Source organism: Shewanella sp. NIFS-20-20 (genome assembly GCF_019209865.1).
In the GTDB taxonomy this organism is placed as follows: domain Bacteria; phylum Pseudomonadota; class Gammaproteobacteria; order Enterobacterales; family Shewanellaceae; genus Shewanella.
The window spans coordinates 1-115,343 of sequence record NZ_JAHUTT010000004.1 but is presented as its reverse complement, the minus strand read 5'-3'; the positions used below and the strand labels follow the sequence as shown (position 1 = coordinate 115,343).

The following is a 115,343-nucleotide window of genomic DNA, read 5'->3' as shown; positions in this document are numbered from 1 at the left end:
GCGGACTTTGGCTAGCGCACCCTCGAGCGTCACTGAGCGCGGGCTGGCATTGATATACCCGCACATAATCTATGCTCAGCACTTGCGGAAACACGGCACTGTCGACTCCGGTGTCATTAACCGTTCCCGCCCAGCCTCCGCCGACCGCTAAATTGAGCAATAAATGGAATGGGTGATTAAAGGGGGCATGATTGCCGTGTTCTTGCCATTGCCCCGCCTCATCGACCGCTTGGCTATACCAAGTCGCAGAGGTTTGGGTAGCGTAATGAATATTATCGACATACCAGCGGATCTCTGTGGCCTCCCACTCGATGGCGTACACATGAAAATCCGCTGCGGGTGATTGCTCATTGGCGAGGCGATAGCCAGTGCCAGCGTAAACATTTTCCGGAAATTCGCGCCCATAATGGAGGGTGCCATGAACCCGAGTTTCAAGCTCACCAGCAGGGGCGCTGGGGCGGTCACTGTTGGCGCCAAGGTTAACTGCCTCCATAATGTCAATTTCGCCCGACGCCGGCCAACTGCCGTAGCGATTGTTGGTTGGTAGCATCCAAATCGCCGGCCAAGTCCCCTGACCTTGCGGCAATTTAGCGCGGATCTCAAACCGGCCATAGGTCCACTGCGCTAAATGTTTGGTGCGTAACCGCGCCGAGGTGTAAGGCTTTAGCACCGAGGTGTCATTGATGTCATAGCCCGGTTGATCATCTTGCTGAGCAGGGCCACGAAAATCTTCTTTGCGGGCGACAATATGCAATACGCCATTGTCGATATAAGCATTCTCGCTGCGCGGGGTATAGCACTGCTGCTCATTATTACCGCCACCCCAACAATTCACTTCAAATTGCCATTTATTGCCATCAAGCACATCAAACTCATCGTGCCAAACTTGTTGCCAACCGGCCGGCGCGGATAGCGATTCCCCTTGATTATCCGCTTGGCAAATCATCGGTAAAACACTGGCACCAGTGACCAGACAGCTGGCCAACAAAACAGTCGATTTAATCACAACGAACATCCCCTTTGGGTTGTTGTGGCTGCCAGCGAATATTGGCTAATTCAATAATCCAGTCGCCACTTGAGCCGAGTTGAAGAGGAATAAATACCTGCGACAATTGCTCACTACTTAGGCCAAAACAGCCTAAATCTACCGTGAGCGTTTGCCATTGCCCGAGCGCCAGAGTGTCCAGCGACACAGACGTCGTTTTAAGGCAATCATCACCGCAGCCTATGCCTAAGATTAACGGTGCCGTCGGCGCGCGAGGCAGACGAACATCCATCATGATCTGCGCCGAGGCGTGCTGGTAATCCCGCAAATCCAGCGGAAAATCCGCTTGGAATCGCACCAAAGCCTGTGGCTGTTTAAAATGAATACGCCGGGCATCTTGTTGAATCGATTTATCAATGTCGCGAATACTGACACTGGCTAAATCAAGCTGAGCCGTCCGTAGTTGCTGCATGTCTAGCTTGTCACCCAGCCATAATTGCCACGGCGCCTTAACGACACCATCGAGGATCGCCAAGCGCCCCTGCTCCTGCTGTTGCTGCAACGTTTCTTCGCTCAGCACTGGCAACTCGGTGGCGTCAGCAAAGGTTAAGCCATAGCCGAGCTCAAATAAGGGCTTGTCGGTGCTTGAAGGCGTTGGCGATGCCGGCCAACTAAAGCTTAAGCGGCCGCCAATCTCATGGCGTTTTTTGGCATCACTAGCGGTAAATAGTACGTCGGCAACCCCCGCCCCTTCGCTGCCCGGCAACCACGCTACGACAAACGCATCGGAGGCATTAATTTCAGGATTTACCCACAAAGGCCTGCCGGTGATAAATACCGATACCACCGCAATCCCTTGTTCCTGCAAGGACTTCAACAAGGCTAAGTCGCGTTTATTCCCCCGCTGATATTCAAGGTTGGCTAAGTCGCCATTGCCCTCGGCATAAGGGTTTTCACCAAAGACCACGATGGCCACATCGGGTTTGCGCCCCTGCCATTGACCTAAAGCAGACAAGATCACTTCGCCTCCGGCTTGTGTCACTTGCTCGGCAATTCCCGCATAGATGGAGGTCGCGCCTGGAAAATCAGCATTGAGGGTATCAGTCCCCTGCCAAGTAACACTCCAGCCGCCGGCTTGCTTGCCAATATTATCCGCACCATCACCGGCAACCAACACCCGCGAGCGCGGTGATAGCGGCAAGACATTGCGATTATTTTTCAAGAGTACCAGCGACTCTCGCACCGCTTGCCGGGCAATGGCTCGATGGTCTTGATGGCCAATTAATGACTGTTGCCCAGCCAGCGGTCGCTTGGCAGGCGACGGCTTATCAAATAATCCGGCCCGAATTTTTACCCGTAACATCCGACGCACGGCATCATCTAGGCGCGCCTTACCAATCCGTCCATCACGGGCTTGGGCGACGGTGTTATGGTAAAGCGCCTTCCAGGCGTCAGTCGGCACCATAAAGACATCTAAGCCGGCATTAATGGCATCAGGGCATGAATCTATGGTGCAGTTGGGCAGTTGTCCATGACCGTTCCAATCCCCCACTAAGACACCATCAAAGCCCATTCGGTGCTTGAGTACTTCTGTCATTAGGTAATGATTGCCATGATTTTTTTCCCCCCACCAACTGGAAAACGACATCATGATGGTTTGCACGCCCGCGCCAATGGCAGCGACATAGCCTTGGCCATGAAGCGCAATTAAATCAGGCTCTGACAAGCGAGTGTCGCCTTGATCATCGCCAAGCCAGGTGCCACCATCGCCAATAAAATGCTTGGCGGTCGCCACGGTATGGGCGGCGGATAACCAATCCTGATTGAGCGAACCTTGCATCCCCTCAACAAAAGCCGCTGAAAACGCACTCACTAGCTGCGGATCTTGCCCATAAGCTTCATAGGTGCGGCCCCAACGTGGATCGCTCGCGCGGGCGACTGTCGGCGCAAACACCCAATCAATGCCGGTGGCGGCCACCTCTTTGGCGGTCGCCGCGGCAATCGAGGCGATTAACTCTTTGTTCGCGGTGGCGCCAAGGCCAATGTTGTGGGGAAATAGAGTCGCACCTAACACATTATTATGACCATGGACGGCATCCGTCCCCCACAGCGGCGGGATTGCAATGCCATCGGCTGAGCTATCCATCGCGGCTTGATACAAGGATTCGGCTAAATTGACCCAATCTTGCACCTTGGCTTCTTTGTTATTATCAGGGTACGCGCCGCCGCCATTTAGGTAGGAGCCAAAGCCATATTGGCGCATATCTTCAATGCTAAAATCACGGATCTCAGGCTGAATGATTTGCGCCACTTTCTGTTCAATGCTCATCTGCGCCAATAACGTCTCAATGCGCTGCTCTGTGGCTTGGTCAAAGGCAAAGGGCGATATACCCTTGGGCCAGCGTGTCAAACTTCTTGACATATCACTGTCCTCATTGGTGAGCAAAGTGCCGGTTTGAGTCGTGTTAAGCTCAGCTTGACTGACGGCCGCTACACTCTGGCTGCCATTCAAGCTCAAGACCAACACTAAGCTGGTTGTCATCAACACCTTGTCGCATTTCATGACAGGGCACCGCTTTTAGGTCGAAATTGGCTGCCTTTAAATCCAAAAAAGACAATGTAGACATAGCAGCATAAAGGTAAGATAAAGCCGGCTTGCAAGCCCAAGTAATCCGCCAAAACCCCTTGCAGCAATGGCACGATGGCACCACCAACAATGGCCAAACATAACACCCCGGAGCCATGGCTGGTGCTGGCCCCCAAATCACGGATCCCAAGGCTGAAAATGGTAGGAAACATAATCGAGTTACATAATCCAACCGCCACCAAGGCCCACACGGCCACATAACCGTCGGTAGTCATGGCGATGGCCACCAGCACCGCAGCCGCAATGCCATGGCAACCCAATACGTTACTGGCGGGGATGTATTTCATCACCCAAGCGCCGATAAATCGCCCCACCATGGCGCCGCCAAAATACCAAGCGATATAACTCGAGGCCTGCGCTTGATTTAAGTTGGCAATATGGGGTTCCATCATAAAGCTAATTAAAAAACTACCTATGCCCACTTCAGCGCCCACGTAGGCAAAAATACCGACAGCCCCTAATTTAAGTTGTGGGTAATGCCATGCTTTTTCGACTGGTTTTTTGCCTGGCACCACATCCACAATGGCGGGAAGGTGTAATTTATAAAACAAGAGCGCCAACGCCGCTAAGAGCAGCATCAAGCCCAAATATGGCAATTGCACTTCAGTGCCACTGACGGCTTGCGCCGCGTGATTATCGATGGCTTCAGAAAAAATTAGCCAACCACCTATCAGCGGGGCAACGGTGGTGCCAAGTGAGTTAAAGGCTTGGGTCAAGGTTAATCTCGCCGAGGAGGTGGCCGCCGGCCCCAAGATACTCACATAAGGATTGGCGGCGACCTGTAGCACGGTGATCCCGGAAGCTAAAATAAAAAAAGCGAGTAAAAACAGCCAATATGACTCGATACTCGCTGATGGGTAGAACAGTCCGCACCCCAGGGACGCTACCAATAAACCGATAACAATGCCTTTTTGGTAGCCCAGTCGCGCCACCAATGCCCCGGCGGGTAATGACACCACAAAGTAGGCACTAAAGAAGCAAAATTGCACCAACATCGCTTTGGTATAACTCAGCTCAAACATATCTTTCAGGTAGGGGATCAAGATGTCATTCATGGCGGTAATGAAGCCCCACATGAAAAACAATGAGCTTAACGCCACCAGTACAAAACTCATTGGCCGCTGCTGAGCATGACCACCGGTCTGACTTGAGTCGAGATCAGGTATTGCCGCCATGAAAATTTCTCCGCCTGTCTGTGAACAAATATTGACCTTTGCTATCCAAAACACTAAATTGGTGTAAGCGCTTTCATTTTTAACATTCATTTAACCGTTGTCAACCCGTATCACTGAGTTAACTGAGTGATGCTGACAACCTAAGCATGATGTCCGACATAATCAACGATTTGATAGAGATAAGTATTAGTGAACAATATCAATAAAATAGACATCCCGAGCACCTCAAGAATTCGTCATCGAGATTTTATTTTTGGAGTAGCCACTGCAGCGTTCCAAATCGAAGGCGATGTTAACAACCGCTTGCCCTGCATCTGGGACACTTTTTGCCGTATTCCGGGCAAGATCAGCGATCACTCCAATGGCCACATCGCCTGCAATCATATTGAATACTGGCAACAAGATATCGAACTCATTAGTTCGCTTGGGGTTAACGCCTATCGTTTCTCGATCTCATGGGGACGGGTAATGACAGCGTCAGGTCAGATAAACCCGCAGGGATTAGCATTTTATCGACAGCTCATTGACGCACTTAATCGCAAAGGAATTAAAGCCTTTGTTACCCTTTATCACTGGGATTTGCCGCAATATCTAGAGGATAAAGGCGGCTGGCTCAACCGTGAAACCGCGTATCATTTCCGCGATTATGCCGATGCCATTAGTCGTGAGCTCGGCGACAGCGTGTATGCTTACACCACGTTAAACGAGCCCTTTTGCAGTGCCCATTTAGGCTACGAAACCGGCGTTCATGCGCCGGGAAAAATCGGCCAAGCCCACGGCCGCCAAGCGGCTCATCATTTATTACTGGCCCATGGGTTGGCTATGCCGGTACTGCGTAAAAATGCCCCCAACAGTCAACACGGCATCGTCGTGAATATTGCCCCGTGCGATCCCCTTACCCAATTCACTGACGATATACGGGCCGCCAAATTGGCAGATGATTATCTCAACCACTGGTATATCTCACCGCTATTAAAAGGCACCTATCCAGACTCTTTTTCACAACTGCCCTCCAATGCTCGCCCCCATATTGAAGACGGCGACATGGCCATTATTCAGGCCCCGCTTGATTACTTTGGCATTAATTACTACACCCGCAATGTGGTCTGTAGTAATGGTCGCCGCGGCTTTGAAGGCTTTGAGATCGTGCCCCCCAAAAAAGTGGCGATGTCATTGACGGCCATGGGCTGGGAAGTCACGCCGATTTCACTCACTAAGATGCTGCTGACATTGGCCATGGAATACGACTTGCCACCGATATATATCACCGAAAATGGCGCCGCTTATGATGACCAAATCATTGATGATGAAATCAACGATATGCAACGGGTCGAATACTATAAACAGCATTTAAGCGCGCTGGATCGCGCCATCAACGCTGGGGTCAATGTTCAAGGCTATTTTGCTTGGAGCTTGATGGACAATTTCGAATGGGCCGAAGGCTATCAAAAACGCTTCGGTCTTTGTTATGTCGATTACACCACCTTAGTTCGTACACCTAAGCGCAGTGCATTGACAATAAAACACTTCCTAGAACAAAAAACGGACGCAATCCGATAATACAGGGGAATGACATGGTTTCGACAAAAGAAAAAATAGCGTATGGGCTGGGAGATACCGCCAGCAATATTATCTTCCAAACAGTGATGCTGTTTTTAACCTATTTTTATACCAATATTTTTGGTATTTCTCCGGCGTATGTCGGCACCATGTTTCTTGCGGTCAGGCTGATTGATGCGATAACCGATCCGTTAATGGGCTGGCTGTCTGATCAAACTCGCACCCGCTTTGGTCGATTCCGCCCGTATTTACTCTGGTTTGCGCTCCCATTTGGCATCATTAGCGTGCTCACCTTTACCACCCCAGATTTATCTGAATCAGGAAAACTGATTTACGCTTTTGTTACCTACACGCTGCTAATGATGGTGTATACCGCCATTAATATTCCTTATTGTGCCTTAGGCGGGGTGTTAACTACCGATCCCGATGAACGGGTTTCGGTACAATCTTATCGCTTTGTGTTCGCCATGTTAGGCGGCTTGTTAGTCAGTAGTCTCACCTTGCCCTTGGTCGACTATTTCGGCCAAGGTGATAAGGCGCAGGGCTATCAATACACCATCTTAGCCATGAGCATATTAGGGGTTTGCTTCTTTTTGATATGTTTTATGGGCACCCGTGAACGTGACACCCCAAATACCCGCGAAAAACTCAACTTTAGCGCCGATCTCAAGGCACTGTTAAAAAATGATCAGTGGCGAATTTTATGTGTAGCCGCCACCTTTTTGCTCACTGGCTTGGTCTTGCGCACTACGATTGCCATCTACTATGTGCAATATTACCTAGGGGTTGAGGATATGATCACATATTTCATTACCTTAGGCATGATTGGCAATATCTTAGGCTGCGCCACCGCCCAGCCATTGGCCAAGCATGTTTGCAAAGTCAAAGCCTACATTACCTTACAATGGATCAGCGCGACCTTGTGCGTCTTGTCGTATTTTATTGCTCCCGACAATCTCACCTTGGCCTTTGGCGCCTACTTTGTGTGGAATTACTTCACCAATATGGGCTCGCCGCTATTGTGGGCGAAAATGGCAGACACCATAGATTACGGACACTGGAAAACTGGGGTTCGTATCACTGGCATGCTGTACTCGTCCATCATCTTTTTTATCAAGTTGGGGCTGGCACTCGGCGGCGCTTTCGCCGGTTGGCTGTTGGCGGCCTATGGCTATCAAGCGGACAGCGTACCGACCGAACAAACATTGCAAGGGATACTCTTGTCATTCACCCTCTACCCCGCCATTGCCGCTATTGTGGTTGCCTTTGTCATGAGGAAATATACACTAAACCGCAAAAAAGTCGGCGAAGTCAGCTTGGCATTAAAAAACCTGACACCGAATCATTAAAGGATCTAAGGTAATGGCGACGATTTATGATGTTTCGCTACTGGCCGGAGTGTCATTAGCGACTGTCTCTAGGGTTGTAAATAACAATGCTAAAGTCAGTGAAAACACTCGCAAAAAAGTGCATCAAGCGATGCAACAGTTGGGCTATCGGCCAAATAATATTGCACAATCGTTGGCCTCGAATCGCTCCAATAGCATCGGTGTATTAATGTCGCAGCTCGATGGGCCATTTTATGGCCCCATGATGCGACAAATTGAAACCGTGCTACGCAGCGCGAACAAACACGCCATTTTTGCCGCCGGTCATAGTGATGCCAGCCTCGAACAAGATGCTATCGACTTTCTACTGAACCGAGGCTGTGACGCACTGATCATCGATGCTGATGCCCTCGATGATGAGACCTTAGTCGCGTTAAGCCAACAGAAAACCCCCTTGGTAGTGATTAACCGTTTAGTGCCGGCACTCAAAGCGCAATGTGTCCATCTCGACAATGTCCAAGGTGGCTACTTGGCGACCCGTCATGTATTAGAGCACGGCCATCGCCAATTAGCCTTTATCACGGGGCCGCGAGAAAAGCTCGATGCGCGCGATCGACTCATGGGCTATAAAATTGCGCTGGCCGAATTTGATGTACATTTTAATGAAGAGCTATGCCAAGAAAGTGATTATCACGAAGAGGGTGGCTATCTCGCCATGCTAGAGCTGCTAAAGGCTGACAAATCTTTTACCTGCGTGGTTTGTGCCAACGATCAAATGGCTTCGGGTGCGATTGCGGCCTGTTTAGAGCAAGGCTTGCAGGTGCCTGCGGATATCTCGTTTATTGGTTTTGATAACATCCCCTTCCCTCGCTATATTTCTCCCAAATTAACCACCATCAGCAACCCCATTGAAGCCATGGGGCTGGCAGCAGCAACGTGGATCCTCAAGCAAACCTATGCGGATGTTCCCCCTTGCGCCCCGCCGATGTTCAAGCCGGAGTTAATCGAGAGAGAGTCAATAAAATCATTGCCGAGCCGTTAACTCCCAACTGAGCTACCAACGGTAGCTAAGCTCTAACTCCCACTCACTCATCTGTACTTTGATGAGTTGATTCAAACTGGCTACCGCCGGATTCAATCCCGATAATGAATGGCGCAGCGCATACATCAAGGCCACACTCCACTCATGGTGACGGTTAATTAATTAAATCTAATGTGTCGGTTTATTTCCCAATTAACAACAAAAAATCGTGCGTATTTTACGCACTTTTTTTTATTTTTTGCTGTTGGCTGCACCACACAGTGCCATTTTTTTCATCGGCGATGCTATAGCCCTAGCAAACGATATAGCCGCTCTTCGCCACCGAATCGCGGTCTTCATCACAAGCGATGCCGCGCGCCTAACATCCTATGGCCGTTAGCCAAAAAAAAGCTCAGATCATAGACCTGAGCGAATCACGACAACGTCAGCCTGAATCAGGCTTAGAACCTAAAGCGAGCTCCAAGCAAATAACGAGACCCATATTGACGAGCAAATAGAAATTGCTCTTCAAAGCGGCCATAACCTTGCTCGGTTTCATTGTTGAGGTTAATGCCTTCAAGGAATACCGTGAGGTTGTCATTAACATCATAGTTAATGCTGGCATCAAGTTGACCAAAATCCTTAAAGAATTGTGGCGGCGCATCGGCTGAACCTTGAGATTGCCCGACCCCAATCAGATAATCATCACGCCAGGCATAGGTGGCCTTAACTGACAGCCCGTCTTTTTCATAAAAGAGTTGGAAGTTAGCAGAATCCCCTAACCCTTCTAAAGGTTGCTGCTGCAACAGACTGTAGGAGTCAAATTTGACGTCACCATTTACTAAGGTGCCGTTCAGCCCGACTCCAAAGCCTGATTCACCAAACAAATGCTGAATGGCCAACTCAATCCCTTCGACCGATTTTTTATCGCTATTCACCGGAGAGGTGACATCCCAAACAATCAAGGGATCGGTCGCTAATGGCGCAATTTGACCTTCGGCATTACCATAACCATTGGCAATCATTTGATCATAAATGGCATTCTCTGACACTGGCGTGCCAGCGGCTTCTAACTGAGTTATCGCCTCTAAGTATCGCGGGCTGTTATATACATCGGTTAAGCCATCAATGGTCACTTGGCTTATCTGTCTTGACACAAAGTTATCAACGTCTTTGTGGAACAGGCCTATCGAAGCATAACTGCCTTCAGCGTAATAATACTCAAACGAGAGATCTAAGTTGACCGACTCCAGTGGTAATAATCCAGGATTACCTAACGAGCCGGTGCGAGCCCCAATTTTAGGGCTGCCACTTAAACTACGGCCGGCGACCAAATCCCCCAGTAATGGGCGGGCTAAGGTTTTACTGGCCGAGAAGCGCACAATCACGTCTTCTAACACTTCGGCATTAATATCAAACATCGGCAACCAGACATCGTACTCACCGGTTTGCGTTAAGAAGTTTTCATTGCCGCCAGCAGCGTACTGAGTCACCCACTCAGTGGCACTGACCCAAACCACTTGCTGCTCAACCCTTTGCTTTACGGTACTGGTGACATCGGTGCTTTCATAACGCAAGCCAAGATTCACATTGACTGGGATATCCCCAAGATCAAATCCCCATTGCGAGGTAATAAAGAACGCATAAGTTTGTTCTTCGACAAAGTTGGAACTATCAACGCCATCAAAGTAGGGATCCACTGAGTAGTAGTTATCCCCAGCGACATTTTCAGTGAGATAGGCCAATTGACGCGAAACAGCCTCATCAAAGTCATAACTGTAAAAATAGGCCGGTAATAATGCCCCATCGACCACGGCATCGAGCAGACCCGCGGTACTTTCACGGGTAAACATGGCATCGGGGAATATTTCCGGATAGGCAGGATTAAATCCAGGCCCACCACGCAAGCCACTCCACGCGGTAGTGCCCGTCATGGTTTGCTTAGTATAAGAACCGCCAAATTCAATGGTATACAGGCTTGGCAGTGAGCTAAAATCCGGCACCCATTGCGCATCGATGCGACCTTGTTGAATTTTAGACTCGCCGGGAGAATGAATAAACTGGCTAAAGTTAGAATCAATTTCCCCAGGGCTCAGCTCGGTGGTGCCGTTATTCCAATTAATCGTGGCATTGGGCACATTACCATTGCGGTAATCATAGATTTTAGAACGCAATTGATCCGAACCTAAGATCACCTGACCGGCACTCTTCAGCCCTTTATCTGCGCCATTATCGATAGCATTAGATGAGTCATGATAATCAAACACAAAGGCCCAATCGTCATTGGCTTGCCATTCCACATTTAAGCCAATAGATTCGGCTTTCACTTCGGTGGTACTACGATTGGCCGTAAACGAACCATCGCCGCCACGAATATCGGTATACAGCGCTGAACCATTGTCATCAAACTCATAACCAATTAATGGTGAGCCATCGGTTGAGGAGTTCCAAATCCCCCAACCAAAACCATCAACACCGGTAATGGCGCGAGTGTAGACATAATCGGCAGTAAAAATCAGATCATCAATCGGCTCATACTGCAAAGTGACCATGGCATTAGTCCGCTCACGCTGGACATCGTTGACACTGTAGTTCATGTCGCGCGGGACAAAAAATGGGGCGGAAGTATTAGGATTGCCATCGGCATCTTGGCCAGTAAAGCGATGAATTAAATTACCTTCGGCATCCCTGGGGCGAGCATCAATGCCCTTACCCGCGGCTAAACTAGGCAATTTGCTGTTATCCGTTTGTGCAATCCAGCCCTGAACATTGGCCGCCTCTTGGCGAAAGTCGCGCTCTTGATGCGAGGCCGTGACCATAAATCCAAATCTGTCATCTAAGAAGGTATTACTGTATAAGCCAGAGACTTCAGGGGTGATATCGTCACCTTTAACATTCGACTCGTCATACATGCCTTTAGCAGAAATATTTACCGTTTGTCCCGGTGCATCAAGCGGCTGACGCGTCTCAATATTAATGGTTGCCCCTAAACCACCGGTGGGCATATCGGCGCGCCCAGTCTTAATGACCTCCAAGGTTTGCACTGCTTCTGAGGACAAATTTTCAAGGTTATACGAGCGGGTATAACCTGTGCCCGGCATTTGCCGACCATTAAGCATGATCAAATTATATTGCGGGCCAAAGCCACGTACTGTGATTTCACTGCCTTCACCGTTAGAGCGACTGACGGTGACCCCGGTGATCCGCTGCAATGATTCCGCTAAGTTAGTGTCAGGGAACTTCCCCATTTCCTCGGCGGAAATGGCGTCTACGACCCCTGCTGAGCCGCGTTTTAGATCCATCGAACGCGATAAACTGCCCTTAATACCTCGAACCTCAATTACTTCAATATTATTGTCTTGATTTTGTTCAACGCCTTCCTCGGCCCCGGCCAGAGGAAAACAACCAAGACCTAAGACCAGCGCCACAGAGGCTGTCAAAGGGTTGATTCTAAATTGCTGTTTTTGCATAGCTGCCTCGAATTATTTTGTATGTTAAGTGTGAGCTTAAGGCTTGGGTAGCCATTAAGGCGTACCCACTATTGCGTTATCAACTCGAAAGAGCGCGCCATCACCAGTGCCCCATGCGGGGAAAATCATAATCACATCAATGGCGCTGGTATCTAAGCCGGCATCAGCCAAGGTTTGCAGTGGGAAGGTGTAGGTCTGCCACTGCCCAGTGGTCGGTGCGACCCCTTCGTTACTAGCGGTAAGCGGAAGCTCAACGGCCGTGGCCGCATCACCCGATTCAATCTTAAACAGCCAAGTAGAGCTACTATCGATAGGTGCATTAACCACTTTCAACTCAAACCGCACGACCCCTGTGGCCACGTCACTGGCGGCATCATGGTAAACACCATCATCGGCAAAAAAGCCCAGTACGGTTGGTTGCCCACCCACGCTGTATTCAGCCACTGCGCCATACTCAGCATCATCAGTGACGGCCATCGGCGTGGTGCCACCGCAACAATCCCAAAGTGACCATTGTGGGGCGACTGTGTCGGCAAATACTGTCAGCACGTTCGCAGGCTCATTCGGGCTTGTCGCCCCAGGTTTGTGGATTTTGACGTTATCTACGCGATAAACCGCACCTTCACCTTGACCCCAGGCGGGGAACATCATCAATACATCAATTGCGGATACATCCAATCCAGCATCGGCCAATGTTTGCATAGGGAAAGTAAAGGTTTGCCATTGAATGCTAGGTACTTGCCCTTCCGTCGAGTTCGCCAAATTAACTTCAACTGCAGTGGCGCCGTTATCTGACTCGACTTTAAATAACCAGGGAGTAGCGGGATCTGAAGGACCATTAACAATCTTCAGGTCAAACTGGACAACCCCGCCGTCTAACAAGGCGCTGGCATCAAATGGCATGTTGCTGCCGCCAAACTCACTGCGATTGATATAGCCCATCACAGTGGGAGACGCGCCAATACTAAATTGTGAAACCACACCATGGTCGGCATCATCAGAGACAGTTTCTGGCGTTGAGCCGCCACAGCAATCCCACATGGGCCAATTAGGGTTAACATCATCTTCAAACACCACTAATTGCGGCAGTGCGCCATCAGGCTGAGCAATCGTGACCTCATCGACAAGGTATTCTGCGCCGCTGCCAAGTCCCCAGCTTGGAAATATCATCACAACGTCAATAGCAGACAAATCTAAGCCCGCATCCGCCAAGGTTTGCAATGAAAAGGTATAGGTTTGCCATTGGCCCACTGCTGGTGCCACCCCTTCAGCACTGGTGGTGATTGGCACTTCAACCGCGGTTGTGCCTTCATTGCTTTCCAGCTTGACCAGCCATAGGGCGTCTGAATTACTCGGCGCCGTGACTAATTTCATTGCGAAACTCAATGTGCCATTAGCAATCAAGGGGGAAGCGTCAAACGGTGACGGTGTACCGTTAGGATCTGTGATAAAACTTTGACGAGTAATAAAGCCATTAACCGTAGGTGAATCACCGACGACAAAACGATAGACCGAGCCTTTGTCGGCATCATCTACCAGCGTTGGCGTCGAACCACCACAGCAATCCCAAGCAGGCCAGTTCGGGTTAGGCGTGCCATCAAAAATGGTTAGATTACGCGCGACACCATCAGACGGTGGAATGGGCGCAGGCGCCTTGCCTTCGACCAGCGCATCATCGAGTTGATCGTAGCCTGGGCGCACAGTCTCACAGCCTTTGCCTGTGTCCGGGTTAGCTTCACATTCAAACACCCTGACATAATCAATCTGATACGGGTTGCTTTCATTGAATGCGCTCGCATCTATGCCAGTTTCATTGACCGATTCAGGCCAATTGCCACCCACAGCGAAATTGAGAATGATATGAAAGTCTTGATCAAAGGGCTCATCCCCCCACACCACATTTTTTTGCCCGGTAGATTGGTCGAAAAACTCAGTGAACCAGCCTTTATGAGCTAAGCCAACGCCTTCGCCTTTGGCGTTAAAACGGACTTCGGAGCGACGTTGAGTCGCATACAAGTAATCATCGACATACCAACGAATTTCACCTTGCTGCCATTCGATAGCATAGGTGTGAAAATCATCGGCAGGGTTGACACCATCGGGCAACAAATAGGCTTTACCCGATTGTTCATTGGCGGGGGATTCACGGCCATAATGGAGGGTGCCATACACATAAGATTCAGGGTTGCCGTCGGCATTTGCTGCCTTTAAATTAACGGATTCAATGATGTCAATTTCACCCGACTTTGGCCAAATGCCGTAGACATTATCGGTAGGCAATAACCAAAAGGCTGGCCAACTGCCTTGACCACTCGGTAATTTAGCGCGCATTTCAAAACGGCCATAAGTAAAATCCGCTTTGTCTTTGGTGGTAAGCCGCGCCGAGGTATAAGGTTTTTCTGCTCCCGAGGCGGCAGGTAGCGCCACAATATTAAGCATGCCGTCGGCTAAAAATGAGTTCTCAGGGGCATCGGTATAACATTGCTTTTCTTGATTGCCCCCCCCAGCACAATTGACTTCGTGGTTCCATTTATTCGCATCAATACTGGTGTCATCAAACTCATCATTCCAAACCATCACCCACCCAGGACTGGGCGCCGCCTCAGGTGATGGGGTGATCGTTGTTGACGTATTACTATTACCACCGCAGCCGCTAATGGCCAGCGTCACCAGTCCAGCAGATAACCATTTGAGCCTACTCGCACTTTTATTCATTGTTAGAGCCTCAACTTTCTCAAAATATTTCGCATTGATAGGCGAATCCCATCAGTTTGAAAGCGCTTACATTTTTCGTTGATTAAAAAGCGCCATAAAAAATGTAAGCGCTTACCTAAGGATTAACCTAATGGACGCTTGCGTAAAAATCAACCACAAATAACACATTAATTTAACATTTAGGCAATAAATGCTAGTAATTCAACTATTAATGATTTTTTGGGAAGGGCAATGACGCCAATGGCCAGCTAACAATGGAATGGGGGGGATGATGGGCAAGCCAGCACGGCGACTAAAGTGACAGCTGTCATTACAAGAAATCAGCAATAAAAAAGGGTAAGCCAGCGCTTACCCTTTTAAAAGTTATCATTTATTATTAGTGGCTTAGGTAGATTTTTCTGGGCTAAATCTATCCATAATAATCGCACAAGCCGCATCGCCGGTAATGTTGAGCGAGGTTCTGATCATGTCGAACACGCGGTCAAGGGCAAACAACAATGGCAAGCCATCGATCGGAATACCTGCCGCCAGCAACACCGCGACAACTAAGAATGAAGGGCCTGGCACGCCGGCTTGGCCAATGGCACCCAAGGTCGAGGTCAGAATAATGGCGATATAGGCGGTCATCGTCAGGTCGATGTTATACATCTGGGCGAAGAACATGGCCACCAGGCCGTAGTAAATCGCGTTACCACTCATGTTGATGGTCGCGCCCAAGGGCAGTACAAATGAAGTGGTTGCCTTAGACACCCCGAGATCTTGCTCACAGGTTTCCATGTTGACAGGTAAAGTCGCCATCGATGAGGCCGTCGATAATGCCATCACCTGCGGTTTCTTCATGGCCGAGATAAATTGCCGTGCCGACACCTTAGAGAATAATTTGACCATTAACGGGAAGAAGATAAAGCCGTAAATCAAAATGGCTGCCACAAAGACCGCGAAGAGTTTAAATACCACTTCCAGCGCTTGAAATCCAAAGGTCCCCACAGAGTCAGCCATCAGACCAAACACGCCGATAGGGGCAATAATCATCACGCAGTTGATCATCCACACAAAGGCATCAACTGTAGTATTTAGGCCACTAATAATCGGTTTAGCGCCATCGCCTTTGACCTTAGTCAACGCAATACCAAAGAAGATACTAAATACGAGGATTTGCAGAATATTACCGCCATTGAGCGATTCAAACACATTGGTTGGGATCATGCCAATCAAGGTATCAATCGCGCCAGGCACCTGGCCCTGCTCGGCAGTGACCGTCATCAGATCTTGGCCATGTCCGGCAAAGTCGACACCAGCACCCGGCTGAAATACCACTCCCATGACTAACGCCAACGCGACCGCAATACCCGAGGTCACTAAGAAAAAGCCAAAGGTACCCAGGCCGATTTTTCCAGCAGATGGGCTATTGCCCAAACTGGCGGCGCCGGCAACAATTGACACCAACACTAAAGGGATCACTAACATTTTTACCAAGCTGATAAAAATGGTGCCTAATGGTGCGAATATCGCGGCGCCATCGCCCATGCCCCAGCCGACCAATGCGCCAATGATCATGGCGATCACGACTTGCACACCAATATTGCTTAAATACGATTGTTTCAACATGCTTACTCCCTCGATCATCTTCATTTTGATGATCTTTATTATCATGCTCAAACAATACCATAGCCCTGCGATGGATTAATGTGAATCACCACGTCAAACCGACAAATAATATTTAAATCATAAAATTAATGCTAATTAACTTAATTATTCTCAAACAAATGCGCAGAATAATGGCCAATCAAAAATTATTCGTGGTGATTGGTGGCAAAATTTAGCCAAAAAACAAAGTTGCTGACAAAATAACCCTATTCCCCCCAAGAAACAAACCAACGCGCCACCATAGTGTTTGCTTGATAACAATAACAAGCAATTGATATACCTAAACTTTAAAACATTTAATTTACAAACGTTCCCGCAGTGATATTAGCCACTAAACTTATAGGCTACTAATGATTACTGACGTTACCCATGTGAGGCTCATTTGCCATGTCAGAACAACAAGAAACCAATGAAACTCACGCTCAATCGGCTACCATCAAATCATCGAAGCGCCTCACTTGGCTGTTACTCATTACGGTCGTTGTGATCTGGATATATACCTTATGGGCCGACCGCGTCACTCCAATGACCACCCATGCCAGAGTCAATGCACAACTGATCCAATTGACCCCACAAGTCTCCGCAGATATTTCACAAATCCTGGTGGCTAACAATGCCAATGTGACCCAAGGTCAACCACTAATTACTTTGGATAACAGCCAAGCTCAGTTAAATGTCATCGCCGCCCGCTTGAATCTGCAACAAACCAGTCAGGCCCTCGGTGCTGATTCGGCAGGGATTGCCGAAGCACAAGCTAACTTGGTGACCGCGAAAATTAAACAAGAAAATAGTTCCAAGCACGCCGAGCGTATGAGTGCGCTGGGCAAAAATGGCGTCGTCAGTACCCAAGCCATGGAAGACAGTCAAGATCAGTTAAAAGCCGCTCAGGCGCAACTCGCACAAGCACAAGCTGCACTGATACGAGCCAAGACGGCCATGGGCCCCGAAGGTAAAAACAACCCACAGTTGCAAGCTGCCCTCAATCAGTTAAATCAGGCATTACTCAATGAGTCCTATACCAAAATCTATGCACCGGATGATGGTGTCATTACCAACTTAACCCTAGCCGCCGGCAACTATGCCATTGCCGGTCATCCTTTGGTCACCTTTATTAATAATCAGCATACTTGGGTGACGGCCATGCTGCGAGAAAACTCTCTGATTTATCTCAAACCCGGCACACCAGTGAAAATTGTCTTTGACGCTTATCCCGGCCAAACCTTTCACGGCTCGGTGGCATCCATTGGTTGGGGCAGTAGTGGCAATGGCAATTTACAAACAGATCAAGCGACCGGTTTATTCATTTCTCCCACAGGGCAACAACATCCGCAACGGTTTCCAGTTAACATCAATCTCGATAATGATGCCCAACAACTGGTACAGCGCTATGGTGGGCGAGCCATGGTCAGTTTTTATCCGGACCAATCCAGCCTAGGTGAGGGGTTACTGTCAATATGGACTTGGGTATGGAGTTATTTGACCTATGTTTCGTAGCCCGGCCAATGCCCTTTTAAGACTCAGCGTACTGCCAATCAGCTTTCTGTTTTGGCAGCAGACGTTTGGTTCTGATTTGCCCGCCTTTGGCCCAATGTTGTTAGCTTTACTGTTTTGCTTATGTCAACGCAGCCCTGCACCGATGATGATCATCAAAATTGGCATCGTGTTATTTATTAGCGCTTGGATCCAAGCTTATATCAGCCAGTCATTAATCAATAATCCGATGGTCTACTACGGCTTACTGTTTGTGATTTTATATTGGTGTATGCATCGCGCTCGCGAAAACCCCAGTGATATTCTATCGACCTTAATGCTTATCACTTTAGTGCTCGTCAGTTATTTTAATCGGCAATTGGGGATCGATGTTAGCCAATTGCCAGGACAACTGTTTAAAGAATTAATGTTGGCCGGATTGCTGACCTATGTTGGCTTTATTCTATTTCCTGGTGGATATATGGTCGCGGTGGCAGCATCTCAACCTCACCAACAAGTCCATAGTGAGATTTGGCACTTACTCCTGAAAGCCTTGGCGATTTTTACCTGTCTCTGGGGGTTTATTAGTTTAGATTTGTCACAATCAGCCATTATGTCAATCACCCTGGCTAACGTCATCAAAGATCCCAACCCCATTGGCGGCAAAGACTATGGGCGACGGCGTCTACTGACTACCGCGGTGGGCTTTATGTTTGCTATGCCCCCCTTAGTGCTAGCCGCGATTGAAGTCAATTTGGTGATTCAATATGGCATCAGTGTGGTGTCCGCCATGGCGATGGGGATTTACGCGTTCTCACGTCAAGCCAGCAATAACAGTTTGCAATTATTATACAGTGGCTTTGTGATCTTGTTATTTAAAGGCATTAGTGAAAGCGGAGGCGATGCTTTATATAATGATTTTATTCGCCTAGTCGCTATTTTAACTGCCGTCATCATTGGCTTATTGGTACTCATCTTGGTCCAACCCAACCCCGTCAAAGCCAACGAACACCTCAAATGAAAGCCCAAGCCTAGTTGCGGTGACGAACTGAGCCGCTAACTACTTTTTCACTGAATCACTCAGTAGGCCAGCCAATTCATTTAAAAAGCGGCTGGTATCTTCTGAAAGTTTATTAATTTCAGTGGTCGACTCAGATGACCTTGATGCTAATTGGCGCACCTCATCTGCGACCACAGCAAAACCGCGGCCATGTTCACCGGCTCTTGCAGCCTCAATTGCAGCATTCAATGCCAATAAATTCGTTTGCGATGACATGCCATCAATCACTTTGGCGATATTGGCGATCTCTTGGCTGGATTTCGCGACATTCTCCATAATGACATTCATATCATTACGTTGATTGACCTCGCGGGTCACGTCACGCACAAAAGCGGTATACATAATTTTGCCGTCAAAGCTTATCTTAGATAACGACAATAACCCCCAAGCTTGGGTGCCATCCTTACGGAAAATGGGCACTTCACGGGTCGTACCGACGATCTTATCTTCACCGGTACGACGGTTACGGTTAACCAAATCATCATGGGATGCTTGGATCTCCATCGGGACGAGCATCTTGACATTTTTACCGATCACATCCTTACAGGAGTACCCCCACAATGCACTTGCGGCAGCATTAAAGAAGGTGACAATATTTTTATCATCAATGGTCACGACCGCATCTAACGCTTGAGATAAGGTTTGGTTGACGGTTTCTTGGGCCACGCGTTGCTTGGTAATGTCGCGCACAAACGCGGTATAGCCGATATCATTATCAATGGAGACTTTTGACAGCGATAAATTGACGTAAACCTCAGAGCCATCTTTGCGGAACATCTTAATTTCTCGGCTCTTGCCGACAATCTTGTCTTCACCGGTACGGCGATTACGATTGACTAAATCATCGTGTTTAGCTTGGATATCAATCGGCACTAACATCTTAACATTCTGGCCGATGACTTCCTTGTGATGATAGCCCCACAAGGCTTCTGCCGCAGGGTTAAAGAAGGTAACCCGGTTTTGACTGTCGATGGTGACCACCGCATCAATCGCTTGTTGCAAAATCTGCTTGGTTTCATCCCGCGCGCGCCGCTCTTTACTGATATCCCGTACAAAGGCGGTATAGCCGATGACCGCGCCACTTTGCACTCGCGACAACGACAGACTCACCCACGCTCGGCTGCCATCCTTTTTAACCAATTCGACTTCGCGAAACTTGCCGACAATTTTATCTTTTTTAGTACGGCGATTTTCATTCACAAAATCATCATGTTGATTTCGAAATTGTTCAGGCACTAATTTTTTGACATTGTGACCAATCACTTCATCGGCACGGTAACCCCACAGCGCTTCCGCGGCAGGATTCATATAAGTCACGGCATTGTTATCATCAATACTGACCACCGCATCACAGGCTTGATCGAGTAATTGTTTCGTGCTGTCAGTTACCGCCGCCGACACCGGTGCTTGCACCTCTGGCGTATGTTTGACGGTTTGTACTGTGAGGGCAGGACTGGAAAATAAATTTTTGAAAAAACTCATAAGAGATCCATCTCATTCGATAACATAACAATTATTGTAGAAGAGACTCTAAAATACTGCCCAATTTTCAATGCCGAAAATACAAAAAGAGCCATTTATGGCTCCTTTGGGGTTTAACATTTGTCAGGCTTGCGCCGCATGAAGTACCAACTCACTAATGCGACCAATGCCACCGCCACGATAATCAAGGTAGCCAGCGCATTAATCTTTGGTGACACCCCCATCCGCACCGATGAAAACACCACCATCGGCAAGGTGGTGGCGCCAGGGCCTGAGGTAAAACTGGCAATCACTAAATCATCGAGAGACAAGCTAAAGGCCAATAACCACCCTGCCATTAAGGATGGCGCAATCATGGGCACAGTGATCAACATAAAGGTTTTCATCGGGCTCGCACCTAAATCCATGGCCGCCTCTTCAATCGAGCGGTCAAGTTCCCGTAAACGCGATGACACGATGACAGCAACGTAGGCGGCACTAAACGTCGAATGAGCAATCCAAATGGTTAAACGTCCACGTTCAGCCGGCCAGCCAAGAAAGTCGGCCATATGCACAAACAAGAGTAATAAGGATAAGCCGGTAATGACTTCTGGCATGACTAATGGGGCCGTCACCATCGTCGACATACTGGTGCGTAAGCGCGAGGCACGAAAGCGGGTGATCACCATCGCCGCTAAGGTGCCTAATATCACAGCCATGGTCGCAGAGTTAAAGGCAATCACTAGACTAGTCCAGACCGCATCTAAGATCTGCTCATCGCGCATCAACTCGCCATACCATTTAGTCGAAAACCCGCCCCAAATCGTCACCAATTTTGAGGCATTGAAGGAGTACCCCACCAAGATCACTAATGGCGCATATAAAAATGCCAGTCCGGCAATCAAGCCAACCTTTGATAAACTCAGGGATTTCATCGCGCGGCCTCCATGCTCTTGGCTTGATAATGATTAAAGCAGGCAATGGGAAGGGCCAATAATAACAACATCACCACAGCTAATGCCGACGCCACTGGCCAATCACGATTATTAAAGAACTCTTGCCATAACACGCGACCAATCATCAAAGAGTCTGGCCCACCTAGCAATTCAGGAATAACAAATTCACCAATCGCCGGAATAAATACCAGCATACAGCCAGCCATTACGCCGCTGAATGACAAGGGTAAAGTCACATGCCAAAAACTGGTGAACTTGTGGGCGCCGAGATCGGCCGCGGCTTCCAATAAACTCTGATCTTGGCGCGAAAGATTGGCATACAAAGGTAAGATCATAAACGGCAAATACGCGTAAATCATGCCGATATAGACCGCTACATCGGTATTTAATATCGCCAATGGCTGCTCAATGGCGCCCACTGACAGCAGGGCTTGATTGATTAAGCCATTGTGACTTAGTAATCCCATCCAGGCATAAATACGAATTAAAAACGATGTCCAGCTTGGTAACATCACCAACAACAATAACAAGGCTTGACGTTGCGGTGATACCTTGGCAATGGCGTAAGCCATTGGGTAACCCAAGATTAAGCAGCCTAACGTGGCAATACCCGCCATTTTGATCGAGCCAAGATAGGCCTCTAGGTACAAGGGATCATCGAGTAACAACAAGTAGTTACCCAGATTTAACACAGCCTGCAGCATCTCATCGGCGAAATTGAACATCGGCTCATAAGGTGGAATGGCCATGGCCGCCGATGAAAAGCTGAGCTTGATCACTATGGCAAAAGGCAAGGCAAAAAACAGCACGAGCCACACATAAGGTATGCCGATTGAAAACACTTGCCCTACGCGCGCTGAACGCCCCCGCGCCATCATGAATTCAGCACCACGGCACTGGTATCGTCCCAGCTAATAAACACCTTATCATCCCAGGTCGGATGATCGGCGCCGCGCTCACGATTTAACATCGAGCATTGCACTAACTGACGATTACTGAGACGAATATAATACACAGAGGTGCCACCTAAATAGGCTATATCATGCACCGTACCTTCGGCCCAGTTATATTCCTGTTGCGGTTGTATTTTACTGACTAAGGTCTTTTCCGGGCGCACCGCTAACCACACTTGGCGATCATCGAGCTTGGTTGTAATACCATGGCCAAGATAAAAGGGCTGTGGCAAACTCGCTGAGGCGATGATCACATGATCCGCCATGTCCTCTACAATCTCGCCTTCAAATAAGTTCACCGAGCCAATAAACTCTGCGACCATGCGACTATTAGGGCTTTCATAAATGTCTTGCGGGGTGCCGGTCTGAATGACCCAGCCGTCACTCATAATCGACATTCTGCCAGCCATGGTCATGGCTTCTTCTTGATCATGAGTGACCATCACACAAGTAACGCCGACGCGTTCAAGAATTTCCACTACTTCTAGCTGCATCTCAGTGCGCAGCTTTTTGTCGAGCGCCCCCATGGGCTCATCGAGCAATAATAATTTAGGGCGTTTGGCTAATGAACGTGCCAATGCCACCCGCTGGCGCTGGCCACCGGACAACAGATGGGGCTTACGTTTCGCAAATTGCTCCATGCGCACCAATTTAAGCATTTCTTGTACGCGGGCGGCGATTTGCACTTTTGGCAATTTATCTTGCTTCAAACCAAAGGCAATATTCTGCTCAACCGTCATATGCGGAAATAACGCATAGGATTGAAACATCATATTGATGGGGCGCTCATAAGGCGGTAAATCGGTAATATCTTGGCCGTCGAGATAAATGCGTCCCGAGGTCGGTTTTTCAAACCCAGCCAACATACGCAGCAAGGTAGTTTTGCCTGAACCTGATCCACCAAGCAATGCAAATATTTCACCGCGCTCGATAGATAAGGACACTTCGTCAACGGCGCGGACACCGTCAAACACTTTACTCACGTTATCAATTTTCAATAGCACATCAGTGGCACTCTTGGCTGCAAGCGAAGGTGCCACTACCGACTTATTTTGAGTCATAGCAAATCCAGAAAAAAAGGCCAGCGGTAAGCTGGCCGAAAGACATTAGACGATGTTTAAGGCAGGATTAGTGTCCCGATTTCACTCGAGTCCATACCCGAGTCATATCGCGCTGGGCTTTAAGAGAGCGGGTTTCATTCATAAACAGTTTCGACATCACCTCGCCTGGGGGATAAATGGCAGGGTTATTCTTGATGTCATCATCCATTAACGCTTGTGCCGGCACATTGGCATTGGCATAGGCCACGTAATTAGAAATCTTGGCGATAACCTCAGGGCGCATGAGGTAATCCAACAGCTGATGAGCGTTATCACTGTTTCTGGCATCGGCAGGGATCGCCAGCATATCAAACCACAAGTTGGCCCCTTCTTTAGGGATCACATACTCGATATTGTTGCCGGTGTCGGCTTCATCGGCCCGCGCAGCGGCTTGGAAAATATCGCCGGAGAAACCAAAGGCCATACAAATGTCGCCATTGGCCAAATCCGTCACAAATTTGGAAGAATGAAAATACCGCACGTATGGACGCACACTCGTCAGCAATTCGCCCGCTTTTTTATAATCGGCCTTGGAGGTCGAGTTCGGATCTAAGCCTAAATACAGTAAGGCATGTGGGATCATTTCATCGGGAGAGTCCAAAAATGAAATGCCACATTGCGCTAATTTTTCCGCATTGGCCGGGTCGAAAATCATCGAGAATGAATCCACTTTGACGTCTTCCCCCAAGATTGCGCGCACTTTATCTTGGTTAAAGCCAAGACCGGTTGTGCCCCAAAGGTAAGGTACCCCGTAGCGATTGTCAGGATCGGCACTTTGCAGCTGTTGCATCAACACCGGATTGAGCTTGGCGTAGTTAGTCAGTTTTGACTTGTCCAATGGCATAAACGCGCCCGCTTGTGCTTGCTTGGCCAAAAAATGATTGGTGGGGGCCACCAAATCATAACCGCTTCGGCCCGACAATAACTTAGCTTCTAGCACTTCATTGCTATCGAACACGTCATATATGACCCGAATGCCGGTTTCTTTTTCAAAATCCTGCAATACTCCAGGGGCAATATAATCTGACCAGTTATAGACGCGGACCACTTCTTCTGCGTTGACCACGGCGCTGCTCAAGACTGACGCCATCAAAACACAAGAACTCACAGCTAACTTTAGTAGCTTCATGCTTTACTCCTCACAAAACCACCCGGACGAGGTGTTGGCACCACTTGGTCCAATAACACCCAAGTAACCACTGAGATTGATTGTGGTTTCTTATCACACAAGCACCCGGAAAACGGCAACAACAGGCTAACCAATGGTTAGATTAACCCGACAAATTTTTGGTCGCGTAATGTATCACGATTGCCGTAAAAGTCAGCGAGAATCCATCAGATTTTTGACTCAAACAACTAAATGGCCGTTTATTTGACCGATAAATTTACAATTTATCGAGACCGTGAAAACTTGATCGGGCTCGCGGTTTGGCTCGCACCATTAACGTAGGTTAGAAATCATCGAATCTACTTGCGTTTAACTAACGGATACGGCACAAATAAACCTTGGTTAACTATTGGATTAACGTGGAGAGCGCTCAATGGATATTGCCCTTAAACTGGCTTTTGTAATCGTCGTGTTTTATCTGATTTACCGTTTTATCTTCGGCGCGAAACGCGGGCTGACACTCTTTGAAATGCATTTTAAAGAAGGCCGGCTCAACAGTCACAAAGGCAAAATCCAAGATAAATTTGAGCGCGACGTGAGAGCCATTGCTAAAGCCGAAAAACTCACTTGCACGATTCGGGCCGAGCGCGCCGGCCACGTGCGGTTGCATATCTCAGCCAATGTCAGTGACAACACCAGCCAGCAGATCCGCAATCTATTTCCGTTCGAATACTATGAGCGCAAATCAGATGATGGCGGTCGCCGCGCTTAAGGGCTTTACTCGCGGGTTAGCCTTGTTTTTGGATGACTAAGGTCACTGTTGCCACAGTGACTCCAAACTTGATGATATCGCTTTTATTGATCAAGGTGGTGTCATCAATTAAGTACATCCAATCATCAAAATGTACCTGATATTCTTGCCCATCCACAGGGAGCAGCATATCGTAACGCCAGCGCAATGCACTGCCGACAGCCTGACCGCTGGCCACCCCAATAATGTCATCCGCGCGCCCTTGATAGGCGCCATTACCCAGCTCAGTTAAAGTCCAGATACGCTTTTGAGTTTCGCCATCATCATAGACAAAGTCTTCATCTAAGATGCCAACGCCATCTTGCCAGGTCCCGGTCATGGTCACGACAAAGCGCCGTGTCACTAAGCCTTGGTAGTCCTGCACCATGCCATAGGCTTTGAGCTCCCCCTCAAAAAAGCGTGATAACACTAACTCAGGCCCCGAATCTTGATACTCTTCGATATCGACGCTACCACACGCCATGAGCCCAAACAGTAAGGCAATAAATACTAACAATCGCATGATGTCTCTCCGATAAGTTCCAGCCGACGCTGGGGGTGGCTCGTATGTTGGGATAACCAAATGGCCAAAAAGCAATGACCAAATTGAGCGGCCAAGCGTGAACCTATGGCCTGATCATTAAAGTAGAATTGGCTGCTACCATCGGCGTACCACATCAAGGCTAAGCGATCACCCTCGCTAACATCGGGCCACAGTCCTTGTAATTGCTGAACCCACGCCTGTCGATAATCATTGAATACCCCCAGATGTTGCCACTGTTCATCGGTGGCACTCACCAAATCAGCTGCGCTAATGTCGCGCTGGTATTCAATCTCGAGTTTCAGCGGCGGTGTAAACGCCTGATATTCACCGCTAGGATTGGTGAGGGTGGCGCGATAAATATCAAACCACATCACGCTCATTTGGGTGCGGCCAACCACTTGCCATGATTTATCGTCCGCGGGTTCTTGAGCCTGGGCACTCGCCCTTGGGCCGAGCGCCATTAGCACGCTTGCCAGCGCCGCCAATAACCATAACCGCGCCATTAGTGAGTCTCCGCTGGCATCATGGCCTGAGTTTCTATGATGGTTTTAGCGTAAATAAACACCCCGGCCCATAAGGGCATTAAATACATCACCAATTCTGGGCCGCTAAGACTTGAGCTCACCGCCCCAAGCTGAACGCCCGCCCAATAACTGGCACTGCCACCGAGGGCACCAATCACTAGCACCCACCAGGCATTAAGGCCTAGTACAGGTCGCAAACTGTACTGGCAACTTAAGCCAAAATGGCACCACAGCAGCGCCAACCATACAGGTAAACCGGCAAATTCAAATAAGCCAAAGTAACTTGCCATCGCATCCATTAGCACCCCGGGCATGGCAATGGCGGCCATAACAATCCCATCGGCAACTCGCCTCTGGCTGAGCCTAAATTGGATTAGCAGTAAGATAACGCCGATAACTAGGCCCGATTGGCCTAATAACACCAATGACCACCACGCTACTTGAAACCGGACCAAATCCACCAACATCATGCTGCGCGTTGGTGAAGGGGCGAGACGCTGCCGATGCTCCATGGTGCTAACCTTGCTGCGCTGTGGCAACGGGCGCGAGTCGATAACCAGGTTTCACCGCCACTAAATGCACAGCACTGGTGGTACGCTCAATAAAGCCACCTTCACAATAGCTCAGATAAAATTTCCACATCCGGATAAAATCATCACCGTAACCCAGTGATTGCAGATGTTCGCGGGCATGATCAAATTTCTCATGCCAATGGGCTAACGTACGGCCATAATCTCGACCGATATCATCCAGCCCCAAAATCACCATATCGCTTTGCTTGGAAATCAACTGTGCCATCAGGCTGACACTGGGCAAACAGCCACCGGGAAAAATGTATTTCTGAATAAAATCGACGCCTTTACGATATTGATCATATCGTTGATCACTGATGGTGATCGCTTGGATCAACAAACGCCCTTGATCATTAAGCAATTGATTGAGTTTGTTAAAGAAGCCGGGTAAATATTCATGCCCGACCGCTTCGATCATCTCGATAGACACTAAGCGATCATATTGGCCACTGAGGTGACGATAATCTTCAGTCAACAAGGTCACCTGATCCTCTAAGCCCAGTTGCTGCACCCGCTGACGAGCATAGGCATATTGCTCATCCGAAATCGTGGTAGTGGTGACCTTGACCCCATAATGCTGCGCCGCGTAAATCGCCAACGCCCCCCAGCCAGTGCCAATTTCCAACAAGGTCATTCCCGGACGTAAATCGAGACGTTCACAAATCATGGCCAGCTTGTGTTGTTGCGCTTGCTCTAAATCACTGTGTTCATCGGGGTAAATCGCACTGGAGTATAGCATCTCACTATCGAGAAACTGCTGATACATCTCATTGCCTAAATCGTAGTGGGCGACGATGTTGCGCTTTGAGCCGGTCACCGAGTTGCGATTGACTAAGTGTCCCAGCCGAGTAAAGGGTTTTACCGCCCAAGACCAGGTGCGCTCCACTTGCTCTAAGATAGGTAAATTCCGCGCAAAAAGTTGGATGACTCGCGTCAGATCCGAGCTTTGCCAATCACCGGCAATATAAGCCTCACCTGCGCCAATCGACCCGCCCAAAAGCACTTGCCGATAGAAGGCGGGATTAATCACATGAATGTCTGCATGCAAATTGGATGTGCGATCGCCATATTGTTCGGTGCCATCGTGATCCGTCACGCTTAAGTAACCATTCGATAAACGTTGAAGCGCACTCTTTATCACACGCTTAGCCAAGCTATCTGACAGCGTTTGCGATGCGACACTGCTTACTGCGTTGTCCATGGTTATTTCTCCATTTTGGTTGGGTGCGCAATAAAGGGCACGCGTTTGAGCCATAATTTCAATGCCTGCCAATAAATGCCGGCCATAATGGTGATTGTCATCACTGGAAAGCGCCATAACCATTGGCGCAGATGGGTTGAGGTAAATGGGCGCCGCTCGAGGGCTAAACTCGCCATAAACACCTTGCTATCACGGCGGTTTTCTATGGTCAGCTGTAGTTGTTGCGCTGGTGGGGTGACCCGCCAGTGATAATTCATATTGAGATCCATAAACGGCGAGACATGAAAGACTTTTGCAAGCACCGGATGAGTCTTTACATCCACCAAATAGCAATGGCGCTGGTTCCACGGGGTATTACTGACTTCGGCAAGTAAATAACACAGTTGTTGCCCTTGGTAGCAGTAAAAGAAATTCACCGGGCTAAAGTAGCAACCAAAATGACGCACTTGCCCAGCAAAGCACACCTTATCGATGGCATCCAAGCCACCAAGACTCTCGACCTTGGCCAGCACCCGCCGCTTCAACGCCTGCGGACATTGGTTAGTCACCTGCTCGTCATTGACATAATCACTGGCCTTAAAACGTAAGGGGGCCCAACGCTGGCTCGAAAATAACCTGCTGGTGTTTTCCAGCAGCGCCAACTCATCGAGATCTAACCACAATAACCCCAAATCGTAAGCAAATTGATGCACCACCGGGGTAAATCGATGATGAAATACTTGGCCGTGATAAATGCCACTGTGTATCGCCGTCATTAGAGCGTCACTCCAAACTGACGGCACACATCCAAGGCGCTATTGACGCCATCTTCATGAAAGCCATTGAGCCAATAGGCGCCGGCAAAATAGGTATGACGTTGGCCACAGATCTCAGCTTTTCGCCCTGCTGCCGCCAAACTGCGCTCGTCAAACACTGGGTGGGAATAATTAAAGCGCCGCAGGATTTTGCTGGGATTGATAGCCGAGGTTTGATTTAAGCTGACACAAAACACTGGCGCATCATCGGCTAATCCTTGCAGAATTTTCATATTGTAAGTGACTGCCGACGGGCGGGAATTATCCCCATCGAGACGATAGTTCCAACTGGCCCACGCCCCTCGGCGCGCCGGTAATAAACTCGTGTCGGTGTGCAATACCACCTCATTGTTGCGGTAGTGCATTTGCCCAAGAATGTCTTTCTCGCTGTCACTAGCATCTTGCAGCATGGCTAAGGCTTGATCGCTATGACAGGCTAAAATCACGTCATCGAAATGGCAGATGTCATTGGCGCCAGTCACTAACTCCACCCCGTTTGGGTGGCGAGTGATTGCCGTCACTGGGGTATTAAGGCGTATCTTGCCACTCAATGGGGCAATCAGCCCTGGGATATAGCTACGCGATCCCCCCTCAAGCACATACCATTGTGGCCGATGCGTGAGATCGAGTAAGCCGTGATGTTGGAAAAATCGCACAAAAAAGCGCAACGAGAAAGCGCGCATATCCTCTAAACTGGTGGACCAAATGGCGGCGCCCATCGGTAAGATGTAATGTTGGCAGAAAAAATCACTAAAACCTTCTAAGACCAAAAAATCACCTAGCTTGCTCGAGGGGAAATGATCTTGTTGATAATACTGCTTACATAAACGATTAAAGCGCACGATTTCACTCAAGAAATGCCAATACTGAGGTTTCAGTAGATTTGATTTTTGCGCAAACATAGTCATCAGGGTATGACCATTAAACTCCAGCCCCGTCGCTAAGTTTTGTACCGAAAAACTCATCTCGGTCGGCTTAGGTTTGACCTCAATTCTGGCCAGCAGTTTTTCAAAGTTAGGGTAAGTGCGATCGTTAAATACAATAAACCCCGTGTCGATGGCATACGCCTTACCGCCAAGTTCGACATCGATAGTCGCGGTATGGCCACCAATGTAGTCATTGGCTTCAAACACGGTAACATCAAAACGCTCACTCAATAAATGTGCTGCAGTTAATCCCGAGATCCCGCTCCCCACAATCGCAATTTTCTTCATTTTTTCAATCCCTGAATATCCGGCACCTTAGTGCTCTTGTTATTTTGTTGACCCATCAGCTTTACCCACCAGCGATAAGGTAACCAGCTAACTAACTTCATTAAAACGATAAACCCTCTCGGGAAATTGATTTGATGCTGGCGTTTGTCTAGGCCGCGAATGATGGCGCCAGCGGCCTTATCTACACTGATACGCATCGGCATAGGGAAATCATTTTTATCGGTGAGCGGCGTGGCAACAAACCCCGGCGAAATACAGCTAACACTGATATTAGCGGCCGCCAAGTCAACCCCTAAGCTGGCGGCTAAATAGCTGATCCCAGCTTTCGATGCGCCATAAGCCTCAGCTCTTGGCAAGGGTAAAAAGGTCGCCGATGAGCTCATTAGCCCAAGCCGCCCCCCTTTTGCCAACAGGGGCAAAAATGCGGCTAAACAATAACCAGTCGCAATTAAATTGGTATGAATGATCCGCGCAAATAATTGATCATCGAAATTGATTGCATCATCAATATATTCACAGGTGCCCGCGTTAAGAATGATAATATCCAGTGGCTGGCCGCCGAGCTCATGAGCAAGATACCGCCCGGCACTTTGCACCCCTTCACGCACGTCCATATCAAACACCAGCCCAAACACCCCGGGGATGGCATTTAGGCGCTCGGCATTTCGACCACAAGCAAATACCCGATAGCCTAACGCCAGATAATCCTTAGCTAATTGCGCGCCGATCCCTGAACTGGCGCCGGTGATCAACACTTGTTTGATATAGGCCGTCATGAGACCGCCAAACGGCGATTAATCGCCTTAATGGCCGAGCCTAATAACGGCACATGCCGATATAGCATTTGGCCAGCATCAAAATAATCTCGGTGGTAAATAATCTTGTCGTTCATCCGTAAGTGCGTCATGCCTTTGACCTCGATGCTGTGGCCACGATTAAGCTTGGAGTGACTAAAGTGCATGGTCCAAAATATCGCGGCTTGATTGTCTTGTGTCAGGCAAGATGCAATCTCAAACTGCAGCGACTCCACATTGGCATACATGCCGGCAAAATAATGCTGTAACTGGGTTAACCCCTCGATACTGTGCAAGGGATCGATAAAGCTAATCTGTTGATCGTAGACTTCGGCTAACCGGTGTAAATTATCCTTATTCAGCTCCTGATATAACGCCAAAAATGCCTCAAGCAATGAGGCTTGGCTGACCAAACTAGGTGTAGATGCCGACATATTTCTCCCTCGATAATGATCCATCATGGTTAGGCTTTCATCACAGCAAAGGCTTGTAATGCTCGGGTTCTAGCGAGCGAATGCTCCACCATAGGCGCCGGATAAGCTTGCTGGCTGCTTGAGTTTAAGTTATTCAGTTGATGGATATTTTTTGTTTGCTGCCCCGCTAACTCCGGCACATATTTACGAATAAACTCGGCGTCTGGATCATATTTTTTGCTTTGCAGTAACGGATTAAAGACTCGGAAATAGGGCTGGGCATCACAACCTGTGCCCGCCGACCATTGCCAGCCGCCGTTGTTGGCCGCTAAATCAGCATCAATCAATTGCTGACTGAAATAGGCCTCGCCCCAGCGCCAGTCGATCAGTAAGTGCTTGGTCAAGAAACTGGCCGTGACCATCCGCAGACGGTTGTGCATCCAACCGGTTTGATTTAATTGACGCATGGCAGCATCGACTAAGGGATAACCGGTTTGCCCCTGACACCAACGTTCAAATTCATCTGGCAAGTTGCGCCATTGAATGGCATCCGCCTTAGGGTTGAAATTTTTGCCGCGACTTAGGCGCGGATAAATCACTAATAAATGCCGATAAAACTCGCGCCAAATCAGTTCATTAACCCACGTTTTGGCCGGACTAGTCTCGCTAAGTGCATCGGTTACACTGGCAAGCACCTCGGCCAAGCATTGCCTCGGGGAAAGCACGCCCAGCGCCAACCATGGCGATAACCCACTGGTGCCCAAGACTGCAGGCAGATCGCGACAGTCAGCATAATGGTGCAACTTGCCGGCAATAAACCCTTGCAGTTGACGGCGCGCCGGCCCCTCTCCGGCCATAAACAAGCTCGAATCGCGTTTGCGGGCTCGCAATACAATCGGCGCGGCGGGAGTAAATACACTCCCCATCGGTGCTGGCACAGGTAACGGCTGAATATCTTGCTGAAGCGCCAACTGTTTCCATTGGCGACTAAAGGGCGTAAACACTTGATACATTGAGCCTTGTTGAGTCAACACTGTACCTGGTGCTAACAAGCAGTGCTCATCGAACAAATGCAGCGGCACCACGGCGCCGACCGCCTCATCACGTTGACGCTCATTCCATTCCGGCTCGCTGTGGGCATACACAGCCACCAACCGTTGCTGCTGCCGATATTCAGCGAACCAAGAGGGAATTAGGCTAAAATCGGCCAACTCCACCACGTCTAGTTCGACCCCAAGACTGGCCAGTGCCGCGGCTAATAAATTGAGGTGGCGCTCCAGATAATCCACTCCGATGGCGGCGAAATGATGCTGCTGCCATTGCGCTGGGGTCGCGATATACAAACATTTCACCCGCTGCCCTTGAGCACGGGCGCTGCTCATCGCTTCAAACAAGGGGCGATGATCTGCCACTCTTAAATCACGGCGATACCACACCAGATGGGTACTATTCATGGCGCCCCTTATTCGCTTCCGTTGCCAGTAATTCACTGAGTTGAGCCCAATCCTGAGCTTGATGCACTTGGTTATCAGGCCATAGCGGCGCAAACTGTCCCACTAAATAAAGGGGACTGCCGCACTTAGCCAAGCCAGCTATCGCATCCGTCAATGGCGCCGAAGCTTTAGGCCCCGCCAGTGCCAACCATGTGGTTGGGGCAAGCCGCCCGGCCAGCAATTTGACTTGTGGCAGCGGCAATTGCCCCAAGTCGACATAAGACAGTCCATGTTGGCACAACAGCCAACACACCCGCCAATGGTCCCAAGGATCGCTATCGGCTAATGCCAGCAGTGCCACCTTAGCGCCTTGGCGAAAACAGGGCTTAAGGCGCCAGTGCAATTGTTGCAATAACCAATCACGTAAACCGTCGCCATCTTCGCGCTCGCTCAACCAACTTGGCAGCTGATGAAACCACAGTGCAAACAACTGTTGCTGTAACACGGCGGCTGGATACAAGGCTTGGTATTCATCGAGTAACTGCTGCAATTGCGGCCCATTAAGCTGGGCAACCGCCTGCAACAATAATCCGCATTGATGTTGCCATTCATGGGACGTCGCTGGGGCGAACGCCGCGGGCGAGGCTAATAACGGCTTAATCTTACTGATACTCACCCCAGCATCGAGCCAATGGAGTATTTGGCGGATAAGTTCGACATCACTCTCACGATAGAGCCGATGGCCCTTGGGGGTGCGCATTGGATTTAATAAACCAAAGCGCCGCTGCCACGCCCGCAGCGTCACTGTATTGACCCCGGTGATCTTGGAGACCTCACCAATGCTCAGCATGGCGGCTGGCGTCAAGGCGGGTTTGGCGAGCGATTGTGTGCCCATCAGCTTACAACCCATACCTGAGTTTGAGCACTTGCGGATGTGGATGCAGATAGACTTGATTGGCAATATATTCGGTTGAAAACTCGCGAACATAATGATTAATCAAAGTAATAGGGACTAATAATGGCACCAGTCCTTGGCGATATTGCATGATCGCATCTGACAACTCAGCCTTTTGGCTGGTATTCAATTGCTTTTTAAAATAGCCCTGAATGTGTTGCAGGGTACTGGTTTGATTTTTGCGAGTGGCATGGCATTTCAATGCCTGCATAAAACCTGAAAAGTATTGTTTTGCCACGGCTTCAACATCATTTTCCATGGTGGCGAGTAATGGCCCGAGCTCACGATAAATCGATTGGTTATGAGCCATTAATAAGTACTTGTAACGCGAGTGAAACTGCAATAACTCATGTTTAGTCAGTCCCTTGGCTAACATGCAACGCCAGTCGTGATAGGCATAAACTCGGGTAAAGAAGTTGTCGCGAATATGACTGTCATTAAGACGACTGGTTTCTTCCACAGGCATTAGGGGATAGGCGTCCATTAAGGCCCGCGCGAATACACCTACCCCGGTTTTGGTGCCATTATTGGTGCCAATTTTATATTCAGTGACACGCTCCATACCGCAAGTCGGTGACTTGGCACAAAATAAATAGCCGCCCAATTCAGATAACTCGGCCACCTTACTGTCACAGTAGTGATTCATGGGGGTGGTGATATCCAACTGACCGTCGGCGCTTTGCAATAAAATGGTGTCTTGATCGCGGACTAAACGCACACTTTTGCGAGGAGCACCTAAACCGATGGCCATTTCAGGGCAGATGGGTAGGTAGTCAAACATATCTTTTAACTCGTGCAGCACGTAGGTCGAGCGTTTATGGCCGCCATCAAAACGTACTTCTTGCCCCATTAAGCAGGCACTGATCCCGAGCTGAATACGTTGCGGGTTAACCTTGTACATTTGAACTCTCCTTGTATAACTTAACTAGCTGTACGGCTTAAGGTTATACAGAGATCACTTTTTTGTACAATATTTATAACAATCGCGCAGGCACAGCGGACACCCAGGCGTGTCGTTTTGGCTTAGCCAAGGACAAAATGCTGCAAGTGTTTAAAAGTTGAGCCGAATTTCGGTCACAATAGGGTGGCTGACTTAATGCATTGCTGCTTAATTTTGGCATTAAAATTGCCATTAGTGATGGATCTTCCCCAATGGCAAATGCAATGTCCAACCCTGTAACACACGCTCACTGGCGCCAATACCTCACCGATTCTCAAGCGGCCTTCGCCGACTTAGGCACCTTTCTACCCTTGGTGCTGGGTTTGATTGCCCTCAATCAATTTTCCGCTCAAGGTATTTTTTTAGGGTTTGGAGTATTTGCCCTAGCGTCTGCTTACCTCTATCGACGGCCGGTAGGGATCCAACCCATGAAGGTGATCGCCGCAGTCACTATAACCGCTGGATTATCCCCAGGGGTGATGCAAGCCAGTAGTTTGCTGATAGGCATGATTTTAATCGTGTTAGTCGGCTTAGGGGCTATTCGTTGGCTGGCGCAACATTTATCACCGGCCATCAGTGCTGGGATCCAATTAGCGGTTGGCATGCAGCTGATGTGGGTTGGCTTGCAACAAGTGCAAACCCTTTGGTGGCTCGGCGTCCTGACCTTACTGGGCTTATGGGGTTGCCGCCACCATAACCTCAAGCATCTCGCTATCCCAACCATTATTCTTGGTGGCATTTTCATTGGCTGGAGCCAATCACCACAACTGCCCGCGCTGACCTATCCAAGCATGCCATGGTTGAGCTGGCCCAGCTGGCAAGAATTTGAGTTGGCCGCCAGTTTATTAGTGTTGCCCCAGTTAGCGCTCACCTTAACCAATGCCGTCATTGCCAGTTCGGTGATTGCCCTGCAAACCTTTCCGGATGACAACCCGCAGCGCTTTACGCCCTCACGTTTTGCCATGAGCTCAGGGATTACCAATATTGTGATGGCTCCTTTTGGCGCCAGCGCTATGTGCCATGGCGCTGGCGGTATGGCAGTTCAAACCCACTTTGGCGCGCGTACGGTGATCGCGCCCCTGACCTTTGGCTTGGTATGTCTTGGGCTGGCGTTATTTTGGCACCAAAGCGCGGCTAGCTACTTAAGCTTAATCCCAATGCCGATGCTAGGGGCTCTGCTGATAGTGGCTGGGGCGCAATTAGCCAATGCCAAACCCATCATGCCATTAGTGCATCTGCTGAGAGATAAAATCAAAGGCGAAGCTATTCCCCTGAAACGGGGTTATTGTTTGGTGGTGATTGTGGCGACGGCGGCGGTATGTTTATTCCTAAATCCGGCGGTGGGTTTGGTGGTGGGCTTTATGCTTGAGAGTCAAAGAAAGCGAGTGATGACCAGTATTAGCAGCTCAAAATCAAGCTGCTAATCATCGTAATGGGCGCTTAGTCCTGCTTGGGCTGGCGTTGCTCGCTCCAGTACTCTAATCCCCACACTAAACCAATTCCCACCAGCAAACACACAATGGCCAATGGCCATTGTGAACTGTGGCCAATCACTTGTTCATATTGCCAAGGGCTTAAGTTTTGCTCAAGCAAAGGCACCTGATGGCCACTGGAATTGGTCCGCCAAGTCAGCACTTGTTTCCATGGCCAAATTTTGCCTAAGGTGCCCAGCATTAAGCCCGTTAAAAACACTAAGGTGGCATCGTGGAAATGGCGCAGCAATGCCGATAACACATGACTAAAGGTCAGTAGACCGACAATCGCACCGCAGGCAAAAATCGCCAGCACGCCAACATCTAACGACTTTACCGCGGCAATCACGGGTAAATAGAGTCCCAACAATAACAGAATGAAACTGCCAGAAATGCCCGGTAAAATCATGGCGCAAATCGCAATCGCTCCACCCAGCAAGATATTCATTGGGGTCGCATCTAAGGTGATTGGGCTCAGCATGGTAATAAAATAAGCCACGGCCACCCCAAGAGCGAACAACACTAAGCGCCCCCAGGTAAACCCTGAGACTTGCTTAAGCATGTGAACCACAGAGATTAAGATCAGCCCAAAAAAGAACGACCAAACCGGGATAGGATGAAACGCTAACAAGTAGCTAATGAGTTTTGCCAAGGTCAAAATGCTGGTTAAAATACCGGCAAACAAACTCAGTAAAAATGGGCCATTAATGTGTAAAAAGGCGGCTTTAAATCCTTGATGACGCACCACCTGCCATAAGCTCGGATTAATGCGGCGTATACTGTTAAGCAAGGTATCTAAAATACCGGTAATAAAGGCAATCGTGCCACCAGACACCCCTGGGACGACATCGGCCGCGCCCATGGCCAAGCCTTTAAAATATGTGAGCAAGTACTTCAAAGTAACATCCTAATAATGATTATGCGGCAAAATTATAGGGGTAATTGCCTTAGGGGGCTATAGCGCATGATGTAAACTCAATGTTAAACTCGTCCGACCTGCTTGGCGCCCGCGGCGATCGCCTCGGACCAAGGACGCAAGCCCCTCTCGTTAGCAAGGACACAAACATGCAGAATAATAAAATCCTTAAGCTCTATCAAAAGTGCATCAAATGGCCCTTGGGTGACCTCCTCTTTTCCAAAATGGTTTGCCGCATGGCACCTTATTTCGGCACAGTTAAGCCACTGATCACCGAATTGACCCCCAACCATTGTGAACTGTTAATTAAAAAGCGCCGCCGCGTCCACAATCACATTGGGACTGTCCATGTGATCGCCATTTGTAATGGCTTAGAAATGGCCATGGGCGCCATGGCTGAAGCGTCAATCCCCAAGCATTTACGCTGGATCCCCAAAGGCATGAGCGTAAACTATACCGCTAAAGCCGGCAGCGATATTCGCTGTGTGGCCAGCGTTGATGCCAATGCTTGGCAGGAAGGCGATATGCCCGTCACTGTTACGGCCTATGACAACAACAATGTGGTGGTGGTTGAAGGCACGATCAATCTGTGGATTTCGGCTAAGCCCCACCAATAATGACGCCAACAACCTCACCAATACCGGGCAACGAGCCCATCGCATCGCCGCGGCTGATATCACTGGATATGCTGCGGGGTGTGGCCTTGCTCGGTATTTTGTTGATGAATATTTATACCTTTGCCAACCTGTATCCTTACCTCGCCCCCATCAGCCCCGCGCCGAGCGACTTTGGCCTTAGCCTGTTATCGACCAGCCTGTTTGAAGGACGTTTTATCAGTCTTTTTGCCATGCTGTTTGGCATCGGGATATTACTGCAGGCACAGCGCTTTGGTCACGGGGCTTATCCCAAGCTAAAGGGGAGAATGAAGGCCCTATTTGTTATCGGCCTAGTGCACGGTTTTATCTTATGGCCCGGTGACATACTGGCCAGCTATGCCCTATCGGCATGGGTGGTATGGCACTATCGAGACTTGAGCCCTCTGCAAAAATGGCAAAAAGGCTGGCTGTTGTTTCACCTCTCCATGATAGTGCTTTTGTTATTGGCCATCTCGCCTGAACCGCTGCCGGCGCGCAACTCCAGCGAGTATTTACTTATCGCCCAGCAATGGAGTGGCTCACCCGCGCAACAATTGACGGTCAATGTCGAGTTTATGCTCATCTATCTAATTAGCTTGCCTCTATCCACCCTGTGGTTGACCTCAGGCCTGATGTTGATTGGACAAAGCCTGTTTGCGCAAGGGTACTTTGCGCAAGGCGCCAGTAAGCAACAATTAAGGCAATACCTCATCCTCGCCGCTCTCTTAAGTGGGCTAGCCATCATGCTCGATCATAGTGGTCGGCTGCGATTTGAAGCGTTATCGGCAATATTCACTTATTATGCGGCCATACCCACGGCGTTAATCTTTAGCCATATTGTGATCTGCTGGTTATCGCCAAACTCACGCCTTGGGCGATCATTGGCGAATGTGGGGCGCCTGAGCTTATCCTTGTATTTACTGCAATCGCTCATCGGCACCTTGTTATTTCGTCATTGGTTCACCGACTGGCAATTGAGCTTTACCCGCCTCGACTACTTGGCGCTAGCCATGGTGATCATCCTGCTTCAAATTTGTTTAGCAAATCTGTATCTTAAGCGCTTTGCCATCGGCCCCTTCGAATACCTATGGCGCGCCCTTAGCCGCAAGCTAAGCTCTCAAGCATAGGATTTATCATTAGATGTCACCTTCTCGCCTCAGCCTTGGCGTCATTATTAGCTGTCTGTTCTTAGGCTTATTATTGCTTGCCACGGCGCTTGGCGATATTCCTTGGCCTCTTAGCGGCTATTATTTTGTCATCAGTGGCATCACGTTTGCGGGCTACTATCTCGATAAACGAGCCGCCATTGCCGATAGCTGGCGCACGCCAGAAGCAAAATTGCACCTACTCAGTGTCTGTGGTGGCTGGCCTGGCGCCCTGCTGGCACAACATTGGTTGCGCCATAAGAATCGCAAATATCGATTTTTAGTCGTGTTTGCCTTAACCCTACTGCTTAATATTGCTGGCTTGGTGGCCTTATTAGTGTCTCTGCCTCGATAACCCCCAAAGCCCGCCACCTTAGGTGAGGCGTTGCTCCTCCTTAAGATGGCAGCAAGCGGGCGAGCGCTTCTCGTCCAAAAACATGCAATACCTTGCCTTTTAACCACGCACTTATCATGACTTAGCGTGAAAGAGTGTTGCCTAATGGCTAAAACTAGGGACAATAGCACGAGTCCTATGAGCACACTTACTATTGATTGATGGATAACAATACAATGAAAATGATTCTAGCCGTGGTGGTCATCGCCTGTGTGGTGTTTTACTTTTATAGCAGCGCCAATAACAATAAGGCGGCTAAAGCGAATATCGAGCAAGGCACGGCATTTTTAGCCGACAATAAATTACGAGACGGTGTGATTGAGACCCCATCTGGGCTGCAGTACGAGTTTTTAGTCAATGCCGAGGGCCAGCAACATCCAAAAGCGACCGACACGGTCACGGTTCATTATCATGGCACCTTGCTTGATGGCTCGGTATTTGATAGTTCAGTGGATCGCGGTCAGCCGATTGATTTTCCGCTAAACCGTGTCATTCCCGGCTGGACTGAAGGGGTACAATTAATGACAGTGGGTGACAAGGTGCGTTTTTATATCCCGAGCAATCTTGCCTACGGCAATCGCAGTGCCGGTAAGATTGAACCCGGATCAACCCTAATATTTGATGTAGAATTACTCAACATTAATCAGTAATCTGCCCGCCGCGACATCTGGCTGGCAAGTCCCGCGACTCGCCAGCCAAGCGCTTATGCTTGGTATCCGAACGGATCATCAATGCTGTGCGCAGGTTCGGTAAACCACTTTGGCCCCTGAGCCGTCATATAGAAGTGATCTTCTAAACGCACCCCAAACTCCCTGGGTAATACCAACATAGGCTCATTTGAGAAACACATGCCTATCGCTAATGGCATTTGATTGCCTTTCACCAAGTATGGCCATTCATGGATATCTAAGCCGATACCATGGCCTGTGCGGTGCGGTAAGCCGGGCACTTGATAGTCAGGCCCCATGCCAGCAGCCTCCAATACCTCCCGCGCCGCTAAGTCGGCATGCTCACAGGCAACCCCCAGTGTGGCGGCGTTAAATGCGGCGCCTTGGGCGGCTTTTTCCAATGCCCACATCTGGCGCTGACGCTCGTTGGCAACCCCATAGACATAGGTACGGGTAATATCGGATTTATATCCAAATAATTGACAGCCAGTATCAATCAACACTATGTCATTGTCGTCCAAACATTTGGGATGACTAACGCCGTGAGGGAAGGAGGAGTCTTCTCCAAATAATACAATGCAGAAATACGAACCCGCCGCCGCACCGACCTGCTTGTGAGCTTGATGAATAAACGCTTCGACTTCTTGGGTGCTAATGCCAGGTCGCAAGATCCGGGCCACCGCCTGATGCACGACCAAGGTCATGTCCATGGCGCGTTGCATTATCGCCAGCTCGTGCGCCGACTTATGCATGCGGCAACCGGCGGTCACCGCTGTGGCACTGATCCATTGATATTCGTTGGCTTGTTGACGCAGGCCATCAAACACAAAAAAGGCCGTTGATTCATCGATACCGATATTGCCCTGACAGATCCCCATTCGCGCCAGCACCGATAGGGTTAAGGCATAGGGACTTTCATCTTCTTGCCAAGTGTTCACTCGGCCTTTGATCTGCATATAGCCTTCAAGCGTGCCGACTTCAAAAAATGGCGCAATATATTCAAGCTCTCCATCCGCTGGAATAATCGCGCCAACCATGCGCTCACTCGCGTACCAATTGGTGCCAGTGAAATAGCGTAAATTGGTGCCCGCATTCACATAAATTGCCGCCAAGCCATTGGCTTTCATCAAGGTTTGCGCGCGAGTTATGCGAGCCTGTAACTCATCAAGACCGATATCTTGTATGCCAGCGGTCATATCTGTTAATGCCGCTAACTCAGTCGCTGCATCGCTGCCACCGACCCCCAATGTCTTAGGTTGGTTTATCATTATTTTGCCCTACTCAATGGTTAATGCTTCAATCATTGCCGCCATTTTTAGCATAAAATATACAACTTTTCAGTGTTAATTTCGCATTGCCCCCAAAACGCCTCGATGCCGCTGATGCCACTTCACTTGCAAGAGCTTGACTCGCCCTGTCATAATCGAGCCACTATAAATACTCAAATTTCAGCCGTGTTACTGGTGTTGTCAGCCCACGGTGCATTCAGAAACATGGAGTGACTATGCCTTTATCTATTGCCGATCGCTTGGGCGCTATTCGCCATACCCTTGCCAATCTTAATATTGATGCCTTTATTCAACCGCGCGCTGATGAGTATTTAGGTGAGTATGTGCCCGAGGCAAACGAACGTCTCGAATGGCTAACCGGTTTTACTGGAAGTGCGGGCGCGGCGATTGTGATGGCCGATACAGCGGCGATATTTATCGATGGTCGTTATACAGTGCAAGTGCGCCAGCAGGTAGATAGCCATTTATTTGAATACCAGAGTTTAACTGAACTGCCGTTAACTGATTATTTAATCCAAACCTTGACGACATCCAGTACCGTGGCTGTCGATGCCAGATTGCATACCTTCGCTTGGTTTCAACAAGCAAAGGCGCAACTCGCTCAAGCCGGCATAGCATTGGTGGCAATTGACACCAACCCCATCGATGCCTCATGGCATGATCGGCCCGCCATGCCATCCCATCCGGCCATGTTGTTTAGCGACCGCAGCGCGGGCGCCACTAGCCTAGAAAAACGCCAGCTGATTGGGGAAAAAATTAACGCGCAAGGCGCGGAGTGGGCCTTGATCACCGCGCTGGATTCATGTGCTTGGCTGCTTAATTTACGTGGCCGGGATATTCCGCGCTTGCCCGTCTTACTGGGCACTGGCTTATTGGCTGCCAATGGCGATATGCGCTTTTTCACCGATATCAACAAACTCCCAAGCGATGTCTTGGCCCATGTTGGCACTGGCGTCGACTTTTATCCTGAAGCGCAATTGAGCGAACACATTCAAGGCCTTAAGGGAAAACGCTTATTCGCTGACAGCCACACCGCCAATGCGGCGAGCCAATTACTGGCGCAAGCTGCTGGAGCGATATTAGTCGATGCCAGCGATCCCGTCGCCTTAATTAAAGCCTGTAAAAACCCGCAAGAATTGGCTGGCATGCGCGCCTGCCATGTGCGCGATGGCTTAGCCGTGACGCGCTTTTTAGCCTGGTTAGATAGCGAAGTTGCCGCTGAATGTTTACATGATGAAGCCGAATTGGCGGCCAAATTAGAAAGCTTCCGCCGCCAAGATGAACAGTATATCGAGCCGAGTTTTGACACCATTTCAGCCGCCGGTGGCAATGCGGCCATGTGTCACTACAACCACCTCAACGGCACCCCAGCGCAGTTGCCAATGAACAGCCTGTATTTGGTGGATTCTGGCGGCCAATATCTCGATGGCACCACCGATGTGACTCGCACCGTGGCTATTGGTGAGGTCAGCGATGAACATAAACTGATGGTGACCTTAGTGCTCAAAGGCCATATCGCCCTCGATCAAGCTCGCTTCCCTCGCGGCACCACCGGCCAGCAACTCGACGCCTTGGCTCGCCAGTATTTATGGCAGTATGGTTACGACTATGATCACGGCACCGGCCACGGGGTAGGTCACTGTTTAAGTGTCCATGAAGGCCCACAACGTATTGGTAAAAATTCCAATGCCACGCCCTTGATGGCGGGCATGATCTTATCTAATGAACCTGGCTATTACCGTGACCATGCCTTTGGCATTCGTATTGAAAATTTAGTGGAAGTCCAAGCCTGTCAGCAGCTGGCTGACAGTGAGCGTTCAATGCTAGAATTTTCACCCTTAACCTTAATCCCCATCGATACCCGTTTGGTTGAAAAATCCCTGCTCACCCCCAAGGAAATCCAGTGGTTAAATCACTACCACAGCCAAGTATTTAGTGCCCATGCCAAGCAGTTATCTGGCGCGGAGCTCGCTTGGTTAACCCAAGCCACCGCGGCCATTTAACCTGTCTTAAGAGCCACACCTGCTAAGTATCGACTAAGTGGTTGTGGCTCTTTGCTTGATCGCGCCCACAACAACTACGACTTTCGATTGACAACTGCCAACCGCCAAGGTTTATAATCCCACCGATATACCTTTATTAATCAAATAATTGGCAAGGATTTAACAATGTCATCTCAGGCCGAGACCACCGCCTCTGCACCGCGGGTTACCCCCAGTGAGACCATCAGCGGTTTGCACGCCCTCGAAATGATTATTCAAGGCGACGATGCCATCTTAGATATCTTAACCCCGCTCAATAAACGCCTCACCTTGTCCACCGCATTAATTGGCTCTGACAAACAAGAGTTTCTGCTCTTTTCTTTGCCGCATTTGACCTGTCAACAACGGGAACGTTTTTTATATGAAGGCTTTCGATTAGTGGTGACCTTAGTCAGCGAGCGAGGGGATGGCGCAAGGTTACGCTTTGTTAGCCGGATTAAGCATATTATTACCCAACCATTAGCCATGTTAGTGGTCGAATTACCCAGCATTATGCAAATGACGCCCATGCGCCAAGAAAATCGGTTTGATTTAGATATGAGCGCCCATATTGTGATGCCCAACCGTAAAGTTGAAGTGCAACTCAAAAATATGTCGGTGAAAGGCTGCCGCTTTAGCTATGACCAAATTGCCCCCAGTTTTGATGTCGGCGCCAAAATCAACATTGAAGTTATCTCACCAACCTCGGGCGCCTTCAGTTTATCTGGCATGCTAAAAAACTGCCGCCGCTATCGCGGCGCCGCGGTGTACGGAATGCAATTTACTGCCCAAACTCAAGAAATTAGTCGCAGCCTGCTCAATGAACTGGTGTTCGATGGTCAAAAGATGACCTTTGCGCAACATGTCGACGCCAGCCTATTAGAGGCTTAAGCGTTCACCTCAATAAAATCAAACTGGCCATCGTGAATATACACCAGCTTACACGCTTCAGAATAACGCACGCTGTGAACTTGCTGCGCTTTTAGATAAGCGGTTTCGCCTTGACGGTAGACCCGCTCACTACCATCGGCCACCCATTTACCCTCTTGCTGGCGATAACATTGGACCACCATCATGCCTTCCATCACTATGGTCATGTCATCTCCAGGATGATAATGCTTGGGCTCCGACGTGCCTTGATCCCAATGCTCTAACATCAGCTCAACCCCATTGGCATCCACGGGTAAGGTGCCGCGTATTAATAAGCCTTCTGGCCCATCCTCTAAGGCTCGTAGATGTTGCCAAACCCCGTTATTAGTCAAGCCTAAAACAGCCATACATTACTCCTCTTAGCACTAGCAATATGCTAACTGCTTATTAGCATAGACCGCTTTTGCACGCAGAGGAGTATTGATGATAAAAGCTTAACCGTAGGCCAATAAACTGCGTGCCAGTAAATCCACAAATCCTTGGCGATCGACCCCCAATAACACTTTGGCATTCGCGGGGTGACCAGTTAGCTGGTAGCGATCTACCACGGTCATGCCAAGGGTTAACTCTGAGCAGGTCTCGATGGCGACATGACAATCTCGCCCTTCAAATAGCTCAGGTTGCAACAACCACGCAATGGTGCAGGGATCATGCAATGGCGCACCATCAAATCCCCATTTAGGATCTTTATGGTAAATAACAAAAAACTCGAGGAGATCAGCCACACACTGCGCCACCGGATTCTGAATGGCGCGCATTCTAGCGACATCGTCGGCCAAAATTTGCGCCTGATGGGTTACATCCAAACCACACATGACAAGCGGCACCCCAGCACTAAACACTAAGTCAGCGGCTTGCGGGTCTACATAAATATTAAACTCGGCAGCAGGCGTCCAATTCCCGACGCCCGCGGCGCCGCCCATGAGCACTATCTGGGCAATCTTAGGCTTAAGTTCTGGGTACAAGGTCAACAATATCGCAATGTTAGTCAGGGGGCCGGTCGGCACTAACGTTACTGGCTGCAACGACTCGCGCAACTTGTTAGCCATTAACTCCCACGCTGGCATAGATTGTGCGGCAAAATTGGGTTCCGGCAATACCGGACCATCGAGTCCAGTTTCGCCATGGACATTGTCGGCAATAATCAGGGGGCGATGCAGCGGTTTTTGCGCGCCAGCGGCCACCGGAATGTCGCTACGATTAAGTAAGGTCAAAATCCGTAACGCGTTATGTAAGGTTTTAGCTTGAGTTTGATTGCCGGCACTGGTCGTGACAGCCAAAACCTCAAGCTGAGGATGTGCCAGGGCCATGATCATGGCGATGGCGTCATCATGGCCAGGATCGCAGTCGAGAATAATCGGTAGGGTCATAAGGAGATCTCAAGATGAATTAGTATTTATTAGTATACGGTCACTATCGGCTCTAAGATTAGCAGCAACACCAGCTAAGCAATTGGTTAAGCGTCACAATTCTCAACTAGCTAAGGGGCTTGGCCCACGTAAATAACGGCAATGACACACACTAACTGCGACTAGAATAGGGGGTGAGTCGCTGATCACACCTACGCCGGCTAACGTTGGCCATCACCCTGCGCCCCGAGCGACAGCGGTGCCATCAGCGCAGTGACGCGCCACACCCCCAAGCCTTGGCCATCTGGCCGATGCTGGCTGCGTTTTCATCTTTTGACTACGCTTGTATCATTCAATTTAAGAGGAATGCCCCTTGTCTATCACCGAATATTGCTATTTAGGCATGATAGCTATCTTTAGTGGCATAGCCCAAGCCACTGTCGGTGGCGGTGGATTGTTGCAACTGCCGGCATTATTTAATGCTATGCCCGGGGTCGCCATCCCCGTGGTGATTGGCACCAATAAACTCGCGATGCTGGCCAGTGGTGGCAATAATATTCGCCGTTACGCATTCTCACTAGCCTTGCCTTGGAAGCTCATTCTGCCGGCCATGGTCTGCGGCTGTATTTTTGCCTTTATCGGTTCATCCTTATTGGATGATGTTTCGGAAACCTGGTTTAAACCTATCTTATTGGTGATCATGATTGCTTTGGCTATTTACACCATCAGTCATAAGAAGATGGGCGATCAAGCCAGTCTCCCCTTATTTCGTCGCCACCAATCAGTGGTGAGCGCGGTGATTGGCGCCATGCTCGGCTTTTATCAAGGCATGTTTGGCCCCGCCACCTTGACCTTTGCCACCTTGGCTAACATCCGCGCCTTTGGCATGGATTTTTTGCATGCCATGGCCTCATCACAAGTGCTGTCAACCGTGTTTAATGTCAGCGCTTTAGTATGGTTTGTTAGTCACGGTTATTTTGATTTCAAGTTAGCCGCACTGATGGCTATTGGCGCCTTAATTGGCTCGCAAATCGGGACGCGCATTGCGCTTAAAGGCGGTAATAAAGTCATAAGAATATTATTTATCATGATGTTAGTCGTTGAGATTGGCCGTTACTCTTGGGTCATTTTCAATTAAGCCACTAAGTTCGTGTAAGACTCCCCCTTTATAGGGAAATTTGCTATAATCCGCGGCCGCCAATTTTTGGCCAGCATTTACGCAATTGCAAGGCTGATAGCATCAGCTTGCCCAGTCAGGATATGCCGATGAAATTTGATGCCTATAGTTTTGCCCCAGAAGTTTTACGCGCACTCGTTGAGTGTGGCTACCAGACCATGACCCCAGTCCAACGCCAAGCCATTCCGGCGGTGCGCCGAGGTCAAGATGTCCTGGCCAGTGCGCAAACGGGGACGGGTAAAACCGCTGCATTCGCCCTGCCGTTGCTGCAAAAGATGCTGGATAACCCAAAAGCTAGACAAGCAGGTAAAACTCGGGCGTTAATTTTGACACCTACCCGTGAATTAGCTGAACAGATTTCCGTAAATATTCAGTCTTATAGCCAATATACAGATACCCGTGTCGTTACCTTATTTGGTGGCAATAAGATGGAGCCTCAAGCCAAAAAATTGCTTCAAGGCGCCGACTTTGTGATTGCCACTCCAGGCCGCTTATTAGAGCATGTGATTGCTTGTAACCTGACATTATCCGATCTTGAATTTTTAGTGATGGATGAAGCCGATCGTATGCTGGATATGGGCTTTATTGCCGATATTCAAAAAATTCTGTTAGCGAGCAATAAGAAGCGTCAAAACTTGATGTTTTCTGCGACCTTCTCTGGCGGGGTTAAAAAGCTGGCCGATGAGATCATGACGAAACCTAAAATGATCATGGTCGACAAGCAAAACACCACAGCATCGACCATTAGCCAAGTCGTGTATCCCGTGGAACAACGTCGTAAGCGCGAATTATTGTCTGAACTGATCGGCCGTAAAAATTGGCACCGAGTATTGGTATTTAGCGCCACCCGTGACGACGCGGACACCTTAGTCAAAGAACTTAATCTTGACGGTATTACTGCTGCAGTGGTGCATGGTGAAAAAGCGCAAGGCAGCCGCCGCAAAGCCTTACGCGATTTTAAAGAAGGTAAGATACGAGTGTTGGTGTCGACCGAAGTCGCTGCTCGTGGTTTGGATATTACCGATCTTGAGTATGTGATTAACTACGATTTACCTTTCTTAGCCGAAGATTATGTTCACCGTATTGGACGTACCGGTCGCGCCGGCAAAACTGGGGTCGCCATCTCGTTTGTGAGCCGTGAAGAAGAGCGCACCCTTGCCGATATCGAGAAGTTAATCGGTCAGAAAATTAAACGGGTGATGATGCCAGGCTATGAAGTGAGTAACCGCGAGTTATTACTGAAGCAACTAAAGCGCCGCCGCTTTGGTAAGAAAGCCCGCAGCGATGACGCGGCCGCACAGGTTGTTGCAGAGAAAAGCATGACTGGACGCCGAGTACAAATCAAAGTCGGTTCTGGCGGCAAAAAAACTAAAATCTAAACGGCTATTCAAAGCTCATCAAAATAAGCTCATCATGATGAGCGAGCTGCGGCCTTTAGCAGGGCTAGCATGAGCCGACTATCCATTAAGGCCGGGGTCAACCGGCCTTACTGTTTCCATAAATCCACATCGCTGACAACCCGTCAACGCTGGCTAACCCATTGCTTTATCACAAATAGTGAGTATGGCGGTATTCCATGAGTATAGGGTTTCAGCACTAAGCCCTTGCGGCTATCGCCACCCAAGCCTATCCAACAGCGCGCGCTGATAAGAGCCAGTCAAGCGGCAACATATCCCCGCAACTTCTGTTGCCAAAATGTAAACAAAAGTATATATTTCGAGCTTATCTCTTAACTCTTTTGGTTTAGCTAGCATGACATGTAAACAAGCAAAATTGGCGAATATCATTGTGGCGCTACTCTTTGCCGCCGCGATGTTACTGACCGCTTACCTCGTTGCCGACAAGGACATGTCCAAACATCTGAGTTTCAGCTTAATTATGCTGTGGTTGGTGCCTTTTTTATATTTCAGTAAAAAATCCCAACCATACCAGCGCTAACCCCATCCGCTCGTGCCATGCCAGCACGCACTGGCACGATACACACGATTAAAGGGCAGCCACTAACAAGACCAGCTCAGGCTGGGCATTGTTAGGAAACACCTGAAATGTCTTGTGATGTTTCACTAAGGTGGTTTTCTTGTTGCCTTGGCTTAATAACAATCCATGCGCTAAAGCCGAGCGGGCTAACATGGCTTCATCCGCACGAATATACAGGGCTAATGGTTTGGTTAACTCATCGCCAACCACAGCCATGGCCAAGGCAGAAGCGGAAATAATCACACTCGGCAAGCCATCGTTATCAAGCTTTAATTTACCATTGACGTCAGTGTCGGTGATCACTAGCACACCTTGCGCCTGTAAATCGTCAAGCCACGCCATCAGCGCCTTTCCAAGCCCAGTTTGCTGCTCGGCCACTTGTCGGTATTGCGCCTCAATACGTTGCAATAACGAAGTCAGCTGCGCGCCAGCGCCCATGCTACGACCGTCGCGGATCCAACCGGTGAGATCTTTAGCCAAACATTTCGGGTAAGCTTTTTTTTTCAGCGACTCGGCCATCCAATTACATAAAAAATGACTTTCTTGAGCAGGGGTCGCCTGCTTCTTGGCCAGCGCCGATTGTGCGAGCGCAGCTAAGCCATCTTGCGCGAGCGTGTATACCGCTTGGTTATAAGACATAGAACAAACTTCAGAGTAAATAATGCCAACATTTTACCCTAAATATTGCTATCTCAGTAGCCACAATTGTGCGAGCATTAGCGCCAGTCCGCCGCCCTTTTTGCCTGCGTTGGATTTAGCGCCCAAAGCCAATGAATATGTTAGGCTAACCCGATTATCCACCCTTAGAAAATTGCTCATGACTCGCACAAATGCAACCTACCAACGACTCGAACAGCACTTCACCAGCCTCAGCCACTTTGAGCATGTGAATGCATTGGCCGAATGGGATTTAGCTGCCATGATGCCCAATGGTGGCAGTCAGGCGCGTCATGAGGCGCTCGCCACACTTAGCGGCCATATCCATGATCTGCGCAGCGCCTCTTGGCTCAGTGATGCCATTCTTGAGGCCAAGCAAGGGCCACTGACCCTTGAGCAACGCGCTAACCTCAACGAAATGCAGCGCCAACACCAACAGGCTAGTCTGGTGCCAACGGCACTAGTACAAGCTAAGACTCGCGCCGGACTGCAGTGCGAACAAGCCTGGCGCCAACAACGAAAAAACAATGACTGGCTCGGGTTTAAACCTAACCTCAGCGAAGTCATTTATCTCACCCAGCAAGAAGCGACCATTCGCAGTGAAGCGCTCGGGATTAGCCTGTATGACAGCTTGCTCGATAAATTTGAGCCGGGGATCAGCGCGCTACAAATCGAGCAGTGGTTCGCACCCTTGCGCCAGCAATTGCCAGAGTTAATCCAATTAGTTTTGGCCAAACAAGCCGGTGAACCACAGCATGTGCCGCAAGGGCATTATCCCATCGCCGCCCAAGAGCAACTGAGTCATACCGTCATGCAAACCATAGGGTTTGATTTTAATCATGGCCGCTTAGATGTTAGCAGCCATCCATTCACCGGCGGTGTGCCCACAGACGTCAGGCTCACCACGCGCTTTGATGAGCAAGATTTCACCTCAGCCTTGATGGGCACCGTCCATGAGACTGGCCATGCGCTCTACGAAATGGGCTTACCCGCCGCTTGGGCGGGTCAACCGGCCGGACAACCCCGCTCGATGGCCGTGCATGAAAGCCAAAGCTTATTCTGTGAAATGCAACTCGGACGCGGTCAGGGGTTTTTAAACTTAATCTTGGCTGATATTAATCAGCACTTAGGTGGTCAGTTTGATCTGGCGAGCCTGACGAATATGTATACTCGCGTTCGCGCCGGTAAAATTCGCGTCGATGCCGACGAAGTCACTTACCCTTGCCATATTTTATTGCGCTTTGATGCCGAAAAAGCATTGATCGATGGCCGCTTAGCCGTGGCTGACTTACCCGACTTTTGGTCCAGCAATATGCAATCGTTATTGGCCATCAATACCGATGGCGATTATCGCAATGGCTGCATGCAAGACATTCATTGGACCTTAGGTGAGTTAGGTTATTTCCCAAGTTATAGCCTCGGCGCCATGCTGGCAGCGCAATTGCGCTATGCCATGGAGCAGCACCTAGGAACGCTCGATAACGTCATTGCCAACCAAGGGCTCGCGCCAATATTTAGCTGGCTCGCGCAACACGTGTGGCAGCAAGGTTCACTGCGCTCAACCACCGAGTTAATTCAGCATGCTTGTGGTGACACTTTGTCGGCGCAGTATTTGCTCAAGCACTTACGCCAACGCTATTTATAGTGACATTCAGTTGGCCCCATCGCCTGATGGGGCCCCTCGCAATTTAGCCGCGCTTGGGTATAATCAATTAACTATTTTTCACGCCAAGATAACCCCAATTTTATGCAGCTGCGCCCTATTGAAGAACGCGATTGGCCCGCCATTATGGCAATTCAAGAGCAATGCTATCACGCCATTGAACCTGAACCTTTGCATGTGATGCAAAGCAAATGGCAAGTGGCACCGCAAACCTGCTTGGTTGTCTGTCTAGATTCTTGCGTGATGGGCTATTGCCTCGCTCACCCTTGGCTACAAGGGCACCCTCCCGCATTGAATCAAGTTCTGACTGAAGCCATGCCTCAGCCCGATACCCTCTACCTACATGATATGGCGTTATCTCAGGCCATTAGAGGTCAAGGCGGCGCTCAACAAATGCTCAATCAGCTCAAACTCCTCGCCCAGGCCCAGCAACTAAACAGCATGAGTTTAATTGCTATTCAAGGCGCAGCGAGTTATTGGCAAGCGGCGGGGTTTATTAAAACAACCACCAGCAAATGCCTTGGCAGTTATTGTGATGATCCCCACTATATGGTCATGCCGCTATGACACTACCACCTACGCTTATCACCATCGGCTTATTGTGCCTAAGCAATGTATTTATGACGTTTGCTTGGTATGGTCATTTAAAAGATCTCAACAGCAAGCCTTGGATAGTGGCCGCTCTCGTCAGCTGGGGCATCGCATTCTTTGAGTATTTATTACAAGTACCGGCTAATCGGATCGGTTACACTGTCATGAATTTAGGCCAGTTAAAGATACTGCAAGAAGTCATTACCCTAAGCCTGTTTGTGCCATTTGCTTTTTTCTACATGAAAGAGCCACTCAAACTGGATTACCTGTGGGCTGGACTGTGTATCTTAGGGGCCGTTTATTTTATTTTCCGTAGTGAGTTTTAAGGAAACACCATGGCTCGACAAGTTGCCTACACCTATAAAGGTGTGACCAAACGTATTAATTTTGCTTACGATAAGTACCACGACGCCCACGAAGCGGCGGCCGCTGAAGAAGGCATTGATTTAAAGCGCCACTTGATGATGGAGCAGCAAATTGCCATGACCTCTAAAGGCAATACGGCTGTGCGAGACTTTCGCGATAAAGAGTTTGCCCGCATGGGCTTTGGTCGTATTTACCTAGTACGCGATGACGACGAGATCTAAAACAAGGATGATGTATGCTTACCCCTGAACATGCTAACTGCCCGCGGGCAGGCTTTTTCCGCCGTTTAGGCGCTTGTATTTACGACCTATTATTGGCGGTTGCCGTGTATATGTTAGCTGGCGCAATCGGTTTTGGTATATTCACAGCACTGGTTAACCTGGGGCTAATTAGCATGGGGGCGCATCAACATGTGGCAGATCTGTTGAATCAGACACCGCTATACCACAGCCTTTATCAAGGCTATTTAGCCCTGATTATTGCCATGTTTTATAGCTTGTTTTGGAGTAAAGGTGGCCAAACCCTCGGCATGCGGGCTTGGCGGATCAAGGTACAACATCCTAATGGTCAAACCTTAAGTTTTATTACCGCCTTTGCCCGAGTCGTATGGTCGTTATTAGGCCTAGGAAATTTACGCATACTACTCAGCGCCGATAAGCAGGCGTTGCAAGATAAGATGACCCGCTCGGAAGTGGTGGTGTTATCGAAAGAAGCCAATCAAATGCGCAATTGGCATGGTGCCTAATATCACTAGGGTCAAGCGAGTACGCTTGACCCTAATGCCATTAACGTCTGATAAAATAGAAAGCAATGCCGGTAAATAGCACACTCGGAGCGATGGCGCCTAAAGCCGCCGGCAAGTTATACACTAAACTCATTGGCCCAAAGATTTCATTGCTGATATAAAAACTGAACCCAGCCACCACCCCCAGCAATACCCGAGCGCCCATGGTCACTGTCCGTAATGGGCCAAACACAAACGACAACGCCACTAACATCATCACGGCTATCGTCACCGGCTGCATCACTTTACGCCATAAAGCCAATTCATAACGGCTGGAGTCTTGATGGTTGATCTTAAGGTAATCGAGATAATCCACCAGCCCAGAAATCGATAATGCTTCGGGTTTGACCGACACCACACTGAGCTTGTCAGGGGTTAAGGTGGATTGCCACACCTTGGTCGCCAATTTAGATTGGCCAATGTTGGCATCTGACACTTGGGTTTCGTTGACTTTAGCCATAGTCCAATGCCCCTCAGTAAACACCGCTTGCTCAGCATGGATCACTTCAGTCAACTCTTGCTTGTCATCAAAGCGATACAAGGTGACATTGGCTAATTCATCTAACTGTTTAATCTCGCCAATATTGACAAAAAAGTCGCCATCTTTAGCCCAAATGCCGCGATGGGATTTAATTAAACTGCCCCCAGAAATTTGACTGGTTTTTAAATCATTGGCTTTTTGTTCAGCCACCGGTGCGACCCATTCACCCAGCGCCATGACTAAAATCATTAATGGCACGGCAGTTTTCATCGCCGACAAGGTAATTTGCAGCCGCGACAAGCCTGACGCTTGCATCACCACCAATTCAGAATTAGAGGCGAGCATTCCCATACCGATCAATGCGCCGAGCAGCACTGCCATCGGGAAAAACATTTCAATGTCGCTCGGGACCATAAACAACACGTACACACCGGCATCCATCATGGTGTAGGCACCTTTGCCGACATTGCGCAGTTGATCGACCCACTTGATAATGCCCGACAGACCGGTTAGCACCAGCAAACATAGCGCCGATGTACTCAATATCACCCTGGCAATATAGAGATCCAGAATCTTCATGAGGCCACCTTGTTACGCTTCAAAATATTGATCAATTTAATCCCGGTGCTGCGTTCTTTACCGAGCAAAAGCAAGCCCATCACCAATGCCGACAAGTGGATCCACCACATGCCTAACTCACTGGGAATGACCTCATCTTCTAATGCCTTTCGACCGGCGACCATTAAGCCAAAATAGCCTAAATACAATAAGATAGCAGGGAACATCTTGGCAAATTTCCCTTGACGAACATTGACCCGAGCCAACGGCACCGCGATCAGGGTCAACAGAGGAATAGAAATGGGAATCGCTAAACGCCAATTGAATTCAGCAATGGCATCTGGGGTATTTAATGCCAGCAGCTCAGAAACCGGCAAGGCCGACATTTTCCGGCGGCGCTGATCCACTTCTTGCTCCTTAATCTGCATGCCATAGCCACCAAAGTTAATGATTTGGTAGTCGGCAGCCGTGGCTGGAATTTGATAACGTACGCCGTGATCTAATTTCAATGTCTGGCTTCCAGAGGCTTCTTCAATCACCTTGCCACCGGCAGACACCACCAGATCCGTCAAGCCAGACTCATCTTTTGGATCTGGCATTTGCGCGACAAATACATTTTTCAAGCTATTGTCTTTGTTGATTTCTTCAACGAATAGAACCGCTCGACCATCGGGGCTGGTTTGGAACCGACCTTGAACCAAGGCGGCTAAGCCAGCTTCGGCCTGCGCTTGCTCCATCACTTGGTTTTGTTGCTCTTCTGCCCAAGGGTTGACGTATAAGGACAGGTAACCTGTGATCAGCATATTGGCAAAGACCAATAAGAGCGTCACGCGCGTCACATACCATTCACTGACCCCAACGCCATGAAATACCACCATCTCATTTTCTGCATACATGCGGCCATGGGCCAACAAAATGCCGAGAAACAAGCTTAAGGGCAGCAGCAACACCGCTAAATTGGGCAAATTTAAGGCAAGCAGAGTCATCACTAGAGATGCGGGGAATTCACCATCAGAGGCATCAGCCAGTACACGCACGAAATGTTGGCTAATAAAGATAGTCAAGAGGACAGACAGTACCGCAATTTGCGCCTTTAAAACTTCTCGAATCAGATATCTAAATACAATCACAGGCAGGATCCGGTGTTTAAACTTATCTTTTTACTGGTATCAGCTAAACTTTCATGTAAACTGTCTACTTTTGATAGTTTTCTGACCAGCATCAATGAAAATGAAGCGATATTTTTTGCTTCAATTAGCGCTAAAAATTAAGACGATATCTCGACTTGATACAAGCCTAGCAGCGTCTAGCAACAAACTCCATAGCCAACTTGGGCATGGTACTGTTGAGCAACATAAAACCGCTAGGTCAGTGATGTTATACTTGCACAATGCCAAGCAAACCACTTGCGCTTACTTTTGGGTGTAAAGTGGCATTATCCAATAAATATAAAAATTTGTCTTTAAGAATCTAGGAGTGCTCATGGAGTTTAGTGTAAAGAGCGGCAGCCCAGAAAAACAACGTTCAGCCTGTATCGTTGTTGGTGTTTATGAACCTCGCCGATTGTCGGGGATTGCAGAGCAGCTGGATAAAATTAGTGAAGGATACATTTCTAATCTGCTGCGTCGTGGCGATCTTGAAGGTAAGCCAGGCCAAATGTTATTGCTGCATCATGTGCCTAATGTCCTCAGTGAGCGAGTCTTGCTGGTCGGCTGCGGTAAAGAGCGTGAACTTGATGAACGCCAATACAAGCAAATTATCGCTAAAACTATCAACACCCTGAATGAAACCGGCTCAATGGAAGCCGTGTGTTTCTTGACCGAATTACATGTCAAAGGGCGTGATACCTATTGGAAGGTTCGCCAAGCGGTTGAAACCACCAATAACAGCCTTTATACCTTTGACGCCTTAAAAACTCGTAAAGGCGAACATCGCCGCCCACTGCGCAAGTTAGTGTTCAATGTGCCAACCCGTCGCGAATTAACCGTGGGTGAGCGCGCCATTGATCATGGCAATGCCGTGTCGGCCGGTATGCATTTATGCCGTGATGTTGCCAATATGCCGCCGAATATTTGCAACCCTGCCTATTTAGCTTCTCAAGCACGTCAAATGGCTGAGTTGTACCCGCAATTGGCCGTGACCACTGTCGGTGAAGAGCAAATGGCGGATTTAGGCATGAATTCCTACTTGGCCGTGGGCCGTGGTAGCGCCAATGAATCCATTATGACCGTCATGGAATATCGCGGAGCAACCAATGCCACCGATAAGCCAATTGTGCTGATCGGTAAAGGCTTAACCTTCGACTCTGGTGGTATTTCTCTCAAGCCTGGTGAGGCGATGGACGAGATGAAATATGACATGGGTGGCGCCGCCGGTGTGATTGGTACCATGAAGGCCATTTGTGAGCTTAATCTGTCTATTAATGTCATCGCCATTTTGGCGGGTTGTGAAAATATGCCTGCGGGTAACGCGTATCGCCCAGGTGACATTTTAACGACCATGTCAGGTCAAACCGTTGAAGTATTAAATACCGATGCTGAAGGCCGTTTGGTGCTGTGTGATGTTTTAACCTATGTTGAGCGCTTCGACCCTGAGGTTGTGATTGATACTGCCACCTTAACAGGGGCATGTGTGATTGCCTTAGGCAAGCATGCGTCGGGATTGTTCTCAGGTCATAATCCATTGGCTCACGAACTGCTAAATGCCGGCGAGCAAAGTGGTGACCGCGCCTGGCGCATGCCATTATGGGATGAATATCAAGACATGCTCGAAAGCCCATTTGCCGATATGACTAACCTCGGTGGTCGCCCAGCGGGTTCGATTACCGCAGCCTGTTTCTTATCTCGGTTTGCGAAGAAATACCATTGGGCACATATTGACGTTGCCGGGACAGCCTGGAACAGTGGAGCCAATAAAGGCTCAACCGGTCGCCCAGTGCCTATCCTGACCCAATTCGTGCTCAATCGTGCGGGTGTGGCTAACGACGAATAAGCCCTAAGCACAATAAAAGCGAAGCGTAAGCTTCGCTTTTTTTTATCTAAATGACGACTTCCCCCGCGCGATTGCAGCTCGCGCCATCCCCTTAATGTTTGTTAATTAACCTTGAACTTGCGGCAACATTCAAGCAACATAAAGACTCATTGTTGCTGGCTGTTGGAGTCATTGCTACTTTTGAAATGCAATCGCTCAGCAGTAATCAATGTAAAAAGCCTATTAATCATGCTGTTAATTCTTTACTCGCTCGCTTCAACCTCAGTGGTAAGCAGTTAATAATTGAGGACGCTCCATTTTGTTATCTATGTCCAAGCTAAGTTTACTGCTGATATTGATTATCAGCGGACTCCTCAGCGGCTGCCAGCCAAGCGCCACCGCCGCCATAGATAACGTCAACTTTGATGCGTCACCCGGCGAGAGTCGTCGCTATCAGGTCTATAGTGCCATGAGTGAGCAGTTGGATAGCATAGATCAAGTCCCAAGCGCTTTATCGCGAGGTCGAGCCCTCGTTGAATATCGAGTCGCTAGCCGAGATGAGCTCACCCTCAATTTTGAGGTGACACCTTTGATGCTGGAATATACCTCCGATCATTTGCAGGCGAGCATCAGCACACGCTCGCCGCATCAAGATACCTTTAAGCTTGCGAATTTCTTCCGCCAAGGGTTTCAGTTCAGCATTAATCTCAGCGATAGTGAATTAGTGAGTGTTAGCAGCAACACCCTGCCCCAACAACATCCGCGTATCAATGCCGACATCCTCACCGCTCAAGCCAAGAACATGATCCTGATCCCACCGACCGTAGTGAATGCGCACATGCCGCTGGCATTACCGCCTGAAGCTAATCGTCATGCTTGGCCCCAAGCTAACATCAAACTTATCGCGCAAACCGATGATGAACTGACATGGTCTTATGAGATCACTACCGACCGCCAAGACTACCCCAATCTCTATGCCGAGTATCGGGTCGATAGGCACAGTGGTTGGCTCAATGCCATGGTGATGATTACCCGCACGCAGCTATCGCCGTTGGACAACAGTGTGATAATAGGCCGTTTCGCCATGCTGCCTGAGACCAGCCAAGATGGCAGCTACTTTTGGGAAAGTAGCGCAGGCCACTTGCTTGAATCCAGTCCATTAGATTTGCCGCTACCCACCATAACACCAACACCAGTGACCCCGTCATCGCCTGCACTCGTGACTACCTATGGTATTTTCCACCCTTCAAAACAAGACGCTGAGCTAGAATTAACTCTCTTTGGCGGTTTTCAGGATAATTTTTCCCCGCTAACTCTCCGTATCAAGCAGTTAACAGCCCAGCTTGTTTCAGGGGAAGAGCAACAACTTAACTACACTCACCAGCTGTTCGACACTCGCGTCAATGCCGAGTTTGCCAGACACAGTTTAACAGCAAGCCTCGAGCACCCCGCTCCCGCCATGACCGCCTTAGACGCCACGCTTGAATTCACCCCCTACCAAACCACCTCAGTAGCTAAGCCCATCTCGGAGTGGCTCAAGCATGGGGTAAGCCAAGATGGCATCGAAATCAGCGTCAGCGTGCTTGATGCCAAGCAACACAGCTACGCCATCAATATAAGTCACGATCCACATACCAAGGTGCGGCTCGATCTCTCCGAGCTTCAAGGCCAGTTTCGCATCAAACCTATTCCACTCACTGATATACCTCAATGGCTATCAGACAGCGATGCCATTGGCATTGATTTTATTAGGTATTTAGGTTGGATACGTAATCGCATCGAGCTCAACTTGACCGAAACCCCAGCGCAGCTGACCATGAACTTACTCAGCCCTGATGTCGCTCAAACCGATACAGCAACCATTCGTTTTGTCACCGAGCAAGAGTATGTCGCTAAGCTAACCCCCCCCCCCCTAACGATTGATATTGTCGACTATGCCACCCGCGCTGATAGCTCGTTCTTTGCCAATCCACCGTCACAGACACCACCAGCAACTCTCGATGAGCTCAGCCCTTACTCTGCTAGCGGCCATGATCTTAGTCTGTGGCTGAGCCCAATGATGGCTCAGGTATGTCGCGTTGAAATAAACCAAGGCTTTACCGAAGCAGGTAATCCGGTCGTATTTGCCGAGAACCAATCCGAGCTTGTGGCCCAAGATGTACGTTGGGATTTAATGACTGACGATGGCATTAGGCGTTTTTTTTACGATAAGTCGGTGACATTCACTATCCATTGCCAAGGAACGACCGACATCATCCATCGCCAACTTGCTGCCAATGACACCCCTTGGTTAATTGACGTTAGTCCTTGGTTAACCGCCGAACGGCTCCATGCTGACGCCCGTCAATTTATCAATGCTATCAAGGTGCTTGATCAGCATGGCAATCAGTTAGCCATCAGAGGACCGCAGCAAGAGGCTGATTTCACCCCGAGCCCTTTGTCCCGCTTTCTTGTCGACGGCAAATACCTTAGTGTCAGTGGTTTCGCCGCCGCGGTGCAATACACCGACATTAAAGGCGAGCCCATAAGTCGCGAATTTTCCTTTGACTTTAAGCCATTACCTTATGGAACGACCCCATGAATAGGCGCCAAAATGTACTACGAATCTGGCTACTCATAGGCCTATCAAGCATCTTAGTCTCGGCGTTAGCGGCGGAGAACCTTGATAAAAATCAACATGAGAAGATTTTCTTAGATCAAGAGTGGCGACTACAACCCAGTGAGCAAGGCTCACCATATTATCTTAAGCAAACTGTTGATATAAAAGATAATACTTTCCCGCTCACGCTCTTTTATCAAGACGCTGACACCGTATTCTTTGAAGGTATGGCGCGAGGTGATTCCTTTGAAAATAGAACCCTCGTCGGCGATTACCGTTTTTTTTATGCCAATGGCAAGGTGTGGGAACAAGGCCATCGCAATGCCGAGGGCCAGCGCCATGGCGCCATCACCATTTACCGTGAAGATGGCAGCCTTGAATGTGAATGTCATTATCAACAAGGTCAATGGCATGGCCAGCAGACAACCTATTATGCCAATGGCAACATTGAGGTCATTAGCCAGTTTCAAGCGGGCCAACAACAGGGAGTAGAAGAGCGCTACCATGATAATGGTCAACTCATGACAAGGACCTACCACAGTGGCAGCGGCTCAAACCAAGTATTTACTGACGATGGCCAACTGCAGCATGAATCGCAAGTGATTGATGGCAAGCTTAACGGTGATAAAAAAACCTGGATAAATGGCCAACTTAGTAGCCATTTTCAATATAAAGATGACAAAAAACATGGCGAATTTTGGCTTTACGATACCACCGGAGCGCTGCAAGAACATGGCCAGTATCATCACAATATTCCGCAGGGTACCCATACAAAATACAGCCGTGCCAGCAAGAAAACCACCGTCAGCGAGTATGATCCTCAAGGTCGACTGATCCGATTAGAAGTCACCAATGCCAACAACCAACGCTTACGCTACGAAACAACCCGCTATCAAGGCCAAGACAAAACCCATTACGAGCAAAGCCACTATGTCGATGGCGTCCTCGACAATTATCGACGCGAAAATTTTGTTAGCGGTTACCGCTTAGTTGAAACCTATCTGAATGGCGAAATCATCAGCCGCTATCAATATCAAGACAATCAACGCCATGGTCAGCAACTGATCCGCTCATTCTCTGAGTACCTCAATCGCTATGAGATGATCACCACGCAGATGAAACACGGAAAGAAACATGGCACTTATCAACATATTGATGATAGCGGCATGGTGTGGTCACAAGGTCAATATCGCGACAATATTGCCGTGGGCACTTGGAAGAGACAAGATGAAGACCAAACCGTGACCCTGAGTCACTACAATCAGCAAGGCCAAAAACATGGCTTACAGCAGCAAATCACCGCCGAGGGCGTAATTGTTCAGCAGGAGTATTATCACAATAATGAGCCCAGCGGCGAATGGATCCATCGCGACCCCCAGGCTAACGTCGTGCTCAAAGGCCGATACGTCAATGGCCAGCGTCATGGCCACTGGATTGAAAATACCTTTTTTTGGGATGACTCCGTGTGATCAGGCCAATATCACGCTGGGCTCAAGACTGGCCAATGGCAATCTACCTCACCGCAAGGCTACCTCTTGGGCCAAGTCACCTTTAATTCACAGGGAGAGTTCGACGGTAAGTTCTACGAGTTTTACCTCGATGGTTCCTTAAAAAGCATCAAGTTTTATAGCAAGGGTCAACAACTCAACACAGAATATTACGCCGACGGCATTTCTTACTCACTGGAATAACACACTTAATCAGAGACATCAATCATGACGCACCAAGACATCTGCTTTCCCTATAAACCTAAAATCTGGTTAGGCTTAGTTATTATGCCGATAGGCATCTTCTTGAGCTATCTACTTGCCTTAAGCGCATATCAACGTGATCGCGGCTTAATCCTTTTCGATCTCATCCACTTATCCCCAGCTCAAGCCTCCATTTTCTTGTGGTGCCTCGGTGTTATCAGCCTGCTATTTGCGCTACTTGGCGGTGTTATCTTTATGGCGAGTCTCGCACGAAAGCGGGTGCTGGTGTTGTCAGCGCAAGGCCTACAAAGCCCTAAGTCGGGGATCAGTCGGAAAATCATCACCCTCGATTGGCAACAGATTGAGGCCATCAGCAGCCAAACTGTCGGCAGTCAGGTATTCTTTCATCTCCATCATGGCGACGGCAAACTCACCTTGGTCTCGAGCCTATTTGCTAATCAAGCCGCGTTTGAGCATGCGATTACCTTAGTGTTGGAGCGATTAGAATTACTCACCTTAGAAGAGGCGATATAAATGCCATCTAAATGGGGCCGATGACACTATGGGAGCTAATGGCAATTGCCAATGTCTCTCAATAGGTGTTTTTCATTCTATACTCAATGAAGAAGGACTGAGGCGGCTGAAAGTGCATGCGTTACCAATGCTCAAGTATCGCTGAGCAAATGTCAGCCTACTATCAATAGCGAACGGGCGATGATATGGATATCAAACACACTGCATTAATCTTAATTGGTTATCAAAATGACTATTTTGCCAAAGACGGCATTCTGCATGGAGCCTTGGAGAACTCAGAACAAGTGGGAGTTATTTTAGATAACTCGCTACAACTGATCTCACGTTTACTCACCACCGAGGCCCTAATTGCATCAACTCCGATCATTTTCACCGCCGACTACTCCGAACTCGATGAGCCCATTGGCATACTAAAAATCATTAAAGACAATGGCGCCTTTAAAGCTGGCTCCTCTGGCGCGCAAACCATCCCGGAATTAACACCGATGGCAAGTAAGATCATCACCTTGCCCGGTAAACGAGGACTGAGCTGCTTTTCCAATACCGATCTCCACCAACTATTACAATCCCATGGGATCAAAGAGGTGATCATTGCCGGAGCGGTGACCTCGTTATGTATTGATACAGCGGGTAGAGAAGCGGCTGACCTTGGCTATAAAGTCACTATTTTGTCCGATTGCACTGTCGGTCGAACCCGCTTTGAACAAAACTATTATATGACTGAAATTATGCCATTTTATGCCAAGATTATGTCCGCTAAAGATGTGACCCAAGCCTTAGGGGTATAGATGGCGAAGCCTGTGGATCAACAAGGCGCGAATGAGCGCTTATCGCAGGTACAAAATAAGCTCATAGAGCACCTGCAAGCCTCTGAAAAGCGCTACCAAGATTTGGTAGGGCATTTGCGCGATGTCGTGTTTCATCTGGACTTATCTTTGCAATGGCGCTTCATTAATCCCGCGTGGGAAGTCATGACCGGTTATTCCCTGACTGAATCGCTAGGGCGCCATTTCACTGAACACTTATCCCCATTAGATATAGATGAATGTACTCAAGGATTTGCGGCATTACTTAATCAGGACAGCACAGAGTTTAATCGCCACATTCAATTTACTACGGTCAATAAACAGCAACGGATATTTGATCTTTCCTGCCGGCCCGTCAAAGATGAGACGGGGAAATTTGCGGGTTTTACCGGCATTTTGACCGATATTACCGATAGGGTTAATGCTGAAAAACAAATCCTCTTTAACGCCAATCACGATTTTCTCACCGGTGTGGCCAATCGCCGCTTATTGATGGAACATTTAACCCATGAATTTAGCCAATCACGTCCCTCTGCTTGCGCCCTGCTTTACATCGATTTAGATAACTTCAAACAAGTTAATGATCAATTTGGCCATGCCATTGGTGACCAATTATTGTGTCAGGTGAGCCAGAGCTTATCTGAGTTTGTGCAGTCTTCTACCGACTTAGTCGCGCGCATGGGAGGAGATGAGTTTATTGTATTTCTGGCAGACTTAGGCGCCCAAGGCGTCATGGACCATATCACTCAAGTGACCGAAGCCATTCACAAGCAACTAAGCCAACCCATTCAATTGCAGCATTTGACGCTGCAAATTACCTGTAGCATTGGCGTGGTCATCATAGAGCAGGACCAAATGAGCCAGAGTGACATTTTAATTTACGCCGACGCCGCCTTGTACCATGCCAAAAACACCGGTAAAAATCAGGTGCGCTTTTATGATGAACAACTCAAACGCAGCGAGGCCATGCGCCATCAATTAGCCATTGAGTTAGAGCGAGCGATAACGCAGCAAGAGTTTATTCTGTATTTTCAGCCTCAAGTCAATTTAGAAGAGCCAAAAATAACTAAGGCCGAAGTGCTAATTCGCTGGCAGCACCCCACGCAAGGAATAACCTGTCCATGTCGCTTTATCCCACAATTAGAAGAATCTGGACAAATTGTCATTGTCGGCAATTGGGTGTTTGAGCAAAGTTGCCGCCAATTACACGCATGGCATCAAGCGGGATATCATCCCTTGTGCTTATCCATTAATGTGAGCGCTAATCAATTTAATCACCCTGACTTTATAGCATTTGTCGAACAATGCCTGCAACGCTTCCAAGTGCCAGCGCACAACATCGAACTGGAATTGACTGAAAGCGTGGCCATCAATGATATTGACGCCACCATAATTAAAATGAATCAACTCTGCCGATTAGGCATCCGTATTGCACTCGATGATTTTGGCACAGGTTTTTCCTCACTGTCTTATCTTAAAAACTTGCCGATTAGCACCTTAAAACTTGATCAATCGTTTGTACAAGGGTTACCTGATGATAATTATGATGCGGCTATCGTCGAAACCACCATGGTGATGGCACATCACCTTGGTCTGACCGTGGTCGCTGAAGGCGTTGAAACGCCAGTGCAACGGGACTTTCTCAAGCAACATCATTGCCACCTCTACCAAGGCTTTCTGTATTATCCCGCCTTAGATGCTAACGGCTTTACCCAATTACTCGCAGCGCAAACCAGCCACCATACTGACGCAGAACTCGTACGCCTTAACATCAGTCAGGACGCCATCGCCAAATAACGCGGGGTATATTGCTCGGCCAGCGCGGGATAATGACAGGACAATTTCAAACAAGGCCCAAAAGGTGTAGAATCTCGCGTTTATAGACACGATATAGAGGCGAGCACAGCAATGAGTCAGGCTATTTTCTATCTCCTGCCCAATGAAGCTAAAGGCTCGGCGAGTGAGCGACGTGATGGTATCGCCTGTCAACTGGCTAATCATTATTATCAAGCTGGGCAGACACTGTATATTCATTGCCAAGATCAGGCGCAAGCCTTCCATATCGATGAGATCCTCTGGCAGTTTGAACCCGACGCATTTGTGCCGCATAACCTCAAAGGTGAAGGCCCGCAAACTGGCGCACCCGTTGAAATTGGCTTTGACAGATTAGGCCCCAATAAAAGTCGCCATCTTCTGATTAATCTTGCAGACCAATGCCCCTCATTTGCGGTAAACTTTAGCCAGATTATCGATTTTGTTGCCAGTGATAACGCAATGAAGGCCATCGCTCGTGAACGCTATAAGCAATATCGCCAGCTTGGTATCGCACTTGACACTCAAGACCTAGCAACGCAACCACTTGATTTAGATTGAGAATATATACTTCCCATGGAAAAGACATACAACCCGCAGTCCATTGAACAGGCGCTCTACCAAAACTGGGAAGAGCAAGGTTACTTCAAGCCTCACGGCGATGAGTCCCAAGGCAATTATTGCATCATGATCCCGCCACCGAATGTGACGGGCAGTTTGCACATGGGTCACGCCTTCCAAGACACCATTATGGATACTTTGATCCGTTATGAGCGCATGAAAGGTAAGAATACCTTATGGCAAGTTGGTACCGACCATGCGGGGATTGCCACCCAAATGTTGGTTGAGCGCAAACTTGAAGCTGAAGAAGGCAAAAACCGTCATGACTTAGGTCGAGAGGCCTTCATGGACAAGGTGTGGGAATGGAAAGCCCAGTCAGGTGGCACCATCACCAAACAGCTGCGCCGCATGGGTGCCTCGGTCGATTGGGATCGTGAGCGCTTTACCATGGATGAAGGCTTATCCAAAGCGGTTCAAGAAGTCTTCGTGCGCTTATACGAAGATGACTTAATCTATCGCGGCAAGCGCTTGGTGAACTGGGATCCTAAGTTACACACCGCGATCTCCGATCTCGAAGTGGAAAATAAAGAAAAACAAGGGCACATGTGGCACTTGCGCTACCCGCTGGCCGATGGCGCATTAACCGCTGATGGTAAAGACTATTTAGAAGTTGCCACCACCCGTCCAGAAACCATGCTCGGTGATAGCGCAGTAGCAGTACACCCAGATGACGAGCGTTATCAGGCATTAGTCGGTAAGTTTATTTTACTGCCAATCGTGAACCGTTTAATCCCGATCGTGGCTGACGATTATGTCGACATGGAGTTTGGTACCGGTTGCGTTAAGATCACCCCAGCCCATGACTTTAACGATTATGAAGTCGGTAAACGTCATCAACTGCCAATGTTCAACGTACTGACTTTAGATGCTGCCATTCGTGCAACGGCTGAAGTAGTCAACACTGACGGTACCCTCAATAAAGATTTGGATGTGAGCTTACCCGCTCGCTTTGCCGGCCTTGATCGCTTTAAAGCCCGCGATGCTATCGTGGCTGAATTTGACAGCTTAGGCCTGCTGGAGAAAATTGCTCCTCATGGTTTAAAAGTGCCTTATGGCGATCGCTCTGGTGTCGTGATTGAACCTATGCTTACCGACCAGTGGTATGTGGCTGTTGCCCCCATGGCTAAAACCGCCATCGAAGCGGTTGAAAATGGCGATATCAAATTTGTACCACAGCAATATGAGAATATGTATTTCTCGTGGATGCGTGATATTCAAGATTGGTGTATCTCACGTCAATTATGGTGGGGACACCGCATCCCAGCTTGGTATGATGACGCAGGTAAAGTCTATGTTGGACGGACTGAAGCGGAAGTTCGCGCCAAGCATGAGCTCGCTGACTCAGTTAACTTACGCCAAGATGATGACGTTCTGGATACCTGGTTCTCATCAGCGTTATGGACCTTCTCTACCTTAGGTTGGCCTGACAATCTGGAAGACTTAAAAACCTTCCACCCCACCGACGTACTGGTCACCGGATTTGACATCATTTTCTTCTGGGTAGCGCGGATGATTATGATGACCATGCACTTCATTAAAGATGAAGATGGTAAGCCGCAAGTTCCGTTTAAGACAGTGTATGTAACTGGACTTATTCGTGATGAAGCCGGTAACAAGATGTCAAAATCGAAAGGCAACGTCCTTGACCCATTAGATATGATTGACGGTATCGATCTTGAGTCTTTAGTTGCAAAGCGCACTGGCAACATGATGCAGCCACAGCTGGCTGCCAAGATTGAAAAAAGTACTCGCAAAGAGTTTAGCGAAGGCATTGAAGCCCACGGCACAGATGCGCTGCGCTTTACCTTAGCGGCGATGGCATCGACCGGTCGTGATATTAACTGGGACATGAAGCGTTTAGACGGTTACCGCAGCTTCTGTAACAAGTTATGGAACGCCTCTCGCTTTGTGTTAATGAATACTGAAGATCAAGATTGTGGTCAGCAAGGCGGCGACATGACCTTGTCACTGGCCGATCGCTGGATCATCGGTTTGTTTAATCAAACGGTGAAAACCTTCGACGACCATATGGCAGCGTATCGCTTCGATTTAGCAGCAAATACCCTATATGAGTTCACTTGGAACCAATTCTGCGACTGGTATTTAGAATTAACTAAGCCGGTACTGCAACATGGTAGCGCAGCTGAGCAACGTGGTACGCGCCACACCTTAGTAACCGTACTTGAGCAAATGCAGCGCCTGATGCACCCGATCATGCCATACATCACTGAAACCATTTGGCACCGAGTGAAACCATTAGCCGGTGTCAGCGGTGAGACCTTAATGCTGATGCCTTTCCCGCAATATCAGCCTGAGCAAGTCGATGCTGTTGCCATGGCCGATTTAGAGTGGGTGAAGCAAATGATTATTGCGGTACGTAATATTCGCGCCGAACTCAATATCGCGCCATCTAAGCCATTAAACGCCTTGCTGCGGTCAGTGAGTGCGCAAGATGAAGCCCGTATTAAGAACAATCACACCTTCTTAACGTCACTGGCGCGCCTAGAATCAATGACGATTTTGCACGCCGACGATAGTGCGCCGATGTCAACCACTCAGTTGGTGGGTGAGATGGAGCTGTTGATCCCGATGGCTGGCCTTATCGACGTTGCCGCCGAAATGGCGCGTATCGATAAGCAAATCGATAAGCTAACCCAAGAGGCCCAGCGCATCGAAGGTAAGCTAAGCAATCAAGGCTTTGTGGCGAAAGCCCCGGCGATGGTGATTGAAAAAGAACGCGCTAAGCAAACTGAGTTAAATCGCGATATTGATAAACTCAAAGAGCAGCAACGCCAGCTCAGCTTGATCTAGGTCACGAATACATCACAAAAAGGCTGTCATAGACAGCCTTTTTTATTGGTTGAAATAGTTAAAAACACCACAATTTACCAATATCTAGCACATAATATCAACTTTTGGCAAAATGCTGGTTTTAATTTAAGCATTTGCTTGTCTTCCCCCCTACTTTTAGGATGACATAACTCACAAAAACAGGCAGCATAAGTGAGTGTTTACCCCCACTTTATTTATTATTGAGACCAAGCATCATGATCAGCGCAGAACATTCCGCATCATCCCATTCATTACCGAGAATTGTTATCGTCGGTGGTGGAGCCGGCGGCTTAGAACTAGCCAGCGCCTTAGGCCATAAATTAGGAAAAAAAGGCAAGGCAGAAATTGTGCTGATCGATAAAAGCCGAAGCCACATTTGGAAACCCTTATTACACGAAGTGGCCACGGGTTCATTAGATGCCGATCTCGATGGGGTCATTTACTCGGTCCATGCGATGCAACATGGCTATCGTTTTGAGCTGGGGGAAATGATCGGACTGGATTGCCAAGCCCAACACATCAGCTTAGCCGCCAAATGGGATCAAGAAGGTAAGTTGCTCAGCACTGAACGTCAGCTGGGCTATGATCAGCTGGTACTGGCGGTAGGCAGTGTCAGTAATGATTTCAACACCAAAGGCGTGAAAGAGCATTGTTACTTCCTCGACTCCCACACTCAAGCGCAGCGTTTCCATCACGCGTTGTTAGATAACTTTACTCGCGTTCACCAAAACCCAAATGTCGATTGCTTAGATATCGCCATTGTCGGTGGCGGGGCCACTGGCGTCGAGTTATCTGCTGAACTGTATCATGTAGCACAATTGATTAAGTCCTATGGCTTAGCTCAAATGACCCCCGCTAAACTCAAGATCCAATTGATAGAAGCCGGCCCACGAATTCTACCTGCCCTGCCCGAGCGCATCTCGGCGTCTGCACGCAAGGAACTGTCATTACTCGGGGTCGAGGTCATGGAAAATGTCCGCATTAATGAAGCCACCAGCGAAGGCTTTATGACCAGTGACGGTCAACTCATTGCGGCGCAAATGATGGTATGGGCCGCTGGGGTGAAGGCGCCTGATTTTATTCGTAACATTGAAGGGCTGGCACTGACCCGCAACAACCAAGTCTTGGTTGAGCCGACCCTGCACGCCAAAGGCCAAGCCAACTTGTTTGTGATTGGTGATTGCTGCGCTTGTGGACAGGCCGACGGCAGCTTTGTACCGCCACGCGCTCAATCGGCACATCAGATGGCAAGCTGCGTTTTTAAAAACATCATGAATCGTCGTAACGGCAAACCAGAAATCGAATATCACTATGTAGATCATGGTTCACTGGTCAATCTATCCCGCTTCAGCACTGTTGGCAGCTTGATGGGTAACTTAAATAAAAACAGCATGTTTGTGGAAGGAAAAATTGCCAGACTAGTGTATTTATCGCTCTATCGCATGCATCAGTATGCCATCCACGGCGCCAGACGCATGATGGCATTATGGTTAGCAGAAAAATTAATGCGCGCGGTGCGCCCCAAAATGAAACTGCATTAATCCCCCATCTAAATTTCAACTGCGACTTTCATTAACCGCCAATGAAAGTCGCCTAAACGCCCTCCGTAATCCCTATTCTTTGGCTACACTGTGCTGACTCAACCAACGTCAGGAGCCAAGATGAAAGCCATGATACTTGCTGTTCCCTTGCTACTACTGAGCGCCTGCGCTCACGACGCTAACCAAGCCAGTGATTATAAAAATATGTTTGATTACGGCAAAGACATGGGCTGTAAATCGGCATTAACTGGCTCAGGCACCCCCAGACAAGCGCTTCGTCAAGCGCCACGCCTTACAGGCTCGGATGAAGACTTTACCCAAGGTTGGAAACAAGGTTATTTGAAATGCATTATCGGCCTTGGGCCGGTGCAAATCCCGCCGAAGGAGCCTGTGTCGCACTAGCCGCGCCCCCCCTTTGCCTGCACACAATATGATTGACGTTAACTCGCATATTTGAAAATAAAAACTAAACTTACTCAGCTTAATAACGGAGGTGTTATGAACAAAATATTATCAATCGGCTGCGCGTTGGCACTCGTGAGTGCGACGAGCGCATCAGCCTTAACACTTGAGAGCCCTCAAGTCACCAATGATAAGACCTTTAATAACCAGCAGATTTTTAATCAATGGGGTTGCACTGGTGATAATGTATCGCCTGAACTCAAATGGAGCGATGTGCCCGAAGGCACCAAAAGTTTTGCGGTTACCTTATATGATCCTGACGCCCCTACCGGCAGCGGTTGGTGGCATTGGGTAACAATTAATATCCCAGCCGACGCCACCGGATTAGACTTAGGTGCCGGTGCGAAGGGCGGAGACAAACTGCCAAAAGGCGCCAGTATGCTGCGCAACGATTTTGGCTTTATGGGATACGGCGGAGCTTGCCCCCCTCCCATGGCTAAACCCCATAATTATCACATCACGGTTTATGCCCTTGATGTCGATAATCTTGGCGTCCCAGCCGATGCATCACCGGCATTAGCTGGCTATTATATTTTGCAACATGATTTAGCCAAGGCCGTGATTACTGCGCCCACCAATGCGCGTTAAATAACCCGATATTGGGGTCTGTGCTGGGCCCCAACCTCTCAACTCATCTCACACATCCACCACAAAACCCCATAGCGATCACACTATCGCGCTCTCATAAATAAATGTTTATCGACTTAGTTCACAACTCGGGCTATTTTCACAATAGTTACTTTCCCGTAAGAATTTCCACATTTGCACAAAAACGATCACCAACAACCAACCTTGCTCCATCATAGAAGAACAAAACATCACATAGTCACTCAAGATTACTCAACGTTAAGTGATCTGTTAGAGCCCTAGCCGTAGAAAGTTGTCACGGACATAATTGCATGAACAAACATTTTGAACTTATCGATAAACCCACTTTTTTTGGCGCACTGATCTTATTGTTTTCAGTGATCACCCCGTTACTTATCTTTCCTGCCGAAGGCGCTGAATGGATTGCCATCGCCAAAACCTTTATGACAGATAAGCTAGGTTTCGCTTATTTGGCTCTGGGGTTAAGTGCATTCTTCTTCATGATTTACATCGTATTTTCCGATATCGGTCAAATTAAATTGGGCGATCCTGATGAAGAACCAGAATTTAAATTAGCCTCTTGGGCCGCGATGTTATTTTGCGGCGGCATTGGTGCCAGTATTTTGTACTGGGGCACCATCGAGTGGGCGTATTACTATCAAAATCCCCCGTTCCAGTTAGAGCCTGGGAGTGAAGAGGCCGTACGCTGGGCAGCGACCTATGGCTTGTTCCACTGGGGTCCAATTGCGTGGTGTATTTACTTAATTCCGGCCATTCCTATTGCCTATTTTTACTATGTCCGCAAACAACCCGTCCTTAAGGTGTCAGCCGCGTTAATGCCTGTCATTGGCGAAGCTCACAGTCATGGTAAAATTGGTAAGCTGGTCGATATTTTATTTATTTTCGGCCTCTTAGGCGGCGCAGCAACGACTCTGGGCTTAGCAGCGCCTTTAATTAATGAAGGGATCAGCTACCTATTTGGGATCCCATCCACCAATGCCAGTCAAATTGGCGTGCTGATGCTATGTACTGCCTTATTTGCATATTCTTCCTACAAAGGCATGGACGGTGGCATTAAGGTGCTGAGTAATATTAACTTTTGGGGCGCATTAGCCTTATTACTCTTTATTTTGGTGTGTGGGCCAACCATCTTTATGTTAGAAACTGGGCTAGATTCTATCGGCCGTATGTTGTCTAACTTCTTTGTCATGGCAACTTGGGCTGAACCCTTCGGCGGCATGGGCACTTTTGCCGATACCCACTTCCCGCAAGATTGGACCATTTTCTATTGGGCTTGGTGGTTAGTCTTTGCTCCGAGCATGGGATTATTTGTGGCCCGTATCTCGCGCGGCCGCACCATTAAGCAAATGGTCTCTGGCGCCATCTTCTTCGGCTCGCTCGGTTGCGCCATGTACTTTATGATTCTAGGGAATTACGGCTTATCCCTGCAGTTATCGGGGCAACTCGATGTCGTCGGCATACTCAATAGTGACGGGCCAACCCGCGCGATTTTCGCCATTTTAGAACAATTACCCCTAAGCACTGTAGTCATCGCCGTCTTCACGATTTTATGTATCATATTTACGGCCACCACCTTTGACTCCATTTCATTTATTTTAGCCTCGGTGGTGCAAACCAATGTCACGGAAGATCCGCTGCGTTGGAACCGTTTGTTCTGGGCCTTTACCCTGTCATTTATGCCATCGGTACTGATGTTTATGGGCGGTTTAGCCACCCTACAAACCGCGGCTATCGTTGGTGGGTTACCTTTGCTTGTCATCGCTGTCATGTTAATGATTTCTGGCGTCAAAGCGGCCATGCTCGATTTGAGTCATCAAGAAGGCTATGTCGATCCTGTGATTAACATCTCCGATCTGCCGGAAGTTGATCCTTGGAGCAAAGAAGGCCAAGCCTTAGCCAAGTTCGAGCAACTGCGAGACATCGCCATGGATGCCGCCAATGCAGAGCGCGAAGCCTTAGAGGCCATCTGGCAATTAAAGAAACAGCTTCGTCGTGAAGCCTTGGCCCGCGGTGAATCCAGCCTCGACTTGGGAGATGCACCGGATGAAATCATCACGGAACTGCAGCGCCTAACCGATGTCGCCATGAAAGCCAAAGAAAGTAAACTCGAGGCATCAGAGCAAGCACAAGCGGCACGGATACTCTTTAATGATGGCATGAAGATGAAAGCGGAAGAAGAACAACTCGCGGCTCAAGAAGAAGCCAAAGCCGCCATTCAATCACGATTGAATAACCCGAACTAATCGGCGTTATTTTGCAACCACTCGGGATGCAACCTTGCGTTGCATCCCGACTAAGATGTCGTCAGTTAGACTTGATATGTCGCCACCATGGTATTTAATTGCACCGACAAACTCGCCAGCACCTTACTGTTATCACTGACTTGGTGCGCTGTCGCAACCGAACTTGCCACATCACGATGCAGATTAGTGACATTAGTATTAATCTCTTCTGCCACTAAACTTTGCTCTTCAGCCGCCGTGGCGATTTGCGCATTCATATCGTTAATATGGGTGATAGCTGCCGCGATTTGCATTAAGGATTCTCCCACCGATTTCGCCGCAACCACCGACCGCTCTGCCAACACATGACTTCCACCTATCACTTCAACTGCTTGCGCAGCCCCAGTTTGCAAGCGGCTGATCATTTGCTGAATCTCCTCAGTAGCATCTTGAGTACGCGCCGCGAGGGTACGCACCTCATCGGCAACCACAGCAAAGCCACGCCCTTGGGCACCGGCTCGGGCAGCCTCAATGGCAGCATTTAATGCCAACAAGTTAGTTTGTGAGGCAATACCTTGAATAACTTCTAAAATCTTGTGGATCTGGCGGCTATCATCATCGACCAAGGCGACCACATCTGCCGCTTTGGATATTTCCGCGGCTAACGCATCAATGCCAGCAATGCTCTCGCTCACCACTTGTTGACCTTGCTGCGCTAAGCCGTCTGACACATGCGCCGAGGACGATGCCTCAGCGGCATTACGAGCCACTTCACTCACTGTGGCTGTCATTTCATTCATGGCGGTGGCCACCATATCGAGTTCTCGCTTTTGGCCCTCGATACTGCCGAGCATACTTTCGCAAGCTTGGCGCGTTTCACTGCCCGATTGTTGCAACTTGCCAGCGGCAAGACTCACTTGTTGCAAGCTTTGCTGAAATGTCTGCAGTAACCGGTTAAAGGTGGTGGCGAGTGAACTTAACTCATCATGGCCGACCACCTCGACATGCTGGGTAAGATCTAAGTTTGACGTCACCTGACTCATGGTTTGTTCGAGGGTTTTGAGTGGCTGTAAAATCGAGCGAAACACCAAAAATAGCATCAAGCTAACCAAAGAAAATACCAACACTAATAAGCTAACCGCGCGGGTTTGAGTTGCATTAATCGCCGCATTGGCGCGCTGTTGAACTTGAGTTCTAACCTGAGCTTCATACTCCACCAGCTCAGAAAAGCTTGCACGTGCCTTTTGTGCAAACGGGGTGGCACCCGTACGATATTCTTTCCATGCGTTCACCAAATCGAAGGTGCGCCGCGGCGAATCGGCAAGCGCGGCCATCCGCTGCCAACCATCCTGTAAAAACGCATCGGTATCGGCTTCAGCCACTTGCACGAGTTGGCGCAAACGTTGAGCCTCCTGCGGCATCGACAGCTTATTAACCCCCTGATTAAGTTCGATAAAATGCGCATCAATGGCGTTGATATAGCGCTCAACCCTATCGATGTTTTGTTGATAATCATCCCCGAGCATAATCGAGCGGTTTAGGCGGGATACGTAATTCATATCGCGACTAATCTTTAGTACCGCCACTTCAGTCAAGACCGAGCCTTGTTCATATTCTTCAAAATGGGCTTCAACTTGCGCTAAATCCCACATCAACACCCCCGTTATCGCTATGCCAGAACACACCACAAAACCCGATAAAAATACCAGCCGGGCTTTAATTGACCACTGAGTTAACCACTGCATGCTATATCCTTACAACACTGAGACAAAGAGCCCCTACTTTAACGAAAAAGTGACTCAACACTTTGGAGTCCCTCAGACTCTTGATTTTTTATTTATAAAAAACACTAAAAACCCGTATTGAGGTTAATCGCAAGCAAACGGGTAGTTCAACACTGGCTCCACAATACGCCAAATCAATTAACATTCCAATATAACCTTATGATAAATAAATCTTATTATTAAACTCACGCTTTGGTGCTGCGCCGTACAGAGTGACGGAGTGGCCGCTAACAAGCCACTTTGTAACCCAGCAAAAACAAGGTAGAGTGATAGGTTTTACGAAAAGACACAATCCTGATAACCACAACAAAAGGGATAACAAGGTGCAACCTTCATCGGACAATGATTTAAGAGAAGTTAAACAACTTGGCATGTGGGCTTCCATCGCCAGTCTAAGCTATGTATTTTGGCTAGTTGGCGGCATGGAAATGGTAGAGCGCATTGCCTATTATGGCGTCAAAGCCAGTGCCGGTTTATACGCCAAAGCGCCGCAATCAGAGGGGGGACTCGGCATCAGCCTCAGCGATTACGGCATTATTATTTCAACCTGGGCCATTTTGCAGACTTTTATTCCGGTATTCACCGGAGGGATCTCCGATAGAGTCGGCTATAAACAAACCATTTTTGCTTCAACTCTGATTAAAATTGCCGGGTATTTGTGCATGGCATTCTTTCCCAGTTTTTGGGGATTTATGGCCGGAGCCATGTTACTCGCGGCGGGAACCGGTATATTTAAACCCGGCATTCAAGGAACCTTAGTGCTTGCCACCCGTAGAAATAATTCATCAATGGCGTGGGGTATTTTCTATCAAATCGTCAATATCGGGGGCTTTTTAGGACCGTTAGTGGCCGTACACATGCGTCAGTTATCTTGGGATAATGTGTTTTATGCGTGTGCCGCCATTATTTCGCTTAACTTCATCCTGTTGCTGACCTACAAAGAACCGGGCAAAGAGGCAAGACTCGAGCGTAATGCCAAGATTAAGTCCGGCGAAGTGGCCCAAGAAGCTCTATGGAAAGACGCTTGGCACGAGCTTAAAAAGCCCATCGTCATTTACTATATGCTGGTGTTTTCAGGCTTCTGGTTTTTATTTAATGCCTTATTTGATGTTTTGCCCATTCATATCTCTGAGTGGGTCAACACCAGTGTGATTGTCACTAGCCTATTTGGGCCTGAAGGCACTCAAAATGGCACCCTACAGTTTTGGCTCGGCTTAAATAACGAAGGCACCCGAGTCATGCCAGAAGGCATGCTTAACTTAAATGCTGGCCTGATTATGACCTCGTGTTTTTTAATCGCAGGCTTAACGGCAAAATACCGCATTACCACCGCCATGCTGGCAGGCTGTTTACTCAGTATTTTGGCCTTTATCCTCATTGGCTACACCAATGCGGCTTGGATGATTGTTTTAGCGATTGCCATGTTTTCTGTCAGTGAAATGATGATTTCACCTAAAAAGAACGAGTTTATGGGTAATATTGCTCCAGAAGGCAAAAAAGCCATGTATTTAGGCTTTGTGATGTTACCGCAAGGGATCGGCTGGGGACTCGAAGGTTACTTTGGACCTCGCCTTTATGAGCATTATGCTTCCAAGGAAATCTTCTCACGCCAACAACTCATTCAGGATGGCATGCCGGCGGCGGAAGTTGCCGCGATCCCACAAGGTGAAGCCTTTAGCACGTTAGTCAGTTTCACTGGTGAATCGGCCGATGCGCTCACCCAACAACTGTATCTTGCCCATAATATCGGCATGGCCTGGTATATCATTGCCGCCATCGGCTCCATCTCAGCCATTGGGATCTATATTTACGGAAAATGGTTATACACACTGCAACGTCAACAAGCTGTCACTGCATAATCTTCCGCTATTTAGCATGGTCAAGTGGTGAAACTTGGCTATGCTTACTTCATGCCATGCTCAATCGATAATTTCGATGGCAATGACACTTAACTGTCATTAACGGGTCTATCGACCGTCGACATGATTGACTCACCGCTTGATCTGCAAGGACCGCAAATGAATTGGTTAAATGTGATCTCACTCACCTTTTTGCTCACTTCATTAATCTTTAATTGATATAAATAAAATGCATGTTTAGCATTACCACTAAACACACATTAACAATAAAGGTTTAGGGATATGTTATCTCAACACACCATTGCTGTCGTTAAAAGTACCATTCCGTTACTCACTAGTGCCGGTCCGGCCCTAACCGATCACTTCTATAAAAGAATGTTTCGCGATAATCCTGAACTTAAGGATGTGTTTAATCTCAGCAACCAAGAAAACGGTCGTCAGCCTGCTGCTTTATTCGATGCCGTGGCCGCCTACGCAACGCATATTGATAACCTTGCCGTACTTGGCAGTGCGGTCGAACGCATCGCGCAAAAACACACAGGTTTTCTGATCCAACCCGAGCAATATCAGATCGTCGGCCATCACTTATTGGAAACCCTAAAAGAATTAGGCGGCGATGCCGTTACCCCGGAGATTATCCAAGCCTGGGGGGAAGCCTATGGTTTCTTGGCACAAATATTTATTGATAGGGAACAAACACTTTATCAACAAGCCGCGAGCCAAGTCGGCGGTTGGCAAGGTACGCGCGCCTTTACCATCAGTGCCAAAATTCCAGAATCCGATGTGATTACCTCGTTTGAACTCACCCCCGTCGATGGCTTAGCTGTGCCCACTTTTGCCGCCGGCCAATATTTAAGTGTTAAGCTAACTCACCCAAGCCTGGCCAATAGTGAAATTCGTCAATATTCATTATCTGATGCCAGTAACAGCACGCATTTTCGGATTAGCGTGAAGCGCGAGCCAGAGGGCAAGGTGTCTAACCTCTTGCATGATGCCTTCCAAATGGGTGATGTGATTGATGTTATCCCGCCAGCGGGTGACTTTATGCTCAAGGCCGCACCGACACAACCTTTGGTGCTAATCTCTGCCGGCGTGGGCTTAACGCCTATGATGGCGATGCTCAATCAGCGCTTAGCTAATAGTGCTCAAACCACCCTGTGGTTGCATGCGTGTGACCATAGCCAAGTTCATGCCTTTAGTGACGACATTAAGGCGAAGCAAGCCCAGCACCCTGAGCTCACCAGCTATGTGTGGTATCGCCAACCTCTGCCAAATGACACCTTAGGCGAGCATTTTGACTTTAGCGGCTTGATGCATTTAGAGGTGATTGCACAGCAGTTACCTCTCAATGGAGAATATTACTTTTGCGGCCCAGTGCCCTTTATGCAAATGGTCGCTCAGCAGCTTAAATCGTTAGGTATTGCAGAAAGCCAGCTCCACTATGAGGTCTTTGGCCCCCATCAGAGCTTGTGATCCATCGCTGCCGATCCCCCCAGAGTCATCGGTGGGTATCGGCGTTGTACTCGCGGAATAACTGCTGATATGGTGGCTATCTTGACAAGACTATCCGGGGCCAATCCATGTCATCATTGATCGTTCAGTTAGGGGCGCCCAATGCGCCTGATGGACGTTTATCAGCCATCGCTCAATCTCGTTGTGAACTCAGCTGGCATTGTTGGCAACAAGATTGCCGCCAAACACTGGTATGTACCGGTGGCTTTGGAGAACATTTCAACCAATCGCCGCGACCTCATGGCGAGTGGGTGAAGGCAGCATTGATGGCCAAAGGGATCCCCGCTGATCAATTTTTACCTTGTATTCTCAGTCGTTTTACCTTTGAAGATGCCAGCTTATGCGTCAATGCGCTGCAAACCTTGTCCATCGACACCTTAACGATAGTCACCTCTGACTTTCACCTCCCTCGGGTGCGGCTGATTTTTGATGCGTTACTGCTCCATCGTCCGCCCCCCTTGTTCCACGCCAGTCAGTTAGTCTATATGGCAGCGCCGACGCCACTCCCTCCGGCAGACATCAGCCAGCTAATCGCCCATGAACAAGCGGTCATGGCGCGTGAACAACAAAATATTAGCGACTATCGGATGGCGAAAAAGTGGGCCCCTCAGCAGCAAGCCTAACCTGTGCGGCCGCAATCGAATCATCAGGTTTACGCGACGCCATGGCCCTTGGCCGCTGTCCAAATTCGGTACCACTGCTCTCGAGTTAACGTCAGCGTTTGTGAGGTCACCGCCTGTTTGACTCGAGCAATTTTACCGCTTCCCAATATGCAATGCGGCTTGACGGGCAACGCCCGTATCCAGGCATAAATCACCTGCTCAGGCGTTTGCGCACCAATCTCGGTGGCGATAGTCATTAGCATAGTCGTTAAGCCTTGATGCTCAGCTATCGGCTGACATACACGCCCTCCCGCCAAACACGACCAAGCCATAGGCCGAATCGCCAATTGTTGCAATAAATCTAAGCTGCCATCTTCAAGAACCTTTAAATTGAGCGGGTTAATTTCCAGCTGATTGGTTACCAAAGGGACCGACAGGCGCGATTGCAATAACTGCATTTGGCTGGGACTAAAATTAGAGACACCAAATTGTTTGACCTTACCCTGCTGGTGTAACTGCGCAAAAGCATCCGCCACTTCATCGGCATTCATCAGCAAATCGGGGCGATGAATGAGCAGTAAATCAATCTCATCAATCCCCATCTGGGTCAGTGATGTATCGACACTCAGCACAATATGCAGGGCACTGCTATCGTAATGGTTAATGGTATGGCAACGACTATCGCAAGTTAATTTGATGCCACATTTGGTCACTATCTGTAATTGTTGGCGCAGACTCGGCGATAGCGCTAACGCCTCGCCAAACAGGCGCTCACTTTGATAGCGACCATAGATATCGGCATGATCGACGGTGGTAACACCAAGTTCAATATGTTGTTCAATAAAGGCCAAGCACTGCTGAATTGTCATCCCCCATTCAGCCAAACGCCAATAGCCCTGTACAAATTCCGACATCCCGCCATCAGGCCTTGTGCCAACATCCTTACGCATGGATTATCCCTCATCAAACGCTGTGATTACACTTAGTGAACCCTACACTCTAAAGGAATTAATCATCAATACAAATCCGCACATCCGCGCTGCCCGGTTAACGTAGGCATAAAAAAGGGAGCTGATATTGTCAGCTCCCTACGAGTCAGCCCGAACCACAGGGCTTGTTGCTATGAGTTAACTAGAGGGCTGCCGCGCTCTGTTGATGTTGCTCAGTTTTATCGAACAACAATTTAAATGTCATGATGGCAATCACTAATGCCTTAATGATCATCATTTGGGTATTGCCATAATAGGCCGCCATACCGACAAAACCAGAAAGCAGCATCAGTAAACGGTAATTTTTGAGGGTCGTCATATACAGGGCCAGCAAAATAATGCCTAAATCGACAAATTGCATAGCAACCGCCAAGGTCGGCGAAGCAATAAAAGCCGTAATAGCAACATAAGATATATAACTAATGCCCATGACCATTAATCCACCTAAACCGATAATGACGGTTTTAGACGCATTAGTAAAATCTTTAGCGTAACGATAGGTATTGAGTGACGCGACCGATAAGTTAAGGATCACCTTAGGCCACCAGCCCATTAAAAATGCCCATAAGGTATCATTTGCCGCCGAGCCAAAGGCAGCAAATCGAGTTAATTTCATGGTATTAAAGATGGTAATTAATATATAAAAGGCGACAGAAGTCCAACCGAGAATTTCGGTGATCATTTCCAGGGTCATGTAAAAGTCTCTTGCTGATTATGGTGAATATAACATTCACTTGGTTTTTATCTTTATTAGCGAGGAGTTAATGGCATATTGCTATCAGAATGTATCGAACATGTTTCACTATTTAACTTTCACATCGCAACACATTCCTTCGCGCTAAATTGATAATAAAGCGATATCGACTGAAATATCAACTATTGTTACTCATTGAATTTCCCACTGATTAATATCCAACCAATAGACCATTGCCCAGCGTGAATATTTAATAGCGTCCGATATATTCAAGGCATATTAACCTTAGGGATCTTGGGACTTTTTAGTTGTTATCGCTTATTAGATCACCATCACTATTGTTATACTCAAACATTATTGACCGACAAATGACACACGCATGACGATTACATTGACCACGAATCTTGGCGACATTGCCATTGAACTGAATATGGAAACCACTCCCGTTACCTCAAAAAACTTTTTACGCTATTGCGAGGAAGGCTTCTATGAGGGCACGATTTTTCATCGAGTCATTCAGGGCTTTATGATCCAAGGTGGCGGCATGACCCGTGAATTTGATGAAAAACCAACCCGAGCTGCTATCGTCAATGAAGCGAATCGTGGTTTGAAAAATGTCATTGGCTCAATCGCGATGGCTAGGACAGATGCGCCCCATTCAGCGACTGCGCAATTTTTTATCAATTTAGCCAATAATGATTTTTTAGATCATACCGCCACAACAAATAATGGCTGGGGCTATGCGGTATTTGGTCGAGTCAGTGCGGGGATGGAGGTAGTCAATGCCATTGCTAGGGTAAAAACAACCTCATTATTTGGTCATGACGACGTCCCCCGCGACGACATTGTGATTGAGAAAGTCACCATCAGCTAATTGGGGGGTATCTTGCCAAGGCACAAGGCGTTGGCAAACATAGCTTGCTTGCATGAGGTTAACCTAAGGCGGTTGGTCAAGCCAAAATCCCCGTGGTTTCATCCCCCGAAGCCCTCGCCCCACGGCGTTGCTTCTGGGTCAGAAGCCGCCATAGGCCATCGAAAGTCACTGCATTTTTATGAATAACGCCATCACGGCTGGCGTTAACCTAACCCGATAATCGCGGCCTCTTAAACAACATGACTAAGTGTCATTAATAGTGTTGACGAACCATGATTTCCCCCACGCCAACCTTTACAGTTAATTCACCTTGGCCTTGCTGATGAACGGCATAAGACTGACTGACTAAGCTCCGGTTCGTCTCCAGCGCATGGCCTTGACTAAAAATGGTGACTTCACCCACCCCCGCATCTAAGTCGATATCTTGATAATGATGTTGATGACTGATGCCGACGTTGCCAACCCCTAAATCAACCCTGAGATCACCTTCAATCCCAGTCACTAATACTTCTCCCACCCCGAAGTCAATCTCAACCGCCGCCTCTTTAGGGAGATAAACCAGCCAATGCTGGTTGATATCGTCTTGTTCGTTCAAGGATAAAGCCAAGCGGTGAGCGCTTTGGCTCGGCGCTAATGCCAAATACTCAAGGTCCACGTCTCCCCAAGAGAACCAACCGGTTTCAGCCGCTTTAACCTCGACTTCTACCCGAATTATCGGCTCATCTGTGGTCATCACCTTGACACTCCCGACACCAATATCCAGTAGTACTTCTTGGCCTTGGAATGGATAACTCGCTTGTAACGTGCGACTGGCCTCGGCATTAGCTGCCGCACTAGTCATGATCAATAAGGTGGCCATGGCGGCCATTCGTAGAATGTTAGATACATAGGTCATTTAGGCTTCCTCGATTGCTATTCAATTATGGCTTAAGCTCACAACGTTGGAACTTAAAATGCAATTGTCATACCAAGAAAAATAACCTTTAGAAACAATGGTTAAGTAGTGGTAGATTTATAGCTTATCGCCCATGTTAGTCAAAAGCACTAGAAGTTGCGCAGAAGTTGCACCGCTTTTTTGCCATCCTCTTCAACAGGGATCAAGACCGAACGTTGGTGAAAATGCAACGACATGCTCCATGCCGTCATAAGACAAGATCCAACCGCTTACGCCCAGCTTTCGCTACCGATTTATTCAAACGTCTTGGCCGCAATCGCCCAAAAAATTACCCACCAATAAACTAAAAATAAACACAAACACCTATAAATCAATGATCTAAATAAATATTTATACCATATGATCTTTTGGGTACTTTCGTTTTTTGATCGTATCCCCTCCAGTTTTTACATTGCCATCCTGAAGTAACAACGGCGATAACGCGATGGGAGTGTCCCGGTCTCTGACGTTGTTTAATCTGACGGTTTATTATTATTTTGGTTCGGCCGTTTTCGGCCATTGTATTAAAGGTATGCTATGTTCCGACATGTGCTTTTAGTAAGCGCACTCAGTACGTTATTAATTGGTTGCGGGGATTCTGGCTCTCCCCCTAACCCAGATGATAATGGCGGGCCGACAAAACCCATACTAAAAGAGAGGTATCCTGAGGGTATCGATTTAGTCAGCCTTATGAACAAGATCTGCAATCTCAGGTCAAACAAATGATCCAACCGGCAGGTGATTGGTATGACATCAGCGCCACAGCAAATCAATTCCATGCCATAGAAAACGATCTCATGGTGACTGCCTGTGATTATGATGTAGTCGGGCTGTGCTTCGTATCGCAAGCTAGCACTGAGCTGGGAGATTCTTAGTTGTCGCCACATACGGTAGCGCCTCTCGATTCACCACATTAATGCGGTGCAACAACAACTCGACAACAGCCAGGGTACTGTGGTCATCGCCAATGTTTGGTCGTGAGTTAACCGCCACTTTCGCCTTATCTGCTGATTGCACTGACGTTGGATACAGCAACTAGGGGGCTGGCTTTACTCGCTCGGGCTAATGCAGCCACGTGGGATTCAGTTGCTAGCCCTTTTGCGGATAGGTGATGAGTCACTTTGTCGCGTCTAATTCAGGTGTGAATTTTTTAAAAATCGATCTTAACGTGCTGATCCTATTAGTCAGAACATTTTTCGAAATGTGACGGCTGTGCCAAACACGCTGGACGATCTCCTAGGCAATCGGGGTGCCTACTTGCTGCAATACCACTTCTAATAATTCCAAAGTGCGAGGTTCTAACTCGATAGCTTGGCCGTCTTTACTGAATTGCCGATTCTGAGGGTCATAGGTCATCTCGCCAATCAAAATCATGCATTGTTCAAGTTTTGCTTGGGCTAATACATTTGACATCATTGGGTAGCCTAATCTCTTAAGCGGGCATCACCTGCCAATTAATAACAGGGCTGGCCACCACCGACCGCTTCACTCGTCTAGATTTCACCTCGGCGCAATGAGGCGTTGTTGCGATTTCTTTTTCCTCAACCTAGTCGTCAGGCTTGACACCATCCTGCAAACAAACTGATCTTACCAGTGTATTAAGTTGACACCTTAACCCACCGCGGAAATGGCATATAGACGCTAACGAGAAAATGGACGACACGCGTAAGCCATGGCTTATGCAAGATGGTGAGAGCAATAATAACGTGCGAAGAAGGAGGCAATAACTATGAAGACAATAACTAACACTCAAACTGCCGCAGTAACATACGAGATATGGCAGTCGATGCTATGACCAATTTACTGTCAGAATGTCATCAAACATTCTGACATCTGAGGACGTTTACTGGCTCGAATTTGACACAAACACATCCTCCAATGACAAGCCAGTGAGATCATGGATTGTGCGCCACACATAAGAGAAAATACCCATCATCATCAGCATGGATGGCAGTGCAATCATTGGATAACTATATAGTGTCAGTTGTCCTAATTGTTCATTAAATTCAACTGTACCTGCCGGGCTCGTGACTAGCCATTTAGCCAAGATATAATTCATCGTGGCAGAGAAAGCAAAGGAGCAAGCGACTAAATAAGTCGCTTTTAACAGCCGACGTTCAAACGCCGCCATACTGTTACGCTGCTGCAATTGTTGATTAATTTTATCGATATCCATCACCGCGGGGTTAAACAGTAACGCTTTCACTAACGGCGACGAGGTAAAGGTTGAACCTAACACCACTAGGCCTATCACCCCAGGAATTGCGGCTTCTTTAATGGCAAGCCATTTGGTATCAAGCTCCAGTAAACCAATCCCGCCTGTCAATAACACATTCACCAAGCCTAACAGGGCGATAAAGTTGAATTTTCGATATTTTATTAGCTCAAAAATCCCCCAACCCAGGGGAAAACTCAGCGCTAGAATTAAACCACCGCTGGCGCCTAAGTGATCATCACCACTTAATTTCATAAGAATCAGCGCAGGGATGGCGATACTGACCAAAAGGTCGATCAGCGGACGAGGTTTATGTGTGGTCGTGCTATTCATGTTGTATTGTTCCAATGTGACTATCCATACTACGTTTGATTGGATTTGGCGCCTGGTTCTGCTACTAGGATTTATCCTATCTATTGATGATTTTAGTCGGTAATGCCTAGCGAGATAACCAAGGATGCGGGGGAGATTGTAAACGATTATAACCTTAAGATGCAGACTCAGCCTCGATATTGCCGAGCAAGATTATCAACTCCGCCCCATCCGACGGTGATCAACGACAGGTGTCATGATGTCTAAACTGTGGCTTGATAACGGATCGGGCACAAAACTATCCACTCCTTGTCATTGACATTTTTCCATGGTTATTCGTCATGCCGCTAAATATCAGAGGGTGAAATTTAATAGGTCTCAAGCCGTTATTTTAGCTTTTGTTGCAATTTTATGCCTCCAGCATAACGCTTAATGGCTCTCAAGCGTTATGCTTTGATGGTTAACTGATTAAAGACAATAAGTTACTACAATAAGATCGACAAAGACCCAGCGACTACCAGAAATCGCTACACAACGTTACAATTGCGCAACAATCCACCGTTGAAGGTTAACCATGAAATTTGCTGCCGTATTATTCCCTTTGATATCGTTAGTTGTCGCTTGCTCTCCCACAGATAATCCTCCCCCCATAACGTTCACCCCTCAAGTCGGTGATACCGCCAATTATTGGGTTCAGATTAAAACCAATTTTGATGTCGATGGTAACCAAGCTCAGCTATCTGCCATTAATTTGCTGAACTATGTCGTCGAAAAATCCTCAAGCAAGACTCTGGAATTTTCCGTTGTTCCGCGATACATGGATCTTGATGGCAAAGGGATATATTTTTCGAGTATTCGCCCAGCCACCCGCCGGCTACCGATGCGAGATGTTGTGGTTGAAGGTTTTGAATTGACGGTAGACGCTAGCCGCAAAGATCCAGTGACCCTCACCAGCAAAGATGCTCAAGGCTGGCAAAATATTGCGGCAAAGGGCGGGCAACAATTTCTAGCTATGATGACACAAAGCATCAATATTCCAGGATTTATCGAGACGATCCCAGCCCAAGTAGGTGCTAACATTCCTCTAGCTCAAATTGGTGAACACTCAGTCGAGATGGTCGTCGATCGCGTCACTCCCACGCTTGTGATCCTCACTATCACTGGCCACAATCAACAAAGCAAGCTCTTTGGTAAGGTCAGCATCAATCGCAACCAGGGTTGGATAGAGCAGCTGGTGTTAATCTCAGAGGCGCCAATGGAAGTGGGCAGAAGCATGGCCACAGCTCACACGCTTCATCGCTTGGTTAAAGCGAATACACTTGGCAACGTCCCCTTTATCAATCCAAACTCACGCATCCCCACGCGCATAGACTGGGCTGATCTCCCTAGGGTTCCCACTGACATGGATCAGCTTATTTCCCCCACAAAAGAACAAGTGTTTAAATTCAATCAGGGACAATTTTTTGAAGGGGAAAACAAGTTATTCACGTCATTATTGTTAACTGACGACGATGTGCAACTCGATGGCAAACTGGTATTTACCGACATTAACGCCAGCTCATCGCAAATCCCCACGCTTGATATTACATTAGCCCCCACTAGAGATTCTTGGACGCAACCAGAAATGGATGGTCTGGTGACGGAGCAACAACTTGTCCCCCTAGGATTTTTAAACCAAGGTGATATCGATGAGATTGATCATATCACCGCGACTGCCAACTATTATCCTTCCAAGACCAACAGTTTGACCTTGGAGTGGCAAACCAACCAAACAATGCAACATCAACAGGGTGATACCAACTTAACCATCACACCTGTTGCAGGGACTGAGAATGAATATTTAGTGAGCTATCGCGGTAACAGTACGGACTTTTTACTGCCCTATGTGGGTAATGTTGAAGGCCAGTTCGCTTATGTACCGACCGATATTGGCCCAGACTGGTTGACGACACTGGATAAATATTTGCTGTCGTTATATCAAACTACCCTCAGACTCAAAGTGACAAACTCGCCGAAAAACGTCACCGTTTACATCCAGAGCACTGCCCCTGAGTCAACATTCAGCCACCCGGTCGAATGGGTAAAATATTAATGGCACTTGCCCCCGTCATGGGGGCAAAATTAACCATCAAACTTGCTGGCGATCTGATGGTCGTCCCCAGTCAATGACACACGGGCACCGGCTACTTCTTGCGGAGTCAATGCGCGCCATTGACTCGGCGCTAGTGCAGGATCGAGCACAAGCGCGCCGATTTGTGAACGATGCAATGCTAAGACTTGATTACGGAAATGGCCAAACATACGCTTAATTTGATGATACTTACCTTCACGCAAGATCACTTCCACCTGATGACCACTGTGAATAATCAGTTGTGCAGGTAAGGTGGTGATGTCTTCAAAATTAAAATACATACCGGCCTGAAACGCGCGTTGATATTCCACCGTGACGGGGTGCTTTAAGGTCACTTGATAGCGCTTCGCCACATGAGCATTGGGCGTCATCAGCGCTTCTGACCAGCGACTATCATTCGTCAACAAGATCATCCCCGATGTATTCAAATCAAGTCGGCCGACAATGTGTAAACCATCCCGTAAGGCTGCCGGTAATAACTCCAGCACGGTTTGATGCTCATCATCGATGGTAGCACTCACCACCCCCACAGGTTTATTGAGCATATAGTAACGCGGGCAGTCACCACTGATTTTTTGCCCCTGACAGGCCACATGCATAAACTCATCGACTTGAAAATCCATGTCAGTGACGATAGTGCCATCAACACTGACTTGGTGAGTTAACAGCAATAAGCGCACCTGTTTACGCGGTAATTGAAAATGTTTGGCCAATAACCTATCTAAGCGTCCACGTTTACATTGCATCGTTAGTTATCTCACGAATGTGATAGGCGCAGCGACGAGCGCCCTCGAGAATATGCTCTCCCCGCTCAACCGCGACCTGCGGCCCTAACAAGTGTTGAAATAGCGCCAGCTCCGAGCGACAAAACTGCTGACAACGGCGCGCGGCGGCGCAAATTGGACAGTGGTTCTCTAACAGCAAATAGCCTTGCTCATGGTGCTGTAACTCGGCCATATACCCTTCGCGGTTTCTCAGTGCCACTAGGCAGGTAAGGCGTTCCGCCAAGGTCTTGGCCGATGCTAATGCCTGTTGATATTGCTTGGCCGTTTGTTGCTCACGATGACTGATTAATTGCTCAAGACCTTGCTCACCAAAGACAACATCGATGGAATCAAGCATTTGCACCGTCAGCACTTGGTGGCTATCAGGAAAATGTCCCTGACTATTGGCGGTCAATTGCCATAAACGCCGTGGACGCCCGCGGCCACTAGCCTCATCAATATAATCCACCAAGCCATCACGGGTTAATTGTTGCAAGTGCTGGCGCGCCCCCATACTCGTTAGTTGCAAACTATCGGCGAGCTGCTGCGCGGTCATCGCCCCTTTGGTTTTTAATAAACTCAGAATTTTATCTGTGGTTTTCATCACTACCGTTGATCTTCCCGTGACTGTTAGCGCGAGTATAACAGATTAAATAAACTATTTTATTTACTTAAGCTGTACATTATTTAGTAAAGCATCTACTTTATTTATTGTGGGCAACTTACTCTGCATCACCAAAGGAGACAGACAATGAACCTCAACCACATCACTCTCCACGTAACCAATATTGTGCAGACGAAGGCATTTTATCTGCGGCTTGGTTGCCGAGAAATTGTCGATACCCCGCATTATGTCAGGCTGTTAGCCCCCAGTGGTCACGCCAGTTTATCGCTCTCATTAACGGAACAAGGGTCATGTTTTCGCAGTCATCTGTATTTTGAAACAGATTGCTTAGCCGACGATGTCGCCCGCCTCCAAGCGGTGGGCATTGAGTTTACCACTGGCATTGAACACCAACCTTGGTTATGGCAAGAGGCCAGTTTGTTTGATGGTGAGGGCAATAAAATTACCTTATTTAATCCACACACTGACGCAGGAGATATGCGCCTTAATCCCCCATGGAAAGTCGCAACTGCTTAACATTGAGTAAAATTCAACGGAGGTTTTATGCAGTTAGAACACTTAAATTTAGTCGTCCAGGATATTGACCGTGCGCTTAATTTTTACCGCGCCGCCTTTCCCCATTGGCACGTCCGCGGTGGTGGGGGTGGCGACTGGTATGGCAAGCCTAGGCGCTGGGTTCATTTTGGTGACGATCGTCATTACTTGTGCTTTAACGATGATGGCGAAGGCATTAACCGTGATCTTCAGGGGCATCAAACGGGGTTAGCGCATTTTGCTTATGTCACCGATAATCTTGATGCCGTGATTGCTCGCCTAGCCGCGGCGGGATTTACTCCTGATAAAGATGGCAATCCTACAGAGTACCGCCGTAATTGTTATTTCCTCGATCCTGACGGTTTTGAGGTCGAGTTTGTTCAATATCTCGCCGACGAGCCCGCCTTGAGAAATGATTATGAGTGAATCATTAGCATGACGGCAGAGATTAACAGTGAATTAAGCTGAAATCGGCTACACTGAGCCATTGATTACTGGTGTAACTTTAGATGCTATGAGCACAGAACAACATTTTGAGTCCAGCTTTACGCTCGACCGCCACTATTATCTTGCCTGTTATGACGAGACCGCCCAGCCCTTAATAGGGATTAAGCCTTATGCTAAAGCCGCGCTGTTATGTATCGCAGGCCTAGGGTTAGCCGCGGCCAATGTGCCGGCTTACTTGAGTTATTTTATTATTGGCTTGGGGGTGATTGAAGGCTTAAGTGTTCGCTTTAATCGCAGTTGGTGGTTGTGGCGCCAATTGCTGTCAAAAGCGGCCAATAATACGGTCAGTGTCACGGTCAATGAACGCGGGATCCGCACCCACTCACAGTTCGTTAATCAGCAGTGGACTTGGCAGCAGATAGTCGCCATTGAAGAAAAGCCGTTAGGCTTTGTGTTGCAATTAGATAAGGGACGTCAATATTTGTTAAAACAGCCACTATCGACTGATTGCCAAGCATTTATTCGTCAACAAGCTTGCTTAGCTTAACGGCAAAAGAAACGCCGATGCAATCAATTGCATCGGCGTTAAGGCCACTGGTGAAGCGTTTATTTACCTAGGACCAAATGCTTTAGCTGATTAAGCGGCTTTCTTCTCACCGATAGGCAAAATAGTACGGCCATATTCAGCGTTTAATACTTGTGCCATTGCAAAGTAAATGGCACTTGCGCCAGTGAAGATACCTTCGATACCAGCGATGGTGCCAATTAACTGGCTACCAGTGAAATCACGGGCGGCTAACAAGAAGAATAAAATGGTCAATGAACCAAATACTACTTGCTTAGCACGTGGGTAACGCAAAGAACCCACAAACATAAAGGCAGTAAACACGCCCCATAATAATAAATACCAGCCCATGAAATTAGCAGGGCTTGCCGCCACACCCATCATCGGCATCACGATTAAACCCACTAAGGTTAACCAGAATAAACCGTAGGAGGTAAAGGCGGTGGTGCCAAAGGTGTCGCCACGTTTAAAGCACATCATACCTACTAATACTTGGCCGATACCGCCGTAGAAAATACCCATAGCTAAAATCATAGAATCGATTGGGAAGAATCCCGCGTTATGGATATTCAGTAAAATGGTAGTCATACCAAAACCCATCAATCCAAGTGGCGCTGGGTTAGCCAGTTTAGTAGACATGTTAATCCTCAGATGAAAACGGCCGATGAATTATCGCCCGTGTTAACAATTAAATTGGGTGTTCACTGCCGCTCGATATTGTCGAAGTTTGCAGCATCTCCCTGTGGGAGGGGGCGCATCATAGGTAAAGGCCTGCACTAAATCAATGATTGCTAATCCAGCATTTACTCCAAGCTTAATTTTTAATTAAATCCTTTATAATCATACGCATACGAGAGATCAACAAACGAGCAGCAGCCGCTATCCATAAAAAAACCTTAAGAATCATATCCTTATGACCCACAGAATTGGTAGCGCGACCCGCATCACGCAACATGCCGCGCGCGTGACACAAATCACCTTAAGGCGGCTTATTCCTGCAACTGCGACACCGCTGAATGACAATTAACCACCATAGATGCGACCTGGCGCACAAAAATGCAATATCTGCGCCCAAGACCGCATATCTGACCAATAGCCATCTGAATCTTAGATTAATACGACGAGGGCATTTATTTACTTCAGCCAAACACGTCGCCCTGAGTTAGCGGGTCACTGGAGCTAAGCCTGTTACTAAAAGGGCACCTCAAACCAACAACAACTGGATCAATTTGTATCATTGACTTAAAGGATACTGTCTTAAACATTTGTTAATGATAATATTAATTTACCCTCCCCTCGTGAAATCGGATCAATGATAAGAGTCATCACTGGATTACTATTACTGATCTACAGTCATATCACTTGGGGCCAAGAGTCGATATGCGACAATCAATTCGACTGCATCAGCACTGGCCAATGGTCATTCTCGGTCGCGGTGGGCTATGGTGAAAAATCCAACCCGTTAAGCCAACAGCAAGCTATCCCTATCTATGTGATCCCAAGTCTCGCTTACTATGGTGAATCCTTCTTTTTTGATAATGGCTTATTTGGCTATTCAATCGCTGAAAACCGCGATTTCGCCCTCAATATGATCGCAACCTATAGCGGCGATCGCGGCTATTTTTATCGATGGGATCCAAGCAATATTTTTGTGAGTGGCGCGTCGAGACAAGTCAATGATGAGCATCCAGGTCATGGGTATAGCCTCTACCCCGAGGCGAGCTCAGCAGCATTCAACGGTCGCAATTTTACTTATATAGCCGGGATTGAAGCTTGGTATTTCAATGCAGTGGCCGACATTAGTGTCAGTCTCGGTCATGATGTCTTTGCAGTACACAACGGCATGGAAGCACAAATAACCATCAGCCGCCGATTTGATTGGAAGCCATTGTCGTTAGAACTCAATGCCACGGCCCATTGGCAAGATAGTGACGTGATCAGTTATTACTATCAACCTCGTCCCGAGGAGCTAGGATATGGCACCCCTTATCAAGCCAGTTCAGGTTGGAGTCCGCAAGTATCAGCCACCTTAACTTATGCACTTAATGACCACTGGCAACTGCTGGGATTAGCTCGGTTTCGTCAATTGGCGGACAGTATCACCGCAAGCCCCTTAGTATCGAGCAGTGACAGTCATAGCCTGTTTATGGGAGTTGCCTATCAATGGTAGGTTGCCAATACTCGCGCGCTGGGTCGACTCATGGATAACCCCCTAAGCTCTATTTTGCTGAGTTCGGCGCTTACCCTCTTGAGCCCGATCGCATTTGCTGATAACGGCGAACAAAACCACTTGCAGCTAACCCCGAGTGTCTGCATTATTGATGCCACAACGAGTCACTGTCGTATTCGAGTTCAATTTCACTGGCAAACGGACGCTAAAAAGACCATTTGTATCGAGAGCCGTGAAGGATCCTTTGAGCCTTGGTGTAACCAAGATCCATCCATCCGCTCGCACACAATAGAAATACATGCACATACAGATATGCATTTTTTACTAGTGGACAAACTCACTCAACATAGACTTGCCGATGCTACATTTACCGTGACCCATCCTAACCAAACGTCAGAGCGTCGACGCTACCGAAACCCTTGGAGTTTATTTTAATGACAACGCCTCAATCGCCTTTTCGAGTGCTTTTGGTTGAAGATGATATTCGCTTGGCCAATTTGATTTCAGATTATTTAAAATCGCAAGGCATGCATGTTGAAGTTGAACGACGCGGCGACACGGTCCTGACGCGTTTAATCAGTTACAAACCCGATATCATTCTGTTAGATATCATGCTGCCGGGATTAGATGGCTTATCCTTATGTGAAAAATTGCCCGATTATTTCCATGGCCCAATTTTATTAATGAGCGCGCTCGGAACGCCTGAGGATCAAATCAAAGGACTCGAACTTGGCGCCGATGATTATGTCGTCAAACCGGTTGATCCCGCCCTATTGGTAGCCCGCATCAATAATTTGTTGCGCCGCCGAGCGAAACCGAGTCATCAGCATGAATCCCATTGTCTTAACTTTGGTAAACTCAGTATCGATCCTCATACACAGGCCATCTTATTGAGTGATCATGCGGTCGATTTAACCAGCCACGAATTTGAATTACTGTGGTTATTGGCATCCAATGCGGGCCAAGTATTGAGCCGACAATTTATTTATCAGTACCTACTCAATATCGATTTTGACGGCAAAGACAGAAAAATCGACGTCCGCATTTCTCGCTTACGTAAAAAACTAGGCGATAATATTGAAACCCCGTTCCGCATAAAAACCGTGTGGGGACAAGGGTATTTGTTTGCCCCTGAAGCTTGGAATAATTAAGGACTACTGTGAAGCGTTTGTTTATCAGCCTGTACCTACTGCTTAGCCTCAGCATCCTCGGTATAGGCTGGACTTTAGAAGAAGTCTGGCACAGTTCTTTTGGCCAACAACAAGCCAATCAACCTTCGCTACTCTTGCTGGCCGACTTGCTCGAGCACATGCCAGCAGAGCAGCGCCAATGGTATATCAAGCAAATAGGTCAAGATCCTAATCACCCTCTGGCCCTGTTATCCCACCAACAAATATCCTTACAAACTAGCCAAGCACTAAAGCCCAACCAAGTACTTAGCACGATTAACGAACAGCAACAGCGCTACTTATTTATACCGGTGGCAGAGCATGTCTTGATGCTAGGGCCAATTGCTGCAGCCCCTCTGGCAGGCTGGGAAAGCACCTTTACCTTAGGTTTCTATCTGTTATTGGCCTTAGTGATCTTGTTGTGGATCCGGCCATTATCACGAGATTTACGCCAACTCGAACTGGCTGCGAATGACTTCGCCAAAGCCAAATGGCATACCCGCGTCAACTTACCCACCAGCTCCCAGGTGTTATCACTTGGGGTCGCATTCAATAAAATGGGCAAGCAAATCGGTAACTTAATAGACAATCAGCAACACCTCTCCAATGCCGTTTCTCATGAATTACGCACACCGTTAGCCCGACTTAAGTTTGCTTTGGCATTGTTGCCAAGTTATTGCGACAACCACAAAACTCCTGACCAACGCAGCCAATTTATCGCAGATATGCAATTGGATATTGCCGAGATGGATGACTTACTAACGGAATTATTAAGTTATGCCCGCTTAGAGTCAGCAGAACAGAATGTCGACAGGCAACAATGTGATTTATCATCATTAATTCGCCAAACTATCGACAAAGTACAAGCGCTATGCCCAACCCCCATCCAAGCCATCGGCACAGATAAACCCTGCTGGGTAATGGTTGAACCTAGCCTCATTGAACGGGCGCTACAAAACTTGCTGACCAATGCCATCCGTTATCATCAACAGCAGCTGCGAGTGGTACTGGTATGTCATCAATACAGTTGGCAAATTGATATTGAAAATGATGGGCCCGCCATTAACGAGCAAGATCAACAGCGGATTTTTGAGCCCTTTTATCGCTCAACGTCAAATCATGAGCATGATCATGGCTTCGGCTTAGGCTTAGCGATCATTTGTCGTATTATGAGTCGCCATCAAGGGGATATAAAACTGTGCAGCAATCCGAGCTTAACCCGTTTCAGTCTAGTGGCTCCTCGTGAGCAACATGCCCCTGATACCCAGTAAACTCATGGTAATGCACAAGCGCTACTTAGCTAACTAGGCGCTGGAACCATCTGTGGCCGGATCGGTATTTGGTTCGTCAAAATCAAATGCTTGATTCACTTCGTTGATATTAATTTGTTGTTGCGATCGTTGAGCTTGGATCAACGCATAACGACGGCGAGCCCCTCGTTGCCGACACAATCGCAGCACTTCTTGTTTTTGACTGTCACTGAATTTCTGCCAATTAAAGCGCTCATCGCGGCTACGAAAGCAACCTAAACAATAGCCGCCTTTATCTGTTGTGCAGATACCTTTACACGGACTTTGTAGTTCAAAAAAAAGCAGCTGTTCCATTGCATTCCTATCAATGACTTTACAAATATATCCGCGGTTGATATTCCACAGATATTCGCGACTTTGGTGCATTTAAGGTATAACATCTTAATCACATTTGCGCGAACCTGCGTCACACCAGCCAAGGAGAAACTATGCTCAGTTCCATGCGTCATATAGCGATGTGTGTTTTGATGTTATTGTTAGTATCGGCGTGTTCTACCAAGCCTGCCAATACCGATTACGATGTTAATTACAATTTTGCTACCTTAAAAAACTTTAGTATCTTGCCTCCCCCGAGCGATGCTGATCTTTTAGTTGCCACGCGTATTAACGATCAAGTCGTCAAAACCCTGATCCTCAAAGGCTACCAAGATAATCCGCGCACTCCCGACTTCTTTGCAGGTGTCGAGCTATCAAGTAACACTAAAGCCAGTGATTCAGGGGTTTCTATTGGGCTTGGCACCGGTGGCTGGGGCAGTCACGGCGGGGTCAGTGTTGGCTCAAGCGTCGGTATTCCTCTGGGCAAGGAGACCACTGAACAAGTGATCCGAATTAATATTTTCGATCCCAGTAAACGCCTTATTTGGCGAGGTATTGATAGCTTTAAAGTATCTGACTCAGTCGAAAAAAATGTCAGCGCCAGCCAGGATGTGATCTCAAATATTCTTGCACGTTTTCCACCGGATGGCGTGATTGAATAACTCATAAGGGTGATGCCCAAGGCCGCTTGTACACAGGCCAAGTCAGTTAAGGAGGATATTCGCAATGAATATCCTCCTCATTTATCAGCGCAGCTCACAATGCGTTTTCCCTTGCGTTGGTTGAATACGCCACTATTGCCACCTATCGATACGTCTCATGTCGTTGGCAAATGTCGACGAAAAGGCTCTCATTTTTGCTTTCAACAACGACGCCCTCCCCTGCTCACTTCTGGTGTAAATAAGATCAGCTGAGCCCACGTATTTACTCCATTGAGTGATAAAAATTTCAGCAGCCTCCTTTTTGACCGCCATGATTGTCGGCACCGCGTGGTAGTCTTTACGGCCAAGTCCCATAAAATCCCCCTCCCGTACGACTATGTACCTAGGATTATCAATCGGGCCTAAGACTTCGGCGACGTTATCGGCAAACAGCGAAGATTCGAAAAAGGTTCCGCCGGTTAACGCCATACTCAAACTACCATCAAGCGCTTCTGAAGTTTTGACATCTAATAATCGCAACGGGGTCGTCAGTTTATCGGTGTGAGCGAGCGACTCTAACACCGCTCGTCCAATCTGTTTTAATGAACCATCAACCGGCAAATGCAGGAGTGTGACACGAACTGCCTTGATGGTTTTTGCGAGGTTTTTGACAAAAACATAACCTAAGCCGCCAGCCAAACACCACAGCCCTATTTTCAATGATTGCGGGGTCGTCAATAGCGATGCGCTAGCCAACAGCACGCTGAACGTACCAAGCAACAGTTCTTGAGTTAAATACTTGAAGGTGTTTTTTAGATGGAAAATTTTGAAACTTTTGAGTTTCGTCACCTCCACCGAAGGCAGGGTTCTTGCGCTTTTATCGACGATGAGTGCCGCTTGCCATTGGCTTGCAAGCGAATCAATGGCCTTAAATCTCGCCAGCATCTGCTTGTTATTTGCATACACCGCATATTTCATGGACTGATTACTTTTTAAGTAAAACGCCAGTTTAGTGTCGAGTCTCTCAAACCCACTTTCAATCGCGTTACCCTGCTGGGCTAAACCGACAAAAGTTAAGAATCGCTTTTTAAGATTGAAAAAGTCAGACAGACCAAAATGACTTTCTCTATCTATCGCCACCAAATGCCAAATACTGCTAGCCTTTTGTGGGTGATGTTTATCAATCCTTATTGCCCGACCTCGCATCTGATTGGTCAGCATGAACGATCCCACCGCGCTTGCAAGGATCAAAGAATTAACCACTGGCGCATCCCAGCCTTCCCCAAGCAAAGAGCGCGTACCGACCAAGGTTTTTAGCTGGCCTTGGCAAAGTAATGTGGTGATGACGACGGTTAGTTGATTGAGCGGCCCTCTTATTTCTAGGTAACCGGGCAACTGCGCTATCGGTAAAAAACTCAGCGTGCTAGCTAGGTCTTGCTGCTCAATTAAACCCCGCTTACTTTCATGAATAATCGACAGTCGGCCAGTTAACATCGCGATGTCGTGATTTACCTGTGACTCCTGCACTAACTTTTCGAAAACCGGCCAGCTACCTAAATTGATCTCACCGATGTTGCTTGCAGACGATCTGGCTTCATCACGGATATAGTCGGTTAATATGACCTGACGTAAACCTTGTCGCCTTTTCTTTAACTCCAACCGATGAATATCGAGGCAACCTTTTATCTTAGCAACGCTTAGCGATAATGATCTTTCAAACCGCCGCGAATGCTCTAGCATTAACTCTCGTTTGTAGAGCAATTCAGAGGCTCTCAACTGCTTTTTAAGTTGTTCAACAAACAAGTCCTGCGACTTGCTCAAAGCATAGGAATTGGAAAATAACACGCCTTCTATTAATTTTTGCAACCAGTATCGACTTAAGCTTGGGATCTCAGCATGTGTTAAATCGAGAAAGCTTAACGATGCCGAAGGCATGGCCATGTTTTTATGTTTGAGTAGCGATAAAATAGAGATTAATAGGTGGGGATGACTGACTATTTCTCGAGCATATTGTTGGGGATTATTTAACCATTGATGCTGCCGGCAAATATCCAAAAAAATATCATTCGCCAGCACGTTGGCGCACATCTGTTTAACGCGGCCATCAAATTCATGGATTTTAACCTTCTCATCGGCAGTAACATCAACCGCCCACACATAATCTTGATGGGCACATAATGTCGAAGCCTTAACTAACTCAGGCACCGAAATTTCTTCGTCAATTGGCCCACATAGTTGCTCGTACTTACTCCACTCATGTCCCTGTGCGTCATATGGCGGAGTTGCCGTTAATGAGACCAACACCATATCAGGTATCGCCTCACAGACACTGGTTAACGCTTTCCACCACTCTTGTCTTAAGTGGTGCGCCTCATCCAAAATTAACACCTTAATTGCAGCGGCTTGAAGATGAGTGATAAAGGCGGCTAATTCTAGTGCATTAGGACAACTGGTTTCCGTTTCGTCTTCGCGATCATCGGCCAAGTCGTCAATATGTTTCATTTTGGCATGCAGCGCTTGATAAGTAATGGAAGTAAATGCCTTAGGCGTATCTAAATGTTGACTTGTCCATGCTAATTGAAAAGGGTCGTTGCATTGAGTGAAGTCTCTAAGCCTATCTATCCATTGATCCCGAATTACGCGGGTAGGAGATAGTATCAGGGCCTTAGATTTAAGCCGCTTAAACACCTCTATCCCTAAGGTTGTTTTTCCCGCACCAGGCGCGGCGACCACATGTAATTTGCTATCATCAAGATGTTCATCAACCGCATCTAGTACCCGTTGTTGATAGGGTCGCCAAGGATATTTAAAATTTAATTGATTGAAATCCATCTGAAATACGCCGCCTCATTGTCACTGTATTTTTACGCGGTAATCATGACTTACCGATGTTGCCATTATTCGTTAATGTGTTCCCGCTAAATTGTCAGTCTCATCATTGGGCCGCGCGGAAACTGAACATGTGACGGCGAGCTTGCCAGGCGATGCAGTACTGATGAGGGCACTAGCCTAAGATGAATAATCGATATTAGCTAGAGCAGCTTGATAGGCAAGGTCGACGGCCAAGACCCATACTGCGACCTAAAGCCCGCTAATAACAATTAAAATAAAGAGGGTGCAATGAATAGTCATGACACCCTCCACATTCACGCATTAACCGACAGGGATCAGTGCCCTTCTGAAAACAAGTAATTCAACCAACTTTGCATTCTCAGTAGCACCTTACGCATCACCGCCACGTGAGTAAAATGCTCGGTGTAAATAGCCGCTTGCCCCGATACTCCGGCAGGGAAGTTGGCACTGATGGCGTTATCCTCAACCTGGATCACCACGATAGTGCGCCCCGGTACAAATATGCGATTGCTTCCAATTAAGGTGCCATTGGCTTGCACTTCACCTTCAGCCATGGCTGGTAATATTTTAGCGACCCGCCCTTTGAAAATTTGCCCAGGTGCGGCATCTAAAATCACTTCGGCTTCGTCACCCACATTTAAGCGTAACAATGAATTTTGCCAAAAAGCACCCGCAAAATATTTATCCTCATTCGGGATAAAACTCATCACGGGCCTAAGCGGCATCGGCACTGCCATCATGCCAGGGCGCAGTGCGAGTTGAGTCACCATGCCATCACTCGGGGCGCGCACCCAAGTTTGATCAAATTCGAATTGAGCTTGATCTACCTGAGCCTGAGCCGAAACGACCAAGGTATTAACCCCATCGATCGTCGACTCATAAGCCATTTTAGTGCGTTGCTCGTCGGCTTTGGCCGCATTAAGCTGAGCTTCTGAGGCTAAATATAATTGGCGACGATTATCTAACTCAAGTTCAGTGAAAGGCGAATTGGCGCCGCCTTGCTTACGACCTTTTTCATAACGCTGAAAAGCCGATAAATTACGGTCTCGATCGGCTGCCATCCGCTCAACCATGGCACTGGCGGCTTGCCAACTGGCCTCAAGCTGCAGCACTTGTTGCTTAGCCGTGGCGAGCTCGGCTTGGCGTAATTGCAGTTTAGCTTGGTAAGGGGTCGGATCGATCCTAAACAACACCGAGCCTTCTTTGACCTGCTGATTCGGTAAGACATTAACCTCAACCACCACCCCGCGCACAGCAGGGATGATAGGAACAGAGACGTAAAACTCGCGTGCTGCTTTAGTGTAGGGGTGGTTATAGTTCATCAATAACACTAAGGTTCCGACCAATACGACCCCGCCTAACACCGCGGTTGGCACAGTCCATTTATTGAGTGGAATTTTAAAGAGTTTAAAGATGGCGATACAGAAAGCGGCATAGGTAAGAATTAGCAATAAGTCCATTTAAACATCCATAGCTTTTGGCGCAGTGATAGGGGCGACAGCTTGGGCGCCTAACGCTTGCTGGGTTTCTAATAATGCCAAGCGACTATTCATCTCACCGAGATTGGCTTGCAGCAATTTCACTTGCGACTCCAGCGCTTCTTCACGTTTTTCTAGATTAAAGCCCCAGCCACGGTCTTCGCGATATAAGGTGGCCCAGATCCATAAAAATGGCCAAATAGCATGTAAGGTAAATAAACTGACCCAGCCCGCAATGTGTAACGCGTCTTGTTGCGGGTGATTGCGCTTTTTAGCAATCTCATAGGGAATATCGTGAATGACGATAATGCCGTAAAACAACACTAAGACGACAAAAATCAATACCCCTAACGCAAAGTAGTCCAAAAACATAACCTCTCCCTGTTATAGAACAATCTGACAACATTATTCACAACATAACCCGCAATTGCGAGCACTTATTTCTCGCAACTCTGCGTTTTTATCAGCGAACGGCTAAGTGATCTCGGCCACAGAGCCATCAATCCCTGCGACTTTCGCTTTCACTGGGCACGGCCTCAGTTACAATCTCAATTCCCCTACTCGCCAAAAAGGTACACAGATGCTCGGCACCCCATCCAGCCCCAATGCAACCCGCGCCATGCTATTAGGCAGCGGCGAACTCGGAAAAGAAGTGGCTATTGAATTACAACGATTTGGCATTGAAGTCATCGCCGTCGACCGCTATGCCAATGCCCCTGCGATGCAAGTCGCCCATCGCAGAGTTGTTATGGATATGCTCAACCCAGCCGCATTAGAACAGCTAGTGCAAACGCAGCAACCGCATATCATCATTCCCGAAATAGAAGCCATTGCCACTCAAACACTGTCAAATTTTGAACAAGCAGGCATTCAGGTTGTCCCCACTGCGCGGGCAACTCAGCTGACCATGGATCGGCAAGGGATCCGCAGTTTAGCGGCAGAAACCTTGGGCTTACCGACCTCGCCTTATGCCTTTTGTGATGATATTGAGCAGTTAACCACTGCCGTGGCCACAATCGGCTATCCCTGTGTGATCAAGCCAGTGATGAGTTCATCTGGCAAGGGGCAAAGTTTAGTGCGCGGCCCCGAGGAGTTAGTGGCGGCTTGGCAATATTCTCAGCAAGGAGGCCGGGCCGGTGAAGGCCGAGTGATTGTCGAAGGATTTGTAAACTTTGATTATGAAATTACTCTATTAACCGTCAGTGCCGTTGACGGTATCCACTTTTGCGCTCCCATTGGCCATCGCCAAGAGGGCGGCGACTATCGAGAGTCTTGGCAGCCTCAAGCCATGAGTTCCATCGCGCTTGAAAAAGCACAAGCCGTAGCTAGCACCATAGTCACAGCGCTCGGTGGTTATGGATTATTTGGCGTCGAGCTATTCATTCAAGGCGATGAAGTGTTCTTTTCAGAAGTGTCGCCGCGGCCACACGACACTGGCATGGTCACCTTAGTCAGCCAGCCCTTGTCGGAATTTGCCCTGCATGTGCGCGCTATCCTCGGATTACCGATTGGTCACATCCACCAGCAAGGTTATTACGCGTCGGCGGTGATTTTAGGTGACGGCACATCAACGGATATTCAATATCAACAGCTGCCCCAAGCGCTAGCCGTCAGCCAAACACAACTGCGGCTTTTTGGTAAACCTGAGATTAATGGTCAGCGCCGTTTAGGGGTCGCGTTAGCGCAAGGACACGATATAGAGCAAGCCGTTGCCCGCGCGGTAGAATGTGCCAATATGGTGAATATCAAGTATTAATACTGCGCCTAAATGCATCACCCCGAGCTGGGCTCGGGGGGATCATTGATGTCGATAGTCGCCGCTGGCTAAACCGTCTCTTCGTTAGGGCACAACCAGCGGTAAATTAAGGATCCAATGACAGCGCCGACAATGGGCGCGAGCCAAAATAACCATAATTGTGATAACGCCCAGTCTCCCATAATGATTGCCGGCCCAGTACTACGCGCAGGGTTGACCGAAGTATTGGTGATGGGAATACTGATTAAATGGATCAAGGTCAAACATAAACCAATCGCCAGCCCCGCCATGGCAGGGGTTGCCAGTTTATGGGTTGCCCCTAACACCACCATCAAAAACATGCCGGTTAGCACCGCCTCGATGACAAAGCCTGACAATAAATCATAACCACCAGGGGAGTGCTCGCCATAGCCGTTAGCGGCTAGTCCATCGGCCAAGCTATAGCCCGCCTTACCACTGGCGACTAAATACACCACTGACGATGCCAAAATCGCTCCGAGCACTTGCGCCACGATGTAAGGAATAACTTTAGAGGCTTCAAAGCGCCCCCCCACCCATAAACCCACAGTGATGGCTGGGTTTAAGTGACAACCACTAATATGGCCAATGGCATACGCCATGGTGACCACGGTTAAACCAAAGGCTAATGCAACCCCCAGAAAACCAATACCCACAGTGGGATAGGCCGCGGCAAATACCGCACTTCCAGTGCCTCCAAGCACCAACCAAAATGTCCCAATAAATTCTGCACTAAGAATTTTAAACATGGAGTAACTCCTCAAAGTTAGAGGTGATAAATGAGTCTTTGGCATTGACAACCAGACTCTTATCTAACATAGACGATAAATAACTTAGCACGAAATGTTAATAAAATGTTTTATTTTAATTTACCCGAGGACTTGGTTAAGTCGAGTTCCCTGAGTAAAGGCGATAAGATTATTAACGGCAATATCGAGCAGGCGTTGGCGGGCTTGTTGTGTCGCCCAAGCAATGTGCGGACTGATAGTCACATTGCTGGCATGCAGTAACGGATTGTCAGCGCTCGGCGGCTCACTGCTCAACACATCGACCCCCACAAATAGGCGCCCAGTATTTGCTGCCGCGGCTACCGCGGCTTCATCAAGCAAGCTGCCTCTGGCGGTATTAATCAACAATGCCAGAGGCTTCATTAATGCCAATCGTTCGGCATTGATCAATTCATGGGTTTCTGGGGTTAATGGACAGTGTAAGGACACTACATCTGAGCTCGCCAATAGATCATTGAGATCAAGCCAAACCACGCCAGCGGGTAACGACTCAGGCCGAGTGCGGCTATGCACCGCGACCCTCATGCCCAATGCTAAGGCCACTTGTGCGACTTGCTGACCAATAGCGCCAAAGCCAATCAAACCGAGAGTAAGAGCGTTAAGAGAAATCAACGGCGTTAAGCTAAAGCAGAAATCGGCCTGCGCCTGCCACTGTCCGGCCTTGACTGCCGCATCATGGACACTGAGGCGATTGCTATGATGCAGCAAGTGAGCTAAGACCATTTGCGCGACCGCATCACTGCCATAATTGGGCACATTGGTTACGACCATGCCAAGCTTTAGCGCCGCCTTAATATCCACGACATTGGTTCCGGTCGCTAACACGCCGATATACCTCAGCCTAGGTAACGCGGCGAGTGTCTTTGCATCCAATGGGGTTTTATTGGTCAACACGATATCGGCATCGTGACAACGCGCGGGTATTTCGCCAACCGCGGTGCGATCATAGACCCTAAGTGCGCCTAAGGCCGCCAGCGGCTGCCAACTAAGATCGCCAGGGTTCAAGGTGAAACCATCAAGCACAATAATGTTCATATTCACCCTCAATTAAAAGCGGTAAGTTACCCCAAGATTAGCTTGGCTTTGCCACAATATATCGGCTTGCAGTTGCCACAAACAGCCGCTGACATCACAAAACAATTGCTGATTACTATCGATGAAGGTGGCAAAGGAGCGAACCTCAGCCTGGACAGATAAGTGGTCGGCTATTTGATAACTCATCCCGGCCCCAATCCCCATAGAAAAACGAGTTTCAGTGGATAAAGCTTTGCTTGGCCGCAGTTGGGTAACGCCAATACTGGTGGTGATATAAGGGGCTAACTTTCCCTTGGGAAAACGCAAGCTGCCACCGAAATGTAAGTAATCGATCGCCAGGGAGGTTAACTTTGGCTGCTCTGGTGATTTTCTGTATAAGTCCGTCGTCTGATGAGAATAAAGCAAGTAAACCTGACCCGGATCTGGGGTATCCATGCCAAACTGCCCCCCCCAATGCTCCCCCTCCTTAATGGCAGCAAACGCCGTAGGAGTGGTGTCGGCTAACTCAACATCACTGGTACCAAAGCTATAGCCCATTGTCGGCGTGAAAAACCACTGGCTCGCCTGCGAACTTGTGCTAAGCAGCAAGCCACAAGTCACCCCAAACACTAGGCTACTCTTGATCATATTACCCATACTCGACTCCTTGAGTGTCCATCCGAGTAAAACATCGAAATCTGGATTAACGCATTCCGCGCTCCGACTTAATCCTGTCGTATGCCGCTTGAATGTCTTGGGTCTTACGCTTAGCCAACTCCATCATCTCTGGCGGCAAGCCTTTCGCGACTAATTTGTCAGGATGATGCTCATTCATCAACTTACGGTAACTACGCTTAATTTGCTGATCATCGACATTAGCCTCAATCCCCAGCACTTGGTAGGCTTGCTCAATCGACAAGGATTGCTGACCACCCTGCTGATGATATTGGTACTCGGCTTGCCAACGCTTCAATAATGCGTCGAGTTGCATTCGCCCAAACCCGAGCTCTTGCGCAATGGTCAGCAACAATGCATGCTCTTTGGCCTCGAGCTTACCATCGGCTAAGGCGGTTTGAATTTGGATTTCCATAAACATTTGCAGTAAATCACTGCGCCCCATGGCAATCAGGCGAAAGGCCTTTAAACTGCCACGTAAATCAAAATTACTGGCTTTACCGTCTCGAAATGCTTGCTGAGCATCGATGCGAGCTTGGCCAGTAATGCGCATTTGATCCATCAACAAGCTGGCAATTTTAATATCGGTCGCCGTGACTTGACCTGAGGCCTTAGCCACATGCCCCATGACGGAGAAAGTGGTATTAAAAAAGATGGCCTGACGGCTACTGCCACGCTGAGTTAACTGCTTAGAGGCGGCAGCATACTTATCGACCTGATGCCCTAACCACAGCCCAATCACTAGCCCGATAAACTTACCGAACATAAAGCCGATGGCTCCACCAAAAAGCTTGCCCCAAATCCGCATGTTACTTCCCGCTATTCATTATTGTTGTTGGCTAAGATCGATATTCGCTTGCTCGAGCCTTGCCACTGTTCCCACATCACACCAGTAATGTGGCCAAAACTCGCCTTGGATGTGCCCTTGTGCCATCGCCTGTCTTAGCCAAGGACCTAATGCGAACGCCCCGGTTGGCGCCGCAGCAAATAAACTCGGATGATACACGGCCATCCCGCTGAATGTCATGGTTTGCTCACCATCTTGCGCTTGATAGACTAAAGCCTCGGCATTTAAGGCAAAATCGCCAGCCGTATGGTGACTGGGGTTAGTCACTAACCATAAATGACCCAGGCAGCCCTCAGCTAATGTTATCGCCTTAACGTCGGGCCATTGGCTGAGCAGCACATCGCCATTAATGACCACAAACGGCTCGTCCCCTAACCAAGGTAATGCTTGCACTATGCCACCACCGGTTTCTAAAGCAGTGTGTTCTTGGCTATAGCGAATAGACACCCCATAACGACTACCATCACCCAAGGTGGCCATCAAGGTGTCAGCCAACCATGCACAATTAATCACAATTTCAGTGATCCCCTGCAAGGCTAATGCCTCGAGATGATGCACAATCAGGGGCTTACCCGCCACTGGTAACAACGGCTTAGGCAAAGTGTCGGTCAAAGGCCGCATTCTCTCGCCGCGGCCGGCAGCTAATATCATCGCTTTCATTGACCGTCCTTAGCTGCCACTAATGGCTGGATTTCGCCAACAAAGGCTGCCAAGGGTTGCAATGCGGGATAACGAGCAGCGACATCGACAATGTAGCTTAACGTCAACGGAATATCTTTTAGATACCCAGGTTTTTGATCCCGATGATACAGTCTGGCAAAAATACCCGCAGCCTTAAGGTGGCGCTGAATCCCCATCAAGTCAAACCACTGAATATATTCAGCTAAGTCATGATTATCAGCCAACAGCCCTTGCTGGCGACACAAGTCAAAATGCGCCACTTGTAAGCGCTCCACCACGGCATCGGGCCAACGAATATAACAATCACGGATAAGAGATACTGCATCGTAAGTCATAGGCCCGACAACAGCATCTTGAAAATCAATTACATACAATTTTTCATCATGCACCATTAAATTACGACTATGAAAATCTCGATGCATGCCCACTTGAGGTTGAGCTAGCGCACTATCACACAGCACACTAAACGCTGCGGCCAACATCGTCTGCTGCGGTTCTGTTAAGCGCATGCCTAAGTGATGCTGCAATAACCACTCACTAAAAATGGCCAATTCGCGCATGACAAATTCAGCGTCATACTGGGGTAATGCCCCTTGCGTGGTGGCACGCACCTTGGCCACCTGCGGTAATAGGGCGAGCGCGGCATGATACCAAGGCTCGACAGTGTCATTATCGAGTCGCGATAATAAACTGATGTCGCCCAAGTCTTGCAAAAGAATAAAGCCTTGTTGCGGCTCAACCGCGATAATTTCTGGCACCGGAATATCGGCCATGGCATAGGCGGCTGCGACCTCAACAAATGGTTCCGTGGCAATCAGAGCCACCGGGGTGTCCATTACGATAAAGGATAAATGACCGCATTTGACCCGATAATACCGCCGAAAACTGGCATCACCGCAAATCAACGCAGCCGTTACGGGCTGACCAAAATGACTGGCTAGCCATTGCAATAGTTTCTCTTTTCTAATCACAGGCAAGGTGACCTCATGGCTCTTGACCAAAAATTGCTTTATTATAGCCAGCATAACATTGAGTAACAGCCTGTTTTGCCTCCGAGTGCAAGTTTTTAGCCTTTGGAGCCTAGGTAAAAATCCAAGGACAACTTTTCCCACCTAAACTTGTCCAATGACAGAATTCAACTAAATCGATCTGACATGCAAATTCGTTATTTTGTGGCGCTAAGCCTTTTACCTTATACCGCGATGGCCATTGATACTCCTGTGCCAGGGCAATGTGTTATCCAACCGCCCGTGCCTGTGCCTAGCGTGACCGCTATTCAAGGTCAAAGCGATGATTTAACGCATGCGCTGATCTATATCAGCTCTGACTCATCAGATGCCACCATGGGGCAAATGGCCAGCTTTCAAGGTGACGTGCGCGTCACCCAAGGCAACCGCCTCATCCAAGCCGATCAAGCCATCTTTAATCAACAACAAGAACAACTTGATGCCAATGGCAACCTGATTTTCCAAGACAGTTTATTTACGGTCACCGCCGATAGCTTAGTGGCTAAAATGCGGCAAAACTCTGCCGTGCTTTCCGGCGCCAATTATTGGCTGCACGGTCAACAAGTGCATGGTTCGGCGCAAGAACTGGAAATCACACCCGATAATAACTTGTTGATGACGCAAACCAACTTCACCACGTGTCCGCCAGAAAACCTGACCTGGATATTGGAAGCCGATAAGATCAAAATCGATAGCGATGATGAATGGGGTGAAATTTGGGATGCCAAAGTCAAATTATTAGGCGTGCCAGTATTTTACGTTCCGTATATGACGGTACCGGTGTCAGATAAGCGCAAATCGGGATTATTGTTCCCCAGTATCAGTACCAGCACTACCAATGGTTTGGAAATCACCACCCCGTATTATTGGAATATTGCCCCGGAGTATGATTTAACCTTCACCCCGCATTTAATGACTAATCGCGGCTTATTTTTACAAACAGAATTTCGTTATTTAGCCGGTGAGGCCCAGCAAGGACAAATCAATCTCGGCTATTTAGGCAAAGACAGATACCTTGAGAATGACCCGACGCGTTATTTGTATCACTGGCAACATCGGGGCGCTATTGATGAAAACTGGCGGGTATTAGCCAATTATACCGATGTCTCAGATAACAATTACTTCAATGACTTACCATCGGATGTGAATCAAGCAACGGATAACCAGCTCAATCGCATTGGCGAACTTAGCTATTTCCAACGCAACTGGGATGCCAGTGTGCGAGTGCAAGACATTAAAGTCCTCGGTGCTGAAAACGAAGAGCCCTATAAAGTGTTGCCGCAAATATCGGCCAATTATCGCTTACCCGACTTTTGGAACAATCTCGATTTTGCTTTTAGCACTGAGCTGACCAATTTTGAGCATGACGACGTGACGCAGCCCCAAGCCACCCGATGGCACATGGAACCAACGCTTACCTTGCCCATCTATGTACCGGCGGGCTCGTTAACCACTGAACTGAAATTATTTCAAACCAATTATTGGCAAAGAGACATTAGTGCTGGGGATGGCTTAGAAGACAGCGTGAGCCGCACAATTCCGCAAGCACGCATTCATGGCCAAATTAACTTTGAGCGTCAAACCCAGATATGGGGTGAGAATTATCGCCAAACCTTAGAGCCGCAGGCCCAGTATCTTTATGTGGGTTATGAGGATCAGTCTGCCATTGGTTTATATGACACGGCCGCGTTAGCTGATGATTTTTATGGATTATTCCGTGACAGACGCTACTCAAGCATCGACCGTATTGCCAATGCCAATCAAGTGACCATTGGGGCGACCACACGCCTATTTGACAGTCATAATTTAGAGCAGCTCAAATTTAGTCTGGGCCAAATATTTTATTTTGAAGATAACAAGGTCGACCTCAATCCAGAGTTTGAAGAGGAAGCGCCCTCTTTCTCAGTATTGGCCTCCGAGCTAGATGCCCACCTGTATAAAAACTGGTATTTTAGTGGTGCGATTCAATTTGATACCAAAGAGGGGGAGACTAAGAAGTCAGAGTTTAGCCTTGATTTTCGCCCCGGTGCCAATAAGTTAGTCCAAGTGAACTATCGCTATGTACCTGACTTGCTGAACACCAACACCAATGATCGAGTCGATATCTCGCAAACCGGTTTGCGCACGACTTGGCCATTGAGTGATGATCTGTATTTTGTCGGTAACTGGTACTACGACCTAAATCGTGAACGCACCGTCGAAACCTTTGCGGGGCTGCAATATGAATCTTGCTGTTGGGCGGTGCGTTTAAGCTACCACTACAACATCAAGACTAATTATGCAGACGATTTCAATCCGATTGAGAATTATCGTGAAGAGTTTGAAAAAGGGGTTTACCTCAATTTTGTGATCAAAGGATTAGGGGGCTCGGGCCCGCTAGGTGTCAGCGATATGCTTGATGAAGGTTTATTCAATTACCGAAAACCCCTTTACCTGCGCAACTAATAAAAATATGGTAAATTGCTGAACCACACAAGGGACTGACAGTCCAAACATTGACAACGACTATGGCATCAATTGATGCCCACAATCGCAAGATTATTTGGCCAAGGATATTTTGGATGAAAGCTGGGACAACAATAATAGCCGCCCTTGTAGGCGCCACCTTAAGTTTAAGTGCCATGGCCGTACCTGTGCCTCTGGACAGCGTAGCGGTACAGCTTAACGAAGGCATCATTTTACAAAGTGAAGTCGACAATATGTTGGCCACGGTTAAGCGTAATGCGCAAGATGCCGGCCAAGCCTTACCGTCGGATGATGCCTTAGAAACACAGGTCATCGAACGTTTGATTTTAACCCGCCTTCAACTGCAAATGGCAGAGCGCATCGGCTTGGTCGTTGGTGACTTACAGTTAGATCAAACGATTGAAAACATTGCCAAAGAACAAAAAATGTCCGTTGCTCAAATGCAAGCGGCCATTGAGCAAAGTGGCCAAACTTACAGCCAGTATCGCGAACAGTTACGCCAAGAAATTACCTTAGGCGAAATCCAACGCATTCAGGTGCAGCGTCGGATCAATATCTCGTCGCAAGAAATCTCATCCTTGGTCAAAATGATTGAAGAGCAGGGCCTTAAAAACGTAGAGTTTCAAATTGGTCATATCTTGGTTGAAGTGCCAAGCAACCCTAGCAGTGCTCAACTTGAAGCGTCACAAGCCCGCGCTGATGCCGTGCTTAACCGCCTCAATGAAGGTGCCGATTTCAAGCAAACCGCTATTGCGGCGTCATCCGGCCCTAAAGCTTTGGAAGGTGGCGTTTGGGATTATATGAACATTAATGAAATGCCGACCTTATTTGCAGAAGTCGTGACCGATGCGAAAAAAGGCGACATCATCGGTCCAATTAAGAGCGGTGCCGGTTTTCATATCATCAAGGTGCTAGACACTCGCGGCTTACAAACCCAAGATGTACATGAAGTGAAATCACGTCATATTTTGCTCAAGCCTTCTCCTATCTTGTCAGAAGATCGTGCCAAAGCCATGCTTGATCAATTTGCCAAAGATATTCGTAGTGGTAAAGCAGACTTTGCTTCCTTGGCTCGTCAGTATTCTGAAGATCCAGGTTCTGCCACCAAAGGGGGCGAATTAGGCTGGGCCGATCCGCGCATGTACGTACCGGCATTTGCTCAGACGTTGGCCGAGCTAACACCGGGTGAACTGAGTGAGCCTTTCCGCTCAAGCCATGGTTGGCATATTGTCCAATTAGAAGATGACCGGACTACGGATGCCACCGATAAAATGAATATCAATCAAGCTCAACAGCTAATCTACCGCCGCAAATTCAATGAAGAATTACAGCAGTGGCTGGATGAAATGCGTGCTGATGCCTACATTGAAATCTTCAATAACGATCGTAAACAAGGGTAATCGACTTTGACAACCAAACGCATAGCGGTGACGCCGGGAGAACCAGCCGGCATTGGGCCAGACTTGATAGTCCAAATTGCTCAGCAACGCTGGGATGCAGAACTGGTTGTTTGTGCTGACCCCGATTTATTAAAAAGCCGAGCGAAGCAATTAGGTTTACCTTTAACCTTACGTCCTTATCAGCCTAATCAAGCGGCTAAACCGCAAGACGCTGGCACCCTTACTATTGTGCCGTTTCCGTTAGCCGAGCCGGTTATTTGCGGCCAGCTGAACGAAAATAATAGCGCTTATGTAGTGGAAACTTTAAGATACGCCGGCGAGCGCAACATGTCCGGCGATTTTAGTGCCGTGGTTACCGGCCCAGTGCATAAAGGCATCATCAATCAGGCCGGGATCCCATTTAGTGGCCATACCGAATTTTTTGCCCAACAAGCAAAATGCCAAGATGTTGTGATGCTGTTGACGTGCCCAGGCTTACAAGTGGCACTCGTCACCACTCACATACCATTAGCGTATGTGGCTAAAGCCATTACCCATGAGAGGCTAATGCATATCATTCATATCTTGCATCAAGAATTGAAGAAAAAATTTGCCATTGCCGACCCCAAAATCTATGTCTGTGGTCTCAATCCTCATGCGGGTGAAGATGGTCATTTAGGCCGGGAAGAAATCGATATTATCATTCCGGCACTAAATCAACTCAGAAATGAGTTCGCTATGAATATTACCGGTCCATTACCGGCGGATACCTTGTTCCAACCCAAATATCTCAATGAAGCCGACGTGGTGTTAGCCATGTACCATGACCAAGGGTTACCGGTCTTGAAGGCGCAAGGATTTGGGAAGTCAGTGAATATTACCTTGGGGTTGCCATACATTCGCACCTCAGTAGATCACGGCACCGCGTTGGAACTCGCTGGCACAGGAACGGCCGACACAGGCAGCTTAGTCTGCGCCCTGAATAAGGCCATTGAACTGGCCTCTAACTGAATTTATACAAATCAATGAGCAATAGAGTCCATTTAGGCCATACGGCCAGAAAACGTTTCGGTCAGAACTTTCTTACCGATTACAACATTATTAACCGCATTGTTGGGGCGATTGCGCCAGACAATGAGCATGTCATGGTTGAAATTGGTCCCGGTCTCGCCGCGCTGACTGAGCCAGTCGCCGAAGCGATTGATAATTTAACCGTGGTTGAATTAGATAGAGATTTGGTTGAACGCTTACAACAGCACCCAGTGCTTAAAGATAAGCTCACGATTTTTCAAGGCGATGCCCTGCAATTTGATTTTGCTCAATTACTGCAACCAGGTAAAAAGCTCAAAGTCTTTGGTAACTTGCCGTACAACATTTCGACGCCGCTGATGTTCCATTTGTTCGAATTTGCCGAACATATTGAGAACATGCACTTTATGCTGCAAAAAGAAGTGGTCTTACGTTTGTCGGCATCGCCAGGCTGCAAAGCCTATGGCCGCTTAACCGTCATGGCTCAGTATTACTGCCAAGTGGTGCCGGTGTTAGAAGTGCCACCAGGCAGCTTTACTCCGCCTCCAAAAGTGGAATCTGCCGTGGTGCGTTTATTGCCTTATGAAGTCAAACCTTGGCCTTGTGATGATGTCAGAGTCATGCAAAAGCTCACCACTACCGCCTTTAATATGCGTCGCAAAACCTTGCGTAACAACCTTAAGGGCGTGTTGAATGATGATGACTTTGCTCGCTTAGGGATTGATTCCACTTTACGTCCTGAACAAATTAGCGTCGAACAGTATGTTGCGATGGCTAATTTGGTGTGTCGTCGTAGCTAATCGATTAACAATACAAGGGAACTGTCATGAATGGATTGGAGTCCACCATCAACATCGAAGTGGTGACTGAGTATATCGAACAGCAGTCTTCGCCAACGGAAGACAAATATTTATTCAGTTACACCATTACCATCAGTAACCACGGTAATAAGGCGGCTAAGCTGAAAAGCCGCCATTGGATCATCACTGATGCCAATGGCCATAAAAGCGAAGTACAAGGCTCTGGTGTGGTGGGAGAAACCCCCACCATTGAGGCCAATGCCAGCTTTCAATACACCAGTGGTACTGTGTTAGAAACCCCCATAGGTATTATGCAAGGGTCTTACACCATGGAAAGCGAGCAGGGTGAAGATTTTCATGCTGCTATCCCGCCTTTCCGCTTGGCCGTGCCAGGTTTGCTGCATTAGGAGAATTTGTGGCTCATTATTTTGTCGGTGATATACAAGGTTGTTATCAAGAACTGAGCCTGCTCCTTGCAAAGGTCGATTTTAATCCTTCGAGAGATCAACTCTGGGCCGTCGGTGACTTAGTGGCCAGAGGCCCCGAACCTCTGGCGGTATTGCGCTTATTTCAATCACTAGAAGATGCCGGCAATGTGGTGCTTGGTAATCATGATTTACATCTATTAGCCGTTTTTGCAGGCCTCAAAAAAGCCAAAGCCTGTGATCATTTGCAAGCCATTGTAGACGCCGACGATGGTGAGTCATTGATCAACTTCTTGCGTTGTCAGCCACTCATGCGCGAATTACCCCAGCATAAACTAGTGATGACTCATGCTGGCGTGCCACCTCAATGGGATCTGGCGACTTTACGCCAAGAATGTCATCGGGTCAGCGAAGCCTTGATGGCCGATGATTATTTAGAGGCGCTGATTGCCAAGATGTACACCCAGACTTCTGAAAATTGGTCTGAATCTCTCAGCGGCATCGATAGGCTCAGATACTGCATTAATGCCTTAACTCGAATGCGGTTTCTGCATCCAGACGGCGCCTTGGACTTTGACTGCAAACAAGCACCGCAATCCATGATGAATTCGTCTTTAACTCCTTGGTTTACCTTTAAAAATCAATTACCTCAAGACTATCGGATCATATTTGGCCATTGGGCAGCGCTCATGGGCAAAACGGATAACGAGCAGATGCTCGCCTTAGATACAGGGTGTTGCTGGGGAGAGTATTTGACCCTGTATCATCTTGAAAAAAATGAAAGAATCACACAAAAGTCGTTAAATAAAGGTTAAGATCGACGGCAATGGGCCGATAGAGACACAGCCCAGATCAGAGCTTTCAATATAGGAAGCACATATTTTGCCGGAGTAACCATGAAAATTTCCGTTGCCACCCGAGTCATTGGTGGCTTTTCACTTGTGACCTGTTTATTATTCATTGTCAGCGGTGCCGCCCTCCTGACCAATGATAACCTCAAGAACACCACCCAAACCTTACAGCAAACCAGTATTCCCGCGTTGAATCTGGTGGCCGACTTACGGCACGCGTTAAACCAACAGCAACGAATCAGCTTGAGCCTGTACCATATCAATCATCCCAACGAACTCACAGCACCTATTGATGAATTCAAACAGGCAACCGTTAACTATCATCAAGACTTAGCAACACTGACCGCACTGCTCGACGGCCAAGCGCAATTAAGCGCCAAGTTACAACAACTCAATCACAGTTATCAGGACTTTGAAAGGGTTAATCAACAACTCATATCAAGCCATAGCCAAGCACGACACTTACAAGCTCAGATCATCAATCAAGCAGACGAGTTAGAACTTGCTATCGATGATTCCGCGATGTACCTGTTAGATATTATGGATCTCGATGTCAGCCAGCAATTAGTCGAGCGAGAGTTAGCGGCCGCTGCAGCCAATATCGACACCAACCTCACCATGTTGGTTAGCACGACGCATGAATTAACCCTGACGGTTGAACCAGACAAATTTACCATTATCTCCACCGAACTTGAGTTACTAACGGCCGATATCCAAGCCAAATTAGCCTATCTCAATCGTCATAGTCAGGGCATCCTTCCCACCAATAGCATTGCCACAGTGAATCAAGCAATTGACACCAACCTGCTGACTATCAACGGCCCCCAAGGCGTCATAGCCAACAAACAAAAACAGCTCAGTGCCCAAACCCAAGCGCAACAAAGTAAACTAGCCAGTGATCAGCAAGCGCTGGCAGTCAATGATGCCATGGAGCAAGTTAACGAACTGATAGAACGGCAAACCAATCGGATCAGCGAGCAAGCCCTAGACGGGATCCATAGCGCGAGCCTACAAACCTTGGTATTAATGCTCGCAGCCCTCGTGGTGGCTATCGCCGTGAGTATTGCTGTGGTTCGGCCATTAAAACACTCGCTTGCTAATATCAACCAAGCCTTAACTATTTTGGCCAGCGGTAATTTAACCCACAAGCTCAATGAGTCGGGACACGATGAATTTGCGGTCTTGGCCAAAAACTGCAACCGCTTGGTCGACAGCCTCAAAGGCTTAATTGTTGGCATTCAAGATCGTTCAGCACAATTAGCCACGGCCGCGGAAGAAACGTCAGCAGTGACGACCCAGACAACATCGAGTATTCAAGAACAAAAATATCAGGTGGATATGATAGCCAATGCCACCGACCAATTACGCTCATCAGCGCAACAGGTCGCCGATTGCGCCGCTGTCGCCCTCAACGAGATCAGCCATGCTGACCAGCAATCACGGCAAATGCAGACCATCGCTGATGATAATCGTCAAACCATTGAACAGCTGGCTCTGGAAGTGGCCCATGCCGCAACCGTGATCAATAAGGTCCATACCGATAGCGCCGCTATTGGCTCGATCCTCGATGTTATCAGAGCCATTGCAGACCAAACGAACTTATTGGCCCTCAATGCAGCCATTGAAGCGGCTCGCGCTGGAGAGCAAGGCCGAGGCTTTGCGGTAGTGGCCGATGAAGTGCGCAGTCTAGCGTCTCGAACCCAGCAAAGCACTGCCGAAATTCAACAAATGATTGAATTGTTACAACAAGGCAGCCAGCAAGCCGTACAAGCCATGGCGCAAGGGCAGCTGCAGGCGCGGGCCTGTGTCGACAAAAATGAACTGGCGAACCAGGCATTGCATCGCATCAATGATGCCGTGCACAACGCTCATGATGCGGGTAATGCCATTAATCAAGCCAGCGCAGAGCAAAGTGAGATCAGTCGCCAAGTGTCAGACAAACTGAGTCAAATCGCCGCGATTAGTGATGAAACAGCAACGGGATCGGAGCAAACTGCCAATGCCAGCCAAGAAGTGGCTAAATTGGCAGAGGAGCTGCAAGCTTGTGTGGCGGAGTTTAAGGTGTAGACGATATTATTTGCATAAAAAAACCGGCGTTAACGCCTAATGCCGATCAGTTAAGACAGATCGCTTGACGATCTCACTGAAAGGATCAAAATCCGATGACCCCTTGTCATCGGATTTTTTTATGCAACTTTCAGAAGCTTTGGCGCGTACTCATATCAATC

At 48.2% G+C, this 115,343-nt stretch carries 104 protein-coding genes (1 of these 104 running past the window's edge); 56 read left to right on the top strand and 48 right to left on the bottom strand.

Features of this window, described 5'->3' with window-relative positions; translation table 11 throughout:
- The 3 genes in view from KU855_RS02410 to KU855_RS02400 are tightly spaced (at most 17 nt apart) and all read right to left on the bottom strand, a layout consistent with a single transcriptional unit that may run on beyond the window.
- Positions 1 to 1,015 carry the 5' portion of a glycoside hydrolase family 16 protein gene (locus KU855_RS02410; RefSeq protein WP_218528758.1) on the bottom strand. It extends 65 nt beyond the left edge of the window, so the window shows 1,015 of its 1,080 coding nt (coding positions 1–1,015); the start codon lies at positions 1,013 to 1,015; its stop codon lies off the left edge, out of view.
- Positions 999 to 3,527, bottom strand: coding sequence for an exo 1,3/1,4-beta-D-glucan glucohydrolase (locus KU855_RS02405; protein ID WP_256260834.1), 2,529 nt, complete (start codon positions 3,525 to 3,527; stop codon positions 999 to 1,001). Before KU855_RS02405 ends, KU855_RS02410 begins: the two co-directional genes overlap by 17 nt.
- Positions 3,528 to 3,544: 17 nt before the next feature.
- Entirely contained in the window at positions 3,545 to 4,747 is a 1,203-nt protein-coding gene (locus KU855_RS02400) for a sugar MFS transporter (RefSeq protein WP_256260839.1), read from the bottom strand.
- Between the two features lie 258 nt (positions 4,748 to 5,005).
- Between KU855_RS02400 and KU855_RS02395 the strand changes: the two genes are divergently transcribed.
- Genes KU855_RS02395 through KU855_RS02385 form a run of 3 tightly spaced genes read left to right on the top strand, consistent with a single transcriptional unit; the run spans position 5,006 to position 8,737 of the window.
- Positions 5,006 to 6,367, top strand: coding sequence for a GH1 family beta-glucosidase (locus tag KU855_RS02395; RefSeq protein WP_218528775.1), 1,362 nt, complete (start codon positions 5,006 to 5,008; stop codon positions 6,365 to 6,367).
- Positions 6,368 to 6,381: 14 nt separating this feature from the next.
- Positions 6,382 to 7,716 carry a glycoside-pentoside-hexuronide (GPH):cation symporter gene (locus tag KU855_RS02390; RefSeq protein ID WP_218528755.1) on the top strand — a complete coding sequence of 445 codons (1,335 nt, stop codon included), beginning with the start codon at positions 6,382 to 6,384 and terminating at the stop codon, positions 7,714 to 7,716.
- A 13-nt stretch (positions 7,717 to 7,729) separates the two neighbouring features.
- Positions 7,730 to 8,737 (top strand): LacI family DNA-binding transcriptional regulator, encoded by a 1,008-nt coding sequence (locus KU855_RS02385; protein WP_218528754.1) that lies wholly within the window; start codon positions 7,730 to 7,732, stop codon positions 8,735 to 8,737.
- Positions 8,738 to 9,177: 440 nt separating this feature from the next.
- On the opposite strand, the gene KU855_RS02380 is transcribed toward KU855_RS02385, so the two are convergent.
- The 3 genes from KU855_RS02380 to KU855_RS02370 form a co-directional block, all read right to left on the bottom strand.
- Positions 9,178 to 12,186 carry a TonB-dependent receptor gene (locus KU855_RS02380; protein WP_218528753.1) on the bottom strand — a complete coding sequence of 1,003 codons (3,009 nt, stop codon included), beginning with the start codon at positions 12,184 to 12,186 and terminating at the stop codon, positions 9,178 to 9,180.
- Between the two features lie 54 nt (positions 12,187 to 12,240).
- Positions 12,241 to 14,901 carry a glycoside hydrolase family 16 protein gene (locus tag KU855_RS02375; protein ID WP_218528752.1) on the bottom strand — a complete coding sequence of 887 codons (2,661 nt, stop codon included), beginning with the start codon at positions 14,899 to 14,901 and terminating at the stop codon, positions 12,241 to 12,243.
- Positions 14,902 to 15,285: 384 nt separating this feature from the next.
- On the bottom strand, positions 15,286 to 16,509 hold the full coding sequence (locus tag KU855_RS02370) for a dicarboxylate/amino acid:cation symporter (RefSeq protein ID WP_218528751.1): 1,224 nt from the start codon (positions 16,507 to 16,509) through the stop codon (positions 15,286 to 15,288).
- A gap of 426 nt (positions 16,510 to 16,935) precedes the next feature.
- Between KU855_RS02370 and KU855_RS02365 the strand changes: the two genes are divergently transcribed.
- Complete coding sequence (locus tag KU855_RS02365; RefSeq protein ID WP_218528750.1) at positions 16,936 to 18,042, top strand: HlyD family secretion protein; 1,107 nt, start codon at positions 16,936 to 16,938, stop codon at positions 18,040 to 18,042.
- Positions 18,032 to 19,039: a DUF2955 domain-containing protein gene (locus KU855_RS02360; RefSeq protein WP_218528749.1), complete on the top strand. Its 1,008-nt coding sequence runs from the start codon at positions 18,032 to 18,034 to the stop codon at positions 19,037 to 19,039. Before KU855_RS02365 ends, KU855_RS02360 begins: the two co-directional genes overlap by 11 nt.
- Positions 19,040 to 19,078: 39 nt before the next feature.
- On the opposite strand, the gene KU855_RS02355 is transcribed toward KU855_RS02360, so the two are convergent.
- The 5 genes from KU855_RS02355 to KU855_RS02335 all read right to left on the bottom strand — a co-directional run bounded on the left by KU855_RS02355 (position 19,079) and on the right by KU855_RS02335 (position 24,677).
- Positions 19,079 to 20,560: a PAS domain S-box protein gene (locus KU855_RS02355; RefSeq protein WP_218528748.1), complete on the bottom strand. Its 1,482-nt coding sequence runs from the start codon at positions 20,558 to 20,560 to the stop codon at positions 19,079 to 19,081.
- A gap of 113 nt (positions 20,561 to 20,673) precedes the next feature.
- A complete protein-coding gene (locus KU855_RS02350; RefSeq protein ID WP_218528747.1) occupies positions 20,674 to 21,474 on the bottom strand; it encodes an ABC transporter permease subunit in 801 nt (266 codons plus the stop codon).
- Positions 21,471 to 22,373, bottom strand: coding sequence for an ABC transporter permease subunit (locus tag KU855_RS02345; RefSeq protein WP_371316309.1), 903 nt, complete (start codon positions 22,371 to 22,373; stop codon positions 21,471 to 21,473). The genes KU855_RS02350 and KU855_RS02345 overlap by 4 nt, the downstream gene beginning before the upstream one ends.
- Positions 22,370 to 23,509 (bottom strand): polyamine ABC transporter ATP-binding protein, encoded by a 1,140-nt coding sequence (gene potA, locus KU855_RS02340; RefSeq protein WP_218528746.1) that lies wholly within the window; start codon positions 23,507 to 23,509, stop codon positions 22,370 to 22,372. Before potA ends, KU855_RS02345 begins: the two co-directional genes overlap by 4 nt.
- A gap of 67 nt (positions 23,510 to 23,576) precedes the next feature.
- Complete coding sequence (locus KU855_RS02335) at positions 23,577 to 24,677, bottom strand: polyamine ABC transporter substrate-binding protein (RefSeq protein WP_218528745.1); 1,101 nt, start codon at positions 24,675 to 24,677, stop codon at positions 23,577 to 23,579.
- A 412-nt stretch (positions 24,678 to 25,089) separates the two neighbouring features.
- Between KU855_RS02335 and KU855_RS02330 the strand changes: the two genes are divergently transcribed.
- The gene (locus KU855_RS02330) at positions 25,090 to 25,428 is read left to right on the top strand and encodes a DUF3634 family protein (RefSeq protein ID WP_218528744.1); all 339 of its coding nucleotides are present in this window, start codon (positions 25,090 to 25,092) and stop codon (positions 25,426 to 25,428) included.
- A gap of 16 nt (positions 25,429 to 25,444) precedes the next feature.
- Here KU855_RS02330 and KU855_RS02325 read toward each other — a convergent pair whose 3' ends face one another.
- Genes KU855_RS02325 through KU855_RS02275 form a run of 11 tightly spaced genes read right to left on the bottom strand, consistent with a single transcriptional unit; the run spans position 25,445 to position 34,791 of the window.
- Positions 25,445 to 25,969 carry a DUF3833 domain-containing protein gene (locus KU855_RS02325; RefSeq protein ID WP_218528743.1) on the bottom strand — a complete coding sequence of 175 codons (525 nt, stop codon included), beginning with the start codon at positions 25,967 to 25,969 and terminating at the stop codon, positions 25,445 to 25,447.
- On the bottom strand, positions 25,957 to 26,493 hold the full coding sequence (locus KU855_RS02320) for a chalcone isomerase family protein (RefSeq protein ID WP_218528742.1): 537 nt from the start codon (positions 26,491 to 26,493) through the stop codon (positions 25,957 to 25,959). The genes KU855_RS02325 and KU855_RS02320 overlap by 13 nt, the downstream gene beginning before the upstream one ends.
- A complete protein-coding gene (locus KU855_RS02315; protein WP_218528741.1) occupies positions 26,493 to 27,026 on the bottom strand; it encodes a DUF2878 domain-containing protein in 534 nt (177 codons plus the stop codon). The genes KU855_RS02320 and KU855_RS02315 overlap by 1 nt, the downstream gene beginning before the upstream one ends.
- A gap of 4 nt (positions 27,027 to 27,030) precedes the next feature.
- Positions 27,031 to 28,287, bottom strand: a complete 1,257-nt coding sequence (locus KU855_RS02310; RefSeq protein ID WP_218528740.1) for a cyclopropane-fatty-acyl-phospholipid synthase family protein — start codon at positions 28,285 to 28,287, stop codon at positions 27,031 to 27,033.
- 2 nt (positions 28,288 to 28,289) lie between these two features.
- Positions 28,290 to 29,042, bottom strand: a complete 753-nt coding sequence (locus KU855_RS02305) for a DUF1365 domain-containing protein (RefSeq protein WP_218528739.1) — start codon at positions 29,040 to 29,042, stop codon at positions 28,290 to 28,292.
- Positions 29,042 to 30,295, bottom strand: coding sequence for an NAD(P)/FAD-dependent oxidoreductase (locus tag KU855_RS02300; protein ID WP_218528738.1), 1,254 nt, complete (start codon positions 30,293 to 30,295; stop codon positions 29,042 to 29,044). Before KU855_RS02300 ends, KU855_RS02305 begins: the two co-directional genes overlap by 1 nt.
- Complete coding sequence (locus KU855_RS02295; protein ID WP_218528737.1) at positions 30,292 to 31,071, bottom strand: SDR family NAD(P)-dependent oxidoreductase; 780 nt, start codon at positions 31,069 to 31,071, stop codon at positions 30,292 to 30,294. The genes KU855_RS02300 and KU855_RS02295 overlap by 4 nt, the downstream gene beginning before the upstream one ends.
- Positions 31,068 to 31,523, bottom strand: a complete 456-nt coding sequence (locus KU855_RS02290) for a nuclear transport factor 2 family protein (protein WP_218528736.1) — start codon at positions 31,521 to 31,523, stop codon at positions 31,068 to 31,070. The genes KU855_RS02295 and KU855_RS02290 overlap by 4 nt, the downstream gene beginning before the upstream one ends.
- 29 nt (positions 31,524 to 31,552) lie before the next feature.
- Positions 31,553 to 32,956 carry a deoxyribodipyrimidine photo-lyase gene (gene phrB, locus KU855_RS02285; protein WP_218528735.1) on the bottom strand — a complete coding sequence of 468 codons (1,404 nt, stop codon included), beginning with the start codon at positions 32,954 to 32,956 and terminating at the stop codon, positions 31,553 to 31,555.
- Positions 32,949 to 33,830, bottom strand: coding sequence for a MerR family transcriptional regulator (locus tag KU855_RS02280; protein WP_218528734.1), 882 nt, complete (start codon positions 33,828 to 33,830; stop codon positions 32,949 to 32,951). The genes phrB and KU855_RS02280 overlap by 8 nt, the downstream gene beginning before the upstream one ends.
- Before the next feature lie 4 nt (positions 33,831 to 33,834).
- Positions 33,835 to 34,791 (bottom strand): DUF523 and DUF1722 domain-containing protein, encoded by a 957-nt coding sequence (locus KU855_RS02275; RefSeq protein ID WP_218528733.1) that lies wholly within the window; start codon positions 34,789 to 34,791, stop codon positions 33,835 to 33,837.
- A 263-nt stretch (positions 34,792 to 35,054) separates the two neighbouring features.
- Between KU855_RS02275 and KU855_RS02270 the strand changes: the two genes are divergently transcribed.
- Positions 35,055 to 36,254, top strand: coding sequence for a putative sulfate/molybdate transporter (locus KU855_RS02270; RefSeq protein WP_218528732.1), 1,200 nt, complete (start codon positions 35,055 to 35,057; stop codon positions 36,252 to 36,254).
- 16 nt (positions 36,255 to 36,270) lie between these two features.
- On the opposite strand, the gene KU855_RS02265 is transcribed toward KU855_RS02270, so the two are convergent.
- Positions 36,271 to 37,200, bottom strand: coding sequence for a DUF368 domain-containing protein (locus KU855_RS02265; RefSeq protein ID WP_218528731.1), 930 nt, complete (start codon positions 37,198 to 37,200; stop codon positions 36,271 to 36,273).
- 167 nt (positions 37,201 to 37,367) lie between these two features.
- Here KU855_RS02265 and KU855_RS02260 point away from each other — a divergent pair, with 167 nt between their 5' ends.
- The 4 genes from KU855_RS02260 (at position 37,368) to KU855_RS02245 (ending at position 40,042) form a co-directional block, all read left to right on the top strand.
- The gene (locus KU855_RS02260) at positions 37,368 to 37,835 is read left to right on the top strand and encodes a hotdog fold domain-containing protein (protein WP_218528730.1); all 468 of its coding nucleotides are present in this window, start codon (positions 37,368 to 37,370) and stop codon (positions 37,833 to 37,835) included.
- Positions 37,835 to 38,980, top strand: coding sequence for a DUF418 domain-containing protein (locus KU855_RS02255; RefSeq protein ID WP_218528729.1), 1,146 nt, complete (start codon positions 37,835 to 37,837; stop codon positions 38,978 to 38,980). Before KU855_RS02260 ends, KU855_RS02255 begins: the two co-directional genes overlap by 1 nt.
- A gap of 13 nt (positions 38,981 to 38,993) precedes the next feature.
- Positions 38,994 to 39,353 (top strand): DUF1294 domain-containing protein, encoded by a 360-nt coding sequence (locus KU855_RS02250; RefSeq protein WP_218528728.1) that lies wholly within the window; start codon positions 38,994 to 38,996, stop codon positions 39,351 to 39,353.
- A gap of 215 nt (positions 39,354 to 39,568) precedes the next feature.
- Positions 39,569 to 40,042, top strand: coding sequence for an FKBP-type peptidyl-prolyl cis-trans isomerase (locus tag KU855_RS02245; protein WP_218528727.1), 474 nt, complete (start codon positions 39,569 to 39,571; stop codon positions 40,040 to 40,042).
- A gap of 53 nt (positions 40,043 to 40,095) precedes the next feature.
- Here KU855_RS02245 and KU855_RS02240 read toward each other — a convergent pair whose 3' ends face one another.
- On the bottom strand, positions 40,096 to 41,328 hold the full coding sequence (locus KU855_RS02240; RefSeq protein WP_218528726.1) for a Xaa-Pro peptidase family protein: 1,233 nt from the start codon (positions 41,326 to 41,328) through the stop codon (positions 40,096 to 40,098).
- Positions 41,329 to 41,564: 236 nt separating this feature from the next.
- On the opposite strand from KU855_RS02240, the gene KU855_RS02235 reads away from it, so the two are divergent.
- Both KU855_RS02235 and KU855_RS02230 read left to right on the top strand, forming a co-directional pair.
- On the top strand, positions 41,565 to 43,352 hold the full coding sequence (locus tag KU855_RS02235) for an aminopeptidase P family protein (protein WP_218528725.1): 1,788 nt from the start codon (positions 41,565 to 41,567) through the stop codon (positions 43,350 to 43,352).
- Between the two features lie 165 nt (positions 43,353 to 43,517).
- On the top strand, positions 43,518 to 44,261 hold the full coding sequence (locus tag KU855_RS02230) for a flagellar brake protein (protein ID WP_218528724.1): 744 nt from the start codon (positions 43,518 to 43,520) through the stop codon (positions 44,259 to 44,261).
- Here KU855_RS02230 and KU855_RS02225 read toward each other — a convergent pair.
- Entirely contained in the window at positions 44,258 to 44,647 is a 390-nt protein-coding gene (locus KU855_RS02225) for a cupin domain-containing protein (protein ID WP_218528723.1), read from the bottom strand. The genes KU855_RS02230 and KU855_RS02225 overlap by 4 nt on opposite strands.
- 87 nt (positions 44,648 to 44,734) lie before the next feature.
- Positions 44,735 to 45,670, bottom strand: coding sequence for a pyrimidine-specific ribonucleoside hydrolase RihA (rihA, locus tag KU855_RS02220; protein ID WP_218528722.1), 936 nt, complete (start codon positions 45,668 to 45,670; stop codon positions 44,735 to 44,737).
- A gap of 352 nt (positions 45,671 to 46,022) precedes the next feature.
- Here rihA and KU855_RS02215 point away from each other — a divergent pair, with 352 nt between their 5' ends.
- The 3 genes from KU855_RS02215 (at position 46,023) to KU855_RS02205 (ending at position 48,764) form a co-directional block, all read left to right on the top strand.
- Entirely contained in the window at positions 46,023 to 46,787 is a 765-nt protein-coding gene (locus tag KU855_RS02215; protein WP_218528721.1) for a sulfite exporter TauE/SafE family protein, read from the top strand.
- Positions 46,788 to 46,915: 128 nt separating this feature from the next.
- A complete protein-coding gene (locus KU855_RS02210; RefSeq protein ID WP_218528720.1) occupies positions 46,916 to 48,205 on the top strand; it encodes a DEAD/DEAH box helicase in 1,290 nt (429 codons plus the stop codon).
- 373 nt (positions 48,206 to 48,578) lie between these two features.
- A complete protein-coding gene (locus KU855_RS02205) occupies positions 48,579 to 48,764 on the top strand; it encodes a hypothetical protein (protein ID WP_218528719.1) in 186 nt (61 codons plus the stop codon).
- 48 nt (positions 48,765 to 48,812) lie between these two features.
- Here KU855_RS02205 and KU855_RS02200 read toward each other — a convergent pair whose 3' ends face one another.
- Entirely contained in the window at positions 48,813 to 49,442 is a 630-nt protein-coding gene (locus tag KU855_RS02200; protein WP_218528718.1) for a DUF2913 family protein, read from the bottom strand.
- A gap of 178 nt (positions 49,443 to 49,620) precedes the next feature.
- Here KU855_RS02200 and KU855_RS02195 point away from each other — a divergent pair, with 178 nt between their 5' ends.
- The 5 genes from KU855_RS02195 (at position 49,621) to KU855_RS02175 (ending at position 52,825) form a co-directional block, all read left to right on the top strand.
- Positions 49,621 to 51,105 carry a carboxypeptidase M32 gene (locus KU855_RS02195; RefSeq protein WP_218528773.1) on the top strand — a complete coding sequence of 495 codons (1,485 nt, stop codon included), beginning with the start codon at positions 49,621 to 49,623 and terminating at the stop codon, positions 51,103 to 51,105.
- A gap of 102 nt (positions 51,106 to 51,207) precedes the next feature.
- Entirely contained in the window at positions 51,208 to 51,690 is a 483-nt protein-coding gene (locus KU855_RS02190) for a GNAT family N-acetyltransferase (RefSeq protein WP_218528717.1), read from the top strand.
- A complete protein-coding gene (locus tag KU855_RS02185) occupies positions 51,687 to 52,040 on the top strand; it encodes a DMT family protein (protein ID WP_218528716.1) in 354 nt (117 codons plus the stop codon). The genes KU855_RS02190 and KU855_RS02185 overlap by 4 nt, the downstream gene beginning before the upstream one ends.
- 9 nt (positions 52,041 to 52,049) lie before the next feature.
- Positions 52,050 to 52,301 (top strand): DUF2960 family protein, encoded by a 252-nt coding sequence (locus KU855_RS02180; RefSeq protein ID WP_218528715.1) that lies wholly within the window; start codon positions 52,050 to 52,052, stop codon positions 52,299 to 52,301.
- Positions 52,302 to 52,315: 14 nt separating this feature from the next.
- Complete coding sequence (locus KU855_RS02175; RefSeq protein WP_218528714.1) at positions 52,316 to 52,825, top strand: RDD family protein; 510 nt, start codon at positions 52,316 to 52,318, stop codon at positions 52,823 to 52,825.
- 40 nt (positions 52,826 to 52,865) lie between these two features.
- Here the strand turns inward: KU855_RS02175 and lptG are convergent, their stop codons facing one another.
- Both lptG and lptF read right to left on the bottom strand, forming a co-directional pair.
- A complete protein-coding gene (gene lptG, locus KU855_RS02170; protein ID WP_218528713.1) occupies positions 52,866 to 53,924 on the bottom strand; it encodes an LPS export ABC transporter permease LptG in 1,059 nt (352 codons plus the stop codon).
- Positions 53,921 to 55,033, bottom strand: coding sequence for an LPS export ABC transporter permease LptF (gene lptF, locus KU855_RS02165; protein WP_218528712.1), 1,113 nt, complete (start codon positions 55,031 to 55,033; stop codon positions 53,921 to 53,923). Before lptF ends, lptG begins: the two co-directional genes overlap by 4 nt.
- A gap of 352 nt (positions 55,034 to 55,385) precedes the next feature.
- Between lptF and pepA the strand changes: the two genes are divergently transcribed.
- From pepA to KU855_RS02100, 13 genes are all read left to right on the top strand, one after another.
- A complete protein-coding gene (gene pepA / locus KU855_RS02160) occupies positions 55,386 to 56,894 on the top strand; it encodes a leucyl aminopeptidase (protein WP_218528711.1) in 1,509 nt (502 codons plus the stop codon).
- A gap of 298 nt (positions 56,895 to 57,192) precedes the next feature.
- A complete protein-coding gene (locus KU855_RS02155) occupies positions 57,193 to 59,454 on the top strand; it encodes a hypothetical protein (RefSeq protein ID WP_218528710.1) in 2,262 nt (753 codons plus the stop codon).
- Positions 59,451 to 60,941 carry a toxin-antitoxin system YwqK family antitoxin gene (locus KU855_RS02150; protein WP_218528709.1) on the top strand — a complete coding sequence of 497 codons (1,491 nt, stop codon included), beginning with the start codon at positions 59,451 to 59,453 and terminating at the stop codon, positions 60,939 to 60,941. Before KU855_RS02155 ends, KU855_RS02150 begins: the two co-directional genes overlap by 4 nt.
- A gap of 66 nt (positions 60,942 to 61,007) precedes the next feature.
- Complete coding sequence (locus KU855_RS02145; protein ID WP_218528708.1) at positions 61,008 to 61,163, top strand: hypothetical protein; 156 nt, start codon at positions 61,008 to 61,010, stop codon at positions 61,161 to 61,163.
- Between the two features lie 24 nt (positions 61,164 to 61,187).
- Positions 61,188 to 61,697 (top strand): hypothetical protein, encoded by a 510-nt coding sequence (locus KU855_RS02140; RefSeq protein WP_218528707.1) that lies wholly within the window; start codon positions 61,188 to 61,190, stop codon positions 61,695 to 61,697.
- Positions 61,698 to 61,882: 185 nt separating this feature from the next.
- A complete protein-coding gene (locus KU855_RS02135; RefSeq protein WP_218528706.1) occupies positions 61,883 to 62,485 on the top strand; it encodes a cysteine hydrolase family protein in 603 nt (200 codons plus the stop codon).
- Entirely contained in the window at positions 62,486 to 64,300 is a 1,815-nt protein-coding gene (locus KU855_RS02130) for a bifunctional diguanylate cyclase/phosphodiesterase (protein ID WP_218528705.1), read from the top strand.
- Positions 64,301 to 64,411: 111 nt separating this feature from the next.
- Positions 64,412 to 64,876 carry a DNA polymerase III subunit chi gene (locus tag KU855_RS02125; protein WP_218528704.1) on the top strand — a complete coding sequence of 155 codons (465 nt, stop codon included), beginning with the start codon at positions 64,412 to 64,414 and terminating at the stop codon, positions 64,874 to 64,876.
- Between the two features lie 15 nt (positions 64,877 to 64,891).
- A complete protein-coding gene (locus KU855_RS02120; RefSeq protein WP_218528703.1) occupies positions 64,892 to 67,747 on the top strand; it encodes a valine--tRNA ligase in 2,856 nt (951 codons plus the stop codon).
- 236 nt (positions 67,748 to 67,983) lie between these two features.
- Positions 67,984 to 69,309 carry an NAD(P)/FAD-dependent oxidoreductase gene (locus tag KU855_RS02115; protein ID WP_218528702.1) on the top strand — a complete coding sequence of 442 codons (1,326 nt, stop codon included), beginning with the start codon at positions 67,984 to 67,986 and terminating at the stop codon, positions 69,307 to 69,309.
- Between the two features lie 120 nt (positions 69,310 to 69,429).
- Complete coding sequence (locus tag KU855_RS02110) at positions 69,430 to 69,711, top strand: hypothetical protein (protein WP_218528701.1); 282 nt, start codon at positions 69,430 to 69,432, stop codon at positions 69,709 to 69,711.
- Between the two features lie 96 nt (positions 69,712 to 69,807).
- Positions 69,808 to 70,359, top strand: a complete 552-nt coding sequence (locus tag KU855_RS02105) for a YbhB/YbcL family Raf kinase inhibitor-like protein (protein ID WP_218528700.1) — start codon at positions 69,808 to 69,810, stop codon at positions 70,357 to 70,359.
- Between the two features lie 311 nt (positions 70,360 to 70,670).
- Positions 70,671 to 72,623: a BCCT family transporter gene (locus KU855_RS02100; RefSeq protein ID WP_218528699.1), complete on the top strand. Its 1,953-nt coding sequence runs from the start codon at positions 70,671 to 70,673 to the stop codon at positions 72,621 to 72,623.
- A gap of 65 nt (positions 72,624 to 72,688) precedes the next feature.
- Here the strand turns inward: KU855_RS02100 and KU855_RS02095 are convergent, their stop codons facing one another.
- A complete protein-coding gene (locus tag KU855_RS02095; RefSeq protein ID WP_218528698.1) occupies positions 72,689 to 74,347 on the bottom strand; it encodes a methyl-accepting chemotaxis protein in 1,659 nt (552 codons plus the stop codon).
- Positions 74,348 to 74,757: 410 nt separating this feature from the next.
- Between KU855_RS02095 and KU855_RS02090 the strand changes: the two genes are divergently transcribed.
- From KU855_RS02090 to KU855_RS02080, 3 genes are all read left to right on the top strand, one after another.
- A complete protein-coding gene (locus KU855_RS02090) occupies positions 74,758 to 76,245 on the top strand; it encodes an MFS transporter (RefSeq protein ID WP_218528772.1) in 1,488 nt (495 codons plus the stop codon).
- Positions 76,246 to 76,527: 282 nt separating this feature from the next.
- Positions 76,528 to 77,718 (top strand): NO-inducible flavohemoprotein, encoded by a 1,191-nt coding sequence (gene hmpA, locus KU855_RS02085; RefSeq protein ID WP_218528697.1) that lies wholly within the window; start codon positions 76,528 to 76,530, stop codon positions 77,716 to 77,718.
- A 107-nt stretch (positions 77,719 to 77,825) separates the two neighbouring features.
- Positions 77,826 to 78,380 carry a YdcF family protein gene (locus KU855_RS02080; RefSeq protein ID WP_218528696.1) on the top strand — a complete coding sequence of 185 codons (555 nt, stop codon included), beginning with the start codon at positions 77,826 to 77,828 and terminating at the stop codon, positions 78,378 to 78,380.
- Between the two features lie 29 nt (positions 78,381 to 78,409).
- On the opposite strand, the gene KU855_RS02075 is transcribed toward KU855_RS02080, so the two are convergent.
- A complete protein-coding gene (locus tag KU855_RS02075) occupies positions 78,410 to 79,309 on the bottom strand; it encodes an aldo/keto reductase family oxidoreductase (RefSeq protein ID WP_256260833.1) in 900 nt (299 codons plus the stop codon).
- Positions 79,310 to 79,490: 181 nt separating this feature from the next.
- Entirely contained in the window at positions 79,491 to 80,042 is a 552-nt protein-coding gene (locus KU855_RS02070; protein ID WP_218528695.1) for a phosphopyruvate hydratase, read from the bottom strand.
- 379 nt (positions 80,043 to 80,421) lie between these two features.
- Between KU855_RS02070 and KU855_RS02065 the strand changes: the two genes are divergently transcribed.
- Positions 80,422 to 80,916 carry a peptidylprolyl isomerase gene (locus KU855_RS02065; RefSeq protein WP_218528694.1) on the top strand — a complete coding sequence of 165 codons (495 nt, stop codon included), beginning with the start codon at positions 80,422 to 80,424 and terminating at the stop codon, positions 80,914 to 80,916.
- Positions 80,917 to 81,169: 253 nt separating this feature from the next.
- Here the strand turns inward: KU855_RS02065 and KU855_RS02060 are convergent, their stop codons facing one another.
- On the bottom strand, positions 81,170 to 81,811 hold the full coding sequence (locus KU855_RS02060; protein WP_218528693.1) for a hypothetical protein: 642 nt from the start codon (positions 81,809 to 81,811) through the stop codon (positions 81,170 to 81,172).
- Positions 81,812 to 82,572: 761 nt separating this feature from the next.
- Here KU855_RS02060 and KU855_RS02055 point away from each other — a divergent pair.
- Positions 82,573 to 82,725 (top strand): hypothetical protein, encoded by a 153-nt coding sequence (locus tag KU855_RS02055; RefSeq protein ID WP_218528692.1) that lies wholly within the window; start codon positions 82,573 to 82,575, stop codon positions 82,723 to 82,725.
- Between the two features lie 361 nt (positions 82,726 to 83,086).
- Here KU855_RS02055 and KU855_RS02050 read toward each other — a convergent pair whose 3' ends face one another.
- Both KU855_RS02050 and KU855_RS02045 read right to left on the bottom strand, forming a co-directional pair.
- Entirely contained in the window at positions 83,087 to 83,266 is a 180-nt protein-coding gene (locus tag KU855_RS02050; RefSeq protein ID WP_218528691.1) for a hypothetical protein, read from the bottom strand.
- 427 nt (positions 83,267 to 83,693) lie between these two features.
- Entirely contained in the window at positions 83,694 to 84,398 is a 705-nt protein-coding gene (locus KU855_RS02045; protein WP_218528690.1) for a VC0807 family protein, read from the bottom strand.
- A 553-nt stretch (positions 84,399 to 84,951) separates the two neighbouring features.
- On the opposite strand from KU855_RS02045, the gene KU855_RS02040 reads away from it, so the two are divergent.
- Positions 84,952 to 86,469, top strand: a complete 1,518-nt coding sequence (locus KU855_RS02040; RefSeq protein WP_218528689.1) for a hypothetical protein — start codon at positions 84,952 to 84,954, stop codon at positions 86,467 to 86,469.
- A 29-nt stretch (positions 86,470 to 86,498) separates the two neighbouring features.
- Here KU855_RS02040 and KU855_RS02035 read toward each other — a convergent pair whose 3' ends face one another.
- Together KU855_RS02035 and KU855_RS02030 are read right to left on the bottom strand one after the other, a co-directional pair.
- Positions 86,499 to 87,254: a pseudouridine synthase gene (locus KU855_RS02035; RefSeq protein WP_218528688.1), complete on the bottom strand. Its 756-nt coding sequence runs from the start codon at positions 87,252 to 87,254 to the stop codon at positions 86,499 to 86,501.
- Positions 87,244 to 87,876 carry a metalloregulator ArsR/SmtB family transcription factor gene (locus KU855_RS02030; RefSeq protein ID WP_218528687.1) on the bottom strand — a complete coding sequence of 211 codons (633 nt, stop codon included), beginning with the start codon at positions 87,874 to 87,876 and terminating at the stop codon, positions 87,244 to 87,246. The genes KU855_RS02035 and KU855_RS02030 overlap by 11 nt, the downstream gene beginning before the upstream one ends.
- A gap of 147 nt (positions 87,877 to 88,023) precedes the next feature.
- On the opposite strand from KU855_RS02030, the gene KU855_RS02025 reads away from it, so the two are divergent.
- The 3 genes from KU855_RS02025 (at position 88,024) to KU855_RS02015 (ending at position 89,425) form a co-directional block, all read left to right on the top strand.
- Positions 88,024 to 88,413, top strand: a complete 390-nt coding sequence (locus KU855_RS02025; protein ID WP_218528686.1) for a VOC family protein — start codon at positions 88,024 to 88,026, stop codon at positions 88,411 to 88,413.
- Positions 88,414 to 88,440: 27 nt separating this feature from the next.
- Positions 88,441 to 88,857 (top strand): VOC family protein, encoded by a 417-nt coding sequence (locus KU855_RS02020; RefSeq protein WP_218528685.1) that lies wholly within the window; start codon positions 88,441 to 88,443, stop codon positions 88,855 to 88,857.
- Positions 88,858 to 88,945: 88 nt separating this feature from the next.
- Entirely contained in the window at positions 88,946 to 89,425 is a 480-nt protein-coding gene (locus KU855_RS02015; protein WP_218528684.1) for a YcxB family protein, read from the top strand.
- Between the two features lie 90 nt (positions 89,426 to 89,515).
- Here the strand turns inward: KU855_RS02015 and KU855_RS02010 are convergent, their stop codons facing one another.
- A complete protein-coding gene (locus KU855_RS02010; protein ID WP_218528683.1) occupies positions 89,516 to 90,082 on the bottom strand; it encodes an acetate uptake transporter in 567 nt (188 codons plus the stop codon).
- 673 nt (positions 90,083 to 90,755) lie between these two features.
- On the opposite strand from KU855_RS02010, the gene KU855_RS02005 reads away from it, so the two are divergent.
- From KU855_RS02005 to KU855_RS01990, 4 genes are read left to right on the top strand one after another with little or no spacing between them, the layout of a single operon-like run.
- Positions 90,756 to 91,613 (top strand): MipA/OmpV family protein, encoded by an 858-nt coding sequence (locus tag KU855_RS02005; RefSeq protein WP_218528682.1) that lies wholly within the window; start codon positions 90,756 to 90,758, stop codon positions 91,611 to 91,613.
- Positions 91,614 to 91,643: 30 nt separating this feature from the next.
- On the top strand, positions 91,644 to 92,048 hold the full coding sequence (locus KU855_RS02000) for a DUF3019 domain-containing protein (protein ID WP_218528681.1): 405 nt from the start codon (positions 91,644 to 91,646) through the stop codon (positions 92,046 to 92,048).
- Complete coding sequence (locus tag KU855_RS01995) at positions 92,048 to 92,764, top strand: winged helix-turn-helix domain-containing protein (RefSeq protein WP_218528680.1); 717 nt, start codon at positions 92,048 to 92,050, stop codon at positions 92,762 to 92,764. Before KU855_RS02000 ends, KU855_RS01995 begins: the two co-directional genes overlap by 1 nt.
- A gap of 8 nt (positions 92,765 to 92,772) precedes the next feature.
- Positions 92,773 to 94,053: an ATP-binding protein gene (locus KU855_RS01990; RefSeq protein WP_218528679.1), complete on the top strand. Its 1,281-nt coding sequence runs from the start codon at positions 92,773 to 92,775 to the stop codon at positions 94,051 to 94,053.
- A 33-nt stretch (positions 94,054 to 94,086) separates the two neighbouring features.
- Here the strand turns inward: KU855_RS01990 and KU855_RS01985 are convergent, their stop codons facing one another.
- The gene (locus tag KU855_RS01985; RefSeq protein WP_218528678.1) at positions 94,087 to 94,386 is read right to left on the bottom strand and encodes a DUF1289 domain-containing protein; all 300 of its coding nucleotides are present in this window, start codon (positions 94,384 to 94,386) and stop codon (positions 94,087 to 94,089) included.
- Between the two features lie 134 nt (positions 94,387 to 94,520).
- Here KU855_RS01985 and KU855_RS01980 point away from each other — a divergent pair, with 134 nt between their 5' ends.
- A complete protein-coding gene (locus KU855_RS01980) occupies positions 94,521 to 95,069 on the top strand; it encodes a DUF4136 domain-containing protein (RefSeq protein ID WP_218528677.1) in 549 nt (182 codons plus the stop codon).
- Positions 95,070 to 95,201: 132 nt separating this feature from the next.
- On the opposite strand, the gene KU855_RS01975 is transcribed toward KU855_RS01980, so the two are convergent.
- The 3 genes from KU855_RS01975 to KU855_RS01965 form a co-directional block, all read right to left on the bottom strand.
- Positions 95,202 to 97,880: a DEAD/DEAH box helicase family protein gene (locus KU855_RS01975; protein WP_218528676.1), complete on the bottom strand. Its 2,679-nt coding sequence runs from the start codon at positions 97,878 to 97,880 to the stop codon at positions 95,202 to 95,204.
- 335 nt (positions 97,881 to 98,215) lie between these two features.
- A complete protein-coding gene (locus KU855_RS01970) occupies positions 98,216 to 99,361 on the bottom strand; it encodes an HlyD family secretion protein (RefSeq protein WP_218528675.1) in 1,146 nt (381 codons plus the stop codon).
- Entirely contained in the window at positions 99,362 to 99,751 is a 390-nt protein-coding gene (locus KU855_RS01965; RefSeq protein WP_218528674.1) for a DUF3302 domain-containing protein, read from the bottom strand. It abuts the gene before it with no gap.
- Positions 99,752 to 99,959: 208 nt separating this feature from the next.
- Between KU855_RS01965 and purT the strand changes: the two genes are divergently transcribed.
- Positions 99,960 to 101,135, top strand: a complete 1,176-nt coding sequence (gene purT, locus KU855_RS01960) for a formate-dependent phosphoribosylglycinamide formyltransferase (protein WP_218528673.1) — start codon at positions 99,960 to 99,962, stop codon at positions 101,133 to 101,135.
- A gap of 68 nt (positions 101,136 to 101,203) precedes the next feature.
- Here purT and aqpZ read toward each other — a convergent pair whose 3' ends face one another.
- The 6 genes from aqpZ to KU855_RS01930 all read right to left on the bottom strand — a co-directional run bounded on the left by aqpZ (position 101,204) and on the right by KU855_RS01930 (position 106,129).
- On the bottom strand, positions 101,204 to 101,947 hold the full coding sequence (gene aqpZ / locus KU855_RS01955; protein ID WP_256260832.1) for an aquaporin Z: 744 nt from the start codon (positions 101,945 to 101,947) through the stop codon (positions 101,204 to 101,206).
- A gap of 75 nt (positions 101,948 to 102,022) precedes the next feature.
- Positions 102,023 to 102,976, bottom strand: a complete 954-nt coding sequence (locus KU855_RS01950; RefSeq protein ID WP_218528671.1) for a D-2-hydroxyacid dehydrogenase — start codon at positions 102,974 to 102,976, stop codon at positions 102,023 to 102,025.
- Positions 102,977 to 102,988: 12 nt separating this feature from the next.
- On the bottom strand, positions 102,989 to 103,612 hold the full coding sequence (locus tag KU855_RS01945) for an outer membrane beta-barrel protein (RefSeq protein WP_218528670.1): 624 nt from the start codon (positions 103,610 to 103,612) through the stop codon (positions 102,989 to 102,991).
- Between the two features lie 46 nt (positions 103,613 to 103,658).
- Positions 103,659 to 104,438 carry a co-chaperone DjlA gene (gene djlA, locus KU855_RS01940; RefSeq protein WP_218528669.1) on the bottom strand — a complete coding sequence of 260 codons (780 nt, stop codon included), beginning with the start codon at positions 104,436 to 104,438 and terminating at the stop codon, positions 103,659 to 103,661.
- 18 nt (positions 104,439 to 104,456) lie between these two features.
- Positions 104,457 to 105,137: an N-acetylmuramate alpha-1-phosphate uridylyltransferase MurU gene (murU, locus tag KU855_RS01935; RefSeq protein WP_218528668.1), complete on the bottom strand. Its 681-nt coding sequence runs from the start codon at positions 105,135 to 105,137 to the stop codon at positions 104,457 to 104,459.
- A complete protein-coding gene (locus KU855_RS01930) occupies positions 105,134 to 106,129 on the bottom strand; it encodes an aminoglycoside phosphotransferase family protein (protein WP_371316310.1) in 996 nt (331 codons plus the stop codon). Before KU855_RS01930 ends, murU begins: the two co-directional genes overlap by 4 nt.
- Before the next feature lie 183 nt (positions 106,130 to 106,312).
- Between KU855_RS01930 and lptD the strand changes: the two genes are divergently transcribed.
- From lptD to KU855_RS01895, 7 genes are all read left to right on the top strand, one after another.
- Positions 106,313 to 108,610: an LPS assembly protein LptD gene (lptD, locus tag KU855_RS01925; protein WP_218528666.1), complete on the top strand. Its 2,298-nt coding sequence runs from the start codon at positions 106,313 to 106,315 to the stop codon at positions 108,608 to 108,610.
- 116 nt (positions 108,611 to 108,726) lie between these two features.
- Entirely contained in the window at positions 108,727 to 110,031 is a 1,305-nt protein-coding gene (gene surA, locus KU855_RS01920) for a peptidylprolyl isomerase SurA (RefSeq protein WP_218528665.1), read from the top strand.
- Between the two features lie 6 nt (positions 110,032 to 110,037).
- Positions 110,038 to 111,021 carry a 4-hydroxythreonine-4-phosphate dehydrogenase PdxA gene (pdxA, locus tag KU855_RS01915; protein WP_218528664.1) on the top strand — a complete coding sequence of 328 codons (984 nt, stop codon included), beginning with the start codon at positions 110,038 to 110,040 and terminating at the stop codon, positions 111,019 to 111,021.
- 14 nt (positions 111,022 to 111,035) lie between these two features.
- Positions 111,036 to 111,839, top strand: coding sequence for a 16S rRNA (adenine(1518)-N(6)/adenine(1519)-N(6))-dimethyltransferase RsmA (rsmA, locus tag KU855_RS01910; RefSeq protein WP_218528663.1), 804 nt, complete (start codon positions 111,036 to 111,038; stop codon positions 111,837 to 111,839).
- 26 nt (positions 111,840 to 111,865) lie between these two features.
- Positions 111,866 to 112,246 (top strand): Co2+/Mg2+ efflux protein ApaG, encoded by a 381-nt coding sequence (gene apaG, locus KU855_RS01905; protein ID WP_218528662.1) that lies wholly within the window; start codon positions 111,866 to 111,868, stop codon positions 112,244 to 112,246.
- 8 nt (positions 112,247 to 112,254) lie between these two features.
- Positions 112,255 to 113,079 (top strand): symmetrical bis(5'-nucleosyl)-tetraphosphatase, encoded by an 825-nt coding sequence (locus KU855_RS01900; protein WP_218528661.1) that lies wholly within the window; start codon positions 112,255 to 112,257, stop codon positions 113,077 to 113,079.
- Positions 113,080 to 113,160: 81 nt separating this feature from the next.
- A complete protein-coding gene (locus KU855_RS01895; protein ID WP_218528660.1) occupies positions 113,161 to 115,182 on the top strand; it encodes a methyl-accepting chemotaxis protein in 2,022 nt (673 codons plus the stop codon).
- Positions 115,183 to 115,343: the final 161 nt, after the last annotated feature.

Bases quoted from the DNA above. Each gene is read 5' to 3' on its own strand.
- KU855_RS02290 (WP_218528736.1), bottom strand. From the start codon at position 31,523: ATGTCGGCATCTACACCTAGTTTGGTCAGCCAAGCCTCATTGCTTGAG.
- KU855_RS02070 (WP_218528695.1), bottom strand. From the start codon at position 80,042: ATGACCCTGGAAATGATCACCGAAATTCTCGGTTGGACTTCTGTCGCC.
- KU855_RS02325 (WP_218528743.1), bottom strand. From the start codon at position 25,969: ATGCGATTGTTAGTATTTATTGCCTTACTGTTTGGGCTCATGGCGTGT.
- KU855_RS01985 (WP_218528678.1), bottom strand. From the start codon at position 94,386: ATGGAACAGCTGCTTTTTTTTGAACTACAAAGTCCGTGTAAAGGTATC.
- KU855_RS02055 (WP_218528692.1), top strand. From the start codon at position 82,573: ATGATCCAACCGGCAGGTGATTGGTATGACATCAGCGCCACAGCAAAT.
- KU855_RS02280 (WP_218528734.1), bottom strand. From the start codon at position 33,830: ATGGGCACACAATCGCTCGCCAAACCCGCCTTGACGCCAGCCGCCATG.
- KU855_RS02305 (WP_218528739.1), bottom strand. From the start codon at position 29,042: ATGACGGCGATACACAGTGGCATTTATCACGGCCAAGTATTTCATCAT.
- KU855_RS02075 (WP_256260833.1), bottom strand. From the start codon at position 79,309: ATGCGTAAGGATGTTGGCACAAGGCCTGATGGCGGGATGTCGGAATTT.
- KU855_RS01995 (WP_218528680.1), top strand. From the start codon at position 92,048: ATGACAACGCCTCAATCGCCTTTTCGAGTGCTTTTGGTTGAAGATGAT.
- KU855_RS02385 (WP_218528754.1), top strand. From the start codon at position 7,730: ATGGCGACGATTTATGATGTTTCGCTACTGGCCGGAGTGTCATTAGCG.
- KU855_RS02065 (WP_218528694.1), top strand. From the start codon at position 80,422: ATGACGATTACATTGACCACGAATCTTGGCGACATTGCCATTGAACTG.
- KU855_RS01980 (WP_218528677.1), top strand. From the start codon at position 94,521: ATGCTCAGTTCCATGCGTCATATAGCGATGTGTGTTTTGATGTTATTG.
- KU855_RS02315 (WP_218528741.1), bottom strand. From the start codon at position 27,026: ATGGAGCATCGGCAGCGTCTCGCCCCTTCACCAACGCGCAGCATGATG.
- KU855_RS02230 (WP_218528724.1), top strand. From the start codon at position 43,518: ATGTCATCTCAGGCCGAGACCACCGCCTCTGCACCGCGGGTTACCCCC.
- KU855_RS02310 (WP_218528740.1), bottom strand. From the start codon at position 28,287: ATGGACAACGCAGTAAGCAGTGTCGCATCGCAAACGCTGTCAGATAGC.
- KU855_RS02350 (WP_218528747.1), bottom strand. From the start codon at position 21,474: ATGAAATCCCTGAGTTTATCAAAGGTTGGCTTGATTGCCGGACTGGCA.
- murU (WP_218528668.1), bottom strand. From the start codon at position 105,137: ATGAAAGCGATGATATTAGCTGCCGGCCGCGGCGAGAGAATGCGGCCT.
- KU855_RS02050 (WP_218528691.1), bottom strand. From the start codon at position 83,266: ATGATGTCAAATGTATTAGCCCAAGCAAAACTTGAACAATGCATGATT.
- KU855_RS02365 (WP_218528750.1), top strand. From the start codon at position 16,936: ATGTCAGAACAACAAGAAACCAATGAAACTCACGCTCAATCGGCTACC.
- KU855_RS02140 (WP_218528707.1), top strand. From the start codon at position 61,188: ATGACGCACCAAGACATCTGCTTTCCCTATAAACCTAAAATCTGGTTA.
- KU855_RS02045 (WP_218528690.1), bottom strand. From the start codon at position 84,398: ATGAATAGCACGACCACACATAAACCTCGTCCGCTGATCGACCTTTTG.
- pepA (WP_218528711.1), top strand. From the start codon at position 55,386: ATGGAGTTTAGTGTAAAGAGCGGCAGCCCAGAAAAACAACGTTCAGCC.
- KU855_RS01945 (WP_218528670.1), bottom strand. From the start codon at position 103,612: ATGGGTAATATGATCAAGAGTAGCCTAGTGTTTGGGGTGACTTGTGGC.
- KU855_RS02370 (WP_218528751.1), bottom strand. From the start codon at position 16,509: ATGTTGAAACAATCGTATTTAAGCAATATTGGTGTGCAAGTCGTGATC.
- KU855_RS02125 (WP_218528704.1), top strand. From the start codon at position 64,412: ATGAGTCAGGCTATTTTCTATCTCCTGCCCAATGAAGCTAAAGGCTCG.
- KU855_RS02245 (WP_218528727.1), top strand. From the start codon at position 39,569: ATGAAAATGATTCTAGCCGTGGTGGTCATCGCCTGTGTGGTGTTTTAC.
- KU855_RS02115 (WP_218528702.1), top strand. From the start codon at position 67,984: ATGATCAGCGCAGAACATTCCGCATCATCCCATTCATTACCGAGAATT.
- KU855_RS02095 (WP_218528698.1), bottom strand. From the start codon at position 74,347: ATGCAGTGGTTAACTCAGTGGTCAATTAAAGCCCGGCTGGTATTTTTA.
- KU855_RS02225 (WP_218528723.1), bottom strand. From the start codon at position 44,647: ATGGCTGTTTTAGGCTTGACTAATAACGGGGTTTGGCAACATCTACGA.
- KU855_RS02130 (WP_218528705.1), top strand. From the start codon at position 62,486: ATGGCGAAGCCTGTGGATCAACAAGGCGCGAATGAGCGCTTATCGCAG.
- lptG (WP_218528713.1), bottom strand. From the start codon at position 53,924: ATGAAGATTCTGGATCTCTATATTGCCAGGGTGATATTGAGTACATCG.
- KU855_RS02295 (WP_218528737.1), bottom strand. From the start codon at position 31,071: ATGACGGCCTATATCAAACAAGTGTTGATCACCGGCGCCAGTTCAGGG.
- KU855_RS02150 (WP_218528709.1), top strand. From the start codon at position 59,451: ATGAATAGGCGCCAAAATGTACTACGAATCTGGCTACTCATAGGCCTA.
- KU855_RS02270 (WP_218528732.1), top strand. From the start codon at position 35,055: ATGTCCAACCCTGTAACACACGCTCACTGGCGCCAATACCTCACCGAT.
- KU855_RS02010 (WP_218528683.1), bottom strand. From the start codon at position 90,082: ATGTCTACTAAACTGGCTAACCCAGCGCCACTTGGATTGATGGGTTTT.
- KU855_RS02180 (WP_218528715.1), top strand. From the start codon at position 52,050: ATGGCTCGACAAGTTGCCTACACCTATAAAGGTGTGACCAAACGTATT.
- KU855_RS02360 (WP_218528749.1), top strand. From the start codon at position 18,032: ATGTTTCGTAGCCCGGCCAATGCCCTTTTAAGACTCAGCGTACTGCCA.
- KU855_RS02235 (WP_218528725.1), top strand. From the start codon at position 41,565: ATGCCTTTATCTATTGCCGATCGCTTGGGCGCTATTCGCCATACCCTT.
- purT (WP_218528673.1), top strand. From the start codon at position 99,960: ATGCTCGGCACCCCATCCAGCCCCAATGCAACCCGCGCCATGCTATTA.
- KU855_RS01895 (WP_218528660.1), top strand. From the start codon at position 113,161: ATGAAAATTTCCGTTGCCACCCGAGTCATTGGTGGCTTTTCACTTGTG.
- KU855_RS02020 (WP_218528685.1), top strand. From the start codon at position 88,441: ATGCAGTTAGAACACTTAAATTTAGTCGTCCAGGATATTGACCGTGCG.
- KU855_RS02175 (WP_218528714.1), top strand. From the start codon at position 52,316: ATGCTTACCCCTGAACATGCTAACTGCCCGCGGGCAGGCTTTTTCCGC.
- KU855_RS01970 (WP_218528675.1), bottom strand. From the start codon at position 99,361: ATGGACTTATTGCTAATTCTTACCTATGCCGCTTTCTGTATCGCCATC.
- KU855_RS02105 (WP_218528700.1), top strand. From the start codon at position 69,808: ATGAACAAAATATTATCAATCGGCTGCGCGTTGGCACTCGTGAGTGCG.
- KU855_RS02000 (WP_218528681.1), top strand. From the start codon at position 91,644: ATGGATAACCCCCTAAGCTCTATTTTGCTGAGTTCGGCGCTTACCCTC.
- KU855_RS02030 (WP_218528687.1), bottom strand. From the start codon at position 87,876: ATGAAAACCACAGATAAAATTCTGAGTTTATTAAAAACCAAAGGGGCG.
- KU855_RS02375 (WP_218528752.1), bottom strand. From the start codon at position 14,901: ATGAATAAAAGTGCGAGTAGGCTCAAATGGTTATCTGCTGGACTGGTG.
- KU855_RS02110 (WP_218528701.1), top strand. From the start codon at position 69,430: ATGAAAGCCATGATACTTGCTGTTCCCTTGCTACTACTGAGCGCCTGC.
- lptD (WP_218528666.1), top strand. From the start codon at position 106,313: ATGCAAATTCGTTATTTTGTGGCGCTAAGCCTTTTACCTTATACCGCG.
- KU855_RS02275 (WP_218528733.1), bottom strand. From the start codon at position 34,791: ATGTACAAGGTTAACCCGCAACGTATTCAGCTCGGGATCAGTGCCTGC.
- KU855_RS02205 (WP_218528719.1), top strand. From the start codon at position 48,579: ATGACATGTAAACAAGCAAAATTGGCGAATATCATTGTGGCGCTACTC.
- KU855_RS02015 (WP_218528684.1), top strand. From the start codon at position 88,946: ATGAGCACAGAACAACATTTTGAGTCCAGCTTTACGCTCGACCGCCAC.
- aqpZ (WP_256260832.1), bottom strand. From the start codon at position 101,947: ATGCCAAAGACTCATTTATCACCTCTAACTTTGAGGAGTTACTCCATG.
- KU855_RS02200 (WP_218528718.1), bottom strand. From the start codon at position 49,442: ATGTCTTATAACCAAGCGGTATACACGCTCGCGCAAGATGGCTTAGCT.
- KU855_RS02080 (WP_218528696.1), top strand. From the start codon at position 77,826: ATGTCATCATTGATCGTTCAGTTAGGGGCGCCCAATGCGCCTGATGGA.
- KU855_RS02255 (WP_218528729.1), top strand. From the start codon at position 37,835: ATGACGCCAACAACCTCACCAATACCGGGCAACGAGCCCATCGCATCG.
- KU855_RS02100 (WP_218528699.1), top strand. From the start codon at position 70,671: ATGAACAAACATTTTGAACTTATCGATAAACCCACTTTTTTTGGCGCA.
- KU855_RS02090 (WP_218528772.1), top strand. From the start codon at position 74,758: ATGTGGGCTTCCATCGCCAGTCTAAGCTATGTATTTTGGCTAGTTGGC.
- KU855_RS02380 (WP_218528753.1), bottom strand. From the start codon at position 12,186: ATGCAAAAACAGCAATTTAGAATCAACCCTTTGACAGCCTCTGTGGCG.
- KU855_RS01950 (WP_218528671.1), bottom strand. From the start codon at position 102,976: ATGAACATTATTGTGCTTGATGGTTTCACCTTGAACCCTGGCGATCTT.
- KU855_RS02330 (WP_218528744.1), top strand. From the start codon at position 25,090: ATGGATATTGCCCTTAAACTGGCTTTTGTAATCGTCGTGTTTTATCTG.
- KU855_RS02240 (WP_218528726.1), bottom strand. From the start codon at position 41,328: ATGATAAACCAACCTAAGACATTGGGGGTCGGTGGCAGCGATGCAGCG.
- surA (WP_218528665.1), top strand. From the start codon at position 108,727: ATGAAAGCTGGGACAACAATAATAGCCGCCCTTGTAGGCGCCACCTTA.
- KU855_RS02400 (WP_256260839.1), bottom strand. From the start codon at position 4,747: ATGAGTTTTGTACTGGTGGCGTTAAGCTCATTGTTTTTCATGTGGGGC.
- KU855_RS02300 (WP_218528738.1), bottom strand. From the start codon at position 30,295: ATGAAGAAAATTGCGATTGTGGGGAGCGGGATCTCGGGATTAACTGCA.
- apaG (WP_218528662.1), top strand. From the start codon at position 111,866: ATGAATGGATTGGAGTCCACCATCAACATCGAAGTGGTGACTGAGTAT.
- KU855_RS02185 (WP_218528716.1), top strand. From the start codon at position 51,687: ATGACACTACCACCTACGCTTATCACCATCGGCTTATTGTGCCTAAGC.
- KU855_RS02190 (WP_218528717.1), top strand. From the start codon at position 51,208: ATGCAGCTGCGCCCTATTGAAGAACGCGATTGGCCCGCCATTATGGCA.
- phrB (WP_218528735.1), bottom strand. From the start codon at position 32,956: ATGAATAGTACCCATCTGGTGTGGTATCGCCGTGATTTAAGAGTGGCA.
- KU855_RS02135 (WP_218528706.1), top strand. From the start codon at position 61,883: ATGGATATCAAACACACTGCATTAATCTTAATTGGTTATCAAAATGAC.
- KU855_RS02060 (WP_218528693.1), bottom strand. From the start codon at position 81,811: ATGACCTATGTATCTAACATTCTACGAATGGCCGCCATGGCCACCTTA.
- KU855_RS02025 (WP_218528686.1), top strand. From the start codon at position 88,024: ATGAACCTCAACCACATCACTCTCCACGTAACCAATATTGTGCAGACG.
- rihA (WP_218528722.1), bottom strand. From the start codon at position 45,670: ATGACCCTACCGATTATTCTCGACTGCGATCCTGGCCATGATGACGCC.
- KU855_RS02390 (WP_218528755.1), top strand. From the start codon at position 6,382: ATGGTTTCGACAAAAGAAAAAATAGCGTATGGGCTGGGAGATACCGCC.
- KU855_RS02195 (WP_218528773.1), top strand. From the start codon at position 49,621: ATGACTCGCACAAATGCAACCTACCAACGACTCGAACAGCACTTCACC.
- KU855_RS02335 (WP_218528745.1), bottom strand. From the start codon at position 24,677: ATGAAGCTACTAAAGTTAGCTGTGAGTTCTTGTGTTTTGATGGCGTCA.
- KU855_RS02005 (WP_218528682.1), top strand. From the start codon at position 90,756: ATGATAAGAGTCATCACTGGATTACTATTACTGATCTACAGTCATATC.
- potA (WP_218528746.1), bottom strand. From the start codon at position 23,509: ATGACTCAAAATAAGTCGGTAGTGGCACCTTCGCTTGCAGCCAAGAGT.
- KU855_RS02210 (WP_218528720.1), top strand. From the start codon at position 46,916: ATGAAATTTGATGCCTATAGTTTTGCCCCAGAAGTTTTACGCGCACTC.
- KU855_RS02405 (WP_256260834.1), bottom strand. From the start codon at position 3,527: ATGACAACCAGCTTAGTGTTGGTCTTGAGCTTGAATGGCAGCCAGAGT.
- KU855_RS02345 (WP_371316309.1), bottom strand. From the start codon at position 22,373: ATGATGGCGCGGGGGCGTTCAGCGCGCGTAGGGCAAGTGTTTTCAATC.
- KU855_RS01975 (WP_218528676.1), bottom strand. From the start codon at position 97,880: ATGGATTTCAATCAATTAAATTTTAAATATCCTTGGCGACCCTATCAA.
- KU855_RS02250 (WP_218528728.1), top strand. From the start codon at position 38,994: ATGTCACCTTCTCGCCTCAGCCTTGGCGTCATTATTAGCTGTCTGTTC.
- KU855_RS02260 (WP_218528730.1), top strand. From the start codon at position 37,368: ATGCAGAATAATAAAATCCTTAAGCTCTATCAAAAGTGCATCAAATGG.
- KU855_RS02035 (WP_218528688.1), bottom strand. From the start codon at position 87,254: ATGCAATGTAAACGTGGACGCTTAGATAGGTTATTGGCCAAACATTTT.
- KU855_RS02355 (WP_218528748.1), bottom strand. From the start codon at position 20,560: ATGAGTTTTTTCAAAAATTTATTTTCCAGTCCTGCCCTCACAGTACAA.
- rsmA (WP_218528663.1), top strand. From the start codon at position 111,036: ATGAGCAATAGAGTCCATTTAGGCCATACGGCCAGAAAACGTTTCGGT.
- KU855_RS01965 (WP_218528674.1), bottom strand. From the start codon at position 99,751: ATGTTTTTGGACTACTTTGCGTTAGGGGTATTGATTTTTGTCGTCTTA.
- KU855_RS02320 (WP_218528742.1), bottom strand. From the start codon at position 26,493: ATGGCGCGGTTATGGTTATTGGCGGCGCTGGCAAGCGTGCTAATGGCG.
- KU855_RS02040 (WP_218528689.1), top strand. From the start codon at position 84,952: ATGAAATTTGCTGCCGTATTATTCCCTTTGATATCGTTAGTTGTCGCT.
- djlA (WP_218528669.1), bottom strand. From the start codon at position 104,438: ATGCGGATTTGGGGCAAGCTTTTTGGTGGAGCCATCGGCTTTATGTTC.
- hmpA (WP_218528697.1), top strand. From the start codon at position 76,528: ATGTTATCTCAACACACCATTGCTGTCGTTAAAAGTACCATTCCGTTA.
- KU855_RS02120 (WP_218528703.1), top strand. From the start codon at position 64,892: ATGGAAAAGACATACAACCCGCAGTCCATTGAACAGGCGCTCTACCAA.